At 43.1% G+C, this 115,343-nt stretch carries 96 protein-coding genes, 2 tRNA genes and 1 other RNA gene (2 of these 99 cut by a window edge); 46 read left to right on the top strand and 53 right to left on the bottom strand.

What is annotated here, in order from left to right; all coding sequences use genetic code 11:
- Positions 1 to 708, top strand: the end of a protein-coding gene (sir, locus tag H6F42_RS14605) for a sulfite reductase, ferredoxin dependent (RefSeq protein ID WP_190400096.1). 1,221 nt of this gene lie to the left of the window's left edge; 708 of the gene's 1,929 nt are visible here — the last part of the coding sequence; its start codon lies off the left edge, out of view; the stop codon is at positions 706 to 708.
- A gap of 223 nt (positions 709 to 931) precedes the next feature.
- On the opposite strand, the gene H6F42_RS14600 is transcribed toward sir, so the two are convergent.
- A tRNA-Thr gene (locus H6F42_RS14600) sits at positions 932 to 1,003 on the bottom strand.
- A 420-nt stretch (positions 1,004 to 1,423) separates the two neighbouring features.
- Here H6F42_RS14600 and pilM point away from each other — a divergent pair.
- The 4 genes from pilM (at position 1,424) to H6F42_RS14580 (ending at position 6,697) form a co-directional block, all read left to right on the top strand.
- The gene (gene pilM / locus H6F42_RS14595) at positions 1,424 to 2,533 is read left to right on the top strand and encodes a type IV pilus assembly protein PilM (RefSeq protein WP_190400095.1); all 1,110 of its coding nucleotides are present in this window, start codon (positions 1,424 to 1,426) and stop codon (positions 2,531 to 2,533) included.
- 3 nt (positions 2,534 to 2,536) lie between these two features.
- Positions 2,537 to 3,250 carry a PilN domain-containing protein gene (locus tag H6F42_RS14590; RefSeq protein ID WP_190400094.1) on the top strand — a complete coding sequence of 238 codons (714 nt, stop codon included), beginning with the start codon at positions 2,537 to 2,539 and terminating at the stop codon, positions 3,248 to 3,250.
- Between the two features lies 1 nt (position 3,251).
- Entirely contained in the window at positions 3,252 to 4,013 is a 762-nt protein-coding gene (locus H6F42_RS14585) for a hypothetical protein (protein WP_190400093.1), read from the top strand.
- A gap of 350 nt (positions 4,014 to 4,363) precedes the next feature.
- Positions 4,364 to 6,697, top strand: a complete 2,334-nt coding sequence (locus H6F42_RS14580) for a secretin N-terminal domain-containing protein (RefSeq protein ID WP_190400092.1) — start codon at positions 4,364 to 4,366, stop codon at positions 6,695 to 6,697.
- A gap of 205 nt (positions 6,698 to 6,902) precedes the next feature.
- On the opposite strand, the gene H6F42_RS14575 is transcribed toward H6F42_RS14580, so the two are convergent.
- Together H6F42_RS14575 and prfB are read right to left on the bottom strand one after the other, a co-directional pair.
- The gene (locus H6F42_RS14575) at positions 6,903 to 7,442 is read right to left on the bottom strand and encodes a DUF4168 domain-containing protein (RefSeq protein ID WP_190400091.1); all 540 of its coding nucleotides are present in this window, start codon (positions 7,440 to 7,442) and stop codon (positions 6,903 to 6,905) included.
- A 122-nt stretch (positions 7,443 to 7,564) separates the two neighbouring features.
- Positions 7,565 to 8,672, bottom strand: a protein-coding gene (prfB, locus tag H6F42_RS14570) for a peptide chain release factor 2 (RefSeq protein ID WP_190400090.1) whose coding sequence is annotated in 2 segments (ribosomal slippage) — positions 7,565 to 8,599 and positions 8,601 to 8,672 — 1,107 coding nt in all. Because the reading frame shifts where the segments join, the coding sequence is not laid out codon by codon here.
- 507 nt (positions 8,673 to 9,179) lie between these two features.
- On the opposite strand from prfB, the gene H6F42_RS14565 reads away from it, so the two are divergent.
- The 4 genes from H6F42_RS14565 to csaB all read left to right on the top strand — a co-directional run bounded on the left by H6F42_RS14565 (position 9,180) and on the right by csaB (position 12,017).
- Positions 9,180 to 9,560, top strand: coding sequence for an FHA domain-containing protein (locus H6F42_RS14565; RefSeq protein WP_190400089.1), 381 nt, complete (start codon positions 9,180 to 9,182; stop codon positions 9,558 to 9,560).
- Positions 9,561 to 9,722: 162 nt separating this feature from the next.
- On the top strand, positions 9,723 to 10,070 hold the full coding sequence (locus tag H6F42_RS14560; protein ID WP_190400088.1) for an FHA domain-containing protein: 348 nt from the start codon (positions 9,723 to 9,725) through the stop codon (positions 10,068 to 10,070).
- Between the two features lie 229 nt (positions 10,071 to 10,299).
- Positions 10,300 to 10,812 (top strand): hypothetical protein, encoded by a 513-nt coding sequence (locus H6F42_RS14555; protein WP_190400087.1) that lies wholly within the window; start codon positions 10,300 to 10,302, stop codon positions 10,810 to 10,812.
- 161 nt (positions 10,813 to 10,973) lie between these two features.
- Positions 10,974 to 12,017 (top strand): polysaccharide pyruvyl transferase CsaB, encoded by a 1,044-nt coding sequence (csaB, locus tag H6F42_RS14550; RefSeq protein WP_190400086.1) that lies wholly within the window; start codon positions 10,974 to 10,976, stop codon positions 12,015 to 12,017.
- A 31-nt stretch (positions 12,018 to 12,048) separates the two neighbouring features.
- Here csaB and sat read toward each other — a convergent pair whose 3' ends face one another.
- Positions 12,049 to 13,251 (bottom strand): sulfate adenylyltransferase, encoded by a 1,203-nt coding sequence (gene sat / locus H6F42_RS14545; protein ID WP_190400085.1) that lies wholly within the window; start codon positions 13,249 to 13,251, stop codon positions 12,049 to 12,051.
- Between the two features lie 305 nt (positions 13,252 to 13,556).
- Here sat and H6F42_RS14540 point away from each other — a divergent pair, with 305 nt between their 5' ends.
- The 7 genes from H6F42_RS14540 to hisI all read left to right on the top strand — a co-directional run bounded on the left by H6F42_RS14540 (position 13,557) and on the right by hisI (position 22,841).
- Positions 13,557 to 14,720 carry a 1-deoxy-D-xylulose-5-phosphate reductoisomerase gene (locus H6F42_RS14540; RefSeq protein ID WP_190400084.1) on the top strand — a complete coding sequence of 388 codons (1,164 nt, stop codon included), beginning with the start codon at positions 13,557 to 13,559 and terminating at the stop codon, positions 14,718 to 14,720.
- A gap of 196 nt (positions 14,721 to 14,916) precedes the next feature.
- Positions 14,917 to 16,803 carry an AMP-binding protein gene (locus H6F42_RS14535; RefSeq protein ID WP_190400083.1) on the top strand — a complete coding sequence of 629 codons (1,887 nt, stop codon included), beginning with the start codon at positions 14,917 to 14,919 and terminating at the stop codon, positions 16,801 to 16,803.
- A 126-nt stretch (positions 16,804 to 16,929) separates the two neighbouring features.
- The gene (locus tag H6F42_RS14530; RefSeq protein WP_190400082.1) at positions 16,930 to 17,394 is read left to right on the top strand and encodes a YlqD family protein; all 465 of its coding nucleotides are present in this window, start codon (positions 16,930 to 16,932) and stop codon (positions 17,392 to 17,394) included.
- 69 nt (positions 17,395 to 17,463) lie between these two features.
- Positions 17,464 to 19,038: a B12-binding domain-containing radical SAM protein gene (locus H6F42_RS14525; protein ID WP_190400081.1), complete on the top strand. Its 1,575-nt coding sequence runs from the start codon at positions 17,464 to 17,466 to the stop codon at positions 19,036 to 19,038.
- A gap of 191 nt (positions 19,039 to 19,229) precedes the next feature.
- Positions 19,230 to 20,591, top strand: coding sequence for an AIM24 family protein (locus H6F42_RS14520; RefSeq protein WP_190400080.1), 1,362 nt, complete (start codon positions 19,230 to 19,232; stop codon positions 20,589 to 20,591).
- A 203-nt stretch (positions 20,592 to 20,794) separates the two neighbouring features.
- Positions 20,795 to 22,441 carry a radical SAM protein gene (locus H6F42_RS14515; protein ID WP_190400079.1) on the top strand — a complete coding sequence of 549 codons (1,647 nt, stop codon included), beginning with the start codon at positions 20,795 to 20,797 and terminating at the stop codon, positions 22,439 to 22,441.
- Positions 22,442 to 22,505: 64 nt separating this feature from the next.
- Positions 22,506 to 22,841 carry a phosphoribosyl-AMP cyclohydrolase gene (hisI, locus tag H6F42_RS14510; protein WP_190400078.1) on the top strand — a complete coding sequence of 112 codons (336 nt, stop codon included), beginning with the start codon at positions 22,506 to 22,508 and terminating at the stop codon, positions 22,839 to 22,841.
- Between the two features lie 39 nt (positions 22,842 to 22,880).
- Here the strand turns inward: hisI and H6F42_RS14505 are convergent, their stop codons facing one another.
- From H6F42_RS14505 to H6F42_RS14475, 7 genes are all read right to left on the bottom strand, one after another.
- Positions 22,881 to 25,580: a response regulator gene (locus H6F42_RS14505; RefSeq protein ID WP_190400077.1), complete on the bottom strand. Its 2,700-nt coding sequence runs from the start codon at positions 25,578 to 25,580 to the stop codon at positions 22,881 to 22,883.
- A gap of 77 nt (positions 25,581 to 25,657) precedes the next feature.
- Positions 25,658 to 27,310 carry a methyl-accepting chemotaxis protein gene (locus H6F42_RS14500; RefSeq protein WP_190400076.1) on the bottom strand — a complete coding sequence of 551 codons (1,653 nt, stop codon included), beginning with the start codon at positions 27,308 to 27,310 and terminating at the stop codon, positions 25,658 to 25,660.
- 483 nt (positions 27,311 to 27,793) lie between these two features.
- Positions 27,794 to 33,250, bottom strand: coding sequence for a methyl-accepting chemotaxis protein (locus tag H6F42_RS14495; protein WP_190400075.1), 5,457 nt, complete (start codon positions 33,248 to 33,250; stop codon positions 27,794 to 27,796).
- Between the two features lie 41 nt (positions 33,251 to 33,291).
- On the bottom strand, positions 33,292 to 33,885 hold the full coding sequence (locus H6F42_RS14490) for a hypothetical protein (RefSeq protein ID WP_190400074.1): 594 nt from the start codon (positions 33,883 to 33,885) through the stop codon (positions 33,292 to 33,294).
- Positions 33,882 to 34,259 carry a response regulator gene (locus H6F42_RS14485; RefSeq protein WP_190400073.1) on the bottom strand — a complete coding sequence of 126 codons (378 nt, stop codon included), beginning with the start codon at positions 34,257 to 34,259 and terminating at the stop codon, positions 33,882 to 33,884. Before H6F42_RS14485 ends, H6F42_RS14490 begins: the two co-directional genes overlap by 4 nt.
- Positions 34,260 to 34,562: 303 nt before the next feature.
- Positions 34,563 to 35,885: a response regulator gene (locus H6F42_RS14480; RefSeq protein ID WP_242018453.1), complete on the bottom strand. Its 1,323-nt coding sequence runs from the start codon at positions 35,883 to 35,885 to the stop codon at positions 34,563 to 34,565.
- Positions 35,886 to 36,170: 285 nt separating this feature from the next.
- Positions 36,171 to 37,370: a response regulator gene (locus tag H6F42_RS14475; RefSeq protein ID WP_190400072.1), complete on the bottom strand. Its 1,200-nt coding sequence runs from the start codon at positions 37,368 to 37,370 to the stop codon at positions 36,171 to 36,173.
- Positions 37,371 to 37,418: 48 nt separating this feature from the next.
- Here H6F42_RS14475 and H6F42_RS14470 point away from each other — a divergent pair, with 48 nt between their 5' ends.
- Together H6F42_RS14470 and H6F42_RS14465 are read left to right on the top strand one after the other, a co-directional pair.
- Positions 37,419 to 38,327 carry an alpha/beta hydrolase gene (locus H6F42_RS14470; protein ID WP_190400071.1) on the top strand — a complete coding sequence of 303 codons (909 nt, stop codon included), beginning with the start codon at positions 37,419 to 37,421 and terminating at the stop codon, positions 38,325 to 38,327.
- Between the two features lie 140 nt (positions 38,328 to 38,467).
- The gene (locus tag H6F42_RS14465; RefSeq protein WP_242018452.1) at positions 38,468 to 40,741 is read left to right on the top strand and encodes an NACHT domain-containing protein; all 2,274 of its coding nucleotides are present in this window, start codon (positions 38,468 to 38,470) and stop codon (positions 40,739 to 40,741) included.
- A gap of 38 nt (positions 40,742 to 40,779) precedes the next feature.
- Here H6F42_RS14465 and leuB read toward each other — a convergent pair whose 3' ends face one another.
- A complete protein-coding gene (gene leuB, locus H6F42_RS14460; RefSeq protein WP_190400069.1) occupies positions 40,780 to 41,862 on the bottom strand; it encodes a 3-isopropylmalate dehydrogenase in 1,083 nt (360 codons plus the stop codon).
- A 291-nt stretch (positions 41,863 to 42,153) separates the two neighbouring features.
- Here leuB and H6F42_RS14455 point away from each other — a divergent pair, with 291 nt between their 5' ends.
- Positions 42,154 to 42,636: a heavy metal-responsive transcriptional regulator gene (locus H6F42_RS14455; protein ID WP_242018451.1), complete on the top strand. Its 483-nt coding sequence runs from the start codon at positions 42,154 to 42,156 to the stop codon at positions 42,634 to 42,636.
- 248 nt (positions 42,637 to 42,884) lie between these two features.
- A complete protein-coding gene (locus tag H6F42_RS14450; protein WP_242018464.1) occupies positions 42,885 to 43,688 on the top strand; it encodes a fatty acid desaturase in 804 nt (267 codons plus the stop codon).
- A 113-nt stretch (positions 43,689 to 43,801) separates the two neighbouring features.
- On the opposite strand, the gene H6F42_RS14445 is transcribed toward H6F42_RS14450, so the two are convergent.
- Entirely contained in the window at positions 43,802 to 44,920 is a 1,119-nt protein-coding gene (locus tag H6F42_RS14445) for an ATP-binding protein (RefSeq protein WP_190400067.1), read from the bottom strand.
- Positions 44,921 to 45,344: 424 nt separating this feature from the next.
- Between H6F42_RS14445 and rpsF the strand changes: the two genes are divergently transcribed.
- Complete coding sequence (gene rpsF, locus H6F42_RS14440) at positions 45,345 to 45,710, top strand: 30S ribosomal protein S6 (RefSeq protein WP_190400066.1); 366 nt, start codon at positions 45,345 to 45,347, stop codon at positions 45,708 to 45,710.
- Positions 45,711 to 45,907: 197 nt separating this feature from the next.
- On the opposite strand, the gene H6F42_RS14435 is transcribed toward rpsF, so the two are convergent.
- Positions 45,908 to 46,060: a chlorophyll A-B binding protein gene (locus tag H6F42_RS14435; RefSeq protein WP_190400065.1), complete on the bottom strand. Its 153-nt coding sequence runs from the start codon at positions 46,058 to 46,060 to the stop codon at positions 45,908 to 45,910.
- Positions 46,061 to 46,410: 350 nt separating this feature from the next.
- Between H6F42_RS14435 and H6F42_RS14430 the strand changes: the two genes are divergently transcribed.
- Complete coding sequence (locus H6F42_RS14430) at positions 46,411 to 47,934, top strand: hypothetical protein (RefSeq protein ID WP_190400064.1); 1,524 nt, start codon at positions 46,411 to 46,413, stop codon at positions 47,932 to 47,934.
- Between the two features lie 107 nt (positions 47,935 to 48,041).
- Here the strand turns inward: H6F42_RS14430 and H6F42_RS14425 are convergent, their stop codons facing one another.
- From H6F42_RS14425 to H6F42_RS14400, 6 genes are all read right to left on the bottom strand, one after another.
- Positions 48,042 to 48,443: a hypothetical protein gene (locus H6F42_RS14425; RefSeq protein ID WP_190400063.1), complete on the bottom strand. Its 402-nt coding sequence runs from the start codon at positions 48,441 to 48,443 to the stop codon at positions 48,042 to 48,044.
- Between the two features lie 54 nt (positions 48,444 to 48,497).
- Positions 48,498 to 49,736: an adenylate/guanylate cyclase domain-containing protein gene (locus H6F42_RS14420; protein ID WP_190400207.1), complete on the bottom strand. Its 1,239-nt coding sequence runs from the start codon at positions 49,734 to 49,736 to the stop codon at positions 48,498 to 48,500.
- 88 nt (positions 49,737 to 49,824) lie between these two features.
- On the bottom strand, positions 49,825 to 50,367 hold the full coding sequence (locus H6F42_RS14415) for a peroxidase-related enzyme (RefSeq protein ID WP_190400062.1): 543 nt from the start codon (positions 50,365 to 50,367) through the stop codon (positions 49,825 to 49,827).
- A gap of 185 nt (positions 50,368 to 50,552) precedes the next feature.
- Complete coding sequence (locus tag H6F42_RS14410) at positions 50,553 to 51,224, bottom strand: L-threonylcarbamoyladenylate synthase (RefSeq protein ID WP_190400061.1); 672 nt, start codon at positions 51,222 to 51,224, stop codon at positions 50,553 to 50,555.
- A gap of 44 nt (positions 51,225 to 51,268) precedes the next feature.
- Positions 51,269 to 52,543, bottom strand: a complete 1,275-nt coding sequence (gene serS, locus H6F42_RS14405) for a serine--tRNA ligase (protein ID WP_190400060.1) — start codon at positions 52,541 to 52,543, stop codon at positions 51,269 to 51,271.
- Between the two features lie 185 nt (positions 52,544 to 52,728).
- The gene (locus H6F42_RS14400) at positions 52,729 to 54,033 is read right to left on the bottom strand and encodes a DEAD/DEAH box helicase (protein ID WP_190400059.1); all 1,305 of its coding nucleotides are present in this window, start codon (positions 54,031 to 54,033) and stop codon (positions 52,729 to 52,731) included.
- A 773-nt stretch (positions 54,034 to 54,806) separates the two neighbouring features.
- Between H6F42_RS14400 and H6F42_RS14395 the strand changes: the two genes are divergently transcribed.
- A complete protein-coding gene (locus H6F42_RS14395; protein WP_190400058.1) occupies positions 54,807 to 55,685 on the top strand; it encodes a M48 family metallopeptidase in 879 nt (292 codons plus the stop codon).
- Between the two features lie 73 nt (positions 55,686 to 55,758).
- Here H6F42_RS14395 and H6F42_RS14390 read toward each other — a convergent pair whose 3' ends face one another.
- Entirely contained in the window at positions 55,759 to 57,351 is a 1,593-nt protein-coding gene (locus tag H6F42_RS14390; protein ID WP_190400057.1) for an NAD(P)H-quinone oxidoreductase subunit 4, read from the bottom strand.
- Between the two features lie 326 nt (positions 57,352 to 57,677).
- On the opposite strand from H6F42_RS14390, the gene psbU reads away from it, so the two are divergent.
- The 6 genes from psbU to H6F42_RS14360 all read left to right on the top strand — a co-directional run bounded on the left by psbU (position 57,678) and on the right by H6F42_RS14360 (position 64,316).
- Positions 57,678 to 58,061, top strand: coding sequence for a photosystem II complex extrinsic protein PsbU (gene psbU / locus H6F42_RS14385; RefSeq protein WP_190400056.1), 384 nt, complete (start codon positions 57,678 to 57,680; stop codon positions 58,059 to 58,061).
- A 129-nt stretch (positions 58,062 to 58,190) separates the two neighbouring features.
- Complete coding sequence (gene nadB, locus H6F42_RS14380; protein WP_190400055.1) at positions 58,191 to 59,852, top strand: L-aspartate oxidase; 1,662 nt, start codon at positions 58,191 to 58,193, stop codon at positions 59,850 to 59,852.
- A gap of 288 nt (positions 59,853 to 60,140) precedes the next feature.
- On the top strand, positions 60,141 to 60,491 hold the full coding sequence (locus H6F42_RS14375; RefSeq protein WP_190400054.1) for a hypothetical protein: 351 nt from the start codon (positions 60,141 to 60,143) through the stop codon (positions 60,489 to 60,491).
- Between the two features lie 391 nt (positions 60,492 to 60,882).
- Positions 60,883 to 62,481, top strand: a complete 1,599-nt coding sequence (gene ftsY / locus H6F42_RS14370; RefSeq protein ID WP_190400053.1) for a signal recognition particle-docking protein FtsY — start codon at positions 60,883 to 60,885, stop codon at positions 62,479 to 62,481.
- Positions 62,482 to 62,615: 134 nt separating this feature from the next.
- Complete coding sequence (locus H6F42_RS14365) at positions 62,616 to 64,004, top strand: SpoIIE family protein phosphatase (RefSeq protein WP_190400052.1); 1,389 nt, start codon at positions 62,616 to 62,618, stop codon at positions 64,002 to 64,004.
- 39 nt (positions 64,005 to 64,043) lie between these two features.
- Positions 64,044 to 64,316, top strand: a complete 273-nt coding sequence (locus H6F42_RS14360; protein ID WP_190400051.1) for a hypothetical protein — start codon at positions 64,044 to 64,046, stop codon at positions 64,314 to 64,316.
- Between the two features lie 108 nt (positions 64,317 to 64,424).
- On the opposite strand, the gene H6F42_RS14355 is transcribed toward H6F42_RS14360, so the two are convergent.
- The 10 genes from H6F42_RS14355 to H6F42_RS14310 all read right to left on the bottom strand — a co-directional run bounded on the left by H6F42_RS14355 (position 64,425) and on the right by H6F42_RS14310 (position 71,223).
- A tRNA-Met gene (locus tag H6F42_RS14355) sits at positions 64,425 to 64,498 on the bottom strand.
- 110 nt (positions 64,499 to 64,608) lie between these two features.
- Positions 64,609 to 64,795: non-coding RNA, 6S RNA (gene ssrS, locus H6F42_RS14350), on the bottom strand.
- A gap of 42 nt (positions 64,796 to 64,837) precedes the next feature.
- Positions 64,838 to 65,578: a DUF554 domain-containing protein gene (locus H6F42_RS14345; protein WP_190400050.1), complete on the bottom strand. Its 741-nt coding sequence runs from the start codon at positions 65,576 to 65,578 to the stop codon at positions 64,838 to 64,840.
- A 574-nt stretch (positions 65,579 to 66,152) separates the two neighbouring features.
- Positions 66,153 to 67,670 (bottom strand): F0F1 ATP synthase subunit alpha, encoded by a 1,518-nt coding sequence (gene atpA, locus H6F42_RS14340; RefSeq protein ID WP_190400049.1) that lies wholly within the window; start codon positions 67,668 to 67,670, stop codon positions 66,153 to 66,155.
- A 125-nt stretch (positions 67,671 to 67,795) separates the two neighbouring features.
- Entirely contained in the window at positions 67,796 to 68,353 is a 558-nt protein-coding gene (gene atpH, locus H6F42_RS14335; RefSeq protein ID WP_190400048.1) for an ATP synthase F1 subunit delta, read from the bottom strand.
- 8 nt (positions 68,354 to 68,361) lie between these two features.
- Positions 68,362 to 68,895, bottom strand: coding sequence for a F0F1 ATP synthase subunit B (locus tag H6F42_RS14330; protein WP_190400047.1), 534 nt, complete (start codon positions 68,893 to 68,895; stop codon positions 68,362 to 68,364).
- A 54-nt stretch (positions 68,896 to 68,949) separates the two neighbouring features.
- Complete coding sequence (locus H6F42_RS14325; protein ID WP_190400046.1) at positions 68,950 to 69,447, bottom strand: F0F1 ATP synthase subunit B'; 498 nt, start codon at positions 69,445 to 69,447, stop codon at positions 68,950 to 68,952.
- Between the two features lie 211 nt (positions 69,448 to 69,658).
- A complete protein-coding gene (atpE, locus tag H6F42_RS14320) occupies positions 69,659 to 69,904 on the bottom strand; it encodes an ATP synthase F0 subunit C (RefSeq protein WP_094535410.1) in 246 nt (81 codons plus the stop codon).
- Positions 69,905 to 69,982: 78 nt separating this feature from the next.
- Positions 69,983 to 70,756, bottom strand: a complete 774-nt coding sequence (gene atpB / locus H6F42_RS14315) for a F0F1 ATP synthase subunit A (protein ID WP_190400045.1) — start codon at positions 70,754 to 70,756, stop codon at positions 69,983 to 69,985.
- A gap of 32 nt (positions 70,757 to 70,788) precedes the next feature.
- Positions 70,789 to 71,223: an ATP synthase subunit I gene (locus H6F42_RS14310; RefSeq protein ID WP_190400044.1), complete on the bottom strand. Its 435-nt coding sequence runs from the start codon at positions 71,221 to 71,223 to the stop codon at positions 70,789 to 70,791.
- Positions 71,224 to 71,909: 686 nt separating this feature from the next.
- Between H6F42_RS14310 and H6F42_RS14305 the strand changes: the two genes are divergently transcribed.
- Entirely contained in the window at positions 71,910 to 72,518 is a 609-nt protein-coding gene (locus H6F42_RS14305; RefSeq protein WP_190400043.1) for a hypothetical protein, read from the top strand.
- A gap of 453 nt (positions 72,519 to 72,971) precedes the next feature.
- Positions 72,972 to 73,439, top strand: coding sequence for a DUF1036 domain-containing protein (locus H6F42_RS14300; protein WP_190400042.1), 468 nt, complete (start codon positions 72,972 to 72,974; stop codon positions 73,437 to 73,439).
- 51 nt (positions 73,440 to 73,490) lie between these two features.
- On the opposite strand, the gene H6F42_RS14295 is transcribed toward H6F42_RS14300, so the two are convergent.
- Positions 73,491 to 75,167 (bottom strand): S8 family serine peptidase, encoded by a 1,677-nt coding sequence (locus tag H6F42_RS14295; RefSeq protein WP_190400041.1) that lies wholly within the window; start codon positions 75,165 to 75,167, stop codon positions 73,491 to 73,493.
- Between the two features lie 204 nt (positions 75,168 to 75,371).
- Between H6F42_RS14295 and H6F42_RS14290 the strand changes: the two genes are divergently transcribed.
- Positions 75,372 to 76,052 (top strand): hypothetical protein, encoded by a 681-nt coding sequence (locus H6F42_RS14290; RefSeq protein ID WP_190400040.1) that lies wholly within the window; start codon positions 75,372 to 75,374, stop codon positions 76,050 to 76,052.
- Positions 76,053 to 76,071: 19 nt separating this feature from the next.
- On the opposite strand, the gene H6F42_RS14285 is transcribed toward H6F42_RS14290, so the two are convergent.
- Entirely contained in the window at positions 76,072 to 77,703 is a 1,632-nt protein-coding gene (locus H6F42_RS14285; RefSeq protein ID WP_190400039.1) for an Hsp70 family protein, read from the bottom strand.
- 432 nt (positions 77,704 to 78,135) lie between these two features.
- Between H6F42_RS14285 and H6F42_RS14280 the strand changes: the two genes are divergently transcribed.
- Positions 78,136 to 80,310, top strand: coding sequence for a glutamine synthetase III (locus H6F42_RS14280; RefSeq protein WP_190400038.1), 2,175 nt, complete (start codon positions 78,136 to 78,138; stop codon positions 80,308 to 80,310).
- 251 nt (positions 80,311 to 80,561) lie between these two features.
- Here H6F42_RS14280 and H6F42_RS14275 read toward each other — a convergent pair whose 3' ends face one another.
- Together H6F42_RS14275 and H6F42_RS14270 are read right to left on the bottom strand one after the other, a co-directional pair.
- Positions 80,562 to 80,678 carry a Photosystem I reaction center subunit IX gene (locus tag H6F42_RS14275; protein WP_190400037.1) on the bottom strand — a complete coding sequence of 39 codons (117 nt, stop codon included), beginning with the start codon at positions 80,676 to 80,678 and terminating at the stop codon, positions 80,562 to 80,564.
- A 33-nt stretch (positions 80,679 to 80,711) separates the two neighbouring features.
- Entirely contained in the window at positions 80,712 to 81,287 is a 576-nt protein-coding gene (locus H6F42_RS14270) for a Photosystem I reaction center subunit III (protein ID WP_190400036.1), read from the bottom strand.
- A 193-nt stretch (positions 81,288 to 81,480) separates the two neighbouring features.
- Between H6F42_RS14270 and tsaD the strand changes: the two genes are divergently transcribed.
- Positions 81,481 to 82,506 (top strand): tRNA (adenosine(37)-N6)-threonylcarbamoyltransferase complex transferase subunit TsaD, encoded by a 1,026-nt coding sequence (gene tsaD, locus H6F42_RS14265; protein ID WP_190400035.1) that lies wholly within the window; start codon positions 81,481 to 81,483, stop codon positions 82,504 to 82,506.
- Between the two features lie 60 nt (positions 82,507 to 82,566).
- Here tsaD and H6F42_RS14260 read toward each other — a convergent pair whose 3' ends face one another.
- A complete protein-coding gene (locus H6F42_RS14260; RefSeq protein ID WP_190400034.1) occupies positions 82,567 to 83,952 on the bottom strand; it encodes a 1-acyl-sn-glycerol-3-phosphate acyltransferase in 1,386 nt (461 codons plus the stop codon).
- Between the two features lie 305 nt (positions 83,953 to 84,257).
- On the opposite strand from H6F42_RS14260, the gene H6F42_RS14255 reads away from it, so the two are divergent.
- Entirely contained in the window at positions 84,258 to 85,115 is an 858-nt protein-coding gene (locus H6F42_RS14255; protein WP_190400033.1) for a hypothetical protein, read from the top strand.
- A 90-nt stretch (positions 85,116 to 85,205) separates the two neighbouring features.
- Here H6F42_RS14255 and H6F42_RS14250 read toward each other — a convergent pair whose 3' ends face one another.
- Entirely contained in the window at positions 85,206 to 86,096 is an 891-nt protein-coding gene (locus H6F42_RS14250; RefSeq protein ID WP_190400032.1) for a vitamin K epoxide reductase family protein, read from the bottom strand.
- A gap of 234 nt (positions 86,097 to 86,330) precedes the next feature.
- Positions 86,331 to 87,197 carry a photosystem I biogenesis protein BtpA gene (btpA, locus tag H6F42_RS14245; protein ID WP_190400031.1) on the bottom strand — a complete coding sequence of 289 codons (867 nt, stop codon included), beginning with the start codon at positions 87,195 to 87,197 and terminating at the stop codon, positions 86,331 to 86,333.
- Between the two features lie 170 nt (positions 87,198 to 87,367).
- On the opposite strand from btpA, the gene H6F42_RS14240 reads away from it, so the two are divergent.
- Together H6F42_RS14240 and H6F42_RS14235 are read left to right on the top strand one after the other, a co-directional pair.
- The gene (locus H6F42_RS14240; RefSeq protein WP_190400030.1) at positions 87,368 to 87,820 is read left to right on the top strand and encodes a DUF29 domain-containing protein; all 453 of its coding nucleotides are present in this window, start codon (positions 87,368 to 87,370) and stop codon (positions 87,818 to 87,820) included.
- Between the two features lie 150 nt (positions 87,821 to 87,970).
- Positions 87,971 to 89,233, top strand: a complete 1,263-nt coding sequence (locus tag H6F42_RS14235) for a lipid-A-disaccharide synthase (protein WP_190400029.1) — start codon at positions 87,971 to 87,973, stop codon at positions 89,231 to 89,233.
- Positions 89,234 to 89,311: 78 nt separating this feature from the next.
- Here the strand turns inward: H6F42_RS14235 and msrA are convergent, their stop codons facing one another.
- From msrA to H6F42_RS14210, 5 genes are all read right to left on the bottom strand, one after another.
- The gene (gene msrA, locus H6F42_RS14230; protein ID WP_190400206.1) at positions 89,312 to 89,968 is read right to left on the bottom strand and encodes a peptide-methionine (S)-S-oxide reductase MsrA; all 657 of its coding nucleotides are present in this window, start codon (positions 89,966 to 89,968) and stop codon (positions 89,312 to 89,314) included.
- 365 nt (positions 89,969 to 90,333) lie between these two features.
- The gene (locus H6F42_RS14225) at positions 90,334 to 90,630 is read right to left on the bottom strand and encodes a DUF1816 domain-containing protein (RefSeq protein ID WP_190400028.1); all 297 of its coding nucleotides are present in this window, start codon (positions 90,628 to 90,630) and stop codon (positions 90,334 to 90,336) included.
- Positions 90,631 to 90,725: 95 nt separating this feature from the next.
- The gene (gene rlmB, locus H6F42_RS21660; protein WP_199289023.1) at positions 90,726 to 92,231 is read right to left on the bottom strand and encodes a 23S rRNA (guanosine(2251)-2'-O)-methyltransferase RlmB; all 1,506 of its coding nucleotides are present in this window, start codon (positions 92,229 to 92,231) and stop codon (positions 90,726 to 90,728) included.
- Positions 92,228 to 92,623: a ribonuclease III domain-containing protein gene (locus H6F42_RS14215; RefSeq protein ID WP_190400027.1), complete on the bottom strand. Its 396-nt coding sequence runs from the start codon at positions 92,621 to 92,623 to the stop codon at positions 92,228 to 92,230. Before H6F42_RS14215 ends, rlmB begins: the two co-directional genes overlap by 4 nt.
- Before the next feature lie 520 nt (positions 92,624 to 93,143).
- Positions 93,144 to 93,560 (bottom strand): STAS domain-containing protein, encoded by a 417-nt coding sequence (locus tag H6F42_RS14210; protein ID WP_190400026.1) that lies wholly within the window; start codon positions 93,558 to 93,560, stop codon positions 93,144 to 93,146.
- Positions 93,561 to 93,753: 193 nt separating this feature from the next.
- Here H6F42_RS14210 and H6F42_RS22145 point away from each other — a divergent pair, with 193 nt between their 5' ends.
- Together H6F42_RS22145 and gatA are read left to right on the top strand one after the other, a co-directional pair.
- On the top strand, positions 93,754 to 93,885 hold the full coding sequence (locus tag H6F42_RS22145) for a hypothetical protein (RefSeq protein ID WP_277873872.1): 132 nt from the start codon (positions 93,754 to 93,756) through the stop codon (positions 93,883 to 93,885).
- 138 nt (positions 93,886 to 94,023) lie between these two features.
- The gene (gene gatA / locus H6F42_RS14205; protein WP_190400025.1) at positions 94,024 to 95,484 is read left to right on the top strand and encodes an Asp-tRNA(Asn)/Glu-tRNA(Gln) amidotransferase subunit GatA; all 1,461 of its coding nucleotides are present in this window, start codon (positions 94,024 to 94,026) and stop codon (positions 95,482 to 95,484) included.
- 125 nt (positions 95,485 to 95,609) lie between these two features.
- Here gatA and H6F42_RS14200 read toward each other — a convergent pair whose 3' ends face one another.
- The gene (locus tag H6F42_RS14200; protein ID WP_190400024.1) at positions 95,610 to 96,899 is read right to left on the bottom strand and encodes a glucose-1-phosphate adenylyltransferase; all 1,290 of its coding nucleotides are present in this window, start codon (positions 96,897 to 96,899) and stop codon (positions 95,610 to 95,612) included.
- Between the two features lie 763 nt (positions 96,900 to 97,662).
- Positions 97,663 to 99,972 (bottom strand): DEAD/DEAH box helicase, encoded by a 2,310-nt coding sequence (locus H6F42_RS14195; RefSeq protein ID WP_190400023.1) that lies wholly within the window; start codon positions 99,970 to 99,972, stop codon positions 97,663 to 97,665.
- Between the two features lie 262 nt (positions 99,973 to 100,234).
- On the opposite strand from H6F42_RS14195, the gene H6F42_RS14190 reads away from it, so the two are divergent.
- Complete coding sequence (locus H6F42_RS14190; RefSeq protein ID WP_190400022.1) at positions 100,235 to 101,599, top strand: TldD/PmbA family protein; 1,365 nt, start codon at positions 100,235 to 100,237, stop codon at positions 101,597 to 101,599.
- 27 nt (positions 101,600 to 101,626) lie between these two features.
- Here H6F42_RS14190 and H6F42_RS14185 read toward each other — a convergent pair whose 3' ends face one another.
- The 4 genes from H6F42_RS14185 to rpsT form a co-directional block, all read right to left on the bottom strand.
- Entirely contained in the window at positions 101,627 to 102,889 is a 1,263-nt protein-coding gene (locus tag H6F42_RS14185; protein WP_190400021.1) for an MFS transporter, read from the bottom strand.
- Between the two features lie 244 nt (positions 102,890 to 103,133).
- Positions 103,134 to 104,651, bottom strand: a complete 1,518-nt coding sequence (locus H6F42_RS14180) for a DEAD/DEAH box helicase (RefSeq protein ID WP_190400020.1) — start codon at positions 104,649 to 104,651, stop codon at positions 103,134 to 103,136.
- A gap of 343 nt (positions 104,652 to 104,994) precedes the next feature.
- Positions 104,995 to 105,228, bottom strand: coding sequence for a hypothetical protein (locus H6F42_RS14175; protein ID WP_190400019.1), 234 nt, complete (start codon positions 105,226 to 105,228; stop codon positions 104,995 to 104,997).
- 317 nt (positions 105,229 to 105,545) lie between these two features.
- Complete coding sequence (gene rpsT / locus H6F42_RS14170; RefSeq protein WP_190400018.1) at positions 105,546 to 105,839, bottom strand: 30S ribosomal protein S20; 294 nt, start codon at positions 105,837 to 105,839, stop codon at positions 105,546 to 105,548.
- Between the two features lie 124 nt (positions 105,840 to 105,963).
- Between rpsT and H6F42_RS14165 the strand changes: the two genes are divergently transcribed.
- Positions 105,964 to 107,538, top strand: coding sequence for a nucleoside transporter C-terminal domain-containing protein (locus tag H6F42_RS14165; protein WP_190400017.1), 1,575 nt, complete (start codon positions 105,964 to 105,966; stop codon positions 107,536 to 107,538).
- 91 nt (positions 107,539 to 107,629) lie between these two features.
- Here the strand turns inward: H6F42_RS14165 and H6F42_RS14160 are convergent, their stop codons facing one another.
- Together H6F42_RS14160 and H6F42_RS14155 are read right to left on the bottom strand one after the other, a co-directional pair.
- Complete coding sequence (locus H6F42_RS14160) at positions 107,630 to 107,926, bottom strand: DUF6825 family protein (protein ID WP_190400016.1); 297 nt, start codon at positions 107,924 to 107,926, stop codon at positions 107,630 to 107,632.
- Positions 107,927 to 108,343: 417 nt separating this feature from the next.
- Entirely contained in the window at positions 108,344 to 109,297 is a 954-nt protein-coding gene (locus tag H6F42_RS14155; protein WP_190400015.1) for an NmrA family NAD(P)-binding protein, read from the bottom strand.
- 310 nt (positions 109,298 to 109,607) lie between these two features.
- Between H6F42_RS14155 and H6F42_RS14150 the strand changes: the two genes are divergently transcribed.
- Both H6F42_RS14150 and H6F42_RS14145 read left to right on the top strand, forming a co-directional pair.
- Positions 109,608 to 109,781 carry a hypothetical protein gene (locus H6F42_RS14150; RefSeq protein ID WP_190400014.1) on the top strand — a complete coding sequence of 58 codons (174 nt, stop codon included), beginning with the start codon at positions 109,608 to 109,610 and terminating at the stop codon, positions 109,779 to 109,781.
- A 137-nt stretch (positions 109,782 to 109,918) separates the two neighbouring features.
- Entirely contained in the window at positions 109,919 to 110,173 is a 255-nt protein-coding gene (locus tag H6F42_RS14145) for a YciI family protein (RefSeq protein ID WP_190400204.1), read from the top strand.
- A gap of 53 nt (positions 110,174 to 110,226) precedes the next feature.
- Here H6F42_RS14145 and H6F42_RS14140 read toward each other — a convergent pair whose 3' ends face one another.
- A complete protein-coding gene (locus H6F42_RS14140) occupies positions 110,227 to 111,300 on the bottom strand; it encodes an AI-2E family transporter (protein ID WP_190400013.1) in 1,074 nt (357 codons plus the stop codon).
- Positions 111,301 to 111,397: 97 nt separating this feature from the next.
- On the opposite strand from H6F42_RS14140, the gene H6F42_RS14135 reads away from it, so the two are divergent.
- The 3 genes from H6F42_RS14135 (at position 111,398) to H6F42_RS14125 (ending at position 114,908) form a co-directional block, all read left to right on the top strand.
- Positions 111,398 to 112,177 carry an ABC transporter permease gene (locus H6F42_RS14135; RefSeq protein WP_190400012.1) on the top strand — a complete coding sequence of 260 codons (780 nt, stop codon included), beginning with the start codon at positions 111,398 to 111,400 and terminating at the stop codon, positions 112,175 to 112,177.
- Positions 112,178 to 112,383: 206 nt separating this feature from the next.
- Positions 112,384 to 113,352: a prolyl aminopeptidase gene (pip, locus tag H6F42_RS14130; RefSeq protein WP_190400011.1), complete on the top strand. Its 969-nt coding sequence runs from the start codon at positions 112,384 to 112,386 to the stop codon at positions 113,350 to 113,352.
- Between the two features lie 266 nt (positions 113,353 to 113,618).
- A complete protein-coding gene (locus H6F42_RS14125) occupies positions 113,619 to 114,908 on the top strand; it encodes a glycosyltransferase family 4 protein (RefSeq protein ID WP_190400010.1) in 1,290 nt (429 codons plus the stop codon).
- A gap of 256 nt (positions 114,909 to 115,164) precedes the next feature.
- Here H6F42_RS14125 and H6F42_RS14120 read toward each other — a convergent pair whose 3' ends face one another.
- A protein-coding gene (locus H6F42_RS14120) for a YraN family protein (RefSeq protein WP_190400009.1) crosses the window boundary here: on the bottom strand, positions 115,165 to 115,343 show its 3' portion. Its footprint extends 217 nt past the window's final position; only the last 179 of its 396 coding nucleotides appear in the window; its start codon lies beyond the right edge, outside the window; the stop codon is at positions 115,165 to 115,167.

The raw sequence follows: 115,343 nt of genomic DNA, 5'->3' as shown, positions 1-115,343 counted from the left end.
TTTGTCTTAACTCCCAATCACAATTTGCTGATTACCGAAGTTGCTGCCGACGAGAAAGAAGAAATTCAAAAGATTCTAGATCGCTGCCATGTTCTCGCTCCTGACCAAATTGATAGCTTAGTGCGCTATTCCATGGCTTGTCCTGCTTTCCCCACCTGTGGCTTAGCGATCGCCGAATCAGAACGCGCCTTACCGAGTGTATTAGCTAGAATTCGGCAGTTACTAGTGCGTCTAGGATTAGAAAAGGAAACCTTTGTCACTCGGATGACTGGTTGCCCTAATGGTTGTGCGCGTCCTTACATGGCGGAGCTAGCCTTTGTCGGTAGTGCTGCCGATGAGTATCAAATTTGGCTTGGTGGTAATTTTGATGCCACCCGTTTAGCTCAGCCCTACGTGCAGCGCTTACATATCAATAATTTGGAAAAAGGCTTAGAACCCCTATTTGTCTATTTCCGTGATGAACGCATCGAAGGCGAAGGTTTTGGTGATTTTTGCGATCGTAAAGGAATTGAAGATCTTAAGAAATTTGCTGACGCATATATTCCTGAAGTTGACGATAGCAATTTTAGCAAAGGCAAGCGGAAAGATGTGCGCCATCGGGTTACTCTTTCCCCTAAGTCCTACGAACTTCTCAAACAAGCAGTTGAAGAGAACGGTGCTTCGATGAAAGATATTGTGGAAGCGGCTCTGGAGAAGTATTTAGCTTAATGGGTGCTTGATAATTTAAAACCATTTAGAGAGGGTTTGCATAGCAAACCCTCTCTAAAAGTATAGTTGTTGCCAGCTTTCCGACTCCACGGGCTTTAACTTCTAACAATTAGTTGTAAATATCAAAAAAGCAGAGGGTCGCGAAGAGACCCTCTGCTTTTTTGTAATCCGACTTGTAGGATAAGCGGAGCTTATCCTATAAATCACTACTTTCTTTATAAAAAGCCCTCAACGGGATTTGAACCCGTGACCTTTCCCTTACCAAGGGAATGCTCTACCCCTGAGCCATGAGGGCATTTTTTGTGCTTTTTCATTATGACACAAGGGTGCGTAATTTTAACAAGCAACAAAAAAATATTTTTTGAACATATTTTTTGTCGTTTGTTTTCACCAGTAGATCGAAAGCAGATCGCATAAAAACAAAGCATAAAGCACAAAATGACCAAGCCATTTTGTGCTTTGATTCTCAGCGATTTTCTTTTTGATAATGCCTATTGTTTGGGTAGGAAAAGAATAGTCATACAGCTATAAATATTTTAATTTGCTAAAACGACCAAAATCGTCTATAAGAAACAAGGCAAAATCAGACACTTAAGATTTTAGTCTTGATTATTTTCCATTGTCCTATTGACAATGGTCACTATCAGTCTATAATCCCTCCATTGTTTAGTATGCCCAGTGCTACAAAAGCTACAAAACTCGTAAAGACACGCTTATGTTCGGCTTAAAATTTGGCGGAAAGTCTAAAAAAGGCATCGGAATCGAAATTACTTCCGAGAAAGTTAACCTCGTTCAATTGCGCCGCAAAGGGCAATCAACCTATAAGTTAGTAGCGCATGGCAGTGCGGAACTTCCTGAAGGGACAGTTGAAGAAGGGCGCATTCTCGATCCTGTAGCGCTGGGAGAAGTTATTCGCAGTTTGCTTGCAGAAAAGAAAGTAAAAGTAAAAAAAGTTGCCACGGCTCTTCCTGGAAGAGAGACAGTTAGTCGTTTGATTCGATTACCAGCAGAAATTCCTGATTTGGAATTACGCGAAATGGTACTTAATCAAGAGGCAAGCTTGTATCTACCATTTCCCCGAGAAGATGCTGATGTCGATTATCAAAAGCTGGGTACTTCTCTAGATGACGATGGTATCGAGCGTATCGAAATCTTGATGGTGGCAACACCGAAGGAAGTAACTGATAGTTATATTCAAGCGATGGAGATAGCTCAGCTACAGGTGGATATTGTTGAAGTAAGTAGCTTTGCGTTAATCCGTGCTATGCACAATGAGCTGGCAAAATATAGCACTCTCGCTGAAGCCGTAGCCATTGTGGATATTGAATACGAAGCAACTGAAATTACCGTAACCGTTGACGGTGTACCTCAATTTTCGCGCACCTTCCCCATTGGAACTGCCCAAATTCAAAATGCTCAATTAAGAGCGATTAACTTACCCCCCCGTCGAACAACGGACATGGAAATGCTGAGTTCAACCGTTGTGCCAGTACAGTCAATGGATACCGCTAGTCTTGCGGGTGGTGGTAACACCCCAGGCGATGCTGCAATTATGAGAGTGGTAGGAGATCTTTGTGATGAACTCCGTCGCTCCATAGATTTCTATACCAGTCAGTCTCCTGGCTCAGATGTAGTTCAATTACTAATTGCAGGTCCTGGAGCCTGTATTGGGCAATTGCATGAATTCTTTAGTCAGCGTTTGGGTATAGCTGCCATTGCGGTTGATCCATTGACTACGGTTGGTGTATCTGTTGATGATGATGTACCAATACAAGAGCGGATGTCTTTATCTGTTGCTCTTGGTTTAGGTTTGAGGGAGGTTTAAGTAATGTATACACTTGATATTAATTTTTTAAGCGATCGCGCGGCGGCTGAGGCTCAAGCTATTGAGCGTCAACCCATCGCCGATTCACAGTTTTTACTCTATGGAGGTGCGGTAGCAGTAGTTTCGCTTGCCTTGGTCGGTGGAGCATTTTTCTTTCTCAATTCTGCTAATGAAGGAATTCAACAGGAGCTTTCGTCATTAACCGCAAAAGAGTCGCAGTTGAATGAAAAAATCAAGGCTTTAGAAGGGCAAGAGAAACAATTACAGGAAGTTCAAGGCAGAACTGGTCAACTATTGACTCTGTTTGTCGGTAATTTTCCTGCTAGTGCGATCGCCGATGACATTAGGAAAAGAACTCCTATAAACGTGCAGATTAAATCTTTCGGACAAGCGTCTGTTTCCGCTTCTCCCCAAAATCCTAGCCAGTCAACCTCCACAATTACTATTGACGGAACTACTACTGGCTATAACGAGTTAAATGATTATCTGTTACTGCTCAAAGCTTCTCCTTTTCTAGATGGAGAGAAAACTAAGTTGCTTTCGTCAACCCTACAACAGGCTACGGTTGAAAAAAACTTTACGTTGGTTAACTTTCAAATCCAAACTTCTGTGACTACTAAAAGTCCCGCAGAATTTTTACCTGAATTGCAAAAATCAGGTGCGGATGGGTTAGTAACTAGAGTCAACTTACTAAGACAACAAGGAGTAATCAAATAAAATGACAAATGTTGGAACTGCTTCAGGAATTGGAGATGGTGCAGCAGGTGGAGTAACCTTATTTGGTATCACCTTTACTTCAAAAATTTTAGGTATTTTGATTGGGGTTGCAGGGCTTGGTATTGCTGGCTATGCCGCTAATTCCTACGTTCTACCTTTGTGGGATCAACTTCAAGCCGCACAAACAAATATCACCACTAAGAAATCTGGGCTTAGTGCGTTAGAGCAGAGAGTTGCGGGTAAAGGCAATGTTATCCAAAAAATTGAGGAAGCGAAGAAGCAAAATCAATATGTTCTATCTTTACTCCCTAATGTCGATAACATTGACACCTTAATGCGGGACATTCAGGAACAAGTACCCAAAACGATCACGATCGCCTTACCTCCAGATTTTTCCTACGAAATAGCAGGAACTATGAGGGTTTTTCAGCCCAAAGAACCTGTTAAAAGTCCCCAATATACAACCTATGGATTTACTATTGGCTTTGATGGAAAGTTTGAAGATGTCTTAAATACAATCCAGAAAATTGAGCGTTTGAAACCACTATTGGTAGTCAAAGATCTGAAGTTGACTAAAAAAACACTTCCTACGGATAAATTTAAGTTCTCTCGCCCAATTGCTGCTGGAAAAGAAAAAGATATTTTGGAAAGCTTGCCTCCCTTGATTGGAGCCGACTTTACGCTCGAAGCTTTTGTCCCCATAACAGAAGAAGAGCTAAAAAAAGCTGCTGATGCAGCCGCAGCCGCAGCTCCCAAAAAATAAAAGTATTTCAAGATAGTAAAGAGAGTGATCTACTCCCTACTATCTTGCAACAGAATTTGTGTTGAGTAAGTTGTTTAAAGATTCGTTTGCTATTTCTTGTTAAAAACAAGATTAATTCGGGTAATTATCGAATTTAATTTGTACTTAACTTGCTTTATGGCAATACTATCGTTATTTTTTTAATTTAAAATTGACAAAACATGGTATAATCTCGACCCATAATCTTGTCAATTCTGTCTTAGTTGTGTTGTTTTCCCTTTGGGATAGTTTTCGAGCTTTTTTAAGTTTTTGTATTGTTTCTAGAAAGATTAAGAGTATTGAGTTCCGTGAGGATTCAGAGGAGTGTATTTATGAATGTCAAGATGAATGCCAAGTTAAATATCAAGTCCAGTTCGAGTGATACTCGATTACATGGAAAGTCTTGGGCTTGCTGGTTTTTAATTGCTTTGAGTTGCCCCCAAGCATTGGCGATCGCCCCAATGCAAGCCCAAAACTCGGCTCAAAACTTAAGCCAAACACAGGTATCAGTCAACCAAACTAGCTCTACGGATGTGGTTGCGGTTGCAAGTCGCATTACTGACATTAATACTAATGTGGCAGGCGATCGCTTGAACTTGACCCTAAACTTTGCTAGTAGCGATCGCCCTCAAGTCACTTATTCGAGACAGGGCAAAAGTTGGGTGGCTCTGCTAAATGGCGCACAGTTGCAGTTAGGTAGCGGCAATGCTAGTTACACTAAAGCCAATCCTGCCCCTGGCATTACGGCGATCGAAGCTACACAGTATGCGGCAAATAAGGTGCAGATTCGGGTGACTGCTTCCGATCCTGAAATGCTAAAGGACTTGATCAAGCGACAAGATAGCGGTGACAGTTTAGTATTTAGCCTAGAGATGCAAGCTAGTGCTACTCAAACTGGTTCTATCTCTGCTGCTAACATTTCTTCTCCCGATGTTCTCAAAACTCAGAATCCACCTGATAATAAGGTTCTCACTGCTCAGAATACGACTACTCCCAATGCATCTTTAGGTAAAGCTCTATTTGAGCCAAAAGTAACCATTACTGCTGCTGATGGTAAAACCCGTGTAGCTCAGGCTACTGCCCAAAATACAGCGCCTCCTCCTGTGGCTAATCCTGTCACTCCTCAAGTTCAAGGTCGAGTCCCTGGAGTAGTTCCTCCCTTCCGTCAAATTAAAACTCCGCCTGTTGGCGATATTGCTACAACAACATCTAAGTTACGTCCAGATATCATCGATCTAGGTACTGCCGAGCGTGTACCCAGAATTACTTTGAGGGATGCACCAGCGATCGAAGTTTTGACATTAATCGGACGTGTTGCTGGTCTGAGTGTAGTTTCCGCAGAAACTCCAACCGCCGCAGGTGCTGCACCAGCCGCCGCAGGCGCTGCTACTGGTTTAAAGCAACCAGTTAGTCTAGCCGTGGAGAACGAAACTGCTCAAGATGTATTTAACAATGTCTTGAGAATTTCTGGATTGGAAGCTAATCGGATTGGACAAACCGTCTTTGTGGCAACAAAACTTCCTGTTACACTTAAAAATCTCGTCACTAAGAGTTATCGCCTCAATCAAATCACGGTTGGTGAAGCTTCAGCTTATTTGATTGGTCTCGGTGCTTCTCGTGTTGTTAACCGTCAGCGACCCATTCCTGGTGTTACCACGGCGACTCTTGGTACAGCATCTCAAGCGATCGTTAACATTCCGACGGAAGCTGTACCAACTCTCGAAACAGTTGCTATTAATGCAGATTCTGGAGCAACTCCTTTGCTTAAGGGACTTCAAGTAATTGCAGAAGAGCGTTCTAACTCAATTACTCTGATTGGCACACCTCGGCAAGTTGAATTTGCAGAATCTCAGGTTGCAAGGTTAGATTTGCGTAAACGTCAAGTAACGGTCAATGTTCGAGTTTTAGAAGTTAACTTAAACAATGGTCAGACCGTTTCTGGTGGGCTCCTTCTTAATGGTGGCAACCCCACTATCACTGGTACTGGTAATCAAAATATAGGTATTACTTTAAACAGTGGGCAGCCAATAAATTTACCTACCAATTTGATTGCAAACATTAATGCGTCCATTTCTAATGGTAACGCAAAGGTTCTCACCGATCCGAGTTTGACTGTTCAAGAAGGTGAGACTGCTACTGTGGCTCTAACTCAAGATGTCTCTACGGGTACGACGGTATCAGACAGAATTGAAAATGGTGTGACTACAAGAACTACAACGGCTACTAAAGCAGATGCAGGTTTGACCCTTTCTCTGCAAATTGAGAGAATCGATGATAATGGATTTATCAATTTATCGGTTTCTCCGATCGTTTCTGCACCAATAGGTTCCGTACCAGTTCCAGGCGGAACCCCATTAACCCTACTATCTAAGCGAGTATTAAATTCTGGAAGGATTCGCTTGCGTGATGCTCAAACTCTGATTCTTTCAGGCGTTATTCAAGATTCTGATATAGATTCAATTACTAAGGTTCCACTCCTTGGCGATATCCCAATTATTGGAGCTTTATTTAGACGTTCTGTAACGCAAAATAACCGTAGTGAGGTTGTGATTATTATTACTCCACGCATCATTGATGATAGCCAGAATGCAAATTGGGGTTATACTTATCAACCAAATCCAGAAGCTCAAAAAATCATTGACAGCAATCAACGCCAGACCCAGTAATTTTCTTGTCGCTTGATTGATGTTCTAAATTTACACTCCCTCTTTAAAGCCTTAGAAATACTTCTAAGGCTTTTTTAGTTTTGATTAGGATATACAAACAAAAAGAGAAGTTGCGGTGCGAACGCTGCAACTTCTCTTTTTGTTTTTGATTTGTCCTAGCTATCTCTTATACCAATTTACAAAAGTTTTCCACTGCCTTTTGCTGTTATTTGGAATTTCTAAGTTGCATTTGTTTAGATTGGATTAAGCCCCTTAGATATGGATTTTGCCTTTGTTCGCGAGTTATTTGGTTGAATTCTTTGTTAGTAAATCCTTGTCGGCGAATTTCTTTCTCGGTGAAACTACGAAGTTGGGAACAGAGATCCACCAGAAAATCGGGCGGTTGGGACAAGTCACATACTTTGGTATGCTGCGATTCGGCTAAATTGGCAACATCTATCCAATTAGAATTATTTTTGGCTGCCCGAAAAATCTCTAAACGTTTGTTTTCGATCGCATTAGCCGCCGCCGCATAACGAGTTAACTGATCATCCCCAAACGCTGCTTGAGCCAAAATGTCACTTAACTGGGCTAACGTATTGTTGTTTTCGGCAAAGGCTATGGTGCGATCGCGATTTATTAACGGCTCCGCGATCGCGGTAACAGCTAGACATAAACCCAATAGGCTAGCAGTAGCTATAGTCTTATGGATAAAACTCCAACTCCTTTGTAAATAAACTGAATGCCTCTGATACTGAATATTCATAATTAAATCGCCATTAATCGCCAAGAATACTAAGGACGTATATACATGATTTTTTGGGGAAAGTCCCCTGAAAGGTTTCTCTCCCACAAATCATTTAGGATTGCTATCTACAAAATATTGACTTAAATGGGCTGATTTTGTTGCCGCAAATACGATTGAATAAAAGGCTCCAGATCGCCATCCATCACATTTTGGATATTCGTAGTTTCTTCACCTGTGCGTAAGTCTTTAACTAACTGATAGGGGTGAAATACGTAATTGCGAATTTGATTGCCCCAAGCTGCTTCTACCATGTCACCACGAATATCCGCAATTTTTTGGGCGCGTTGCTCTTGGGCAATAATCAAAAGCTTCGCTTTGAGTAAGCGCATCGCATTTTCTTTGTTTTGTAACTGTGATCGCTCTTGGGTACAGCGCACCGAAAGACCTGTGGGTAAATGGGTAATGCGAACTGCGGTTTCGACTTTGTTCACATTTTGCCCACCCTTACCACCTGCGCGGGTTGTAGTGATTTCTAGCTCCTTAGGATCAATTTCGAGATCGACATCTTCTTCTAAGAGTGGCATCACTTCTACCCCCGCAAAACTAGTCTGGCGCTTGTCATTAGCGTTAAATGGCGAAATTCGCACTAGGCGATGAGTACCTTTTTCGGGTGCAAGATAGCCATAGGCATAGCGCCCATGTACCAATAGAGTTACGGATTTAATCCCTGCCTCTTCCCCTTCGGAAATTTCCGAAATTTCTACCTTATAGCCTTGGGATTCGCAAAAGCGCGTATACATCCGCAATAACATTTCTGTCCAATCCTGCGAATCCGTACCCCCTGCTCCCGCATTGATCGTTAAGACTGCATCATATTTATCGTATGTACCCGCTAACAACTGTTCCAGATCCCAGCGATCTAGTTCCAGCAATAATTGCTTTAGGCTTTGTTTTGCTTCATTGGCTAAGGATGGGTCGTCTTCAAGGGCAAGTAATTCGGTGATCGCCTCTAGGTTTTCAATGGTTTTACGCCAGCGATCAAATTTTTCTAGATGGGATTTGAGGGCATCCAGCTCTCGCATTGTCTTTTGGGCTTGAGCGCTATCGCCCCAAAACTCAGGTTGGGCGGCTGTTTGTTCGAGATCGCTAATTTTTGCGGCGATCGCGGGTACATCAAAGATAGTCCTGAGCATTGCTCAGGCGCTGCGATAAACTCTGGGTCTGGCGGGCAATCTCGGTAACGTCCACTGAAATATTTCTCCAATATATCTAAAATAAATAGCAACCCTATTTTATTTGTGAGATTAAATGATTTGAGAGAGTTCACCCCTTTGGGGTGAACTCTCTCAAATCATTTAGGATTGCTCTATCAATGTTTCTATTACAGCAGTTTTCGCTCCAAAGAACCACAATAAAATTTTGTAAGTGATGCAGATGGTTACCTCATAACAACCTCATAGGAGGATTTTTTTTGGTTACGTCTTTAGGGTAATTTAATCTATAGACAATAAGTTTATCAACTGACATATAGTTCTCTATAGGTCAACTTGCCTCTACTTATTTAGCCCATGAAAGCCTCGTCACACTTTTGTGAATTGCGATCACTTTTCAGAAACATCACTAAATTTTGGGGATAAATGTTTTAGCCTAAAAAACTAGGGATAGTTGAAAGAATAGCTATATGGGGTGAGCTATTCCTTCAACTATCCCCACCACTTAAAAACCCTAGATAATTATGGAGAATTAATAATAAATATGCGTGAAATAATTCATGATGAAACTGAAATTAGTGTCAATCTATCTTCCAATCACACTTTGGTGGTAACCGACAATAGCGGGACTCATAAGATGCCGCTCATTGAAGATAAGTACACCATTGGGCGGGAGCCAGATAATACTGTGCAATTAAATTCTGATTTTGTCTCTCGGTATCATGCGGTTTTGCTTAAAGTCCGACATCGCAACCGCCCTGATACCTATCGCATTATTGATGGTAGCGCCTCAGGCAAACTCAGTAAAAATGGCATTGTCCTCAATGCTGTAAAAAAAGTATCGTCCTATGAACTTCAAGATGGCGATATTGTCACCTTTGCGCCCGAAGTACATATTCTCTATCTCGCTCCTAAAATAATGTGAAGTTATTTACTGAATCCTTCCTGTAACATCGCTAACTATTGCTAAAAACTCTATAATTCAAACCGTTTGTAGAGTAAAGTAGAGCGAGATTAAACCAAATGTCTACCAGTAGCATATACTTTTCGCTGGTAAGCGACATCTACTTCTTTTTTTGGTGAGCTAATGAGCGAAACACACGTTAGTCACACGCTACTAATCACAGATGCGAGAGGTAGTAGAAAACTCGCACTTGATGGCTTGAAGTACACTATTGGGCGGGATGTGAATAATAATATCCAACTTTATTCACGGTTTGTTTCCCGTCAACATGCTGTGTTGCTTAGGGTTCCGGGGGAAAGTGGTCGATATTCTTATCGGATTATTGATGGAGATTTGTCGGGGAAACCGAGTGTCAATGGGGTAATTATTAACCATCATATGAAGGTGGCTTCTTCCTATGATTTGCGTAACGGTGATGTGATTACACTCGCCCCTAACGTAGAGCTAACCTATCTGAACACTCAAGCATAAAATATACTATAGCTATAGCCAGTCTTGTTAAAACCCAAGAAGCGAGTGGCGGCGCTTCGCGCCGCCACTCGCTTCTTGGGTTTTAGTTTTTCCTCATGCAAGTGAATATAGCTATAAATCCATGTTTTTGCCAACATTTTTGCCGATGATTTCTAGTTGGTAAGGTTTAAGACTAGGTGAAACAATTATATGCAGTTTAAACCCGCAATTTGGCGTAATTGCAGCATATATGGCATTGGTTTTATCTAATCAAGAAAACATGGACTTGCTGCTTTTGTTAGTCAAAATCGCAATTGCAGTAGGTGCGATCGCCATTTTTCTATTGCTATGGTTTTGGCTACGCCTGAAGAAATTAGAAAAGCGCCTCTACCTAAATCGCCAACAACTCAGGACACAAGTAACTCCAAATAGACTCCTAAGACTGCCTGTAGCTTCTAAGCCAATACCTAAGCGTCTCGCCAATAGCTCCACCAAATTGATAATTAGTCGTCAGGCTTTTCCTGTAACTCAAGTGCATCGCCCTAAGACTTCGGTAACTTCTTTTAAAAAATTTCACAAATCCCATAACTTACATGGGCGATCGCGTTGGATATTAGCGATTTTGCTAGCAAGCATTACGGGTATGGCGATCGCGATTATGCAGTTAGGTAATAGTTTTATTAGCCCTGAGTTGATGCCTCTAGTTTGGGTTCTGATTGGTCTAATGCTGCTTGCTAGTGCAACTTTTGCCGAAATTGCCTAGCTTACAAAATCCAAATAAAGACAACTCTTTGCGCTATAGTAAAACCCAAATATTTAGCTGAAAGCTTGGTATAGCTGTCGTCATTAAAACCTACGAAGAGAAGGGCGGCACGAAGTGCCGCCCTTCTAAATATTGGATTTTTTGCTAACCAAGGGCTGTATATGAGACAAGCGGTTTTATGTGGATATTACGGAATGGGCAATGGTGGCGATGAGGCTTTGCTTGCCACTTTGCTGCAAATGTTACCCAAGGAGATCCAGCCGCTTGTGTTGTCGGCAAACCCTAAAGCTACGGAAAATTTGCATCAGGTGGAAGCAAGCGATCGCTATTCGGTATTTGGCTTAATGAAAATTCTTAAGCGTTCAGATCTATTTATTTGGGGTGGCGGTAGCTTGATGCAGGATGCAACTAGCGCTAGAAATCCGATTTATTATGGTGGCTTGATGGGCTTAGCTCAGGGAATGGGGTTACAAACAGTTGCTTGGGCGCAGGGGGTTGGTCCCTTGAAACGAGGGATAAGTAAATGGATTGCGAAACGCGCTTTTCAAGGATGTAATGCTGTATCGGTACGCGATCGCCATTCCGCCGAGTTATTAGCCAATTGGCAAATCGAAAGTATCATTGCTCCCGATCCAGTTTGGGCGTTGGAATCTACGCCAATGGATATTTATGGGGATATTGCTTCGCCAAGAGTAGCCGTAGTTTTGCGATCGCATCCTTCCTTAACTTCCTGCCGTCTTGCCACCATTACCGAAGCATTACAAAAGTTACAAGTACAAACTAATGCGTATATTTTGTTAGTTCCCTTTCAGCCATCCCAAGATAAGGCGATCGCCCAAGCAATTTGTGATTCGCTAAATGAAAAGTTTCCTAAGCAAAGTCAAATCATTATTCAAAAAGATCCCCGCAAGCTAAAAGGAGTTTTCCGAGGTGTGGATTTAGCGATCGCCATGCGTTTACATGGTGTGATTATGGCTGCTGCCGAAGGTTGCCAATGTTCGGCTATTAGCTACGATCCGAAGGTTTCTTATTTAATGGAAGATTTGGATATTTCGGGTTGGGAATTAGAAAATTTACCGGATGATGCTCAATCACTGGCGGATGTTTGGATTAATGATTTAGAGAATAAAGATCAGGCGATCGCGCCTCGCATTCATCACCTGAAGCAGCAAGCTTTAATTCACAAAAAAATATTTGAAATCTAACAAAAAGGAGGCGCTTAGCGCCTCCTTTTTGTTAGATTTCAAAGCCTGTGGAAGCTTCCTCGATCGCCATTTTGTGCATCACTTTTGCAAGCTCGGCGGCGACTTCGGGACGGGAGAACTGAGGAGGCGGACATTCGCCACGACGGAGCATCTCGCGGACTTTTGTACCAGAGAGATGAACTCGCTCTTCGGGCAAGCTGGCGCTGGTTTTGGTGGTAGCCATGCCTTCGGTACGCTTGCAATAGAAAGCATGTTCAAACATTAAAGGAATGATGCCAAGTTCGCCAATTTCAAACTCATCGAAAATATATTGCGCGTCATAGGTTCCGTAATAGTCACCCACACCCGCATGATCACGCCCGACGATAAAGTGAGTGCAGCCATAATTTTTGCGAATCAAAGCATGGAAAATTGCTTCACGAGGACCTGCATAGCGCATCGCCGCAGGATTAATGGCTAAGGTGACCCGATCTAGAGGGAAGTAATGTTCTAGCATGATCTCATAGCAACGCATCCGCACATCGGCGGGTACGTCATCACTCTTAGTTGCGCCGACTAGAGGATGGAGGAATAAACCATCAACAATTTCCAACGCACATTTTTGAATGTATTCATGGGCGCGATGGATGGGGTTGCGAGTTTGGAAGCCGACAACAGTACGCCAGCCTTTTTGAATAAACAATTCGCGGGATTCCGCAGGATCGATTTGATAGGTGGGGAAAAGCGGATGGGGACGGCGCTCTAGTAGCCATACATCTCCAGCGAGATAGACATCACCTTGGTTATAGACAACTTTTACTCCTGGATGGCGATCTTCATTGGTGCGATAGACGTGGAGTGCTTCCTTAAGCTTGTCGTATTTATATTTTTCGCTTAGCTCCAGTACGCCAATAAAAATACCGTTGGGATCGTCGAGGCGTACTAAATTGCCAATTGTTAAAGTGTCTGCTACTTCGGGGGATACTGGCAAAGTGATAGGAATTGACCAAGGCAAGCCATTAGCAAGACGCATATTGATCACGACCGAATCATAGTCGGCTTTGCCCAAGAAACCTGTGAGGGGGCTAAAACCACCGATCGCAATTAGTTCCAGATCGGACAGCGATCGCTCAGTCAATTGCACACGGGGCAAGTGGTCAGCTTTGCTATAAAAGACTTCTTTTTGTGCCTCTGAGGCAATGCGATTAATCAGTTGACCACCATGGGGTGCAATGCTTTTGAGTTGTCGAGCCATGACTTTTAATTTGAAAAGTGAGTTAAAAGGGTGTGAATTACAAGCTTTGAAAAGATCGCTTGTGTAGAATTATTAATTTTATGTTAACTTTTTTTGTCAACAAAATTTGATTTTGGTCTATTCCTACCTAAGAAGTTAGTAGGGCGGCGCTTCGCCCCGTCCTACTAACTTCTTGGATTTTAAAAACTAGAAGATGGCAGCGCAAAGTGTGGTTATTTTCTGGATCTAGATTCGATCGCGATCGCTCAAAAATTTATGCAAGACTTTAAGCACAACTTTAATAAATAATTAACAAGCCTATTTTTATGAAACGTATTACTCTGCTTGGCTCTACTGGCTCCATTGGTACACAAACGCTTGATATTGTCGCGGAATATCCTGAAAAATTTCAAGTTGAAGGTATGACCGCAGGGGGAAATATTGAGCTTTTTGCCCAGCAGATACGTAAGTTTCAGCCTGAAATTGTAGCGATCGCGAGTGAAACTAAACTTGCCGAACTAAAAGAAGCGATCGCCGATCTAACCGTAAAGCCGATTATGCTCGCAGGAGCCGAAGGCGTAGAAACTGTTGCTTCTTACGGAGATTCTGAAGCAGTTGTCACAGGAATTGTCGGCTGTGCAGGGTTATTGCCCACCATCGCCGCCATCAAAGCTGGGAAAAATATTGCCTTAGCCAACAAAGAAACGCTGATCGCTGGTGGGGAAGTGGTCGTGCCATTGGTGAAAAAGCATGGCGTGAAGCTATTTCCAGCCGATTCGGAACATTCAGCTATTTTCCAATGTTTGCAAGGAGTACCTGAAGGTGGACTGCGGCGGATTATTCTCACGGCTTCGGGTGGCGCTTTTCGCGATCGCCCCACGGAAGAACTTGCCTCTGTCACCGTTGCCGATGCCTTGAAACATCCCAATTGGGCGATGGGAAAAAAGATTACGATTGATTCCGCAACTCTAATGAATAAGGGTTTAGAAGTGATCGAAGCCCATTATCTCTTTGGTGTGGATTACGACAAAATCGAAATTGTTATTCATCCTCAAAGTATTATCCATTCGCTAATTGAATTAGAAGATACTTCCGTATTGGCGCAACTGGGCATTCCCGATATGCGGTTACCTCTGCTCTATTCCCTTTCTTATCCTGATCGCATTCCCACACAATGGGAACGCCTCGATCTTGTCAAATGCGGCACGCTCACTTTCCGCGCCCCTGATCATCAGAAATATCCCTGCATGGAACTAGCCTATGCCGCAGGTCGCGCAGGTGGAACGATGCCTGCGGTCTTGAATGCTGCTAATGAACAAGTAGTAGAGCTATTCCTCCAAGAGCGGGTGCGGTATGTGCAGATTGCCGATCTGATTAAGCATGTGTGCGATCGCCATAATTGTGTTTCTAAGCCAGAACTTGAGGATATTCTCGAAGCCGATAAATGGGCAAGAAGTGCCGTAATTGAACAAGTTATGCTTAAAGTCTAGAAAATCTAGGATTTACGCAATATAGCAAAGCAAGAGTTAGCCAGTACAAACCAAAACCCAAAAAGCGAGTGGCGGCGCTTCGCGCCGCCACTCGCTTTTTAGGTTTTATTTCCTAAGCAAAACTTACATTGCTATAGTTTTAAATACGATTTCTTATAATCTCAAATAATTAAGAATTAGTAAAATATTTACTCCTATGCCTAATTCCTCTCAGCCATCCCAAGTAACGCAGTTTAATAGTCTCTGGCAACTATGGCGGCAAGGAGCCGAAGTGCATCCCGATGCGATCGCCCTCTACGATCCCCACGCGAAGCCGCCCGTCAGAATTTCCTATAAAGATACCTTTGAGCAAATTAATCAATTCGGAGCAGGCTTGCGATCGCTAGGGGTAAATTTTGGTGACAAAGTGGCTCTCATTGCCGATAACTCCCCAAGGTGGTTAATTGCTGATCAAGGGATTTTGGCGATCGGGGCGGCAAATGCTACCCGCAGTTCGCAGGCGGAACGTAGTGAACTGCTTTACATCATCGAGCATAGTGATAGCGTGGCGATCGTGGTTGAAAATCTAGCCACGCTCAAAAAATTAGAGCCAGAGCTGCATAATTTACCCGTCAAGCAAATTATTTTGTTGTCGGATGAAACACCACCTGAAGGAGCCTATAACTTTCAGCAACTCTTAGCCAAAGGCAGTGGCAAAGATCTAGGTAATCCCCCAATCCAACGCGATACGCTTGCCACCCTAATTTATACCTCTGGTACAACTGCTCGACCTAAAGGAGTGATGCTCACCCATGGGAATTTTCTCTACGAAGTAGAAGCCGCACAGACAGTTTTACAACTCAAAGTTAATGAGCGAGTTCTCAGTATTCTCCCCACATGGCATTCCTACGAACGCACCTTTGAATATTTTATTTTTTCCCAAGGATGCACCCAGATCTATACCAACCTTCGCACCATCAAAAAGGACTTAAAAGAGCATAAACCCCATTACATGGTCGCAGTGCCGCGCTTGTGGGAATCAATATATGAAGGGGTACAGAAAAACTTTCGCGACCAGCCCGCTAGTAAGCAACGCTTAGTGAATTTTTTTCTAAAAAACAGCCAAAAATACATCACGGCAAAACGGGTCGTCCAAGGCTTAAATGTTGAAAATCTCTATCCTTCTCTAGGCGACAAATTTGCCGCATCACTGGTAGTTTTAAGCCTATGGGCAGTTCATAAACTTGGTCATAAATTGGTTTATCAAAAAGTCCGTGAAGCAACGGGCGGCAATTTCAAATACATCGTTAGTGGTGGCGGCTCGATCGCCGAACACCTTGAAGACTTCTATGAAATTGTCGGCATTGAAATTTTAGGTGGTTATGGCTTAACGGAAACTTCGCCCATTACCCATGTGCGCCGCCCCGATCGCAATATTCGGGGTGGCGATGGACAACCATTTCCCCGCACCGAAACCCGCATTGTGGATTTATCAACTCGCGCCGATGTGCCAATTGGTCAGCAGGGCTTAGTGCTAATTCGCGGACCACAGGTGATGCAGGGTTACTACAAAAATCCTGAAGCTACGGCAAAGGCGATCGATCCGCAGGGCTGGTTTGACACAGGCGACTTAGGCTATGTCAGCAAATGGGATGACCTCATCATCACAGGTCGCGCTAAAGATACGATTGTCTTAACCAATGGCGAAAATATTGAGCCTCAGCCCATTGAAGATGCTTGTATCCGTAGTCCCTATATTGATCAAGTGGTACTGGTGGGGCAAGATCAGAAACAATTAGGAATTTTAATTGTTCCTAACCTCTCGGCACTAGAAGCCGCAGGTTTCATTCCTGCTGAATCTACTTTGGCAAGCATTTTGCCCACCCTCAACGATCTCAAAATTCGTAATCTCTATCGAGAAGAACTCAATCGCGAAGTTCAAAACCGCCTCGGCTATAGCATTAACGATCGCATTGGAGTATTTGAGTTCTTGCCCGAACCCTTTACTATTGACAATGGCTGCCTAACCCAAACATTCAAAATTCGACGTAACATCGTATTTGAGCGTTATCAAGATATTATTGACAAAATGTTTAATTCATAATTTGACTGAAGCTATGCCTCTCTCAAAGGAAAATGGCAGTCATGTAATGTAATTTTGTTGTTGCGGGGGCGCTTTGCGCCCCCCAACAACAAAATTAGGAAAATAACTTAGTAAACGGAGATAAGTGTGAATTCGATCGATTTTTCTAATCAGCTTTTATTGCGTCGCACCGCCAATATTCAAGTAGTTGTGACGCAACGCTGGAAAGAGGAAATGCAGCAACAACTGCAATTGCAAATTTCGCAAATTGATGCCCAAGTGCAACAGGTTGACGCTCAAGGCTCTCGCCAAATCAATGAAATTGAACGCCAAAGCATCAAGCCTTTTTCTGCGGAAGTATCCAATGCGATCGAAGGCATTCGTTCGGAAATGAATCGCGTCAAGGCTGAATTATTAGAACAAAAGAATCAATTGTTGACCCAATTGACCCAAGTGCAAAATTTGGAACTAGAACAGGAAGTTGCTCAAGGTCAGCTTGATAGCTATTTTCCTGCGGGTAAAGGTGATAACTTGATCGCCAATATGCGTGTCGAAATTATCTTGCGCGACGGTGTGATCGAAGATATTCGCACTGGTTTCCCAACTGTCTAAATTTTTACATAGCGCCTCTCAACAGGAGGCGCTATGTAAAGTATCCGCCCACTTAAAACCCCAAAAGATATGAACGTTCTACTGGTTTACCCACTGTTTCCAAAAACATTTTGGTCTTACGAAAAAATCCTAGAGCTAGTAAATCGCAAGGTGTTACTACCACCTCTAGGCTTGATTACTGTTGCGGCGATCTTGCCCCAAGAATGGAACTTTAAATTGGTCGATCGCAATGTGCGCTCGATTACAGAGGCGGAATGGCAATGGGCGGATATGGTTATCCTGTCGGCAATGATCGTCCAGAAAGATGATTTATTGTCATTGATTAAAGAAGCAAAACGTCGCGGTAAAAAAGTTGCTTGTGGCGGACCCTATCCCACTTCGATGCCTGAAGATCCTCAAGCCGCAGGTGTGGATTATTTGATTTTGGATGAAGGCGAAATTACTTTGCCAATGTTTGTCGAGGCGATCGCTAAGGGTGAAACCAGTGGCATTTTTAGAACCAGCGAAAAGCCTGATGTTACTAATACGCCCGTACCGCGCTTTGATTTATTAGAATTTGACGCATACGACTCGATGTCGGTGCAGTTCTCACGCGGTTGCCCCTTCCAATGTGAATTTTGCGACATTATCGTACTTTACGGACGCAAACCCCGCACTAAGACTCCTGCTCAGTTACTCGCCGAACTTGACTATTTATATAGCCTTGGCTGGCGGCGCGGCGTATTTATGGTGGATGACAACTTCATCGGCAATAAACGTAATGTGCGCTTGCTCTTGCTCGAACTGAAGGAATGGCAAAAAGAACATGGCTATCCCTTCCGATTTAATACTGAAGCTTCCATCGATTTAGCCGCCGACCAAGAACTAATGGATCTGATGGTGGAATGTTATTTTGATGCCGTGTTCCTTGGGATTGAAACTCCTGATGAAGATAGTTTGCAGATGACCAAGAAGTTTCAAAATACAAGATCATCACTGCTTGACTCTGTTGAAGCAATTACTAAAACAGGGATTCGCGTCATGGCAGGATTCATCATCGGCTTTGATGGTGAGAAAAAAGGAGCAGGCGATCGCATTGTCCGTTTTGCAGAACTAACAGGTATTCCGACGACAACATTTGCGATGCTGCAAGCATTACCCCACACTGCTCTCTGGCATCGTCTCGAAAAAGAAGGAAGGCTAAGAACTCAAAATGGGAACTTAAATCAAACTACCTTAATGAATTTCGAGCCAACGCGCCCCGTTGAAGAAATTGCCCGCGAATATGTGGAAGCCTTTTGTGCTTTGTACGAGCCGCACGCCTATCTCGATCGCGTTTACAGCTATTTCTTAAAGTTGGGCGCACCCAGAATCAAAGCTGAAGCAAAACTGCCCACACTCACCGACCTCAAGGCTCTAGCGATTATCGTTTGGCGGCAAGGAATTAAGCGCGATACCCGCTTTAAGTTCTGGCATCATCTATTCAGCATGATCAAGCGTAATCCTGCGGTATGGGAACATTACCTAATCGTCTGCGCTCACAATGAACACTTCATGGAGTACCGCGACATCGTTCGTAGTGAAATTGAATCGCAGTTAGCTGCTTATTGGAAAGAAGAAGAACGTATTCAGAAATTAGAACAGAAATCAGCGATCGCTGCTTAGTTTAGTAAAAGAAATTTTTTAAAAGGCTGGCAAAGCTAGCCTTTTAAAAAATTTCTTAGGTTTGGGTTTAATAAAACGCTGTAGAAACTGGGCAATTAATGGAGAGATTTTAAAAGCGTCGCTTTGCGACGCTTTTAAAATCTCTCTATACTAATTACATACGTGATTGTAGGCTCAGGGCATAATATTTTATGAAACTGATATTTGCCATTGTTTTATGGCTGGCAAATAAAGCCATAAGCATCGCCTTACTTATTGCTGTACTAACAGTTCTATTTTCGGCGACTACCATCCTTAAACCAATTGGGCAAGATCTCTGGAGTCAACTTTCTGGAAAAGATATTCAGGAAGTTATCAACAGGATCAACAGAGATATCAAGCAACTTGAGATCAATACAAATCCGCAGTTTAAGTCAAAAATCAACCTTTTGAATCAGGATATTGACCTCAGAATTAAAGCAGAATGTAATATAGATATCCCTTGGTATGAATTTTATCGTTTCGATATAAGATTGCAAAAAGAGACTGCTTGCGAATTATTAAAAAAAGAAAAAGCAGTATATCAACGCTTAGAAAAAGAATATCTCGAACGCGAGCAGCAATTGAGAAATCTTAAGGAACAGTTAACCCAAAAACTCTTCCAACTTGAAGAATCAGAACAACGATTGGATCGAGTATGGAAACTATTAGTTATAAATTTTCAAGAGAACTGGATATATATTTTTTGCACCATTTTTCTTGTTTTATTTGCTTCTCCATTATGGAAAGCTTGGTGCTTTTTCGGAATTGCCTATTTTGCAGAAAAGTTTCCTCCCATTCAATTAACTGATCCCATAGCTGATGGAAATATTTTTTATAAAAATGCAGAGAAGACGGTCAGTATAAGGGTTGATCTGTTCAATCCTTTATATATGAGAATGGATTCCATGAATCAATATGATCGTAATCTGAATAAACGAACTAAATTATTTTGGAGATGGTCTGCTCCATTTATTAGTTATGCATCGGGATTAGTTGAGCTAACAGAATTTACGACTAAAAGTACAGTTGAAGATGGAACGGTTGTTTTATCTCCCAAAATAGCAAGTAACTACATTACTGAAGTACAGTTGCAACAACATCCAGGAGTTGTGATGCATCCTGCTTGTATTACGGGGATATCTGGAGATATCCAGTTAAAGACTCGATGGATATGGAGTTTTCATAGTTGGATGACAGGACAGCATCGATACATTATTTTTCATGGCACAGGAAAGCTCTATTTAGAAGGGAGTGGGGGCATATATGTAATGGAAACATCGCCAGCAAAGACAAGTGTTGAAAGTCATTTATTGATAGGATTTGATAGCCGACTGGGCTATTCAACTATCCGTACAGAGACATTTTGGCCATATTTTCGTAATAAAGTCTCATTAATTGATAATCAATTTTCTGGAAAAGGTGTATTTTTGCGCCAAGCTGTTGCTCCTAAGAAAGAACTTACCCCACTAGAAAAAAATTTCCAGTTTATTAGTAACTTCACTAGCATCGTCGGCAAGTTTTTTGGTTTTTAGAATTATGTAGTAATTAGCTCAGCATCGTGGTGCTTTCAAAAAACCTATTTTGGGGTTTTCAACGCCGAAGGCGTTGAAAACCCCAAAATAGGTTTCTTAACGAGAATTGCTGATTTTTCATGAGTATAAAGACTACCCATTGCATCACCCTTTATAATAGGTGCAGATCATAATCAATCAAAAACAAGCCCCAACTACAAACAATGCGTGTTTTACTCGTCTATCCGTTATTTCCAAAAAGCTTTTGGTCGTTTGAAAAAACCCTAGAATTAGTTGGTTATAAGGCTCAGCTTCCACCCCTTGGCATGGTCACTGTTGCCGCGATCTTGCCGCAAACATGGGAATTTAAATTAGTCGATCGCAATGTGCGTGATATCACCGAAGCCGAGTGGGAATGGGCGGAAGTGGTGATTCTCTCAGCTATGATTGTGCAGAAAAATGACTTTCTAGCGCAAATCCAAGAGGCGAAAAAACGCGGTAAATTAGTTGCTGTTGGGGGGCCTTATCCGACTGCTTTACCTGAAGAAGCGAAAGTTTCAGGAGCAGATTTCTTAATCCTTGATGAAGGCGAAATTACGTTGCCGATGTTTGTCGAGGCGATCGAAAGAGGCGATCGCACAGGTATTCTCAGATCCAATGGCGAAAAACCTGCGGTTACGGATACGCCCATCCCTCGCTTTGATCTCCTAGAGATGAACCGCTACGCCGAAATGTCGGTGCAGTTTTCTCGCGGTTGCCCCTTCCAATGCGAATTTTGCGACATTATTGTTCTCTATGGACGTAAGCCCCGTACTAAAACTCCTGCTCAGATTCTCGCAGAATTGCAATGTCTCTATGATCTCGGTTGGAGACGTAGTATTTTCATGGTCGATGATAACTTCATCGGCAATAAGCGCAATGTGAAGGTGATGCTGCAAGAGCTAAAGCCTTGGATGAAAGAGCGCAACTATCCCTTCTCCTTTGCCACGGAAGCATCGGTGGATCTTGCCCAAGATCCTGAAATGATGCAGATGATGGTGGAATGTAACTTTGGTTCAGTGTTCCTTGGCATTGAAACTCCTGATACCGATAGCCTTGCTCTCACGAAGAAGTTCCAAAACAATCGCGATCCGCTTTCAGAATCAGTGATTAATATTGCTAGAGCAGGGATTCGGGTGATGGCAGGCTTTATCATCGGCTTTGATGGTGAGAAAAAAGGAGCAGGCGATCGCATTGTTCAATTTGTAGAACTCACGGCAGTTCCTACGGCTCTCTTCAGTATGCTACAAGCTTTGCCTGATACTGGCTTATGGCATCGCTTGAATAAAGAAGGTCGGATGATCACCCAGAATAGCAATGGGCATCAAACCACTTTGATGAACTTCATGCCCACTCGTCCTTTGGAAGATATTGCAACGGAATATGTTCATGCTTTCTGGACTCTCTACGATCCATTAGTATTCCTCAATCGCACCTATCGCCATTTCTTGATTCTTGGAGAGTCTCAGTACAAGCGCATCAAGCGTGAGAAAACCGATCAAAAGAAGAGAACCGATTGGACTGCGATCAGAGCTTTATTAATTCTTTGCTGGAGACAAGGTTTCGTTCGTAAAACCCGTTTCCAATTCTGGATTAATCTCTTTGATTTGATGAAGCGTTATCCAAACGTGGTCACCAGCTATCTCTCAGTCTGCGCTCAAGGCGAGCATTTCCTTGAATATCGCTCGATTGTGCGTGAACAGATTGAAGCTCAACTTGCTGATTATCTCGCCAATCCTCCTGTACTTCAGCCCAAGGTTCAAGCAGTGGAAATCAAGCCAGAGCTTCAAGAAGTCGGCGGTGATCGCGCCCTTGAGCGTAAAGCTAGCTAATACAAAAGCACAAAATGGCGTAGCCATTTTGTGCTTTTGTATAAATCAGATTTAGTATAAAAATATGGCAGATAATTGGATTGATAGTCTGAAATATGATGAAAAGGGGTTAATCCCCGCGATCGCGCAGGATGCTGCGGACGGCACAATTTTGATGATGGCATGGATGAATCGCCAAGCGTTGGAACTAACGGTAAATACTGGTGAAGTGCATTATTGGAGCCGATCGCGTCAGGAATTATGGCATAAGGGTGCGACTTCGGGACATATCCAGAAGCTCAAAAAAATATATTACGATTGCGATCGCGATGTTATTTTAGTCAAAATTGAGCAGGTTGGGGATATTGCCTGTCATACGGGAGCAAGAAGTTGTTTCTTTACTGAAGTTCCATTACAGTAAAAGATAATCCTCATTTCGCAAAGCGAAATGAGGATTATCTTAAATATTGATTAGCGTACTAACTTTGCTGACTAGTTCACTGGTCGAGAAGCCCTTAGTTAAATAATCCGTAGCACCAAGACGGCTAGTTTCTCGCGACCATTCTTCCGCAAGACGGGAGGAAATCACAAGAATTGGCATTTCATAGCCTGCCTGACGACAGCGATCGATTAGCGTAAATCCGTCCATATTAGGCATTTCAATATCTGTAATCAGCAAGGCTGGCGGTTGATGACGTTGGAGCCACTGCCAAGCTTCCATACCATCATCACAGCTGGTTACATCATAGCCCTGTGGCGATAGACTGCTCTCAATCCGACGACGCATGAGAGCCGCATCATCTACTACTAGAATTTGGCGATCGCTTGATCGTTCTAAAACAGAAAGATGATCTTGAGAATTAAAGGTAACTAAATCAGGCTCCGTGGAGAAGAACGCTTCCACAAAGGAAATCGCATCAATTACAGGAATTAATTTTCCGTCAGGCATCAAGCTCATGCCCAGCAAGCCTATGGGATTAATTAATGGTGAAGGTAGAGGATTAACCAACAAATCACTCTGTCCAATCAGAGTATCCGCAATTAGCCAAACCCCATGCTCTGCGTCGGCACGGTTGCTTAATTTACTATCAGTTTTCTTTGTCCGAACGGCGACTGCGGTGGGTAAAATCGGACGAGTTTCACTCTGTCCTTGCCAATATTGATACAAATCGATCGCAGGAACGGCTCCGTGGGATTCCATCACTTCTATACTGTAGTTAGCATTTTTAGATTTCTGCCAAAGTATACTTTCGACTAATGTGGTGGTGTAAATCTCCGATGTAGGCACAGCAAAGGTACGGTCAAGAGCCTGTAAAAGCATACAGCGAACAAATAAATGGGGCACAGGTAATTGAATCGTAAAAGTAGTTCCTTTGCCGATTTGCGAAGCGAGGTTTAGCTTGCCCTTAATCTGTTCTATTTGACTTGCTACCACATCCATTCCCACACCACGACCAGAGATATCACTGACCGCAGTTGTAGAAGTAAACCCCGATTGGCACAGCACTTTAAGCAATCGCTCGGTGGTACTAGTATCCGCAAGCGGTAATCCTTTAGCTTTGGCGATTTGGCTGATGCGCTCAGGATCGATGCCCCGTCCATCATCACGCACAACCAAGTCGAACATGCTACCGCGTCGTTTGAGGGCAAGCTCAATTCGACCGTGAGAGGGTTTGCCTAATTTTTCCCGTTCATTCGCAGGTTCTATCCCATGATCGAAGGAGTTCCGCAGGAGGTGGAGGAGTACTGGTTCTAGGCTCCGAAGTGTGCCTGCATCTAGTTCTAGCTGCTCACCAATGATTGTAAATTGGACGGATTTACCGAAGCGGGTGATCAAGTCACGCAAAATTCCCCTTGCTCTGAAGGCTAGAGACTCAAAGGGAACAAGGCGACTTTCTTCAATGGTTTGTTGCAGATTGCGTAAGCTGCGATCGAGTACTTGAATACTTTCGGAGGTGCGTCTGGCGGATTCACCTGTTTCGGAACCTAGCTCAATTAGACGGAGACTAATTTCGAGAAGTCGGTTAATAGCGGTGTAGCCCTGTCGATAACGCTCCACTTTTAGCCCATCTTGCTCACTAGATACATCTAGCAAAGCGTAGTCATCTTGGACTTCGCGCAGTTGGGTAATGTACTGCACACTGTTTTGCGCTAAGGAAACTAGGGGCAGTAAATTGGCATAAACGGATTGATAAAATCCCTGTGTCGCACGGGTTGCCATTAAGGTTTCCACAAGATATTGCGACGATCGCTCTAGGCGATCTAAAGGTACAGGAATTTGTACATCGGCGGTCGAAATGATTTGCGGATTAGCCAAGGATGCAGCTTCGTGGATATTTTCCTTAGCCGTTTCTCGTAATTCCTTGGCGATCGCCAACTTTGCTTCAGCTAGTATTTGTTCTGGCTCAATCGCAAAAACTCCACCTTGACGAGCGCTGTCCTTGAGCTTTTTGAGAAAGGGCATCCATTCCTGATGCCATACTTCGCAATCAAGGCGATCGCATAGGGCTAAGCCTGTTTGCAAAAAATCTTGCCAAGCCTTAGCTAAATTAATTTCTGTGCCGATTTCTTGCAATTGAGCAATGGTCATCTGGGCGGCTTCCACAGCTTCGGGAGAGACTTCACCCGTGGGTGGTAAATCCTCGATCGCCATTTCTAAATCCAGCGTCACCAAATCAAAGCCCTGATCGGCAAATTCTTGCTGAACTTGCCGCATCTCGTTCCATTCGGGCAAGTATTCACTTTGAATGCGATCGCGCAGACTTTGGATGTAGCGTACCGACGCATCGGCATCACTGGCTTTTGCCGTCTTAGGGCTGTCCATCTGCACAGTGGCAATTAGTAATTCCCCCGCTTCGATTAAAGACTGGGTTAATTCCCCATCCTCTAAAGGTGGCGCAACTTCGAGATAGCGCAAGTCCGACAATAAATCTTCCAATATCGTCGAGACTTGCAATACCGCCTGAAAGCCCACTGTGACGGAACCCCCTTTAATAGTATGAACGCAGCGATAGAGTTGTTGAATGTCCTCTTTCCAACTAGCCGTATTAAGCTGGCGGACGGTCTGGACATAGAGCTGCAAATATTTCTGCGTATCTAACTCAAAGAGAGTACGCAATTCTTCTTGCAGTTGTAAATCATCAAACTCAGAATTAGCCATTATTTCGCGTTCAACTGATTATTGCGATGGTTGCGGAATTAGGTAAGCGGTGATTACCTAGTTCTATGGAGATTAAATTAGGCAACAGAACGACCATTCATTAATGGGAGGCTATCAACTTCGAGTACGTCCATATCGTCAAGCTCGCCACCCTCACTTGCCACAATTGACGGTAAGCGGAAAAATTGTACCCTTTCTAGTAATTGACGTGCTAACATCCCCATTTTGCCCGATTGCTCACGGGTAAACTGTGCCTGAGAAGCAGAACGCTCGGCGATCGCTTCAATATCTTGAATCGAGGCTAAGCTAAATTTAACCGCGTCGGCGATGGAGCCAGAAGACTCAGTTACCGATGCGCCGATTTCTGCTAATTCCTCTGTAACCGTGGCGATATTGGTAAATGATTGTTCAGAGCTATTAACACTATTCGTAAAGTCGGACACTAGGCTATTTACATCACGAACGTCTTGATCAATGCCCGATACAACCACATCCACAAATCCCGTCCGTTGTTGCAACACCACCAGACCTTGATTGGTTTGGGTTGCCAGTGAGTTGACCTGTGAGGCGATCGCTTCAAATTCCCGCGCGACGGAGACAAACTGCTCAGGATCGCGTTGCTCCAAAGCTCTAGTGGCAACCATGGAGGCGTTAGTCGCTAGCACCTGCGTCAAAGAGGCAAGTCGCTTTTGATCTAATACAAATTGTTTGGCGAGAGCCACGAATTCGCCGAGGTTTTTAATTCTCTGCACCATCTGCACCGTTGCCGCTTGCAGTGACTCAATCGAAGCCGTCAGATAAATAATTTGTTCTTCCCCCTGTCTCACCGCCGATCGCACCCTCTGCACGGCTCGGTTCGCGGCGATCGCCTGTTGGGCTGCATCTTGGGCTAGTTGGTTTACATCCTCAATCCCCAGACGGGCTTGCACCACTAGGGCTTCCTGCTGCTCGGCGTTTTGAGATACCGCGATCGCTAACTGTTCAAGACGCTCTGTTCTAAAGGTAACCTGCTGCGCCGTTTGTAACACCGCCGCCATAACCTCCGCCAACTGCTCCGATAATCGGTTAAGCGTATCAGCGATTAGCCCCGTAGCATGGGGACTCACTTCCGCCTTGGCAGTTAAATCTCCCAATTCTAGATCGGATACCACATCTAAAAGATGAGAAATCTCATCTTGGAAAATGCCGTTTTGGACTTCCGCCTCCATCTGCGCTTCGGATTGCTCCACCTTGTTTTGCGCCAAATTTGAGGTCATCAGGTTAAATACATCCGCCAGCTTACCCACCTCATCCTTTGCCCCCGTTTCTACGGATGCGGTAAAGTTACCTGCGGCATATTGCCGAGCGATCGCTTCTAAGCCCTTAATCCTTTTACTAAGAGATCCACCAATAATTAGTCCAAATATAGAACTGATAACGATCAAAATGAAACCCAAACCAAACACCAATAGTGTGGCATCGGTTAATTGTTTTTGAGCCTCTGGGCTGACAATAGGTGCAAGGCTGCTATTCAAATATAAAGCGGCGATCGCAAAGCCAGCGAGAGACAAAAAACTCGTTGTGCCGATCGCAAATAAAACTTTGAGACTAATCGGTAAATTGTTTAACCAACTACTTTGATTGGAAGCTTGTCTGGATATTGGGGCAGCAGCAACAGCAGCCTTCCTCTTTTTTTTTGCACTAGATTTTGCACTAGATTTTTTGCTTGAAAAGGGAGGTTTGTTTGCCATATCTTTCCATATTTAAACTTGAGGAATATTGCGAGATAGGAGCTTAATTACTTAGTTCTCACTAAGCTTGCTAAGCTACCTACTCTTAATATTAACAACATACATGTTTGTGTTACTTCTCTAGAGTATGCTTCGCAACAATGTCGAAAAAAGTGTCGTCCCGTTACCCTCCAGCAATTGTCGAGCAAAGAACCAAGAATAATTTTGGAAGCGTTGCGAAGCAACGCTTCCAAAATTATTCTTGGTTCGGATTTGGGCGCAAAGCGCTGTAAAGCATCCTCTAGCCACGTGAGTTTTAAAATCTCCATAGGATTGTCGGCGCTTCGCGCCCACAATCCTTTTTATTGAGCCATTTGGCTTAAATGTTAATTTTCAGCTTGAATTTGCTTTAAGTCGCTGGGCACAATTGAATATAAAACCCCAAAAGTTCTTTTGGGGTTTTATATTCAATTCAGAAAAGAGTAGTTACTTTCCTGAGCTTCTCTAGGGACTTTCATCAGTCTTAGGTGGCACTTTTGGCTTAGCTGGAGTTTGAGGCTTTTCCTCTACAACACTATCTAAATCGAAGGAACTTGATAGAAAATTATCAATTTCTTCTTTAGCACTAGCAACTGATTGACCAACTGATTGACTAAAGGGATCGTTTAAATCGCTAATTGATTCCTCAAAGGCATCAAAATCAAAGTCTAGGGGCGTATTATCCTGAGATAAATCTAGAGATTCCACATTAGCGCTATCTAAAACAAACGGGGCGTTAGTTTCATCAGGAGTCAGTTCATCTAGACTCATAGGTGAGGCAGTAAAGTCATCATCCGATTCATCGATCAAGCTGTCCAACAAGTCATTGGTAAAATCATAACTAGGGGCAGAAACTGGAGTCGTAGATATATCGACTAAAGATGGAGTATCTAACGACTCTAAAGTATCATTGGCAAAATCATCCGTAGTCTCGTCCATACTACTGAGTTCTTCAAGCCAATTTGTCGAAAAATCTAGCCCCAGATCGGTATCTAATGACATCTCCTCTGGGTCTATTTCTTGTGGGGCAACATCGCGAGGTGATTTAAGTGTATCTAAAGATTCAGGGGAGCCAAAGTTGAGATCGTCTAAGCCCTCTGACATATCATCAGCTAAATTATCAAAAATGGAAGTCTCATCAAAGTCTAGGCTGTTTGCAGTTGATACGGACGATGAAAAACTATCATCCTCTGAGGTTTGAAAGTTTGTCTCACTAAAATCCATCAATCCTAAATCGGGTTTTAAGCCTTCCGCAAAACCATCCAATTCATCAGACGATTCTGAGCCAATTTCTTCGATCAGATCTAGGGATTCGGTGAAGCTAAGGTCAGAACTAGCTTCTGGCTCATCATCTAAGCTATTAGCAAAGCTTGGCAAATCATCAGTAAATGGGTCTGCAAATGTTTCATTATAGCTAGGTGCTTCGGTAGCTAATTCATCCAAATCATTCAAAATATTGGCTGGTTCGGTCTGCGAATTATCTAAGCTACTAAATGACTCAAACTCATCAGCGGCTTCAAAGGATGTATCAAAGCTAAAGACCTCATCTATATTCCCAGCATCAGTTTCCTGAACCTGTGATAAATCAGACAAACCAAAAGCTGTGTCATCGCCAATAGAAAAATCGGCGATCGCTTCATCCATATCTAACTCTGGGAGATGATCTAGATCGTTGCTTGGAGTTTCGGTGGCGATCGCTTCAGTAACCATTGAAGCCTCAGCGACTTCTTGATCTAGGTCTAAAGAGTCTAATCCATCTAGTTCAGAAATAAAGGAATCCGCATCCTGTGTATCTTCATCAATCGAGAAGGTAAAATCTTCAACTCCTTGTGGTTCTGAACTTGCTGGAGCTAAATTAGCCAAATCTTCAGGCTCTAAATCCTCCATCGAGAGACTTGTTTCCAATTCCAAGAAAAATTCTGAGGATGGAGATTCGGCAGAGGTAGATGATGTGTCAAAATCATCTTCAGTAGATGATCCCAAGAAACTATCGCTATCTACAAAATCATCAAATTCGTCAAATTCATCCAGATCCTCAGATCCATCACCACTTGACAAGTCCAGATCAAAGGTGGAATAGGATTCTTGAGTAACGGGAGCATCACTCAACTCTGCTTCTATTGATTCAGAATTAGGGAATGATTCTAGAGAATCTTCGATCGCTGTACTATCTGGATAGTTATTAAGAGCTTCATCTAGAGCTTTATCAAAAGGCGATTCATCAAAAGATGTGTCAAAGCTATCAATAAAAGCTTCGTTGGGCACATTTTCTGAAGTTGTTTCTAAAGAGTCGTTTAACTCGGAATCAGCTACATAGTCATTGTAATCAGAAAATACATTCGCTTCTTGATTATCAACAGAAGTATCAGTACTCTCTTCAAAATAGCTGCCATAACTGCTATCCAACTCACCAGCAGTAACTGTTCCGGAATAGTCAGCATAGTCGATATTTAAATCAGCCGACTCTTCAAAAGAATCTGTTGCTGCATAGTCGTAGTCTAGGTCTAGATCAGTAGAAGCTGTATCCGCATTGGTTTCTGCGTAATCTCCATAGTCAAAATCTAGATCACTAGAAGAACTTTCTTCTAGCGAGTTGAGATCAGCAATTTCTGCCATACCCATGTCTGGATAGTCGCTATTAAAGACAGCTTCGTTGCTGTAGTCTATCAAGTTAACCGCTTGCTCTAACTGCGGATCTATTCCAAACGCATCTTCTAAATCAGTTGATTCATAGCCAGATTCCAAGGGATTTACAAGATCTGATGTAAAGAATGAATTGGAGTTATCTAAAGTGGATTCCATTTCGATAGACGGCATAGTGAAGTCTTCACCATCATCCATATCAGGAATTGAGAAGTCAACGGAAGTCGGTAAATGGGCAAGAGTTTCGTCCGACAAAGGGGAGGGAGTGCCAAAGGCTGTATCTTCTAAAAATGATGATGTTGCTGAAATAATCATCGGATCGTTAGATACTCCATTGATCGCAGATTCATCAACCCCTTCCATGGGATTTTTGAGGGCGGATATATCCTCTTCGCTACTCTCATCTGTGTCAAGGGATTCTTCGTCCAAGAATTCATCTTCCGCGTATACTTCCTGTCGGAGATCATCAAGGAGAGATCTCTCAATAACTGATATATCTGTTAGCTCCGAGTAAGCATTGATGTCTTGTTCTTCGGGAATTTCACTGAAATGATCGGAGGATTCGCTAATGAAACTTTCTGGGGCAATGGTTTCATCGTGATATGCTGCGAAATCTGCGTCTAGAGACGGGCTATCCGCTTCAATCTGTACAAATTGCTGAGATAACTCGCCGCTTTCGTCGTCCAGATTCGGCATATCTAGTTCTAGGGAATCGATCGCATAATTGCTCTCGAATTCACTTTCTGGCTCACTTTCTGGCTCGTTACTCAGGGATTGACTAACAGCAACAGCCGCCGTAGTTACGGCGATCGCTGGTAATACTAAACCTAATCCATTGCTGTCTTCAGTGCTAGATTCTGGCTCAGGGCTGAGGAAATTCTGTACTGGGTCAGATTCCACTGAGTCATAGGGTTCAGAGGCTGTGGTGGCTGCCAAGCTATTAGCAAGAGCAGATTCTGGTAAGCGGAAAAATTGAATACCTTGTACGAGTTGTTGGGCTTGATTTCCCATATCCTCCGCCTGTTGACGGGCGGATCTGGTCAAGTCGGCTGTGCGATCGGCGAGTTGCGCGATTTCACTGATGTAACTCGCAGTAGAGCCTGCGGCTTCAGCAATTTCAGTACTAGAATCAGTAATTGCTTGTCCAATTTGCACAACCTCTTCCGTCGCCATTTGAATGCTATTAAAGGCTGATTGAGAGGCTTCTACACCCGTTGTAAAACCAGAAACTAGTCCACTTAAGTTTTGAACTTCGGCATCGATCGCCGTTACCACAGTTTGGATCTGGGAAGTACGCTGTTGCAGGATCGTTAGTCCGTCATTGGTTTGAGTCGCAAGGTCATTTACCTGACCTGCGATCGATTCAAATTCACGGGCTACGCTAGTAAATTGTTTGGGATCTTTTTGTTCAGCAGCGCGGGCAGCTACAAGGGTAGCGTTGAGCGCGAGGACTTGAGTGAGGGAAGCGATTTGTCCTTGATCCTGTACAAATTGCTCGGCTAAGCCCACAAACTCGCCCAAGGTTTTCATCCGTTGTACGATTTGTGCTGACCCTGACTGCAAAACGCTAATGCCTTCGGTGAGGTTGTTAATCGCGCTTTGCCCTGAAGCCACGGTTTCCCGTACTTCTTGGAGAGATTCATTGGCGACATTGACCTGTTCTGCTGATCGCTGGGCAATGGTAGCTACCTGCTCGGTCAGGGCTTGTCCTTGGGCAACGGACTGGGCTTGCTCGGCGGTATTTAGCACCACAGTTCGAGCTAGCTCTTCGAGGTCGGCGGCTCCCTTAGCCACCTGTTGAGCAGTACCTAATACACTCGAAATAATTTCGACTAATTTCTCTCGCAAACGGTTGAGAGTGTCGGCAACTAGTCCTGTAGCGCGATCGTTAACTTGAGCTTCGATGGTGAGGTCACCTTCTTCCATGGATGAAACTACATCAAGTAAGTCTCCTACCTCAGCCTCCATCAGATCGTTTTCGGCAGAGCTATTCTGTGAAGCCGTAGGTTCTTCGTTTATATCCGCCTGTTTCAGTTCTGATCGCAACTTTATTTCTTGGGTTTTAACCTGTTGCAAGGTGCTTTTTAGGGACAGACTGAGTTGCTCAATTTCATCTTTGCCGCCCAGATTAGCACTAGTACCATGTTGCGCTAAAAAACGATCGCATTCTTCAGTGATCGGCTTGAGACGAGTTTTTAAAGAATTGACAAATCCTAATACGGCGATCGCGAGGATGGCACTGATCCCCAGAGCGGTTCCACCAACTAAGATCATTACCTTGTTGATGATTTCTGCCTCTGGCAAGTAAGCCGCCACAATCAAATCACTACCGTCGAGCTTACGGTAAGCCCAGAGATTACCTCCTGTCTGAGCAATACCTGACGGCTGAGCTTTAGCTTGCTGCGCCAAAGTGTTCAGGGATTCCGCGATCGCAGGATTTTGGGCTTGCGTTGCTTGAAACTTATTAGAAGCGGTAATAACTTTGCCACCGCCACTCACGATCACTAAGCCAATTTTGCTTTCACTACTAGAATCGGGATTAGTTGCCGTATCGACTAGGGCTAATAAATTATCCGCGATCGCATCGGCATTAACCACACCCAAGATCTTTTGTCCATCACCTATGGGCGCACTATAGGTAATGATATTTTTACCTACAGCACTATATGGCTCAGACCAAGCTGCCTTGCCCTTAATAGCCGTTTTAAAGGATGCGGTATTGGGAATATCTGGACGATTTCCACTCAAAAGTTTGTCGTTAGGGGCAGGAAGCTTTTGACTAGAGCCTTCCACCTTTAACCCCACCCCTTCTTTCCAAATGTAGGGGAAGAGCGGCTTTGGCGTGGCAAACAGTTGATTTTCGTTCTGAGCAATCCCTAGTCCCGCAATGGATTCATTTCTTTGCAATCCTTCGGCGGCTAGCTTTTGATAGACCTCAGGCTTGGGCTTTGAGGCAGCCAAAGTCTTTGCTGAATTCGCAACCTCCACCACAGTTTGACGCACATTAGCGAGTTTAGAGTCAAACTGACGAGTTTTCGATTCTGCGGATTGATCTACTTCCCGCTTTGCATTGCTGAGCAATTCTTGGTAAACGAAATATCCTAAACCACCCAAACCAATCAGCGAAGTGCCAATCGCAATTAATAACAAACCTAAACCCATAGTACCCTTAGGTTTATTCTGCTTAGGGGCGCTGGATGATTTAGGCGATCGCTTAGGACTTGGCTTACTGCTCTTGCCTAAAGAAGGCTCGGGGGTTTTGTTAGATTTGCTTGCCATACGCATTCGCTATAGGGAAAGGAGCGGATATTTTGTGAGCATTATCCTACGCTATGCTTACCCGAATCATTCAACCAACGTAGTGGTTGCCAAATATGAGTAGGAGTACGCGAGAGGATAATTTCAATGGGAGTATACTCGGTCTCCTGAATATTCGCTACTGTTTGGTTGATTTTTTTTGAATTATTTCCAATTAAGTCCGATGGTTCTAGAGACTCAGATGGATGTAGACCTATATACTGATGCTCTTCGGTCGTAAGGCTGCCGATTACCCGATCCACGATTAGTCCGATGCCTGCTAGATGCTTATAATTCAAATTTTCCGCAATTTTGCTTAACCGCACCACGGTGAGAGACTCGGTGAGCAAAGCCCTTTGCTCCCCCATAATTAATCGCAACAATAATAAAGGCATCAAAGTAGCCTGATGATGCACAACCCCCACGATCGCATTTTCATAAAATGGCAAAGCCAGGATGACGTTGCGCCCCAAAATCATGATCTCCGACACCAATACATCGGGAAAAGTCACGAGGCGATCGCCAATCTTAGCCACAATGTATCGGTTGCTAGGTGCAATTAATTGATCCTGCCAATTTTCAGTAATATCGCCTAGACTAACTTCGGAAGATTTCATTTTACTTGTTGAGGCAATTTGTTCAAGACTTGCGTTAGGGAATCTCGGCTAATTGGTTTGGTGAGATAGTCGTTTGCCTTAGCTCGCTTAATGCCGTAGTCAATCTCCAGTTTGGTACTTTTAGTAGAACACAAAATCACATACTGATCATCTACTTGATGATGCGATCGCAACTCACGCAGAAATTTATAGCCATCTTGATCGGGCAGGACAATATCTAAAAAGATCGCAGCATAACGGTTACTAATAATCTTGTCTAAAGCGCCTGTAGTTGATTCGCATAGATCCACTGTATGCCCTAAATCTTGTAAAAAAGAACTTAGTAGATGTCTTTGGGTTGCTGAATCATCAATTACTAAAAAACGCTCGCTCATAGTTTCTATTTCAGATTGGGTGTTAGTGACTTATTTGGTGTAGTTATTTGAATGATTACAAATGAGAAAATCTAGTTTTTAGCAATGTTTAGATGTTTCGTTATTACTGTTATTACTTTTGTCAAAGTTGATTAGCAACCTTTATTTACAATGTTATTTGATTGTTATTTGACTAGTAATTGCTTGTTACTTTGGAAATCTAATGTAAACCCCAACATTATTGATTGACTTGAATTGTCTAGGTGACTTAAAAATTTTAATTTAAGACAGAATTGCCTTGCCGTAAAATTTTATACTTTTACTCTAAACTAATGTATCAGTTGATAAAGGTGCAAGCTCCCTTAATAAATTACGCAATTCGTCGCGAAATTTAGGTGTGTCAGCAGATGACCTTGGCTTAGCCAGAAAACGACAATTTGCCCATCTTGCTCTAAAGTTATTGGTCATACTATTTTCCGCCGTAACTAATACTAAAGACAGAGTAGATAGATCCCGTTGACGACGAATTTGTTTGATCAAATCAAACCCATTCAAGCTCGGCATATTGATATCAATAAACACCACAGTGGGTTTATATTCCAAAATCTTGTCGGTAGCTTCTTCGGCGTTTTCGGTGAAATCCACCTGATATCCCCAACTAATTAGCAAGCGCTGCATTTGTTGAAGCAATACAGGGGAGTCATCGACAATGAAAACTCTCGGTTCGTCTTTATTATTTTTTGGAGGAGAGGTTGGTGGCGAACGAAACCCGATTTCTGGATCTGTTTTTCGTTCTTGTAATGGCACAATTGACACAATATTTTTTTGAGCTAATTTATCTAACAACAAAGCTGTGCGATAAATTGGCTGCTTAAAAGTATCGGCAATTGAGCAAATACGATCTTGCCCCGTTGTCACCTTTGCAAAAAGTGGAAAATTATCATTGCCAACCCTAGCGAGTAAGTTAGCAGCATCAACTAGTTGGACTAGCTGAAAAGGATGTTTGACACATTCAAATTTTTGCCATTGTCTTACTTCGTTAGCGATCGCATTTTCTACGACCGATAGCTGCCATACAGGAAGATTAACGGGTAAGTCATTAGCAGGTTGCCACACAAAAGAAAAATCACCTTCTAAATGCAAAGATAAAAAGTTTTCTTGGATAATTTCCTTTAAAACTTCTTTAGTGATTTCAGGATGTTTTTTATAAACATTACTCACAAATGGGTAGCAGTAAGGACGGTTAGTTTGTCTTTGTTCCCATTCAGGAATACGCGAAAAACTAATCCCCTTATTAGCGTATTTGCGAACTAATGTGGGTATGACATGCCCTTCTTCTTCTGCTAGAACTAAGCCTCCTCCCGCAAGTAATAATTTCCATCGGTGGTATTTAGTCTCTACTTGGATTACTCCTGTAGAGCGGCTCATGACACGCATAGCTGCCAGTAGGATGTGTAATGTGGCATTCCTCACTACCTGTCCGTCTGTCAAGTTGTTAGACACGAGGTCTGAGTTAGGCAAGGAACCTGTCATAGCAATCATGTTTTTGGCTGAGGGCGCTTGGACAGAAGAGATATTACAAAAACGGATCACCTCAAGTAGATCGTAGCAACCTGTGACAGTTCCGATTGGTTGTCTCAGATACATTATTCAAACTTTAACTTTGGCGATCCCTTGACATTGCTTCAGCCATTTTATGGCTTGTGGCGCTTTGTCGTATGGTTGATACCCATAATTTTTTGAAGGCAATAGAACCATCACTAAAAATTGGTTGGGCTGATTTAGTTATTTTATTGATAGTTGTTGCCATTCTTGGGAGGACACAAAACCAGAAGACGAGTGGCAGTGCGAAGCGCCACAACTCGCTTCTTGGGTTTTGATTTGTCCTAATGCAAGTGACCACAGCTATAATTGTAAGGCTTTATATAAATATCAGATAGGCGCAAATTCGCGCAAAATTGCCCGTACTTGCTCACGAAATTCTGGTATGTCATTGGAAGTTCTGGGTTTGCTAAGAAATCGACAATTTGCCCACTTGGCGCGGAAGTTATTGGTAATGGTGTTCTCGGATGTTACCAATACTAAAGGCACATTGGCTAAGGATGACTGACGGCGAATTTGTTTGATTAAATCAAAGCCGTTTAAGTGTGGCATATTAATATCCATAAAAACAATACTTGGCTTTTCGCTAAGCATTTGTTTTGTGGCATTAGCTGAATCATCCACCAGACTAAGTTGATATCCCCAATTAGTTAATAAGTTGCCGAATTGCTTGAGCAAGACGGGTGAATCATCCACAATCATCACTCGAGGCTGGGTAGATAAAGGGACGGGATCATTTTGGTTGATGGTTTCGGGTGATCGCGTAGGTAGAGGTAAAATCGCAATTGTCCGACTTTCTGCGAGCTTATCCAATTTGAGGGCGGTGCGAGTGATATGTTGCTGAAAGCGATCGGCTATTTCACTAATGCGATATTTGCCATTAGTTACCTTGGTAAATAATGGCACTTGAGCAATGCCGCATTCCGTGTCTAGGATTTGGACAGTTTGATAGGGGTGACGGACATAGCTGAAACTACGCCATTGCTCTACGACTTTGGCGATCGCTTTTTCAAGATCGTTTATTTGCCAGATGGGCAGAATAATTTTGGTATCAAGGGGCAGTGGTTTCCAGAGGAGTGAAAACTTTTTTTCTAAGGTAATTGCTAAAAGGTTTTCAAAGAGAATTTCTTTAAAGACATTGAGGCAACCATCTCGATCTTGGGTATAGATTTCGCTAACGAGACGAAAGGTGTCGAGACTGCTTAGCCCATTTTGGCTAATTTTCTGTAAAACCGTTGGTGTGGGTTGGATCTTTTGGATTTTGAGCTTGCGCGTTAAGGTGGATAAAAATTCGCTTTGATCTTCAATAAAGGCGATGCTGCCGCCATGAATAAAGATTTTCCAACTCAGGTGAGGGGTGTCAACATAGGCTATGCCTGTTTGATTCATGAGTAGGCGCAGCATTACCATCAAACTAGGCTGCGTTAAGTGCGGGATTATTTCGCCGATAGGGACAATACTGTTCGGTTTGTTACCGCCCTTATCTGCTGGGAAATCGGAAGCATCATTCTCTTGGGGAATCTGCGTCATTGCCAAGTTAAGGTAGTTAAGACTTGATTTGGAGCAATTGTGGTGGTGATGAGTAGCGATCGCGTATTAAAAGTTCTCTGCTTGCACGGTCATCCCGGAAATAGCGAGGCAATGCAGATGTTTGTAAGACATTTTCAGGATCGAGGCATAGACGCGATCGCTCCAGATTTGCGTGGTTATGGAAATTGTAAAGCAATTTTGCCTTTTACAATGTTAGATCACATACAGGATCTCTGGGACTTGCTGCTTTGCGATCACCAATCGGAATATCTGATTCTGGGTTGGTCTTTGGGAGGGATTTTGGCGATTGAGTTGGCGCTGAGGGCTTTGTCTGTTGGGAGTGCTTATGAGTCACCAAATCAAGACAAACCCAAAATTGCGGGATTAATCTTAATTGCTACGGCGGCAAAGCCTCGGAGCAGTTTGCCAAAAATTGCTTGGTGGGAATATAGCAATTTATTAATGGCGGTTGGCTTGCATTGCGTCACATCTAAAATCTTTCAGATTTTTTTTAAAGATTTATCTAATTCATCTCTACATCCATTTTTTTTCAATTTTTTGATGAGGCTACGCTATTTGCCGATGAATTTATTTGGGAAGCGATCGCTGATTGGCTATTTAATCCAACAACATTCAATAACTGCCTACGATCGCATTTCTACTATGGGTGCTAGGGCTTATCTCCAGACTTCGCGCTATGCACAGGCGGCACTTAATCAAGCTTTGCGACAGGGCTACGATCGCACAGGCGATTTAAAGCAAATTCAAGTTCCTTGTTTGGTGATCGCAGGTGAGCAGGATCGACATATTACGGCGGCGGCGACTGCTGAGACGGCGGATTTGTTACCAAACTGTGAATTTATTTGCTATCCCCATACGGCTCATTTATTGCCTTGGGAAATTGGCGATCGCTTGCTTAGCGATATTGAGGCTTGGTGCGATCGCCATCTTTACTAAATCAAAGATGACAAGCTTTCTTTTCAAGAGAATTGCGCCCCGCCTCTCTTTGCTGACTAGCTATATGATGATAAGTTAAACCTACAGGCTTGCTTAAACATCTTAATTAGACTATGTTTCCCCAAAAATTTCTGACGAGAATGGCGCAAATTCATCAGCTTTCGGCGGATCAGGAAAGTGTATTTTTATTAAGATTTGGGGAAAATCGGGAAGATCGCGAAGTTGCTAGTTTTTTAGGAATTTCCGAAGAAGCCTATCGCAAGCGGATGGGGGAGATTTATCGCAAATTTGACATTAGTGGCAAGGGACCGGGCAAAAATAATCGCTTGCTGCATATTTTGCAAAATTACCTTGATGCAGAAACTTCATCTTCTAATGCTGTAACTGAAACCGCTAATGGTCACAAAAGTGCTGGCTCGACCTTGGCTCTAGATATTGATATTGAGGAATTAGTCCAGCAACTCCGTTATCGGAGTCGGCAAATTATTCAAGAGCGCTGCGCCACGATGCGGGTTTTGGATATGTCGCACCCAATCAATTTAGAGGATATTTACACAGGAACCGATGTCTTAGAAAAAATTACGAGTCGCCGCCGCTTAGGTATTGCGGAGCTTTTAGCAACCTATCATGGGCGCGATCGCTTAGGAATGTCCGCGATCGATGAAGGGCGCGTTTCTAGTATGGAAGCTCTAACCCGCTATCGCAAATTAATGCTCTTAGGAAAACCGGGAGCCGGCAAGACGACTTTGCTCAAATATACCGCCCTTAAATGCTCACAAGGCGATATTTTTAGCGATTTAGTACCGATTTTTGTAACCCTGCGTCAATATGCGGGTTCCGAATCCCAGCCTAAAATTTTGGATTATATTGCTCAGGATTTTCGCACCTACAACGTTGGTGATGAGCAAATAGTTAAACAACTTTTGCAACAGGGGAGAGCAATTCTCTTTCTGGATGGACTGGATGAAGTGCGAGAGGATGATTTGCATCGTGTCCTCGAAGACTTGCGAAATTTCTCAGAGCAGTACTATACCAATCGCTTTGTGATTACCAGTCGATTGGGAGCGCAGGAATACGTCTTTGAGAAGTTTACGGAAGTAGAAGTTGCCAATTTTCAATCATTGCAGATTTCGCACTTTGCCCAACGTTGGTTTGTGGGTAACTCCCGACATATTGAGCTTTTCTTGCGAAAAGTAGAAGATAATCGTCCGATTCAAGAATTAGCGACCAATCCCTTATTGCTCACCCTGCTCTGTCTGGTTTTTGATGAATATGGGGACTTCCCGAATAATCGCTCGGAACTATATCGCGAAGGATTGGATGTATTGCTCAAAAAATGGGATGCCAAGCGCAATATTGAGCGTCATCAAATTTATAAAAATCTATCGATGCAACGGAAGGAAGATCTACTTGCACAGGTTGCCTATATGACCTTCAATCGGGGAGATTACTTCTTTCGGCAAATGGATTTAGAACGTTACATTACGGATTACATTCGTAATTTGCCCAAAGCCCATACCGATGAGGAGGCTTTGCAGCTTGATAGTGAGTCGATTATTAAGGCGATCGAGTCACAACATGGTTTATTTGTGGAACGAGCTAAGGGTATTTATTCCTTTTCCCATTTAACTTTTCAGGAGTATTTAGCAGCGCGGGAATTGGTGTATAACGGGAATCCTGACACGATAACTTGGCTGGCTGGGAGAGTTGCCGATCACCGTTGGCATGATGTATTGCGCCTTGCGGTGGGAATGTTGCGCTCTGCTGATGATCTGTTGCAAGCGATGAAAGAGCAGTGCGATCGCCTATTGGCTAGCGATTTACCATTACAAACTCTCTTGCAATGGGTAAAGCTCAAAGCTGAATCCATTCAAGTAGGCGATCGCATCCGCTCGGTGCGGGCTTTTTATTTGACCCTTGGACGGGCGATCGCTCAAAGCTCTCCGATGAATTTAGCCAATGTCCTAGCCCGTATCCTTGCCCTCGATCTCGATCTTTGTCAAAATCGCAATCTTAATTTGGAACTAGCTTTCGATCTTGCCCGTGCCTTAGAAACTAAGGATGGTGAAGACCTCAGACTCGATCTAGAACTAGATCTGAGCCTTGCGCTGGAATACGCGCAGGAAATGCCTGATCTGAGTTTGGCAAAGGCTTTAGTCGAATTGATCAATACCTGTCCCGATGATGCGGATAGTGATAGCAAGTGGCAAGAGTGGGCTAATAACTTACGGCAACAAGCGATCGCCCATCGCAATATTGGTCAAGACTGGAATCTTACTAGTTCGCAATTAGATATATTGCGTCAATACTGTGATGCAAATCGTCTTTTAGTGGAATGTCTCGAAAGCGATTGCTATGTACGTCAACCAGTTAGACAAGCGATCGAACAAAGTTTGCTGCTACCTTCTCCTTAAACAAAGTAGCGGCGCGAAGCGCCGCTACTTTGTTTAGATTAAATGGCGGCGAGCAAAGCTTCTCCCATTGCTACACATCCTAATCTTTCGCATCCATCCGCCATGATGTCGCCAGTACGTTTGCCAGAATCGAGAACTTTATTTACAGCCGCCTCGATCGCGGTGGCAGCTTCTTGTTCATTAAAGGCATAGCGCAACATCATCGCTGCACTGAGAACTTGAGCCAAAGGATTCGCCAAGTCTTTGCCAGCAATATCTGGAGCCGAACCATGCACAGGCTCAAATACTCCCGGCGTTCCTGTAACTCCCAGACTCGCGGAGGGCAACATGCCAATGCTACCTGTCAGCATCGCCGCCGCATCGGAGAGAATATCGCCAAAGAGATTGCTCGTCAGAATTACATCAAACTGTTTGGGATTGCGAATAATCTGCATCGCCGCATTGTCCACATACATATGCGATAGCTTCACATCGGGATATTCGCTCGAAATACTCGTTACGCGATCGCGCCATAGTTGCGAAACTTCCAACACATTAGACTTATCCACGGAGCAGACGGAACCACGACGTTTTTGGGCGGCTTCAAAGCCAACTCTGGCAATGCGATCGATTTCTGGCTCCGTATAAACCATCGTATTGAAGCCACGACGCACCCCATTTTCGTCCGTAACAATTCCCTTTGGCTTCCCAAAGTAAATACCGCCCGTCAGTTCGCGCACCACTAAAATATCTACGCCTTCGACAACTTCCCTCTTTAAGGTAGAAGCATCAATTAATTGTGGCAAAATCTGAGCAGGACGCAGATTTGCAAATAGCTCCATGCCGCCACGCAAGCCTAATAATGCTTGTTCAGGACGCAAATTAGATGGCATCGTGTCCCACTTTTCGCCGCCCACCGCCGCTAGCAATACGGCATCACTACTTTTACATAATTGCAAAGTTTCATCGGGCAAAGGATGCCCCGTCGCATCGATCGCTGCGCCACCGACTAAAGCGGTTTCAAAGGCAAAGGTAATATTAAATTTAGGGGCGATCGCTTGCAGTACTGCTACGGCTACTTTCATGATTTCTGGCCCAATGCCATCGCCCGGAAGGAGCGTAATCTTATAATTTTTAGACATTACAACAACAAAACAACAACAAAGTATCAAGACAGATTTCTTAAAATACCACTTTCGGTTTCTCGATCGCTGAAAGTAGCCAAGCCTCTAGTTCTTAAAACAAGCATAGTGTTGAGGCACTTCGCGCCGCCACACTAATCCTTGGGCGGTAAAAGAGTAGGTTACGCTGCAATGTAGCTTAACTCTTTTTAATTTTAGATATTGATCTTAAAGCTTAAGCTTTGCCCAGAGGCTTGACCTTATACTAGGGTATAAAGCTTAAGCTTGTAAGCGTTGGATGTAAACACAAAGATGGCAATGCTGCAAGTTGGTGAAGTCTCGCGTAAATTAGGGCTAAATCCTCAAACACTTTATTTCTATGAAAGGATTGGACTAATTCCGCCCCCTCATAGAACTGAGTCGGGCTATCGTCTGTTTAGTCAAGAGGATATAGATCGCTTATCTTTTATTACCCATACAAAGGCGATGGGGCTGAGTCTTGACGACATTAGAGAGATTTTGGCAGCTAAAGATGGGAAATCTCCAACTTGTAAAACAGTCCATGATTGCCTTCTGAGCAAAGCAAGATCGATTGAAGAAACCATTCAACAATTGCAAATATTACGTGACGAACTCCTTCCCTTAGTTAATCATTGTCACCAAAATATTGAATGTCAAGAATGCTCTAGTCCTAGTGAATCCTGCACTGTAAATACTGATGATGCTAGCCATGAGTTTAAGAAAGCTTGTAGTGCTTGGCAAGGCTTTGATAAAGCCATTTTAGAGAATACCTAAAATTCCTCTCCAGTGAGGAAGCATCATTATATTTCGTCGGGTTTATAAAATCCTTTAGGTGATTTTGCCCTGAAATAAAAATCAATAATTTTTTGAAAGCTATGCCAATTGAAGCTTTCAACTAATTTGCCATGTCTAATTTAGGCTTCAGTCTTTATAAATTCCATTCATCAGTACCATATTCATAAACCATGACAAGATTATTTTCAGACATAGATCCTCTCTATCCCGATCGCCAGCCTCAACCCATGAAATTAAGCTGGGCTTCGGTGATTTTCTTCACAATTGTGCATGGTTTAGCTTTATTAGCTCCGTGGTTCTTCACATGGTCAGCATTAGGAGTGATGATTTTATTGCATTGGTTTTTAGGAAGTATTGGGATTTGCTTGGGCTATCACCGATTGCTGAGCCATCGCAGTTTTCAAGTTCCTAAATGGCTAGAATATGCGATCGCCTTAATTGGTGCGACCGCCTTGCAGGGGGGACCAATCTTTTGGGTGGCGGGACATCGCTTACATCATGCCCATACTGAGGATGTGGAAAAAGATCCCTATTCGGCACGGAGAGGCTTTTGGTGGAGTCATTTGTTATGGATGATTTATCCTAGTGATGACTTTTTTGTGCCAGAGAAGTATCGTAAATATGCGCCTGAGATGTCTCGCGATCGCTTCTATCTATTGCTAGATAAGTATTATCTACTTTTACAAATTCCTCTAGGAATTGGTTTGTACTTGCTAGGCGGCTGGACTTATATCATTTGGGGAATGTGCTTAAGATCGGTTCTGTTATGGCATAGCACTTGGTTTATCAATTCGGTCACGCATATGTGGGGCTATCGTACTTTCGAGACAAATGATAATTCGCGTAATCTCTGGTGGGCAGCGATCGTTACCTATGGCGAGGGTTGGCATAATAATCACCACGCCTATCCCCATGTGGCAAAGGCGGGGTGGCGTTGGTGGGAAATTGATGTTACTTGGTGGGCGATTCAAGTACTTAGGGCTTTAGGTTTAGCGACGAAAGTAATTATGCCGCCAGCGATCGCTAAATAAGAAGGAATGGCGTAGCCATTTCTTCATTTAAAAAACCTTACTAGGTTTGCTTTTTAAAGCCCAAAAGTGTGTCACACTTTTGGGCTTTGGGATAAGTAGATCGGCGCACCTAATTATTCATTAGCTGAGGGTAAAATGACCGTAAACTTAGTACCCATATTTACTTCGCTTTCTACAGCGATCTTGCCATTATGAGCTTCTATTGCTTGCTTCGCAATATACAAACCCATTCCTAAACCCTTGGCATTACCAACGTTCTCTGCACGCAAGAATGGAAGAAAGAGATTATTTAAGTATTCATTGGGAATTCCGATACCGTGATCGCAAACTTGGAGAGTCAGTTCTTCTTTATTGCAGGTAATGTCAATATCTACCGTTCCACCTTCATAGGAATATTTAATAGCATTTGACAATAGATTCATCACAATATGCCATAGTAATTTTTTGTCAATTTTTAACTTTTGGCATTTCCCATGACTATTAAACTGAATGCGACACTTACGGGGAGAATCGGAAGTCTGGAAACTATCGATTAGTTGATGACAATAGGCGATCGCATCTAAGGGTTCAGGATTAAAGGGGAACTTGCCTGATTCAGAGCAGGAGATTAACCTAATTTCTTCTAACAACCAGTTGATATCTTTAATAGCTGATTGAATCGAAGCTAGATTTTTGGCACGAGTTTCTTTAGTTAGCTGCTCTTCAAAGTTTTGGAGTTTCCATATCAATAATCTGATTACAGACATGGGTGTAGAGAACTCATGGGAAGCCATCGCCAGAAGGCGAGATTTTAGTAAATGTAATTCTTTTTCTTTCTCTAATGCTTCTTGGAGGATTTTCTCTGTTTGATGCTTCTGAAGAGAAAGCATAATTGCCATATCTACTTCAGCATATCTGAGTGGCTTGGTCAGATATCCATAGGGTGAAGTTGCAGTTACTTTTTCTAAAGTCTCAGGATCGCTAAAAGCAGTTAAATAGATAACGGGAATGGGAGATATTTTATGAATTTCGTGAACTGCGGTGATGCCATTATCTAGACCCCTCAGTTTAATATCCATCAAAATGAGGTCAGGGATTTGGCGATGGATAGCTGCGATCGCGTCGTTGCTGCTATCAACTATTTCGAGAACTTGGTAACCCAAATCTGTTAAAACGTCTGAAAGCGCGTTAGCTGTAACAAGCTCATCTTCTACAATTAAGATATTGGCTAATATTTTAGTTGTTACAGCCATGGGTTTGTTTTTTGCTTTTTTACTGAAAATTCAGAAATGGCGACAAATAGTAAGTTAGATTTCTGATTTAGTTGTAATTATAAAGGATTTTTAGGAGTAGTGAAGATATTATCTTAACTTTTACGATATTTATTTCCTTGATCCTGAATTATAGCTATAGCCAGTCTTGTTAGGACACAAAACCCAAGAAACTAGTGGCGGCGCGAAGCGCCGCCACTAGTTTCTTGGGTTTCAAGCAAGTGACTATAGCCATAACTAGGTCATCAGAAGCCAATTACTCTCATCATGCAATGTTTTTGCTGTGATATGAGAAATTCAGCATTTTTTATAATTTCTTAGTTACCTTTACACAGTACAATAGTAAATCCTTGCTTCTAAATTAAATTTTACAGAAGCCATTTGTAGCCCGTAAGGAAAGAATTTAATGACTGTTAAGCGTTTGTACGAAACCATGTATATTCTGCGTCCTGACCTTCCTGATCAGGACGCTGATGCAGCGATCGCTAAATATCAAGACTTCTTAGCTCAACAAGAAGCTGAAGATATCACGATTCAACACCGTGGTAGACGTAGATTAGCCTATGACATCAAGGGTCATCGCGAAGGTATCTACATTCAAGTTAATTACACCGCAACTCCTAAGACCATTGAAAGCTTAGAAAAAACAATGCGTCTTGGTGATGACGTAATTCGTTATTTGACGGTCAAGCTTGAGCCAGAAGCTGTTGAAGAAGCCAGCATTGAAGAAATTCCTGATGCTGAAGCTCCTGTAGCGGTAGCTGCGGAGTAGAAATAAATAAGCATTGCTGAGCAATGCTTATTTATTTCTGTAGCCAGCTATAAAACCCAAATATTGAGAGGCGGCGCGAAGCGCCGCCTCTCAATATTTGGGTTTTAATTTGTCCTAATACAAATGACTAGGGCTATATTTCCTAATAAAAAAGGGAGGTATCGATTTTCGATACCTCCCTTTTTTATTAGGAAATATTAAATAATGCCCCAGAAGTGCAGTACGCCTTGTCCGCTAATCAATTCGATCGCGATCGCAGATACAAAGCCAATCATTGCTAAACGACCATTCCAGTTTTCTGCACCAGAAGTAAAACCCCAGTTCCATACATTACGGTTTTCGTCAGACATAATCGAGTTACCTGTAGATTAGTTAGCTTACATTGAGAAATGTAACAAATTTTAAGCGCTTTCGCAATCTTTCTTTATATTTTCTGCCTTTTGACATACTGATTATCGCGATTGGGCAACCCTGAAGAATGAGGAAAAACCTCAGCCTGTGCCTTATTCTCTGGGGTTATGCGTCACAATTCAAAATTAGGGGTGGCTTTAAAGTTCAAACAAGAGTGTCGGGGCTTTGCCCCGACACTCTTGTTTGGATTTTGAATAAATACTAAAAAATTTGGGATTTGTTCGGCTAGGAATTGGGTAGAATCCAAAGGACATTTCACGCAAAAATCCGCGCAAGGACAGAATTAATTATGCGAAAAATATGGCTGAGATTACTGGCTGGTTGTTTGGCTGTGCTGGTCAACCTGACAACAACCAGTGCAGTATGGGCAGCTAGCCCTAAAAATGCCAAAGATGCAAAATTTCAGGGAATCCCACTTCAGTGCTATGTGTCACTCGCGGATGAAGGAAACTCGCCAGAAGCTAAAGTTGCCGCCTTTAGCGAAATTGCTAGCAAATATGTAGAATCGCAGAGCTTCGAGCAAGCCAAAAAGGTCTTAGAAAAAAGTATTACGGCAGCTAACGCGATCGCGGCTCCTCCCCTCAAAACCTTTGCTCTTTTAGATACGGCTCAGCGCTTGACCAAAGCTGAGCAATCAAAATTAGCGGTGGAAACCCTCGATCAAGCTGTTGTCAGTAGTCAATTGTTGACTGATCCCTTAGATAAAGTATTTGCGGATATCAAACTCGCTCAAGCTTATGGAGAAGCAGGTAAAAAAGACAAGGCAACCAACCTCCTCCAAACTGCTACCAAATCTACCCCTGAAGTGTTTGATCCCTATGTGAGATCCCGCGCTTTTTCGGCGATCGCCAATGTTTACACGGAAATTGGCGATGACTTTAACTCGGAAGCTTCCATTTCGGCTGCTTCGGAATTACTACCCATGATTGAAGATCCTAATACCAAGGCTCGGGCTAGAGTGGAGATTGCGGGTAGCTATGCCCAAGCGGGAAATCATTCCAAATCCGTTGCCTCTCTCGCCGCAGTTTTCCAAGAATTTGATGCAATTCGCGATAATGCGATCGCCAGCGCAAAGGAAGCAGCTAAAAAAGATCCTAAAGTCGCGAAGGCTAAAGTAGGTAAAGCAATTGAACCTAAAGATGAAAAAGCGAAAAAATCTGCACCAGATCCCAAGTTAGTCGAGCAAGCCGCAAATGTGAATGGGGAATCCCTGAAAACGCGATCGCTCTTTCTCGTAGCCAATCAATATATTGTGTCTAAGCAATATGACAAAGCGATCGAAGTGATTGGCAACTTGAAGGATGACTCAGTGGAGAAGAGTGTGGGTACTGCTAATGTAGGCATTGCCTATGCTAAGGCTAAAAAAGCTGATGAAGCTCTTAAATTATTTGACCAAAGCTTAGCGGGTTTAACCAATGTGCCGCCTTCAATTGATGTGTTTACCTTATTGCTCGAAATTGGTCGTCAATACCAAAACATCAAAGCTTCGGAACAGGCTAGTAAGGTGTGGGATCAGGCTTTGACTCTGGCTCAAAATTTACCTCAACCTATCGATCGCTTGTTTGCTTTAAATAATATGGCAAGTGTCTATGGCGAGTTTGGCTTTACGGACAAAGTTACTGCCATTTTGACCGATAGTCTGGCGCTAGCCAAAAATCTTACCGATGTAAATATTCGCTCAAGAGCTTTTTCGGATATTAGCAGCACCTATTGGGCGATCGGTCAGCCTGACACCGCTAAGGAAATAGCCGCAGGAATTGAGAACCCTAGCGAAAAAGCGCAGTTAAGCAAGTTATTTGACTGTGCTAGCTAAGCTTTCTTCAACCCAGATAAATACCTAAAAAATCGCTAAGATTTTTTAGGTATTTATCTGGACTAAAGCCATAAAAGAAAAGGGATTGCATTGCAATCCCTTTTCTTTTATTTAATTAAAGATGCTCCAAAACTACGAATAGCAGGCAATGTATCTGTAAACCAGCCTAAACCTAAGCCTGTTCCTGCAATTAAAGCGAGTACAAAAAAATTCCAACCCTTGTTGTTCATAAAAGCACGAAGCTCATTTCTGGCAACATACATAAGCATCGCCCAAATCACGCTAATTCCCAACGACAAGACAAACTGTTCCTTAGAAAAGAACACAAAGGCTATAGCCGCAACTACCCATCCCAACGAAAAAATCCAATCTATCCCAAAGGCGATCGCGCCCGCAGGAATCCAGATGCGCCAATCAGCTTTATGGATAGACAATAGCCATCCATAGGCAATGAATCCAATTAATACTAGAGCTAGTGACAATATCGGTAATTTTCGGAGAGTACGCATATTTCTATTTCCAAAGCTAGAAGCCAGCGTTTGTGCAATGAACGCTTGCCTATTTTATTCCTTTATCCCTTTAATTAAATACATATCGACTGATCCCATATTTTTCACTAAAATCTTGCCTCGATGTTCCACATCAAAGGAATCTCGAATTAACTCATAGGTGGCTTGGGAAATATTAATCCGACCAGCCACCCCCGACGATTCGATTCTTGAGGCGAGATTAACTGTATCTCCCCACACATCATAGACAAACTTTTTTTTGCCAATCACTCCACTTAGCAACTCCCCAGAATGAATACCAATCCGAGTATCCCAATAGGGAAGATTTTGCTGGAGTTTTTTTTGTTTGCGTAATTCCATAAACTTTTGAATTTGCAACGCCGCCAGAACTACATCTAGAGGATGGGTAAGATTAGGCTTAGGAATGCCACCACAGCACATATAGCTATCTCCAATCGTTTTGAGCTTCTCTAAGCCATAGCGTTCGATAATGCGATCGAAGTACGAAAAGCAATAATCTAGCTCCGCCACTAAACGCTCAGGAGTCATTGATTTGGATATTCTAGAAAAATTCTTAAAATCAGTAAATAGAATAGTTGCAGAAGGATGATAAACAGGCTTGACTCTACCCGTAGACTTTAGTTCATTGGCAATTTGGGCAGGCAAAATATTCAGCAAAAGATTATCGGACTTGATTTTCTCTTTCTCGATTTCTGAATAGAGCAAGTTTAAATCTTCAAAAGAATTAGCATTACGAATTGCTGATGATAGCTGTAAAGCTAGTAAATAGCCAATACGAAGATCTTCTTGATTGTAAGCCTGTGACTGAGTAGAGCCAAAAAGAATAACTCCCAGAATTTTTTTGGAACTCTCGAGCGGTAAAATAATTTGAGAGGTATATTGACTTAAAAAATCGCTGGGAGAAGTCTGTTTGACTAGCTGGGCTTGACCAGTTGTTAGAGCTTTATGAAAACTATTATTGTTAGCAATGAGTAATTCATTAAACTCGACTGAACTTCCAATTAGTTTAATAAATCTACCCGAATTGGCTCTGAGAAGATAAACACTTAAATGTTCAAAGTCGAGTAACCACTTCGCTTGTTTACCGACAACACGCAATATTTCGTCAAGGTTAAGCGAACGATTAATCGCTGTTGCGACTTCATTAACAGCAGCAATTCGCACGGAAAGGGCTTGAGCTTCGGCCAGAAGACTACGGGCTGTTACTAGAAGTTCTTCTCGATCTAAGTTTTCAAGTTCTTTTCCATTTGAGAAATTCGGCGAAGAATCCATTGCCAAAGATGTTTTCCTTTGTGCTACCTGTTGAGATAGATAAGGTGGCGCAAAGCGCCACCTTATCTATGTACTTGTTTGAAAATCGCTATAAAGCGTCAATTTCAAGGGCGATCGCATCGGTATAGCGATTTACGCTAGAGAATAAATCGGCGGCCGCCACAATCTCAAAAATCTCTGAGTCGTCTAATCCAAAGGATTGTAATTTTTGGTAATGGGATTCATTAAGGGCAAGAGGATTTGTCCCTGCTAATAGACCAAACTGAATTACTGCCTTCTCTCGCTCTGGTAATGGGCAAGCATCAAAGTTAGAGACTAAAGTAGATAAAATTTCTTCACTCATACCTAAGGCTGATAGTCCGTGTAAATGGACTTTGAGCGCATAGACGCTATTATTAGCCTGAGAAATGGCAACCCCCACCATTTCTTTAAGGGTACGCGGCACATCACCTTGGAGGATCGTTGATCGAAATTTTTTCCAGTTCGCTTCGAGGATATCAGGATTAATTGCCATTGACTTGAAGATATTAGGAATAATGCCAAATCCTAGTTCTGACAAAATTTGATCATAGACCTCTTTGACTTTAGGATCAGTCACTTGGTCATATTCAACAATCGGAAAATGAGTCATATCGAATTTATGTTTATCAAAAATATTTTAATATAATATATGAAATTTGCCTAAAAAGTTTTAGGGCATGACCTATTTGAGCATAGCAAACTTTTACTTCCGCCTGAGATAGACAAAATGCTTAAAGCTTTGAGATATAAAGATGTTGATTTTGCCATAGGCAAAATCAACATCTTTATATCTTTTTAAAAAGGAGCTACACCTAAACCTTGACGTAAGACTATTGGATTTAAATCATCGGTTAAATCGAGAATTGTGGAGACTTTGTAACTATGATCAGAGCCATCATCCACTATGAAATCTACTAACTTAGAAAAGCGATCGAATAGTTCTATCTTTGGCAGTTCGCACACATTCCCCTGCTTCGTATTTTTGGATTGATGAGCAAAATCCTCTTCATCGATATCATCTTCGGTTAAGTTGGCGGATGTAGAAATAATTGGATTCCCCAATGCTTCGATAATAGTTTGAGATACACCATGATCAGGAATCCGAATCCCTGTGGTTTTACGTTTAGGATTTAACACCAATTTAGGCACAAGTTTTGTGGCTGGCAAAATGAAGGTATAGGGGCCAGGAACCAGACTTTTCATGGTGCGATAGTTGGCATTAGAGACGATCGCATATTCGGCAATATTGGAAAGCGAGGAACATAAAAATGTCAGGGGCTTATCGTTCGACATCTGTTTGAGTTTACGAACGCGCTCCACGGCTGACTTGGACATTAAATCGCAACCGATCGCATAGACTGTATCCGTCGGATAGAGCATGATCGCGCCACCGCGTAAAGCATTCACAATTTGAGCGATCGTGCGTGCTTGAGGATTTTCGGGATGCAGTCGGTGGATCGTTGCCATAGTGGTGTCTCGTATTAGTTTTCTAGAAGAAGCACGTAATTCTTCTAGAGGTATTCTCGATTGAGTAGAGGTTGTAACACTTCAGGAATTAAGATACGTCCGTCAGGTTGCTGATAATTCTCTAGAATTGCAGTCATTGTCCGCCCTACCGCTAGCCCTGACCCATTGAGAGTATGCAAAAATTCTGTTCCCTTTTTGCCTTTGCTTTTAAAGCGAATATTGGCACGTCGAGCTTGGAAATCGAGGAAATTAGAACAGCTAGAAATTTCGCGATAGGTATTTGCCGCTGGTAGCCATACTTCGAGGTCATAGCATTTCGCGGCACTGAAGCCGATATCGCCTGTGCAAAGCTCCATTACTCGATAGGGAAGCTTTAAGGCTTGGAGAATCGATTCGGCATTACGGACTAATTTTTCATGCTCCTCGGCGGAGTTTTCGGGAAGTACAAATTTGACTAGTTCCACTTTGTTGAACTGGTGTAACCGAATTAAGCCCCTCGTATCGCGTCCATAGCTTCCTGCTTCGCGACGGAAGCACGGAGTATAGGCACAGTGATGAATAGGCAGATTTTCGCTATCTAAAATCTCATCGCGATAGAGGTTTGTAACGGGAACTTCCGCAGTGGGAATCAACCATAGATCATCTTCAGCGCATTTGAAGAGATCTTCAGCAAACTTGGGTAACTGACCTGTGCCTGTCAGGCTGGCGGTATTGACAAGCAATGGTGGCGCAATTTCGGTGTAGCCATTGGCGGTGTGAGTATTCAGCATGAACTGAATCAAAGCGCGTTCGAGGGCGGCTCCTGCACCAATGAGATTGACAAAGCGAGTTTGGGCAATTTTAACAGCGCGTTCAAAATTGAGAATGCCTAGCTTTTCGCCAATTTCCCAATGGGGCAAGATGTCCGTACGGCTAGTTTTATATTCATCACCCCAGCGACGCACTTCCACATTTTCATCTTCATTGGTGCCGATGGGGGTGGTTTCACTGGGCAAATTGGGCAAGGTCATCAAGATGGCATTGCTTTCTTCACGCAATGCTTTTTCCTTGGGTTCTAGCTCGGCGAGTTGTTGTTTGATTTCGGGCGATCGCGCTTTGAGTGCTTCAATTTCGGCGGCAGGCGCACCCGCTTTCATTTTGATACCCACTTGCTTGCCGATGTCATTGCTTTCGGCTTGTAAATGCGATCGCTGAGTTTCTAATGCACGAACTTCTTGCTCTAGTTCGACTAATCTACTAATGTCGTAACCTTTACCTCGACTGTTGAGGCGAGCTTGTACCTGTTCGGGCTGCGATCGTACGAGCTTAATGTCTAACACGGACTTTTCTTTAACCTAAACGCACTCTGAGCATCATACAGCGCTTTGCGCTCAAACCCAAACCCAGAAAATTTTGAAAGCGTTGCAAAGCAACGCTTTCAAAATTTTCTGGGTTTGATCGAGAATTAAGAAAGCAATTTTTTAAAAGTGTTGCCAAGCAACACTTTTAAAAAATTGCTTTAACTTTAGGAATGGGCTATCGCTACAGATTGCCTTCTCTGGGGTTTAGCAGGGGACTTGCTAGGAGATGGCGATGATGGTTTGGCGATCGCATTATCTCTTTGACCTCGGCGAGGCTGATGCTTGGCTTGCCTTCCTACTTGGATGGGTTCAGGCTTTGCTCGAGGATCTGGCTCAAATCCTTCAATAATTTCCTGTGGCAGCGATCGCTTGATTAGCTTCTCGATGTCAGAGAGGAACTTACGCTCATCCACACATACCAATGAAATTGCTTCACCCACAGAGCCAGCACGCCCCGTCCGCCCAATGCGATGCACATAGTCCTCTGGCACATTTGGTAACTCGTAGTTCACCACATGGGGAAGTTCGCTAATGTCTAAGCCCCTTGCTGCGATATCGGTCGCCACGAGGACTTGCAAACTGCCATCTTTGAACTTACCGAGGGCGCGAGTCCTTGCCGCTTGGCTTTTATTGCCATGAATTGCCATCGCTACGATGTCATCTTGATGGAGTTGCTTAACTAAGCGATCAGCTCCATGCTTAGTACGAGTAAATACCAAGACCTGATACCAGTTATGGGTTTTGATCAAATGCGTGAGTAAGTCACGCTTGCGATCGCGATCGACAGGGAAAATTCTTTGAGTTACCAAATCAGAAGTGGCATTTTGGCTAGCAACTTCGACTAATACGGGCTGATTAAGCAAGGTACTCGCAAAGGATTTGATCTCATTGGAGAAAGTCGCGGAGAAGAGAAGATTTTGGCGTTGCTTTGGTAAGAGCGCCAAGATTTTTCTAATATCGCGGATGAAGCCCATATCTAACATGCGATCGGCTTCATCTAATACCAAGATTTCCACCTTGCTTAAATCTAATCTGCCTTGCTGTACATGGTCGAGCAAGCGTCCGGGGGTGGCGACCAAGATTTCCACACCACCTCTCAGACGATTAATTTGGGGATTGATATTCACGCCGCCATAGATCACCATCGATTGCAGTGGTAAATGTCTGCCATACATCCGTACACTTTCTTCGACTTGGGCAGCTAGTTCGCGAGTGGGGGTGAGGATTAAGGCACGAATGGGGATTTTGCCTGTAGGCGATCGCTTGACTACTTTATTAGAAAGCAAATGCAAAATTGGCAAGGTAAATCCTGCGGTTTTGCCAGTGCCTGTTTGAGCGCCTGCTAAGAGGTCTTGACCTGAAAGCACAACGGGAATCGCTTGCGATTGAATGGGAGTGGGCTTGGTGTAGCCGCGTGCCGTGACGGCGCGGACAATTTGATCGGACAAGCCTAGAGCAGAAAAAGACATAAAACTCCAAATTTTTGGTTCGGTCTGTCGCTGTTAGCGAAGCAGTTTGTAGTCATACCAATTCCTAGACATTTCACAATATTTCTAAGAATCTAAAACCTTACCCAGTGGGATTTTAAAGCTTCAATAATGGCATTGCCTTTATTGAAATTGGTGTCAGACGGATCAGAGACAGAAAAAATAAATTAGCAACAGTATCAAAAACTGGGAGCAGATACTATCAGGTTTAGATCTTAGCAGAGGTTTGCGATTTATAGTTGCTTGCCGAAAAAGTGCTTGACGAGTCACTGTGGCTAGGAAATGACAAAAATTGATGGACTATAAACCAAAATCGTCGGGGTTTTCTCCTTCCAAGTGCAACGAAACAGTTCTCTCCACTACTCTTGGTCATGTAAAAATTCCATTCAGCACTTCCCAAAAATCTGTTTTTAGTGGTCTCCCCAATTTTGATGGTTTCAGATTCTTTTCCTCCCTTCCATCTATTTACCCAGATCAGCGAAAAGAGAAGGTCGAGGCGAAGCATCGACTTTCTCTTTTCGCTGAGCAAAGAAATGGCTACGCTTTCGTAAATTAGTATTATTTAGAGTTAGGAACTGATGTTAAGTAAAGCCCTCACCCCTCTCCCGCAGGAGAGGAGTGAGGGCTTTACAAACTTCTACTTAACATCACTTAGGAAAGGAGTCGGCAACTTTTGCTTGTTTTTTTCGTCTACTAAGGATGGTAGGAAAGCCACGATAAAATAAGTTAAGTAAGGGTTGAGGTCATTGTTAATTATGAAAGTATCGATCGCAAAATTATCAAGCTTAATCAGACAAAAATTTCGTCATTATGGGAAATTTGCCCTTGTGTTATTGATGTCTTTATCACTTGCCCTTTTCCTCAATCCTTATATTGCGAAAGCTCTAGATTTGTCTGATCTATTTCGGATTTTGCCCTCAGCAGTGCAAATTATCCAACTTTCAAGTATTGGTGACGATGATGAAATTCAATTAGGCAGGCAAATTGATGCCCAAATTAAGCAAGAAGTGAGGATTAGTCAAGATCGGTCGGCAAATGCTCTCGTAAAGCGTTTAGGACAAATGCTAGTAGCAAGTAGCGATCGCCCTAATATTCCCTATACTTTTCAAGTTGTAGATGATAATAATCTGAACGCTTTCGCTACCATGGGGGGCTTTGTTTACATTAATACTGGCACGATCGCCGCTTCCGATAATGTGGCACAGTTAGCAAGTGTAATCGGTCATGAGATGGGACATATTGCAGGTCGTCATGCCCTTGAGCAGATGAAACAAATGGCGATCGCCCAAGGAGTCGCTACCATTGCTGGGGTTGCGGATGACCAATTAGTGAATATTGGCGTAAATTTGGCTTTGCGTTTACCCAATAGCCGCGAGGCTGAATTTGATGCCGATCGCCGAGGCTTAGTAAATATCACCAGAGCAGGTTTTGCGGCGAGAGCAATGCCTGCGTTTATGCAAAAGTTGGCAAGTAGTTCTAATAGTGGTAATGCTCCCGCCTTTTTAAGTACCCACCCTGCTACAGGCGATCGCATTAATGCTATTAATCAAACGATTCAAGCTAATAATTTCAATACTTCTGGCGGCTTAAACGATACTGAATATCAAAGAATTTGGCGATCGCGCTTCAGATAAAAACAAAAAAATTGCGGTGTAAAGCACCGCAATTTCTCAAAAAAAGAAGGTTCGCTTAGCGAACCTTCTTTTTTTATTTAGTTAGACTTGGTGCTGCTTGAGCTTGGATAGAAGCTAAGCGCTTGTTATCGCGCTTATTGGCTAAGACAGGCACTGCATCCCGCAACACACCTGCCAACTTAGTCGTAGTCGCATCGTACATTTGCGTAACGATCTTCGGATAGAAGCCAATACCGATGATGGGAATCAACAGACAAGCGATGATGAATACTTCGCGAGGTTCCGCATCAATTAGCTCTTGATGAGAAGTAAGCTCAGTATTCTCCTTGCCATAGAAAATTTCGCGCAGCATCGACAACAGATAAACGGGCGTTAAAATCACACCCACAGCCATCAATAAGAGGGCAATCACTTTAAACGTACCGCTATAGGCATCGCTAGTCGCAAATCCGACAAAAATCATGACTTCCGCAACAAAGCCGCTCATTCCCGGAAGTGCAAGGGACGCAAGCGAACAGGTTGTAAACATCGCAAAGATTTTCGGCATCTTTTGACCCACGCCACCCATCTCATCAAGAATGAGAGTATGAGTGCGATCGTAGGTTGCGCCCACCAGAAAGAATAAGCTTGCGCCGATTAGTCCGTGGGAAATCATTTGCAACATTGCGCCACTTGTACCGAGGTCGGTAAATGAAGCTAAACCGATCAGCACAAAGCCCATGTGGGAAATTGATGAATAAGCAATTTTGCGTTTCAGGCTTCTTTGAGCAAAAGAGGTGAGAGCCGCATAGATAATATTCACGATCCCCAAAATCACCAAGATCGGCGCAAAGTAAGCATGAGCTTCAGGTAACATCCCTGCATTCATCCGCATTAGGGCATAACCACCCATTTTTAAGAGAATCCCTGCAAGGAGCATATGCACGGGAGCGGTAGCTTCTCCGTGAGCGTCAGGTAGCCAAGTATGCAGAGGGAAGATGGGCAACTTGACCCCGTAGGAAATCAAAAATGCACCATAGGCTAATAGCTGGAAGGTAAGCGGATAGTCTTTGTTGGCGAGGGTCTGCATATCAAAGGAGACAGTATCGCCATAAAAAGCCATGGCAAGCCCTGCCACAAGGATAAATAGAGAGCCGATCGCTGTGTAAAGAATAAACTTGGTAGCGGCATAGAGACGCTTGTAGCCCCCCCAGATCGATAGCAAGAGGTATACAGGAATTAGCTCCAATTCCCATGTCAAGAAAAACAGCAACATATCTTGTACTGCAAAGACGGCAATCTGTGCGCCATACATCGATAGCAGTAAAAAATAAAATAAGCGTGGCTTCAGGGTGACGGGCCAGGATGCCAAGATTGCTAATGTGGTGATAAATCCAGTCAGCAAAACCAAGGGCATCGAAAGTCCATCAACGCCTACTGACCAATTTAGCCCCAAGGCAGGAACCCATGCGTATTTTTCGACGAGTTGGAGACCGGGGTTATTGTAGTCATACTTTGTGCAGAAGGCATAGGCGATCGCCGCAAAGTCAATCAGTCCCACTACTAAGGCAAACCAGCGAATGGTTTTACCATCTCCTTTGTCTGGCACAAAGGCAACTACAAGAGACATAAGTATGGGAAAGGCAATGATAAACGTGAGCCAAGGGAAGTTTTCGAGACTTAACATATTCAAAAGTAACCGTTGTAATTACCCACCCATTTTCTAGACAGTCATTGTACCTACCGTCTCTTAGAGAGTTTGCAGTTATTAATAGTTAATTAAACCTAGGCGATCGCTAAAAATCTCCCACTTATGACTGGGATCATTAGAGAGTCGGGTATTCAGCTAATTTGAGCCGCTTTGAATCTCTTTGAAGATTTGTAAAGAGAAGTTAACAAATAGAGATAATTGTTTACATATTATCGATTTGTAGAACGTGTGGCTAGGGGTTTCCAATTTTCTGCTAATCTCGAAAGTGAATAAATTATTTTTTTAATTGAGAGATTTTAGGCATGAAAGCACTTATACGCTTTTCTGTTTTATTAGTGGCGATCGCGTCAATTTGGACAACTGGCTTTTTAGGTTCTTTTGGCAGTAACGCTGCATTTGCCGAAGACTTAGCCCCCACCAATTTTTATACGCAAGATAACAGCAAGATTGATTTAAATAACGCTAATATCAACGCTTTTCGGCAAGTACGTGGAGTTTACCCAACCTTAGGTCGCATTATTATCGAAAATGCACCCTATAAATCCTTTGACGAAGTTTTAAACATCGCAGGATTGACAGAAGCCCAAAAAGAATTGCTCAAGGCAAATGCTGACATGTTTTCCCTCAAAAAGCCTGACGAGTCCTTGGGACGTGAGCGGATTAATAACGCTAACTACAGACTATAGTTATCCTAAATAATTTGAGAAAGTGCGCCCCTTTGGGGCGCACTTTCTCAAATTGGGTTTGCTATACATGGTAAGCAAGGTTTTTAAGCCAACTGTCTTTACCATGCATTTTCAGAAGGGCGATGAAGCGTGGATTTTCAAAAATTTGATGCAATTGTAATTGGAGGAGGAGCCGCAGGTTTATACACGGCTCTTTCTTTGTCTGATAACTTATCTGAACATAGTGCGGGTAGGGGAAATCAACAACGTGAATGGAAAATTGCCCTAATCACCAAAGATAATTTGACCATTTCCGCAAGTGATTGGGCGCAGGGTGGGATTGCGGCGGTGATCGATCGCAATGATTCGATCGCCTTACACATAGATGATACTTTGAAGGCTGGTGCAGGGCTTTGTGATACCGAAGCGGTGGAGGTGCTAGTCAGCAAGGCAAAGCCCCAAATCCATCGGCTCTTAGAATTTGGGGTGGATTTTGATCGCTTAGAGGACAAATCCCTTGCGCTGACTTTAGAAGCAGCCCATTCACGGCGGCGCGTTCTCCATGCGGCGGATGCAACGGGGCGGGAGTTAGTCAGTACCCTTGCGCGGCGAGTGATGGATCGCCCGAATATTCAAGTTTTGGAAGGGGTTTTAGTTTTAGATTTATTGTTAGAGCCAAATGACGAACAAGTCGATCGCTGTGTGGGCATATCCTGTCTCAAGTTTACTGAGACATCTCTGGAGACAACCCACGAAGTTTTTGCTTTACTTGCCCCAGTAACTGTTTTGGCGACAGGTGGTGGCTCTCAAGTTTTTTCCCAAACTACTAATCCACCCGCCAGTACGGGGGATGGTGTGGCGATCGCATGGCGGGCGGGAGCCAAGGTACGCGATCTCGAATTTGTGCAGTTTCATCCGACCGCTTTGGCGATCGAAGGCGCACCCAGATTTTTAATTAGCGAAGCAGTGCGCGGCGAGGGCGCACATCTAATTGACCACCATGGCGATCGCTTTGCCTTTGAATATCATCCACAGGGCGAACTCGCTCCCCGTGACGTGGTCAGCCGTGCCGTATTTCAACATTTACAAAAAACAGGTGAACCCACAGTATTTCTCGACTTGTCACCAATAGATCGCGATCACATCGCCTACCGTTTCCCGAATATCATCAAAATTTGTCAAAAATGGCATATTGATCTGTTCTCTCAACCGATTCCCGTCACCCCTGCGGCGCATTACTGTATGGGCGGGATTATTACCGACACATGGGGCGCTAGCTCGATCGCAGGGCTTTATGCTGTCGGTGAAAGCTCTAGTACAGGAGTGCATGGCGCGAACCGTCTAGCCAGCAATTCGCTTTTAGAATGTTTTGTGTTTGGTGTAAGACTTGCCGAAAAAGTAGCTCAGGATTTAATCAATCTTCCTGAATCTCCTTGCTTTGACCCTAATATTTATAATTTCGACTTTCTAGAAGCAAACTCAAGTCCCGATATTCAAAATCGTGTCGCTACGATCCGTCAAGAATTGCGAGAACTAACATGGCGATCGGCGGGAATTTGTCGTAATGCGGAGGCGCTAGAAGCAGCGATCGCTCAAATCCAAAACTTACAGCAAGAAATTATCAAGCTTCGGAGCAAAACAAGGCTTTGGATTGAAACCCGAAACCTCATCGACTTTGCTTATTTATTAGTGCGATCGGCGCTATTCCGTACGGAAAGTCGAGGAGCGCATTTCCGTCTCGACTTTCCTAATACCGAAATATCTTGGCAAGTCCATACGGTTTTTCAAGGTCAGAATATCTCTGCTCAGTAGACCATTGAGCTTTACATTTTGCCGTCAGCAAAATGTAAAGCTCAATTTCTTACCTGTGAATAAGTAGGTGTGCGAAGCCACGCACACTTACTTATTCCAATTCACAAAAGTGTGACTACACTTTTGTGAATTAAAAACCAAACCCAGCGAATATTTGGTATAGCAACTATCTGAAGTTATATCTCGCATGATTTATCTATTTATTTTTGTAGACTTATATTGCTAAAATGTTACACATTGCAATACAAAGACTAATTTCCTTCAAATTTAAGACAAAGGTATAGATAAATGGCACTTTTCGGCTTATTTGGCAAAAAAGATAATAGTAAGGACTCTGATAAAAAAGAATCTTCATATTTCCTCGATCAAGATTCGGCTAAAACCTTTGGCAATATTGACTACATGCGTACACCCAAAGCTGTCAGAAAGACTTTCCCTACTGTAAATGGTGTAGAGGGCGCAGAAATTGTGGAAATTATCTCTGCTACGGAAAAAATCGAAGGTAAGGAAATCGAGGTTTCCAACAGCACTTCTAATCCCCCCGCCCCTCAACCAACTTTTGAGCCTAAGAAGAATACCCGCGTGGATTCCAGCATGGACATCTTCTTAAATATGGCAAAGGACATCAAAAAGAAATAAGTTTTCTCCAAAACAAGAGAGGGTTCGCTAAGCGAACCCTCTCTTGTTTTTAGCCCTATAGCTGTTGCCATTCTTGTTAGGACAACAAACCAGAAGACGAGTGGCGGCGCGAAGCGCCGCCACTCGTCTTCTGGTTTCGATTTGTCTTAATACAAGTGACCATATTTATAGTTATTCAAACCTAATAGCAGAAAACCAAATGGCGTAGCCATTTGGTTTTCTGCTATTAGGTTTTGATCGGAAAACCGCCAAAATTATACTTAATGCTAATCCCCTATCCGACTTAAACTATCCTAGTAAACTGACGGTAACTCAATAGTTATCATCAAGATCATCTTGATAATAACTATTGAAGCTGATGTAGATTGAGGCATTGCGCGAGGGTATTAGTATGGTGTTTAACTGGTTTCGGCGAAAGTTTGATGATGATGATAAAGATGCAACCAATCAACCTGTAGAGCCAGCACAAACTGAAGAAAAATTACCTGAATCTACACCCGTAGAATCTAGCCCAGTCGCCACACCCGCCTCTCAAGATTTATTAAATTGGGCAAAGGCTGCCTATGCCAATGTCCAGCAACAGACTGATGAACCTGAAATTATTGAATCTGTTGTAGAGTCAACTGAGCCTGCTCTAACAGAATCGGAGCCTGAAATTCGTGACTCTGCAAGCCCAGAATCCGTAGATCCTGAGCCACAAATTACTGATCCTACAACGGAAGTCACTCCTGCAATTACTTCAGAAATCATTGAACCAGTAGCTGAAGTTGAAATTTTTGAACCCAAGACTACGGAAACCGCTCCAGAAATAATTGATTCCGTAGAAACTGAAGTAACAGAAACTGGGGCAGTACCTTTTTGGATGCAGTCCGAAAGCGATCGCCAAGCCCGTATTGCAGCCCTCGAAGCCACCGCAATTATTGAGCCTGAGCCAGAAGTTAAGCCTAACGTTCAGTCGCGCCGCAAAGCCACAATTAAATTTGACGATGATTTCATCTGGTCAGCCGAAGTTCTCGCCTCCCAAGGTCGTCGTCCCGAGGAGATCTCTGTCGAGGAAATTACTTGGCTCAATCGTCTTCGCCAAGGTTTAGATAAAACTCGTTTATCCCTAGTTAATCAATTAAAAGCGATCGTTGGACAGGGTCCCCTTAGCGCTGATTCTGTTGATGATATTGAAGCTTTGCTGTTGCAAGCGGATGTGGGCGTAAAGGCAACCGATCAAATTATTGCGAAGCTGCAAGATAAATTGCGTAAGGAAGTATTGCCACCTGAAGAGGCGATCGCCTATCTCAAACAAATTTTGCGCGAGATGCTAGATGTCACCACTCAAAAAGGTGGTGAGCCAATTCCCATGCTCATTCCAGAAAAAAATCAATTAAATATCTGGTTGATTACGGGAGTTAATGGTGCGGGTAAAACGACAACTATCGGTAAACTCTCTCACCTTAGCGTTAAATCTGGCTACAAAACCCTGATTGCCGCCGCCGACACTTTCCGTGCAGCAGCCGTGGAGCAAGTTAAGAGTTGGGGACAGCGCTCAAATGTAGAGGTAATCTGCAATCCTGCCCAAAATGCTGATCCTGCGGCTGTGGTGTTTGACGCAATCTCGGCGGCTCAAGCTAGAGGCACGGAGCTATTACTCGTCGATACCGCAGGACGCTTGCAAAACAAGAAAAATCTGATGGAAGAACTCAGCAAAATTCGCCGCATTGTCGATAAAAAATCCGCCGATGCCAAAATCGAATCTTTGCTAGTTCTAGATTCTACCCTCGGTCAAAATGGACTGAAGCAAGCCGAAGTCTTTGCTCAATCCGCAGGCATTACTGGTGTAATTCTCACCAAGCTTGATGGCACGGCAAAGGGTGGTGTAGCGATCGCAGTAGTGCAGCAACTCGGCTTACCGATTCGGTTTATCGGTGCTGGTGAAGGTATTGAAGATTTGCGCCCATTCTCTAGCTATGAATTTGTGGAAGCTTTATTGAGTAACTAATAATTTGATAGGTGCTTTGCACCTATCAAATAAAAAAAATCATCAAAAAATTTGTCGCACTTTTTGTCCAACTAAGGCTACACTGTTTGACTAAATTCGCTTTCGTACAACCCACGTAGCGTTGCCGCATTGGTATGTCTCTATCATTGCCACCTAGAAATAGATCGCTCCCACCACAGCCAGATATAGATAATGCGTCTGTGATGGTGATGAAAGATCTCAAAGACCTGCTCAGGCGCATGAGTCAGGATCAAAATAAAATCCATGAGCTACTTAGCTTTTTGGGTTACGCTCTCCGCAGCTTTAGTAACCTCAACCAGTTTTTAGAATTAATTCCCCTGATTGCTAGCCGTGTTACTGACTCCGATGGGGGGGCGCTGATTTTATTCAAGGCTAGTGGGCAAATGCGTCTGGAGTCATTGCATTGTCCTGAGCGCAATCAAGGGGGGATGAAAGCCCAACAAGTTAGAACGGCGATCGAACGAGCCATTCAGCAAGTCTTAACAGGTAGTCCCACGGCTCTTGATGAGATGGTTAGTCGTTATTTGGGGGCTGACGTACATTTATTCGGGACATCAGTATTAGTTAAAAATTCCGTGCGGGGTCGGCTTTATATATTTAGTCGCAAGCCTGATTATGTCTGGACAGATAACAAGCGGACTTTGATGCGCCTAGTTGCCGATCAAACTTCGGTGGGGCTAGAAAATCACGAACTCACCACAGAATTAATCAAAAAAGAGCGCCAAGAACGAGAAATGGAGATTGGCGCAGAAATCCAAAGACAGCTTTTGCCTCGTAATTGCCCAAAAATTCATGGTATTGAAATTGCTGCTAAATGCTCAACCGCCAGTCGAGTTGGTGGTGACTATTACGACTTTATTCCGATGCAAAAGGGCGATCGCTGGAGTTTGGTAGTTGGCGATGTTATGGGCAAAGGTGTCCCCGCAGGTTTGATCATGACGATGACACGGGGAATGTTACGCGCCGAAGTCTTAAATAATCATTCCCCTAGCAAAATTTTGGAACATCTCAACGAAGTGATGTATGAGGATCTGGAAAAATCCCATCGCTTCGTGACCATGTTCTATTCTGAGTATGATCCCGCCACTCAAATGCTTTCTTTTAGTAATGCCGCCCATACCCCTGCGCTACATTGGCGAGCTAAGACGCGCTCAGTTCATGCTCTAGATACGATGGGAGCCTTAATTGGGTTAGAGGCTGGCTCTAAATATGAAGAACGCAGTACCAGATTAAATAATGGCGATGTCGTTATTTATTACACCGATGGCTTCACTGAGGCGGCAAGTCCTGAAGGCGATCGCTTTGATGAGGAAAATCTTCGTAAAGCGCTAGATTGGGCTTGTCAGCATTGCTTTCCTCTATCTGACGACGTAACTCGCCCCCAGATGATTCTTGACTACATTTTCCAAGAAGTGCAAAACTTTATCGGAGAAGGGCATACTCATACAGATGACATGACCCTAGTTGTTTTGTACATTAACGATAAGATTGCAGAACCCTAAATTAATCTCACTTCTTTAAACCACAAAACCTGAAATACTATGCTTGATATTGCTCAAAACTTGGTAATTAGCTCTGACCTATCAGTTCTTAGTTCTTCTGTCGTTGATTTAGCAAATACACATTTCTCTGCTTTCAATATTACTGATCTTCACTCCCACTTATCTATGGATTTGCTAGCCCAACAATTTCAACAGGATGTTATGGGAGATATCATGAAGGGCTGGAATGGCTTTGTTAAATCTGGTCAAATTTGGGCGCTAATCATTGGTGTAGTAGTTGGTTATCTATTCCGTAGCATTACTAACGCATAAAGAGATTTTTGATGGCAAGGCGAAGCCTTGCCATCAAAAATCTCTTTTTCATGTAAAAAAAGGTTGATTTAGCATTTACTAAGTCAACCTTTTTTTACTTTTTAGAAATGGCGGGGGACGGATTTGAACCATCGACCTTCGGGTTATGAGCCCGACGAGCTACCAGGCTGCTCTACCCCGCGTTGCTATCGCTTAGCTAATATAACATGATTTAAGTTAAATGCAAGCATTTTTTCCCAGATTTAGAAAGAAATATTTTTTGCAAAAAATATTTCTTTCTAAATCTGGGAGGCACCCCTCCGCAACGCCGTCTTACCTCAGTTGTTTGACCCGGTAAAACCAGGTGGAGCCGAAGCGCTTCGCCTAACTTAAAGTTCCCAGATCAAGTCTGGTTTACTGCGGCGAAGACTGCGAAGACTCCTTAGAAACAATTATCGATCAAGACACATTATTGGTAGTCACGCACGCCACAGAGGAGCTTAGTAAAAGTATACCTCAAGTGCAGAAGGCGATCGCTTTCCTTACTTAATGGTTTCTGCTAGCCAATATACTAAGGGGGCGATCGCTAATGCAGGTAAAAAAGAGGCAACTCGCACTTTCGCTAATTCCAGTAAATTCAAGCCTAAACCCAACAGCATTAGCCCCCCCACCCCCGTAATCACTAAAACTGATGGCGCATTAGCAGGGTCGGGCAGACTTTGAGCCAAATTTCCCGCTAATAGAGACAGACTGCCTTGATAAAGAGCTACGGGTAAGGCGGAAAAGCCCACACCAATCCCATAGGAACTAGCAAATACTATCGAAATAAATCCATCCAGAGCAGATTTCAAAACTAGCAGATTGTCATCTCCGCGTAATCCATTGTTTAAGCTACCAATAATTGCCATGGGTCCAATGCAAAAAAGGAGGCTCGCCGCCACAAAACCTTCCGTAAATTTCCCCCTCCCTTTAAATTTTGCCTTTAGCCAATCGCCGATCCCTTCTAGGCGCTTTTCGAGTTGACTCAACTCACCAATTACGCCACCCAAAATCAAAGACAGCAGGGACAGGATCACTCCATCTAAATCACCGACTTTGACTCTTAAGAGGCTATTTGCCATATTGATACTAACAAAGACAGTGATTAGCCCGATCGCTTGTTTGAGAATGGGTAAAACTTGGGACAAAAATCTCCCCCGTAAAATTAGCCCCAAGCTTGTACCAAAAGCGATCGCCAAAACATTGATCCAAGTACCACTGGTTTTTGTCCAAAAATCTAGCATTTAGTTAGGCTTATTATTTTTCTGAATATCATATGTTTTTAGCTAATTATTGTTTTTATATAGCTACTCTAAATTATTTAAGAGAGTGCGATCCAAAGGTTTGCACTCTCCTAAATAATGTGAAAGTCGTTAACAAGGGCAAAAGCAGTTTTATTCTGTTAAGAAAAAGCGCCATACTTGCAAATGTCAAGTTATCGTCAATCAGCGCACTAGAAGTTAGTCTTCTTATTTTTTGGCAAGAGTTGCTAGCTTAATTTTAATCTTTTTCCCGTTTCTGGGGTACACTTCCGCCCTGAGCCTGAAAGTTTGCAAAACAAAATCTCCCTTCCCCATCTCTCTGCTAATGTAGCAATCCTATTTCATTGGTGAGAGAGGCAAGGCGCTTAAGCCCCTTGTTATAAGATTCTGTTTCTAATGACTCATTATGGTCATTTTAAAGTCTTCAAAATTCTGAGAGTCTATGGCAATGTTATGCCTATTCTTATGTGATCTGGTCTTCATTATCTTGAAAACCGCCATAAGCTAATAAAAAGAGAGGGCTTATGCCCTCTCTTTTTATTAGCTTATTTTTAGATTAGACGGAAGCTAAAAATGTTTTCTTGTATTCCACAAGTGCTTCTTTCAAGATTGCTTCAGCATCCTTAGTCAAAGTCTTTTCAGACTTCACGATTTCGGAATACTTAGGCTTACTGGTTGCCAAGTAGTTACGCAGACCCTTGTTGAACGCGCTAACTTGTTCAACTGCTAGTTCATCAAGGTAGCCATTAATTGCGGTGTAGATAATCGCAACTTGATCCCATACAGGCAATGGCGAGTATTGTGGCTGCTTGAGAATTTCGCGGAGACGTTGACCACGAGCTAGTTGAGCTTGAGTGGTTTTGTCCAAATCAGATGCAAACTGAGCGAATGCTACGAGATCATCGTACTGAGCTAGTTCCAGTTTGATCTTACCTGCAACCTGTTTCATCGCCTTGATTTGTGCGGCGGAACCAACACGGGATACCGAAATACCGGGGTTGATAGCGGGACGAATACCAGCGTTGAAGAGGTCAGAAGACAAGAAGATTTGACCATCGGTAATCGAAATTACGTTGGTAGGAATGTAGGCAGATACGTCACCTGCTTGGGTTTCGATGATTGGCAATGCGGTCATCGAGCCGCCGCCGAGTTCATCACTCAACTTCGCTGCACGCTCTAGCAAGCGAGAGTGTAAGTAGAATACGTCTCCTGGATATGCTTCACGACCGGGAGGACGACGGAGCAGGAGAGACATTTGACGATAAGCCTGTGCTTGCTTAGACAAGTCATCGTATACGATCAAAGTGCCTTTGCCTTTGTACATGAAGTACTCAGCCAATGCTGCACCAGTGTAAGGAGCAAGATACTGCAAGGTTGCGGGATCGTTGGCACTTGCCATAACGACGATCGTGTATTCCATTGCACCGCTTTCACGGAGCTGGTTTACTACGTTTGCTACGGTAGAAGCCTTTTGCCCGATCGCTACATATACACAAATACAATCCAAACCTTTTTGGTTGATGATCGTGTCGATCGCCACCGCAGTCTTACCAGTTTGACGGTCACCGATGATCAATTCGCGTTGACCACGACCAACAGGAATCATCGCGTCGATCGCGGTAATACCAGTTTGCAGAGGTTCAAATACGGATTTACGACCAATAATGCCAGGGGCAGGAGATTCGATTAAACGAGTTTCGGTTGCCTTGATTTCGCCTTTGCCATCAATGGGCTGAGCCAAACCATCAACAACACGACCAATAAATGCTTCACCTACAGGGATTTGAGCAATTTTGCCAGTTGCCTTTACCGAGCTACCTTCAGCAATTTTGCGTCCTTCACCCATCAACACAACACCAACGTTGTCTTCTTCAAGGTTCAGCGCAATGCCGACAGTACCATCTTCAAATTCTAGCAACTCGCCAGCCATGCACTGTTCCAAGCCATAGACACGAGCGATACCGTCACCGACTTGCAGGACAGTACCAACGTTAGAAACTTGCAGCTCTTGGTTATAATTAGCAATTTGCTGCTTGATAATATTGCTTATTTCGTCAGGTCTGATGCTAACCATAGTTGTGTTTTACCAGTTATCAGCGATCGATTTGTTTTTAATATTTGGGGTTTTGCTGTTAGCGATTAGCTGTTAGCTTTTGGGTTATGAATAAAAATTAATCGTAGATTAATTTTTATTCTCATTTAAACGCCTGTGGTGAGGCTACTTTTTAGGCGACGTAATTGACCACGAATGCTGGCATCTACAACTTGAGAACCAACTTTAATGATTACACCACCAATTAAATCGGGGTTAATAGTCACGTCAAGTTCGACACTCTTCGCTTTAGTCATCGCCTTTACACGATCGCAAATAGTATCTTCTTGCGCTCTGCTCAATTTCAAAGCCGAGGTAACTTCAGCAAGTGCTACTTGATCGATTACACGCAATAGTGTCTTGAATTCACTAACGATTTCGTTTAAGAAAGCAATTCGCTTGCGATCCACTAATAGGAGTAAAAAGCTCTTAGTCACAGAATGAACCTGTGAACTAAATACGCTTTCAACTACGCCTTTTTTGACATTAGCTCCAATCAAAGGACTAGCAAAAAGCTGCTTTAACTCAGCCGAATCAGCGAGAGTATTTCCAATTAAGCGAATATCTTTAGCGATCGCATCGAGGCTATTTTGCTCTTGAGCTAAAGACATCAAGGCTTCAGCATAGGGAGCGACGACTGCTTGACTAACAGAATTAGATTTCATGTTTTCTCCTAGTCAGAACTCAAAAGGGCAATGCTACGGTCGATCAACTCAATTTGAGTGGACTCACTTAAACCACGATCAAAATAAGACTGCACACTGGCAAGGGCTTTTTCAGCAACTTGTTGACGCAATTGCACAATGACGCGATCTTGTTCTGTCGCAATCTCTTGATCGGCAGATTCTCTCAAACGAGCAATATCTGCTTCTACCGTTGCTAATATGGCATCAGCCGCATGTTTTGCATCAGCTTCTGCTTGCTTCCGCAAGTTATCAGACTCAGTTTTTGCTTGAGCTAATTTTTCTTGCTGTACTGCTAGCTTGGCTGAGGCTTCTTTTTGGCGCTTTTCTGCATCAGCGATCGCTGATTGGATTGACTCCAAACGCGCTGAGAGAATTTTGCCTAAGAAACCGCGACCTGCATAGATTAAAAGACCGATAACGATCACTAAGTTAATCAGGTTAGTTTCCAGAATATCGGAGTTAATCCCGAAACCCGAATGTTCGCCTGCTTCACTTGCAAGTAAGACGAAATTTCTAATCATAAACGTTATTTCTATTACTCAATATCAGCCAAAAGATCTCTAAGATTATGAAAACTAGGAGCCTACTAAGTTACCTAGTAATTTTTCGAGAACTTGGCGACTGAGTGACTCTACTTCAGCATCCAAAGATGCAGTAGCATCTTGCTTTTGCTTTTCGATTTCAGCTTTAGCACTAGCAACCTTTGCTTGCGCTTCAGCCATAGCCGCAGCAATACGTTCGTTGCGAATCTTATTTGCTTCAGCCTGAGCGGTGGTCAAAATGCTTTGAGTTGCCTTGCGTGCAGTAGCTAGTTCTTGCTCATATTGCTTTACAACTAGCTCAGCCTTTTCTAGACGCTCTTTAGCTCCGACAATTTGCTCTCTAACATAGTCATCGCGATCGTCGATCGCTTTGGTTAGAGGCTTAAAGAAAATAACGTTGAGAAGCGCTACGAAAACGACAAACTGCACCGCCATAATTGGAAGCGTGGCATTGATATCAAACAAGCCGCCTTTATGTTCAGCCGCTTCCGCAGCAATAAGAACAGTTGAAAAAAGGTTCCAAAGTGTCATAGGTATGTTGTCGAAACAGCACTTTTAACAGTGCGATTACTAACTAGCGCAATAACTGAAAACATAAAGTTTTGCAGTCTCATCGCACTAGTGCGATTACTAAAGGCAATTTCTAGGGTGATTTCTAGGGCAATGCTCTAGATGGACAAAGAAGCTAAGAATTAAGGGAAAGTTAAGCTTCCCCACTTAGCTTCTTTGTTACACTATGCTATTAGGCGAAGGGGTTAGCAAATAGCAATACGAGTGCAACAACTAGCCCGTAAATGGTGAGAGCTTCCATGAAAGCCAAGCTCAACAGTAGAGTGCCACGGATTTTGCCTTCAGCTTCTGGCTGACGAGCGATACCTTCTACAGCGCGGCTAGCAGCAGTACCTTGACCAATACCAGGTCCAACTGCACCAAGACCAACGGCTATGCTAGCGGCGATTACGGATGCTGAAGCTACTAATGGATCAATCACGTTCTTTTTCCTTTCTTAGATTATTGTTAACTAACTTTACATATTTAGGAAGCAGGCTTCCCGAATTAACTGAGCTTAATGCTCATGTCCTTCATCACCATGTCCCTCCATTGCTTCACCAATGTATGACGCTGCCAATGTCGAGAAAATTAATGCTTGAATGGCACTGGTAAACAGTCCCAAAATCATCAATGGCAGAGGCACAAACAAAGGCACAAGGAGAACCATGACCCCCACTACTAGCTCATCAGCGAGGATGTTTCCGAAAAGACGGAAGCTTAGTGACAGGGGCTTTGTGAAATCTTCAAGAACCCACAAAGGAAGGAGAAAGGGAGAGGCTTGGATATATCTGGTGAAGTATTCCAAACCACGCTTGCTCAATCCAGCATAGAAATAGGCTAGGGAGACTAATAATGCTAGGGCGATCGTGGTATTAATGTCGCTTGTCGGGGCAGCAAGTTCACCCTCTGGCAGTTCGATTAATTTCCAAGGAACTAAAGCTCCTAACCAGTTCGATACGAAGATAAACAAGAATAGACTACCAACAAATGGTACCCATTCTCTGTAGTGCTTTTCGCCAATCTGATCTTTCGCGATGCTCTGAACATACTCCAGAGCATATTCCATGAAATTTTGAAACCCTGCGGGAACACGCTGGTCAGCTTTAGCGGTGCTAGCTCCGATGAGTCCAGCAACTAGTACTGCACCCATTACAACCCAGCTCACGATTAATACCTGACCATGTACCGTGAAGTTACCGAACTCCCAATAAAAGTGTTTGCCCACTTCTAGCGCGGCAAAACTGGCTTGAGAGCCAATTGAATAGCTAAAAGTTATTGGATCGATCATGTTCGATATGTTACAACCTGTAGGAGGTCAAATCAGCGAGAATGGAACCCACTTGTCAAATCTTGAGCAAGAATCACTAAAACAGCTACTTTATAGGTCATAAAGCCGAGGAACGCAGGCAAAATTTCCAGTTGATCCGATTTGGCAGCGATCGCGATCAGAAGTACAAACAAACCAAGGCGAGAAAAACCAAGGCGGTTTGATTCACCACCCAAGCGGTCTACGCTCTTGGTGAGCATTCTGAAATAAACCGTGCCGACTAATGCACCTACAGCATAACTGAGCGCAATGTTCCATCCATACCAAGCCCACACCGCAAGACCAATAATGATTCCACAGGTGAGGGTTAGTATTAACAGCTTAAACTTCAGGCGATTGTACTCTTCCATGTCATCGATTACCGATGTGGATGAGTTTTTTACAATCGTCTGGGGCGCTGTACTGCTTTTTGCGGGAATAATCTTCACTGTTGACTTTTAGCGAAAATTGCTGACTATTTGAGTGAAGAACTAGTACTTGAGATAGTACTCAAAATGGGTGTCCAAAAACTTGGATGTAGCTGCCTACACCGTTGCTAAGCATATCACGCAAGATGTCACATTTTTTTACGAGTCTGCTATGCAATCAATTTATTCGTTCCTATAGCAATTCTAAATAGGTGATCGAAGAGCGCCCCAAAGGACGATTTTTGCTAAACCATAAAATCCTAGAACTCTGGGATTTTGTAAATAATCTGATTTTTTGAGAGATTGCTTTTTTAGACCCAAAAAAATCAGATTATTTATATTGCTGTGCCTAGTTAAGAAATAGTGGGGTAAGGTTTTGCCGTGTCCCACTACTCTTTTCCCACCTAAGGATTAGTGGCGCTTCGCGCCGCACCACTAATCCTTGGGTTTTAATGCCTATTTTTATACCTGGGAAGGGAGTATTCGTTAATTTAAGGAAAAAACGGTAGTAATGATAATTGCTGAGAATGTCTATGTTTGGAAACTTTTAGTAGATGTTTCGTCTATGCTTGGAGTGTTACCATAACCAAAGGTTTTAGTTATAGACTTTGCTGCTTTTTAAGAAGTTATTTTTAAAATCCTAAAAAACTTGCAAAGTTTATATCAAATAGCCATTATTTTTTGTGAGCATCCAGAATTTGCAACCTATGTCCACATCTTTCGTGAAGCTTCGCCCATTTCAATCTGCTTTCCAAGTTGCAGTTTTGTCCATCATCTCCGCTGCTGCTTGGCTGCCTTTAGGAGCGATCGCTCAAAATGCTTCAACCGAGAAGCCCGTACAATCACAGCCAAGTACTTCCCAAGCTCAGCCTGTGGAGCCAACTAAGCCTAATTCTCTTGAGAATAGTGTGTTTAGTATTTCGGGTGGTCAGCGATTGATGGCGGAGTCGATGACTGCAATTAGTCAGCAAAATTACGATCAAGCTGTAACTAAGTTGCAAGATGCCCGTCAGGTATTTAACCAATTATCAAATTTCTATCAGGAATTAACGACAAGCTTTTCGGGAATTGATAATCGGATCTCCGATAGCCATCGTCGTAAGGCTTTGCAATCTGCACAGTTGCGAGATGAGGCAACTTATCAGCTTGCGGTAGTTTATCGGGCTAAAAATCAGCCTGAATTAGCTGTACCTCTATTAATTCAGTTGATTCGCAGTCAGGCTCCAACTCGTGATTTAGGTCAACAGGCTTATCAACAATTATTTGAGTTAGGTTTTGTGGACGCTCAGTTTGTGCGTCCAAATGCCGCTAAGTAGGGAATTAGGGTGCGGCGCGAAGCGCCGCACCCTCTACTCTTGAGGTTTATACTCGACAGCTATACTCCCTTCTCAGCCAAGAAATAGCAGTGCGGGGCTTTGCCCCACACTGCTATTTCTTGGCTGAGAAGGGAGTAGCAATAAATAAAAAAGGTGGCGCTTTACGTCACCTTTTTTATTGGATTAAATTCTGTGTACTCCTGTTTAGAAAAATTGGATTTTTTGGGGATAATTTTTACTTAGATATTGTTAATACCAATTTACAAGGTTGCCTTTTAATCTTTTGAATCTAAAAATCTTGATGCCCCATTATTTTGGGAAAGCAATGTGTTTGTTCCTAAATTTACAGAAGAGTGACTACACTTTAGTAAATTGGTATTGATTAGAGAAATAGGGGACTCCATACATTTTGTTTAGTTCTCTCGTTTATTTAGCTAAAGTCATAGAGTAAACATGAAATTTCTACAAACTAATTTTTTGCTACATTCTTTGTTATCAAATGTGGCTGGTTGTTTAGGTGCAGTGGTGGCGGCTTTCGGTACAATGTCTTTAGCTGAGCCAGCCCAAGCCGAATTGAAGGTGTGTAATCGCTCTAATAAGACGGCTTATATTGCGGTTGCCTATGGGCTTGGGGATAATCGATGGCGTTCTGAGGGATGGTATGAGATTAATCCTAAGAAATGTGAGGTGGTGGTTGAAGAGGCTCTAAATGCTGGGGACTATTACTATCTCTATGGAGGCGATCGCGGGGATAGTTGGGTATGGGAAGGTACAACTAACCAAAATTTCTGTATTCATCCTACCGATAAGTTTAACTATGTTGCTAAGGGAGATGGGTGTGGTCGCAATGGTTCTGAGTTACGACCATTTTTTGAAGTGAAAGTGGATAGTAGTGACTACACTATGAATTTAACTAACTAGCTACTTAAATGAGCCATAAAAAAGCGATGCCTAGCATCGCTTTTTTATGGCTCATTTTTCATATTTTGCCCACCATGCCATGCCGTAGCGTTGACTTATTACATTATTCTCAGAGGATTTAAATAAAACTCTAAGTTTGTATTTACCTGTAGTTGGAATTTTGATAAATATGTGTTGCAAGTTATCTACTTGACTAATGGATGACCAAACACTTTGGTTAATGTCATTATCTTGCGATCGCATTAAGTACAATTCCAGATGGTTGAATCCATCATTACGGAAACTTTCGCCAATGTCATATAAATTATTGCCATTTTTATCATTTAACTTGACTTGACGATCCCAAGTTAGGGTAGAAGAAATAAAACTGTCGGCAGATAGCGACTCTGAAAATATATAGTCTTGATATTGATTGACCTCGACTATGTTTGTGTCCCAGCCGATCGCTTGAATATTACCTAGCCCATTAAGTGCTGATTGCTGTCCTGCTTGATATTGCTGAAAAGCTCGATAGGCGTTTAGTTGTCCTGCTCCTAGCTGCTGGCTCAGGGGAATCGCCCGATTAGTATAGGCTTCGGTATCAATCCATGTTTTTCCAAAGGCATCCAAAATAGTTTTAGACATACCTAAAACTTTGCCATCGCCCCGATCTTGAATTTTGTCAGCAGAATTAATAAGTACAGCTTTGATTAGTTCATGGCGACGGGCATCTAATGTCCATTGTCCACTTTCGATTTGGCGATTGGCATATTCGTGTAAGAGAGCGATCGCGCCAACTACATGGGGAGCCGCAAAACTAGAGCCATTAGCATTCTTAAATTTGCTTTGGAGAGTGGGCAGGTTTAGGTTATTGCCGGGGGCTAGGAGGGCAAGCGATCGCCTACCATCGACGGGACTTTCTACGCCCGATGTCCATTTGCCATCTTTATTAAGGTCACTAAAGACTTCACCCTGATCGTACTTGCCATTATTATTGCGATCCAGAAATGGTTCATCTATTAAATTACCTCGATCGAGTTGGCGATAGATGCCATCAAACTCGCGGGTAAATCCAACGGTGAAGCCGTTGTATAGATCGGTTGGAATCGGGATGCCACCTTTGCCTTGATTACCTGCCACGATGGGGACGGTGTTATAGGTGGTGGCTAGCCAATCAATACAAAGAGTGAGTAGGGCATTACCATCGAGGATGGGTTTGGGGCGTGGGTCTTCGCTGAGAAGTTCACCAAAACTAAAATTGATGGCGCGAACGCTACCGTTATATTGTCGAGCTACATGTTGAGCCGCCAGACAAGCTTCAGGCTGCCCATCTTGGCGACGTTGGGAATAGGCAGACGAAAGGAGTTTTGCATCAGGGGCAATGCCGCGCCGAATTTTATGTTGGCTAATGATGACGGCTGCAACTTGGGCTGAATGATCGTCCACATTGCGATTGGGGATAGCTTTGCCATCACGAAAAAATACTTCGTAGGGCTGCACGATCGCGCGATCAAGTTGCAATAACTTATTGGATATTTTGTCTATGGCAAAACGGCTAGGACGGCTCAGTTCTACCTGTCCGACAAAGATATTTCGACCAGTTAGGTTATAAGGCGGCTTTTGTAAAATACGGGCATTAATACCTTGGCGATCGCCAGATTTATCCAAAGCCCACCCAGTAGGCACTTGGAGTAAGTCCATAGATATGACTAGCAAAATCCACCCGACAATCCCACCTAACTTACGCATTTTTCTTTCCGTTTGCTGTTTATAGGACTTTGCTATGTACATTTACTAGGATAATTATAAATACGCTCTTGATAGTTCTTTGCCATAGCGGTTTGTTCAATGAGTATGCCCTCCTTAAACATGCGCTAGAGTGCATAACTTAGTGGTGTGTACTTTCTTTCTTTTGAATTATTTGGCACAAACTCACGGAAATTGCGGAAATTTATGACAAAGAAATGGGCGATCGCCGTAGCGATAATTGCTTACTTTAGTCTCAGTAGTGCGGCTCATAGCAACCCTAGAGCCTCTCGTCAAGCCGATGAGTTAGAAATAGATCGCCAAATTATTGAACGTAGCCCCGTATTAAGACGTTGGCTGGAAAAGCCTCCCGATCTTTTAGAAGATATCCACAATACGCCAAGCTTTGATAAAAAATTCAGGATTGGGATTACATCGCGTAATAACTCTTTGGGGCTTGAAGCAGGATTTGAAGATTTGTTTGTGGGGCAGTCTTCTTGGGCGGTGAGCGGCAGCTATCAAACTGAGTTTAGTGGTCGCGAGAGTGAAATTCAGGCAAACTTTCGTTATTACCTCTTGCCTTTGGGTTCCTATTGGAATATTTCGCCAATTGTGGGATACCGCCAATTTAATCAATGGGAGCGTCCCCAAACTTCTGGTTTAGATGTAGGTTTGCTAGGAATTTTGGTTTTGTCGCCCCATAGTTCGGATTTACGCTTGAGCCATACTTTTACTTCTCCTAACGGCAATTTGGAGATGAGTACGACTGTTCTTTCGACTAGTTACGCCATTACTAATAATTTCAGGTTGGGGACAAAAATTGAATGGCGGCGATCGCCTTTAATCTACGATAGCCGTGTGGGATTTTTGCTGGAGTTGGCTCTATGAAACCTGAAGGCTTCAGGTTTTATCTTAATTTTGCGGCAGGATAATTAGTTAATAATTGCTTGTGGGTTAGAAGATCGATCGCCGTTATTAATAACTCACGATTGTTACTGATACTAAATAAAACTTTGAGGCGATCGCAATCAGGCTGTCCTAGCGGTTCAAGCAGGGCGATCGCCTGTGGGATACCTTCACCCTGACCATCTGCTTGTAACGGTTGAAAAATATCCTTTGGCTGATGCTCAAAATTCATCACAAGGCAATCTCCCTCAAAGCTAATTTCCGCACTCCCTTTCGAGGGACTAGTAAGTTCGCCGATAGTTAAGGAAATTTCGGATTGATCAGGTTGAGTGGCTCGCAGTATTAGCTCTAAGGGACGACGAGTTGGGTAGACTTGCCCTCGCCGAAATAAGGGTTGATATTTCCATTGTTCGGTCAAACGATCCCAATGTTGGATCGCGTAGGAGTGAAACAGATAGTCTTGGACATTCATCCCCTGACTAAGCATCAAAGCCCCATGGGCGATCGCCTCAAAGGGTTTATGACTGTATACCTTCCCCATGGTGAAATAGTCTTCGATAAACTGGCGTACCGATGGAATGAGTGTGCAGCCGCCTACTAATAAAATATTTTTGATATCGCCCTTGAGAACACCTTTATTAAAAGCTCGGTTGATCAACTCATCAATGGCAGACTTGAGAATTCGATAAAAACCTTTGCGATCTAATAATTTCTGGAGTTGCTCGCGAGTATAGGTAATCTCTGTGGTTGATTGCGTAGTTACATCAAAAAATATTTCTGAAGCAGTTTCGTGGTCTGAGAGCTTGATCTTAATCCGTTCCATCAGAAATTTGAGGATGCTGGAACCTTGGATGATGGTTATATTTTCTACATCCTCACAATTTTCGGAATAATCTTGGATCAACCATTGATCGATATCTTCGCCGCCGAGCGTATAGCCAGTTTTAGCGATCGCCTCGGCTTTATGTTCTGACCATTCGCTTTGATTGATGCCAAGGCGATCGCCCCATTTGGTTACATTTTCACTCTTAGGCAAGCGTACTAAAGACAAATCTAAAGTCCCTCCGCCAAAATCAATTACTAAAACTAAGACACTAGGGGCGATCGCTTCATAGCCTAAAGCGGCGGCTGTGGGTTCATCTAGCAACCGAATCATCGGAGGCTCTAGGGTGGGTAAGTTAGATATGCATATCTCAGCACTACATTCTTCTAGCCAACGCAAATATTTTTCGTAGGCTTGGACGGGGGCAGTCAAAATTATTTCTGACGGGAAAATTTGTTGCGATCGCAGTTTAAGCAAGAGTTCGCGCAGAAATTGATTGCCGACCCATTCAGGTGTCACTTTGATCCCGTCAATTCTGGGGATGTACCTGACATTGTTGACCAGTCGGCGTTTGATTTGACTAAATAATCTTGGCTGGGGGCGATCGTTGCCTCGGTCAATCACTCTTTGACCAATTTCTACGACTTCATTTTGAGCATCATGTACGAATGCTAACGAAGGAACCAAAGCATTTAAAGGTTTAGGACGGCTAAGATCGTCAAAAATTATGGTTTCAGGCTGATTAGTCACAATATTCCATCGGGCTACCACTGTATTACTGCTACCAAAATCAATAGCGATCGCTTTCATGCTTTTCTCTATTTCCTAACATCAACATATATATACTCCTTTCCCAGTCAAGAAATAGCGGTGCGTGGCAAAGCCACGCACCGCTATTTCTTGGTTTTATACTCCCTTCCCAGTCTAAAAATAGACATTAAAAGCCAAGAATTAGCTATACGGCGCGAAGCGCCGTATAGCTAATTCTTGGCTGGGAAGGGAGTAGCAATCCTAAAGGAGTTATGAGAAACAGAAGCTTATAACAAGAGGCTTAAGCTTTTTGTTTTTCTTATAGAGCTTTTTCACTGGAATTTAGCTATTTTTTCTTTATTTGATGGATTTATTGGACAGACGGGTTCGATATACCAATGAATTGCAATTAGTTTGGTATCTTTTTTATCCATTTACAAGATCTATCTTGAGTATGATTACTAAATTCAAAAGTATTTCCTAAAAACAACCATGAGCGGAAACGAGTCGCGCATTCAAGCCATTTATCAAATCACCAATCGCGAGCCACTCCCGAAGAAAGCGCCAAAACGATTGGAAGAGGTTTGGGCAACTGATGTGTTTACTCTAAGCAAAATGCAAGAATGTCTCCCTAAGACAGTCTTCAAATCAATCAAAAAAACCATTCAAACTGGTGAACCCCTCGATAGTTCCGTAGCAGATGCGATCGCATTGGCAATGAAAGATTGGGCAATCTCCAAAGGCGCTTTATACTACGCCCACGTCTTTTATCCTTTGACCAACGCAACTGCTGAAAAGCATGATGGCTTTATCTCCGTCCAAAGCGATGGTTCGGCAATCTCAGAATTTGCGGGCAAATTACTAGTTCAAGGCGAACCTGACGGTTCTTCCTTCCCCAACGGTGGTATTCGCTCCACCTTTGAAGCAAGGGGCTACACAGCATGGGATGTCACTAGCCCTGCTTACATCATGGAAACCGACAACGGTTCCACCCTTTGTATTCCTACGGTTTTTGTTTCTTGGACTGGCGAAGCTTTAGACAAGAAAACGCCTCTCTTGCGCTCCAATGCAGCGATGAATAAAGCTGCAACTAAAGTCTTAAAACTCTTAGGTGAAAAAGACATTGCGCCTGTTAACTCTAGCTGTGGCGCTGAGCAAGAATATTTCTTGATAGATTCCAACTTTGCTAATGCTCGTCCTGACCTATTGCTAGCGGGTCGCACTCTATTTGGCAAGCCTTCGGCAAAAGGTCAACAATTTGACGATCACTACTTTGGGGCAATTCCTGAGCGTGTTCAAGTTTTCATGCAAGACGTTGAGGAGCGGTTGTATCGCCTCGGCATTCCTGCGAAAACTCGTCACAACGAAGTAGCTCCCGGACAATTTGAAATTGCACCCGTATTTGAAGCGGCTAACGTCGCCACCGATCACCAGCAAATGATCATGACCATCCTCCGCTTCACCGCTAAGAAGCATGGATTTGTCTGTTTACTTCATGAAAAGCCCTTTGCAGGTATCAATGGATCGGGTAAACACGTTAACTGGTCAGTTGGCAACGCAACTCAAGGCAACTTGCTTGACCCCGGAGATACTCCTCACTCCAACGCTCAATTCTTGGTCTTTTGTGGTGCAGTTATTCGTGGCGTTCATAAGTACGGACCTTTATTGCGCTCCGTTGTGGCGACTGCCAGCAACGATCACCGCTTAGGTGCAAACGAAGCACCTCCTGCGATTATCTCGGTTTATTTAGGTTCTCAACTTGAGGATGTATTCGAGCAGCTCCGTCAAGGCGACCTCAAGAGTTCTACTGGCAAAGGTCAGATGAATATTGGTGTTGATACCTTGCCGATTTTGCCCACTGACCCTGGCGATCGCAACCGTACTTCTCCTTTTGCTTTCACAGGTAATCGTTTCGAGTTCCGTGCAGTTGGTTCGGGTCAGTCCGTTGCTGGACCTCTAGTTGCCATGAATACCGTCTTGGCAGACTCCCTAAACTGGATGGCAGACGAACTAGAAGCCGAATTGTCTAAGGGTGTTGATTTAAATGCTGCCATCACCACCATTCTTAAGAAAGTAATGGAATTGCATGGCGCAATTATCTTCAATGGTAACGGTTACTCCGAAGAATGGCATAAAGCGGCTGTCGAAGAGCGTGGTCTCCGCAACCTCCGCACAACTGCCGATGCTTTACCAGTTCTCAAAGAACCTGAAATTGAAGAACTATTTAGCAAGCTGGGAGTCCTCTCTCCTGTTGAGTTGGCTAGCCGCTTTGAGACCTATTCTGAGCAGTATATCCTCTCCATCGAAGTGGAAGCTAAGCTGGTAATTAGTATGGTAAAAACCTTGATTTACCCTGCGGCTACTCGTTATTTGGCGGATCTGTCTAACACTTCTCTAAGCCTTAAAGAGGTTGGTGTTGATTTTGATAAGGAAAGCATTGAGAAAATTGCTTCTCTTACCAAGTCAATGTTAGATAGTGTCAGTAAGTTGAGTGCAGCCCTCAGTAATCACGATTTTGCGTCTCCTGAAGAGCATATGCAGTTTATTGCCCATACTGTTCGTCCTCTGATGGATACTACTCGTGGCTTTGTAGATACCCTTGAAGGCGAAATTGCTGACGATCTATGGCCATTGCCTACCTATCAAGAAATGCTTTTCATCAAGTAATTTCTAATTTCAATCTATAGCTATTGCTATTCTTGTTAAGACACAAAAAGCAGAAAATGAGTTGCGACACTTCATGTCGCAACTCGCTATAAAAAAGCTCCAATGCATTGCATTGGGGCTTTTTTATTTTCTAAAGTAATCCTAAAAATAAGAGTGGCGATACTTTGTGTCGCCACTCTTATTTTGTTTACAGTCTCATCAAAAAACTACAATCTTTAAAAACGTAATTTACTCAATCAAGTTGATTTAGTTTAGAGAGGGAAGGTTAGCATGTCTGGGAATAAGCGATTAGCTTCGATTAGTACACCAGCAGTAATGGTCATCCATACAGCAGCCAATACAGGGGCAGATGATAAAAAGTCTTTCAAGGGAGTTCTCCTTTTAGATGTGAGGGATGTTGACTAGCGAGGCGAAACAGTAACTTCGTTTTCAGGAACTAACAATTCGCCAGAGCCAAATTCTTTGAGAGCAGCAAGAGGCCAAACGAAACCAGTGAGCATACACTGTACGGCAAGAGGAAGATCGATAATGATTTCCTTTTGAGTGGCGGTTGCAACATCCTTATGAATGGCAATAAGGTAAGCACGACCAACCCAGCCGATCCAACCTGCAATATAGAGGAACAACAATGCAGGAATGGTGAATTCGCCTGCGCGATCCCAACGACCATCACTGATCAAGTGAGGTAAGCCATCTTCACCGCAAAGCAAGCCAGAATCAGCATACTTGGCAAAGCGAGCTTTGGTTTGAGCGATTTTACCGTTGAGGTATTCCGCAGGAGCGCTACCCGCTTTGAAGTTAGCGAGACGTGCGGTGTAGCCATCAACTTCTGATTGCAAGCGATCTTGGTAAGCAGAAGAAGTAGCACAGGGAGTCAATGCGTTGAAAGAGAAGTCTGCGTATGCGGCAGGGGTTGCAGCAAGGCTAATGCCAAACCACAAGCTAATAACTAGAATGAGAGCAAAAAGTCTTTTCATAGACTGACCTTGATTTACCTTGGTTTAAGATAGGCAAAAATAACGATATTTTAGTTTGGGAACCTAAGTTCAGATCCTATATCAGCGATCGCGCCTTGGTAAAGCAATCTTCACAACCTGTAAAGTAATTTATTAATTAAGATGATGTAACGTGAACGAAGTTCACGTTACATCATCTTAATTTTGATTAAAAATGCCAACTATTCTTGCGATCGAATCTAGCTGCGATGAAACTGCGGCGGCAGTGGTATGCGATCGCCAAATTCTCAGTAGTGTAGTTTCTTCGCAAATTCAAACCCATGCTCTGTATGGTGGGGTTGTGCCTGAAATTGCCGCCCGTCAGCATGTGGAGACGATTAATCCTGCGATCGCCCAAGCATATCAAGAATCAGGCAAAACTTGGGATGAGATCGATGGAATTGCGGTGACAACGGCTCCGGGATTGATTGGTTCGCTGATGATTGGGGTGACTGCGGCAAAAACCTTGGCAATGTTACACAAAAAGCCTTTGATTGCGGTGCATCACCTTGAGGGGCATATTTGCTCGGCTTTACTTGCCGATTCCACCTTAGAGCCGCCTTTTTTATGTCTATTAGTTTCTGGCGGACATAGCAGCATTATTCTGGTGAAGGATTACACCGATTATCAAGTGATGGGTAAAACCCGTGACGATGCCGCAGGTGAAGCCTTTGATAAGGTGGCGCGTCTGCTGGGTTTAGGCTACCCCGGAGGACCCGTTATTGACAAGATGGCGATCGCGGGTAATCCCAAGGCGTACAAATTACCACAGGGACGAATTCCTGAAGCGCCCTATGATTCGAGTTTTAGCGGGCTGAAAACCGCAGTTTTGAGGCTAACTCAAAAGCTCAGCCCCAATGGTGAGCCATTGCCGATCGCCGATATTGCGGCGAGTTTCCAAGAAACGGTGGCGGCGGCTTTGGTGACGCGCACGATTAAATGCGCGATCGAGCATAATTTATCGACCATTGTGGCAGTTGGTGGGGTGGCAGCAAATAGTGCTTTGCGATCGCGGCTGGTGACGTTGGCGGCGGAAAACCAGATTAAGGCAGTGTTTCCACCCTTAAGTTTATGTACGGATAATGCGGCGATGATTGGTTGTGCTGGGGCGATTCACCTTGCCAGAGGCGAGACTTCATCAATGAGTATTGCTACGCGATCGCGGCTTAATCTCGAAGATTGCCAAAGCTTATATATATAGAGAAAGGCGGCGCATTTTGCCGCCTTTCTCTGCAAAATAGACTCAAAGCATATCTTTTGGTTAAATTATTGATTTTACAAGGAGGTCATTGAGGGATTTGGAAATTTCTTCCGTGAGTTTGCGGGTGCATTCTTTGGCGGCGTTGCGGCTAGATTGATATTCGGCAAGCCTTGAGGATACAGAAAGAGGCTCTGCAATTGAAAGATACAACTTGCGATCGCCAAAGTTAGGAGATTGTTTAAAAGTAGATTTCGGATCGCGTTCGGTCACCCGACTGAGGACACTCCACATGAGTTTAATCACTTCAATGTAGCGACTGGGGCTGGGATGTTGGCGCACATAATCACTGGTGACCCCGATAATACTTTCGGCAATTTTCATGTGCCAATTGCTGTAATTTGCTTCGAGGGCAAGCTGGTCAGCAAAGCTCCGCTCAATCTGCGACAACTGCTCAATATCTTTAATGTCATTACGAAAAATGCGATCCCAAGCCGCTTGCTCCAGACGACGACAGCGATCAATGGCGGTTCCTTTTGCCTTTATGCCAAAATTCATTTCGGCAACACTAAGGATGCGATCGGTGAGATCATCAATGCGAATAGCAATATCATCGCTATCCGTAAATTCAGATTCCCTCGGCGCGTAATTACGATAAAAAGTTTTGTAATAATTGCTGACCCATTGCACTAAATAACTACCTAGTTCATAGAGTCTTTGATAGCGAGTTTCAGTGCTAATGGCGGACTTAGTTAAGCCACATTCTTTTTCGATCGCCATGATCGCCTCGTCAATCGCCGCCCAAGATGCCAAGGAATATTCGTACTGAATTCCCACAGGAATGATTAACATTTCCTCATTCCGTCCTTCCTTGAGCAAATCTTCGGCCGCCCAAAAGCCGATCTGAGCTACTCCTGGTTCTAATTCAGCTACCATTTCACTCTTACCGTTAGTACCACCCTCTGGAGCCATGGAGAGGGGTTCATCACCATTGGTAATTTGCTTTCGCATCAAATTTAGGGCTGGACGATCCAGCTTGCCCCGAAAGATCGAAATTCCGCCTAAAGCGGGAAATAGCGAATTGATGTAGTCTCCTGCCCATAGAGAAATCCCGCGATCGTACACAAAAGCACTATGGGGTGTATGTTTGAGCTTAATCCCCATAGCCCTTGCTTGCTCGGGGACTGCATAGACTAGTAAATACAACATCCCAAAGGGATCATCAGTGGTCGGGTGACGAAAGGCGATGATATAACGCGCTTTGCCCTCTTGAAATTGTTTGGTCGCTTCGACAAGGCGATCGACATAGCGAGTTTCAATCTGCTTAATGCCACATTGCCACCGCAGCCAAAAGGGCGTTACGAAGCGGATAGCCTTCAAAATCAACTGATTAACTTTGGGCGGATAGACTTTGAGGGGTGGTTGGACGCGGGTCAGATCTACTGCCATGATTACCTAAATATGCGTATGAAAAGGATGAAAATGACGTTGGCTAAACTAATTGCAAATCTTGCTTCAAGTTGCAATTAGGACTTCGCAGTAAAACTAGAAACAGATTTTTGATAGCGCAGCGAAGCTGCGCTATCAAAAATCTGTTTCTCTATTAAATTGCAGAACTCTTGCCAAAAAATACCAAAAATAGTCTTGATGATTAAAACATGCAAAGTAAGTCTTTACAATTAGAGTATGGTACAATCGCGCCCAATTTCGTTCTCGCCCAATTTTGTTTTTCGCTCCCCTTGGCGGGCAAGCATATGAGACCCCACACATCCACACATCTTCGTAGTTTTGCCTTTGGACTAATATCTCTGGTGAGTATTAGCGCCAATTTTAGCGCCCCTGCAAAGGCTCAATCTTTTCCTAATGATTCTTCACCAGTTAATCAAGCAAATACTGGCCCTACTCAATACCTTGTCTATTTGCCTAATGCGGCAAATATTAAACAAGCCAAAATTTTAGCCCCAGATGCTTTTGTAAGCCGTCTCGATACGGGCGAACAGGTAGTGCAGTTAGGTCGTTTTAATAATTTAAATTTAGCGCAGCGGCGGGCTTCTCAATTTAGTCAGGCGGGGCTTGCGCCCCAAATACGCACCGTGCAGAGTAAATTTGCGACAATCCCTTCTATTCCTAGCCCATCCCCTGTAAATCCAGTCCCTAATATTCCAAGTTCTAATCCTTTGCCGCAAAGTTCTGTACCGATTCCTGTGGAATCAATTCCTATTCCTACATCTAGGACTAATGATGCTTTGCCGGGAGTTCCTAATTCGGATTTTCCGAATAATACCAATAATAATGCGATCGAAATTGTCCGATCGCCTCAGCCAATTCCCCAGCCTAGCCAGTCTATACCCATTCAAAGCCCACCACAGACTATTTCTAGCGCTAATCAGGGCAATGTGAATAATGCCCAATTACGCTATTTTGTGATTATTCCTACAGGCTCAGTGTCGGAATTGCAAAGAGTGCAGGCGATCGCCCCCAATGCTCAATTACGCTCCTCCTATCGCGGTACTTATATTGAGGTGCAGGGTTTTCCCGATCGCCCTAGTGCCGAGACCCTAAATGGCACAATTCGCCGCCAAGGTTTTGATACAAGGGTTGTATTTTTCTAAATCACACTAAAAAAAGTCCGTGCAAAGCACGGACTTTTTTTAGTGTGATTTTTCATAGATAAAAATGCTATGCACTTTTATCTGTGGGTATTAATTGCGATCGCCTGTATAGCCAGAGGCATCGGCTAATTCATCTAAAGATCGCTCACCAGAGAGCATTTTGCCATTGATTTCCCAAGTTGGATAACCTTTAATCCCCTTTTGAGCGCAGAGTTCAGGTTGAGGCTTCTCACCCTTAGCATCACACTCCACATAGGGGATCAACTTTTGAGCTTCGCCAAATTTTTTCTTCTGATCCATACAGTGCGGACACCAATAGGCTCCATACATCTTGGCATTGGTTTCCGTTAGATGTACTGCCAAGCGCCCCGCAAAGGTATTTCTCTGAGCCGCTAGTTTGCCCTGACTGGCATAAACCCCTAGCGTACCTGTCAGGGTGACGATCGCAATGATCGCACCCGTAAAAAATAACTGACCAATATCTTTCCAAGCATTGCCAAACACGGTCAGCAGCCAGATCAAGGTCATATTGAGGGCTGAAGTGATGCAGTAAATACAAAACTGAGGTTTGCCGCCAATACTCCCTGAAGCCAACAAATACATGAGGTAGCCACTAAATACAAAGGTGGCTGACGACACCATAAACATCAAGAAAGCTGATACTTCCTTGATTTGGTTTTGGGATTTAGGGTCGTCTTTTTTTAAAATATAGGGTGTAGTCGCTAATAGCCCTAGTGTGAGATAGCCCAAGGCTCCAAAAATTGGGAGAGGAATTCCAAAAATTTTGGCGTATTCACTACTAAGGACTAGGTCACAACCACTGCCTTCAACATTGCAAAGGGCTACCTGTTGTCCTAGAAAGTGAGTAACAGTTAAATAAGTTGTTAAAGAAAAGCCAAATAGTGATATTGCCGCGATCGCAGGGCGCGACCACCGATGCAACCATGGCTCAGATCGTTTGCGCGTAGCTGTTCCTGACAATTTATACCTACCTGCTAATAGTGCTAATAGTCCCAAGCGAAATTAAAAAGCTATATATACTCCTAAAACCAAGAATTAGACGTTGCGGCGCTTCGCGCCGCAACGTCTAATTCTTCACTGGGAAGGGAGTAGCAATCTCAATCATCTGTATTTTTCAGTCTTGTATAAACACACTCCCGAAGGAGTTGCGCTTATACCAATCATTTAGAATTGCCATAACCATATATTAAGATTTTACCCAATCGGTATGGTGGGCGATCGCAGGATTTGGGATTCAGCTATATGCTTGTTCTTCTTATTGGCAATATCTAAACGCACAGCATCCACAAATCGACTAACCCTGATCGGATCGATCGATTGTTGAATTTGACCATTGCGCTTCAGCGAACTAGAGACAATTACGCCATCAGCATATTCCATGAGTTGAGGAACATTCTCCCAAGTTGCGCCCGAGCCAACAAAGAGAGGCGTGTCACCACAGGCAAGCTTGGCTTCCCTGAGATCCTCTGAGGTTGGCGGATTTCCCGTTGCCCAGCCTGACAAAATTACCGCATCGGCTAGCCCACGATGGATCGTGTCATAGACAGCCGCCGTAATTTGTGGCACTGAGATCGGTTGTGCGTGTTTAACTAGCACATCGGCAAAAATTTTGACATCGGAGCCTAGTTCCCGACGATAGCGCAGCAGTTTGTAAGCATCACCTTCGATAATGCCTTGATCGGTTGCCATTACGCCCATAAGCACGTTAACGCGAATAAATTTCGCGCCCACACAGGAAGCGATCGCCATTGCACTATGACCATCATTTCTCAGAACATTGATGCCCACGGGAATCCCAACCATCTGCTTGACCCGATGGACAACCAGACTCATGGCACTGACTACCGCAGGATCAACGCGATCTTTTGTAAACGGAGCATCAAAAAAATTTTCAACGATAATCCCATTCACTCCGCCTGCGGCAAGCGCTGTAGCTTCCTGTTCGGCACGATCAATGACCTCTTTAAGGCTACTCCCCCAACGAGGCGAAGTCGGCAATGGCAAAAGGTGAATGACCCCAATTACGGGTTTTGGTGTATCAAATAAACTACTTAAATCCACATGCGTGATGTTTATAAAAATTTGGGTAAAAAGCTCAGTTACTAGCCTTTAATTTAACTCGATTATGAGTGCATAATTTTATCGTGAATTCGATCCCGTCATTTCAATTTCTGGCGATAATACAAAAAATGAGTTTTAGCGATCGCGCCAATAGCAAAGGAGCAAGATAAATGACTCAAGCAATTGCACCACCATTGACCTTATACGATCGCGATCTGGATCTGTGGTTAGAGACTGTGATCATCCAACTGAAAGCGGGAGACTTTCACAATCTTGATGTCGAAAATTTAATAGAGGAGTTAGAGGGCTTGTCTGGCAGTAACAAACGTGAGATAGAACATCGGCTAGAGCGATTGATCGAGCATATTCTCAAGCGGTGCTATGTCAATATGCCTGAATGTTATAGAGGTTGGTTGCTCACAATATTCGATCAACGTAGAGATATTAATAAGCTTCTTAGACAGTCGCCTAGCCTTAAGCGTCACTTTTTGAAAATGTTTGATGATTGCTTTGAAACTTCTTTAAAGCGGATCAAGATTGAATATCCTGATTACAAATTCCCTGATACATGGCAATTTGGGCATGATATCGACACAATGCTCAATGCTGATTTTTGGGAGTAACTATTATGCGTTCAACTCTATAGCGCACACGCAGCATAGGCTACATCCTTTGAGTAAAAAGATAAGTGGCGGCGCGAAGCGCCGCCACTTATCTTTAGGGTTTTGGTATTAAGCGATCGTATGATTGGTAAGAAAAATCGGTAATTATTCATGCTCTCCACTCCTCCCGTCACAGATATTTCTACGGATATTCTGATCCTGTCTAATGGACCGGGAGAGTTGAGTACGTGGGTATATCCTTTTCTGAAAGCTTTGGAAAATGCGTGGCGATCGCCTGATGAATGCGCCACAACACGGATTTCGATCGCCTTATCTCCTTGTCAAAATGCCAGTGGACAGGAAGCAAACCTTGCCAAAAGTTTTCCCAAGGTGGATCGCGTATTGCCACAGGAACAGTTTTTTGATTTTTTGCTCTGGGGTCGAACTCCTAATTGGCAATGGGCTAAACAGGGAATCGTAATTTTTTTGGGGGGAGATCAATTTTTTGCGGTGGCGATCGCTAAGCGGCTAGGCTACAAAACTTTAATCTATGCGGAATGGGAGGCACGGTGGTATCGCTGGGCAGATTTATTTGCGGTGCGTAATGAGTCGATCGCCACCAAAATTCCGCAATCCTTACGACATAAAGCCTCGATCATCGGTGATCTTATGGTCGATCGCCTAGATGCTAACTCTTCACCTACACAGCCCCAGCCATTTAGAGTTTGTTTTATGCCGGGGTCTAAGGGGCATAAATTAAAAATTGGTGTGCCTTTGATGGTGGCGATCGCCGACATTCTCCAGCAAAAAAATCCTGAACTCGATTTAGTCATTGCCCTAGCGCCAACCACCAGTCCCGAAAATTTAGCAAATTATGCTCAATATCCTTTCCCGACTCCTGATAGCGCTGGCTCGACTGCCACTTTAGTTGATGGTAATTTGTTAACCGCTAAAGGATCAATCATCAAAATTCATCAAGAATTTCCTGCCCATGCGCTTTTAAACAGTAGTCAAATCTGTGTAACTACCGTTGGGGCAAACACTGCCGAGCTTGCTTCCCTAAATCTACCGATGATTGTGTTATTGCCCACTAATTTCTCTGATATGAAGGTGGGTTGGGATGGCTTGCTGGGGCTAATGGCAACCGCACCAATATTGGGCAAGTTTCTATCGAAAGTCATTAATGCCGCTTTAATTTCTCAAATTAAAAACAAGGGGCAATTACTATCATGGCCGAATATTTGGGCTGGAGAGGCGATCGTGCCAGAAATTTTAGGAGAAATTACGCCCACTCAAGTCGCGGAGCGAATTATATTTTATTTTGATCATCCCGACGAGTTGATCAAAATGCGCGATCGCCTCAAGCGAGTATGTGGCGCGTCAGGAGCCGCCAGTAAACTTGCCGAGATGGTTGTTAACGCGATCGCTCCATAAAACCGAAAGAGTTGCGGTGCAAAGCACCACAACTCTTTTTAAAAAAAGTCAGTCGCTTGGGCTGACTTTTAAGGAATTTTAAGCAACTGTGGCAGCAGGATAACAAACGTTTGTACCACCTAAACCACAGTATCCACCAGGATTTTTAGCTAGGTATTGCTGATGATAGCCTTCAGCATAATAAAATTCACCAGCATCACGGATCTCGGTTGTAATGCCCTGCTTCATGCCTGAAGCCTTCAAAGCCTCTTGATACACTTCCCGCGCCTCTTCGGCTAGTTGGCGTTGGACATCGTTGTAAACATAAATCCCTGAACGATATTGAGTACCTTTATCGTTACCTTGTTGCATTCCTTGAGTAGGGTTATGGGATTCCCAAAAAACCTTTAGCAAATCTGAGTAGCTAATTACCTTGGGATCATAAACAACTAGCACAACTTCATTATGTCCAGTCTTCCCCGAACAGACTTCTTCATAGGTAGGATTAGGGGTTAAGCCTGCGGCATAGCCTACAGCCGTAACATAAACTCCCTTTTGTTGCCAAAAACGACGCTCTGCTCCCCAAAAACATCCTAAACCAAACACAGCTGTTTCCATGCCTTCAGGGAAAGGCGGTTTAAGCGCATTCCCATTAACGAAATGCTGTGATGCGGTAGGAATTGCTGTGGGTCTACCAGGTAGAGCATCCGCCGCAGTTGGAAGGGTTAATTTTTTTCCAAGTCCAAATAACATAATGCTTACCAAAAATAAAAGTGTTTTTTAAGAGATGCTTACGAAGCTTAACTCTTTCTCATTTATAGCAATATACCAAAACCGAAGAGAGAGTTGCAGCAAGAAGCGCTGCAACTCTCTCTTCGGTTTTGGCTATAAATCGTTAGTAATGGAAGTAATAGCTTCCGAAATCATCCCTTTTCTGCCAGAATACAAAGCTCACAGTAGATTTTAAATGATTATCACTTAAAATCTACTGTGAGCTTTGATACTGACATTCAGCGATCGCTGATAGGCACAGGCGAAAATCCCTAAAAGATTCTCTTTATGCATTTATCTCATAAAAAACTTGGGACATTTGTCCCTCAATTCATTTACTAGTTATTAAATTAAAGAGTCTGACCGCTAAATGCAGGAAAGCGGTCGAACTTAAAATCCAGTGATTCATCATAGACTGTGAGCTTATCAGGTTTGCAACGCCTAACAGCTACCGATAGCCCCTTAGAACCTTCCGATTCTAAATCTTCAATGTAGCCAGTCTTAGCTGCTTCAGCTTCTGATGTACTAGTGAAAGGTCCAAAGTAATAAGTGCAGCGTGGTGAATCGGTTACAATTTCGACCCATACAGCCAAACCAAACGTTTCGAGAATTGAAGTAAAAATGTTCTTAAACAAGTTACCACCCATGATTTTACATAGCTAAAGTGAATGGTTTAGATGAATTATAAAGCCTTTAAATTTAAAGGTTTCTTCCATACGTTTATATAACTTAAAACATGGCTTCAAGACAAATTGTTCAGGTTTAACGTATTTACCCAACGTTGTCTGAAAATCTCATATAGAGCCATTCCAGTCGCAACCGAAGCATTTAGACTTTCTACTTTTCCATCTAAAGGAATAGAAACTAGGAAGTCACAATTCTTCTGAACAGAAAGACTCAAACCTTCTCCTTCGGCCCCAATCACTAAGGCGATCGCACCCGAAAACTTAGCTTTATGTATGGGATCACCTGAACTTGCCACAGTTCCATATACCCAAAATCCAGCTTCTTTAATCTTCTCAAGAGCGCGATTGAGATTGACGACTCTAGCAACGGGTAAGATTTCTAACGTGCCTGCGGCGACCTTGGCAACGGTGGCTGTGATGCCTACAGCACGTCGTTGAGGAATGACCAGAGCCTGTGCTCCGAGAGCTGCCGCACTCCGAATGATCGCTCCTAAGTTATGGGGATCAGTAATTCCATCAGCAATTACTATCACTGGTTGAGTGGATTTCTCTTTAGCGGAAGCAATCAAGAGGTCGAGATCTGCATATTCATAGGCTGAGACTTGAACAGCTATACCTTGATGCCTTCCATTATCGGTGATGCGATCAAGACGAGTTGAGTCTACTTCGTCAACGACTGCACCTGATGCTTTGGCTTCATCAATTAAGGGTAAGAAATCGGGAGAGTAGCGAAGTCTTGTAGTGACCCAAATCCGATTAATGCTGCGATCGCCCGTTAAAACAGCTTCAACAGCATGGCGACCATAAACAATATCAGGATTTTCGGGAGCTTGGCTGGGGGGAACAATGCCTAATTCACCATCTGGATCGATGTTCCGCGAGACTGGTGGTAGCGATCGTCTCTCAAAATTGGGAACCGATGTACGTTCACGATCAAACTTACGATCACTAAAGTTGCGATCTTCAAAATTACGTTCAGGGCGATCGCTAAAATTACGTTCCGAGCGATCGTTACGTTCAAACCGTTCAGGGCGATCAGTACGTTCAAATTTCTTGTCGCCGAACTTTTTATCGCCGAACTTTTTGTCGCCAAATTTCTTGTCCCCGAACTTTTTATCGCTGAACTTTTTGTCCCCAAACTTTTTATCGCCAAACTTTTCACCGATTTTTTTGGCAATGGGCTTGTCAAATTTGCGATCAAATCTAGGTGCTGAGTCATCTTCAGATGGTCTTTGATAACTCTTTTCAGGACGACGATCTGAATATTTATCTGAATATTTATCAGGTTTAGCTGAATACTTAGAGTCAGAACGGCTGTCTGAGCGCTTGTCGTACCCCTTATCTACCGCTTTGTAGGGCTTGTCAAAGGATTTGTCAGCATTGCGATCGGGGCGCTTTTCTGATCGCTTATCGGAATACTTGTCGGAACGGTTATCAGAGCGTCGGTCTGAATATTTATCAAAAGTCTTGTCGGAGCGTTTCTCGAAATTTCTGTCTACATCTCTATCAGTGTTTCTGTCAGATGGTTTCTTCTTGGATTTCAGTCTAGGTTGCGATGTCATGGCGGCGAGGGGGTATCGATGTGGCTAAGTAGCTGAGTAAAAATTTGGTCGAGGCGATCGCGATCGGCTAAGTAAAGATAACCAATCAAAGCCTCAAATCCTGTGGCTTTTTGATAAATATGGGGATCGACTTTGCGTGAGATTGATCCTGCGGCATTGCGTCCGCGTCTGACCAGATCAGACTCAAAATCAGTAAGATCCAATTTTTCTAAAAGGTTTGCTTGCTGTTCTGCTCTAACTTGGCTCACTACAAGTTGATGATATTGCTTAGCAGTGCGGGGCGGTAGTAAATAATGCAGCCGCATTTGCATTTCATAAACAGCATCTCCTATATAGGCTAGAGCAGAGACTGGTATCTCAGTGATATTTTCAATTCTTGGACTAAGAGACATTACAAGATAATGCCATTGCTCAATAAGTTAGGTTGCTCACAGCGATTTGCGCTGCGATAGGAACTCATAATTTGCTTAAAAACTTTGTATAACAATACTTTCAAGAGAATTATGACAGTTCGAGTTAGTTGCAAATTTTCTATATTTTGATTGGAGACAAAATATTTAGACGCTTGACATTCACATTTGTTTTAGACATGAATGGGCAGGTCATCCCTGCCCATTCATGTCAATAAATTTTATCTCATTTACATCATAAGTCGATTAAGACTAATTTTGGCAATATCAAAGTTGATATTTATGTTGGTATTCAATTGATATTCAAGTAGCTAAAGGCTGCAATGCTATTGCAACCTTTGAATTTAGGAGGATTTAGAAGTGTTGCCCCGATTTATTTTTCTGAATACTTGACATGGACTGAGCTTGGAATGTCTGTCTACATAGCTTTACATATAAGACTAAATATTTATATTTAGTAACTGATATTGACTGGGCTAATTGACGATCAATCGGTTATTGGCTACTTAGTCTGACCTAGCTTTGCTAGAGCTTCATCAATGGAGGTCTGAAGTGACAAAAATTGATCAAGTCTGACTAGTTTGACGGTTTGGGTAACTCGGGGATTGGTAATAATCTGGAGAGTACCATTCAAACCCTGAGTTTTCTTTGCCATTTGCACTAAGACCCCAAGCCCAGAACTATCGATAAAATCAATGGTTGACAGATCTAAAATCACATTAAAGGGGCCATCCTCAACGCACTTGCCAATGACCTTTTTGAAGGCTGGCTCAGAAAAAGCGTCGAGAAGACCTGTGAGGCGGATCAATTGATAGGTGTCCTTGACTTCGCGGCTGCCTCTTAAACTCACAGTCAGGGTTAGCGGTTCAGGAATAATGACCTCCAAGCGGTGCGAACGTACCTTAATTTGCGGATACATTGTATTTGCTTTGTTCGTACTTGTCCAGAAAATAGTTAAATTTGTAGCTTAAAATATTAGAATTAGCCTTGCACCCGATTGGATGATTGAGATTCTTTCGCCAGATCAAAGTCAAACTAAGTTAGTCAAAAAAATATTGTTTGTCCTTGAAAATGCAACTGAAGTAGCATAGCTACTCGATCCTGATGAAGAGGTGATTTTTATTTATCGCGCTAATCAAGCTTTGCAAATATACGATCGCCTTGAACAAGTTTTACCCATGCCAGACTTTGCCAGTGATTTGCAATTAACCGTAGAAACTATTTTTAGCTGGCTCAGTGAATGAAATCGTTAAATCAAAATCATATTTTTTGTAGCGCGGCGAAGCCGCGCTACAAAAAATATGATTTTACTGCGTCTTCCTTAGCATTAGCTAGTTTGGTTTTATAATTGGGATTCTGCCCAATAACCCATCAGATTGTTTATGTCATCGATCGCCCAAATTCGCCAAACCTTAATCAATAAAGAGCGATCAGCAACTGAAATTGCTCAAGAGTTTTTAGATCGGATTGATCGCTTAGAACCGAAATTACATAGTTTTGTGACCATTACGCCTGAAGTGGCGATCGCTCAAGCCAAAGTTATTGATGCGGCGATCGCCGCAGGCGAAAATCTACCAGTGCTGGCAGGTATCCCTCTTGGCATGAAAGACAATATGTGTGTCAAGGGAATGCCGACTACCTGTGGCTCCAATATGCTCAGAAATTTTGTGCCGCCCTATGAGGCGACGATTACGGCAAAACTGCGCGAAGCTGGAGCCGTGATGGTGGGTAAGACTAATCTTGATGAATTTGCGATGGGTAGCTCAACAGAAAACTCAGCGATCGCGAAAACTACGAATCCTTGGAACACGGACTATGTCCCGGGGGGATCATCAGGTGGTTCGGCAGCAGCAGTTTCTAGTGGTGAATGTGTAATTGCCACAGGCTCGGATACGGGCGGCTCGATCCGCCAACCTGCTTCCTATTGTGGTGTGGTCGGACTCAAGCCAACTTACGGACTAGTCTCCAGATTTGGATTAGTTGCCTTTGCTTCCTCCCTCGATCAGATTGGACCTTTTGCCAATACTGTTGAAGATGCAGCGATTTTCTTAGGGGCGATCGCAGGTTATGACCCCAAGGACTCCACCAGCATCAAGGCGGAAGTTCCTGACTATGCCGCTTTATTAACCCCTGATTTAACCCAATCCCTTAAGGGCAAAAAAATTGGTGTAATTACCGAAACCTTCGGCGAAGGTTTAGATAGCGAAGTAGAAGCTACTGTCAGAAAGGCGATCGCCCACTTCGAGAGCATGGGTGCAGAGGTCTACGAAATTTCCTGTCCGCGTTTCCGCTATGGCTTGCCCACCTACTACATCATTGCGCCCTCTGAGGCATCAGCCAACCTCGCTCGTTATGACGGCGTAAAGTATGGCTTGCGCGATGAGAATGCGGAAAACCTCTTGAGTATGTATGAAAATACGCGAGAGCTGGGCTTTGGTGCTGAGGTAAAGCGACGGATCATGATTGGTACTTATGTACTGTCGGCGGGCTATTACGATGCCTACTACCTCAAGGCTCAAAAAGTTAGAACTTTAATTGTTCAAGATTTCCAAAAAGCTTTTGAGCAAGTTGATGTTTTAGTTTGCCCCACTGCTCCTACGACAGCCTTTAAGTCTGGCAGTAAAACCGAAGATCCTCTAGGAATGTATTTGTCCGACTTGATGACCATTCCTGTTAACCTTGCAGGTTTACCGGGAATTAGCATTCCTTGCGGTTTTGACTCTAAGGGGATGCCTATTGGTTTGCAATTGATTTCTAATGTTTTGCGTGAGGATGTTTTGCTGCAAGTTGCCTATGGCTATGAGCAGTCAACGGAATGGCACAAACGCCAACCTTCGCTATAAACACAAAAGCCTTGCAGCGCAAGGCTTTTGTGTTTATAGCAATCTAATGAGAGAAGGGCGGCGCAAAGCGCCGCCCTTCTCTCATTAGATTGCTAGGCAAAGGCTACACTTTGGGCAGACTTTGTTTAGATAATCGTGTTATCAGGAATGACAGCATTTTTGACGACCACAACAATACCATTGCAAATACAGTAGCCTTGATCTTCGCGATTGGCATCTTGGATACGGTCTTTATTGATAATCTGCACATTCTTGCCAATTCTGGCATTCTTATCAATAATGGCGCGACGGATAGTCGTATTCTCCCCAATTCCCATCGGCACTATATCATTGGCGAGATCTACTACACGTTCCTCTTGAGGTTGATAAAAGTCACAACCCATTAGTAAGGTGTCTTCAATGGTGCAATTTGCTTCGATATGCATCCGAATGCCCACGACTGAGTTAGTAATGGTGGCTTGATTGAGCAAACATCCCTCCCCAATAACTGAGTCTTTAACTTTACAGTCATGTACCTTGCTAGGTGGTAGATAGCGAGCGCGGGTATAGATGGGTTTTTTGGTTTCGTAGAAGTTAAAGGCTGTTGCTGGGTGACGAGTTAAGTCTAGATTTGCTTGGTAAAAGGACTCAATAGTTCCAATGTCTTCCCAGTAGCCAGAGTAAAGATAAGCCTGTACATTCAAGTTTTGAATAGCGGCTGGAATAATTTCTTTGCCAAAGTCGGTGTATTCAGGATTTTCACCAAGCAATTTCAGCATTGCTTGCTTATTGAATACATAGATACCCATAGATGCTATGAAAGGATTGGCGATCGCCTCAGTCGCATCTAGACCAAGTTTAGTTGTATCAACGCGCATCCCCTCTAGAGCTTCACCTTTAGGCTTTTCAAGGAATTTGATTACCTTGCCTTCGCTGTCAGTTTTCAGTAAACCAAAAGCTGAAGCTTTTTTCTGATCAACGGGCAGCACAGAGAGAGTAATGTCTGCACCAGTCTCACGGTGATGTCTGACAAATTTCTCATAATCCATGTTGTACAGATGATCGCCCGATAGGATCAAGTACTCGCTGACATTCCATGATTCTAAAAGCCATGCATAGCGACGGACTGCGTCGGCTGTGCCTTGAAACCAATCAGGACTGTCGGGTGTTTGCTGTGCGGCGAGAATTTCTACAAATCCATCAGAATATGAGGCGGGACGATAGGCTTGATTGACGTGGCGGTTGAGAGATGCGGAGTTAAACTGCGTCAGGATATAGATTTTTTCGATTCCTGAGTTGATGCAATTACTTACAGGAATGTCGATGAGTCGATATTTTCCTGCGACGGGGACTGCGGGTTTGGCTCTTGTCTTTGTGAGGGGATATAGTCGGCTTCCCTGTCCACCGCCCAGAATGATAGCCAGTACATTTTTCATAAATTCTTCGGATTATCTTGGCTTTTTTATTTACATACTTTTCTGAATGCAAACATTGTCTATCTTTGCGGGGATCGTTGCAAGTAATGCGAACACCGAATCCTTAGAAATTATTAAGAGGATTTAATATCGAGTTAATTTTTGTAAATTTTTGGATGCAAAATTTAATTCTTAATAAGGTTGCATTTTTTTTTCATTTTCTTAAATCTCCGATAAATTCCCTAAAAGATTACTCAATTAGTTTCTGGGCATTTATAGCTGTGGTCACTTGCTTTATGACAAATCAAAACCCAAGAAGTGAGTAGCGACGCGAAGCGCCGCCACTCACTTCTTGGGTTTTGATGAAGCAGCCCAAAGCGTCGCCTTCCCATGAGGTTGATTTGTGCTCATCCACTTAGCAATAGCCATAGCAAAACATAAAATGGCTAAGTCATTTTGTGTTTTGCTGTAACACTAGTAAGAGCAATCTCATCCTCAAATCTAATTCTCAAAAGACTTATGCAAACTGATAAATCTCAAGACAAAAATCAGTCAACTAACAAAAATAAAACTGAAGAAGTACTTTGTAGTCATTGTTTGAGGACTGCAACTAACGGAATTAAATGTCAGGGGATTTGTGTCGCTGATAGCAACTATTAAAACGAAGCTTACTTTCTCACCCAAGGATTAGTGGTGCGGCGCTTTGCGCCGCACCACTAATCTTTCATCGGGAAGAGAGTACTTACTCACGGGTCAGCCTGTAGAATAATTTCACCCTGTGAAATTATTCTTGAAATTCAGGAAATTTGCGAGCTAACTCAGCGATCGCAGGACAAATGGGAGCATTTTCAGTGCGATTTTCAAGGGTATTCCAACTAAAGGGCGCAGATTGAGCCGCCGATAGCCATAACAACTTTTTGGCACGAGTCATACCCACATAGAGCAGCCGAAACTCTTCCGCCTGTTTGAGATAGCTACATTGTTTCCAAGCCTCTTCAGCGTTAGGAATGACATCCTCATGGATGATCGCTCGGATTTGCGCTCTTGTCACATCGGGCAAACCGAAATCTCCTAAAAACTTGACCGCTTCAGGAATATAGGCTTCCCCCGGACAAAGACGTTTATGCAAAAAGGGCATAAAGACCACATCCCAATCTAGTCCTTTAGCTTTGTGGAGACTGATGATCGTCAACTGCCCTCCTGTCATGTAGCGCCCTTCGAGGTTTTCATCTTCCACCGCTTCAAAGTTTTCTGAATCCACGATTTCCTTCAGGCTTTCAATCACCGTTTGCATAGAATAATTGCCTACTAGTTGCTGATTGAGGCGATCGCCTAATTTGTCAGCCGTGGCTAAAAGTCCTGCTTCATCGTCATAGAGTGCAAAGGCAATAAATGGGATGAGATTATATAAAGGAAGTTCTATTTTTGCACGGAGAAGCCCGACACATTTTGCTTGGGTTTCCAATGCCAGAGCAGTTAGAGGTGCATCTAGTAAGGTCGGATAGAGAAACTTTTCGGGATTACTAGCTAAGAAATTGAGGTCTTGTTGGGAAGAGATTTTTTGACGCTCCTTAAGAACATCCAAGGCAGATTTGAGATTGTCGGGCGAATGGGGACGTTCCATAAATTGCAAAATCGCCAACATATCCATCGGCACACGCGATCGCCGATCGCTCTGCTCGACATCATAGATTTTAATGTCATATTCCTTAGTCAGCCATGCCAAAGACTCCGCCACAAAACGCCCTTGATTATGCTGACGCACCAAAATCGCCATACTTAGCTTGGGGTCTTGTTCATACAGCTTTTTAATGCGTAACCCAATCATCTCAATTTCCTGCTCAATGCTATCGGGGGCATAGATCTCCACTCCATTCCCAATTGCTTCAGGATTCGCATTTGCCTGTGGATCGTCCGCATCTACAGGACGGATTTTTTGAGTGCGAAAGGGTTTTTCGTTTTTGGCATATTCGGGGGAATGATTGACCCAATGTAAGACAAAGTTTGCCGCCCGCATGATATTTCGGTTGCTCCGCCCCGCTTGATCGAGGGTTGAGAGTTGCGAGAATTTTTGGCAGCGATCGCAAAACTCATTAAAAAAGCGCGGATCGGCAGGCGTAAAAGTTGAATTAATTGCCTGATTAGGATCGCCCACCCGCATTAAATTTTTTAGTCCATCATTCTCACTGATTCTCCCAGAGAAGTTTGGGAGAAAGGGAACTTGCTCTTCTTCTCTCAGAGGGAGAGGGATCTGAGGGGTGAGGGCAAGAATTTCTAATAATTTGGTCTGCAATGGCGAAGAGTCTTGAGCTTCGTCTTCAAATACAGCAAAAACTTTTTCTTGCCAATATTTGCGAACGCTGTCATTTTGCAACACTCTCAAAGCGCCTAAAATCATGTCGTCATAATCGATCGCTCCTTCTTGGCGCAATAGTCGCTCATAGGTTTCATAGAGTCCTGCCGCAATGTCTAGAATATAGCCACCATCGGCAGCTTCCACTTCGCGCAAATTGGCGGGACTCAATCCTGAACTTTTTGCCGTAGCGATCGCTTCTCTTGCTAAGCTAGGCAAAACATCGGTGCGTAATACCGTCTGTCGCCGCAAGCGTTCTGTATCTTCTCCATCAAAGCTTCTACCTTCAAGGAGGAGATCGTACAACTTTGGATTCTCTTTTACCCAGAGATTCGTAGCATTGCGAATTAAGCGCTGCTTTTGAGATTCCGAAACAATTATCGTTTCACCTGCACCAAATCCTGATAATTCGCGATGATGACTCGCTATGGTATAAGCCAAACTATGCAAAGTACTCACCGTAAAGGCACTCTGGGGCAATCGCAAATTTTTTAAAAGTTCCGATACTTTTTTGCGAATGTTGCTTACCGCCGATCGCGTAAAGGTGACAATTACTAATTGCTTTTGGCGATGCAGTTGGAACTTGGCGATCGCGATCGCCGCCGCGACTGCCATCCCCGTTGACTTCCCTGCCCCCGGCACAGCCGCGACTGCTAACTCACCACCTTGCCAGTCCGCCATCGCCTGCTGACCTTTGCGGAGGGTCTTGCGTAATTCATTGAGAGCTTCAGTCGAAACCATAGACGATTTATTACGAATTTGTTAGGCTCAGCTATCTAAATTAGTACCATATCCTCCCTGTCTCTCAAGAATTAGTGGTGTAACGCTTTGTGCTGCACCACTAATTCTTGAGAGGCAAAGGAGAGTTACGGCGCAAAGCGCTGCAACTCTTCCTTGGGTTTTGTTTTGGTTTCAACATTATATGGTGATTACAAATTTCTGGATTTTAGATTGCTATGATGATATTAATAAGCAACAAAAAATTAAAAACGAATAAGGGTTTATGTCATCAGCGCTCAGTGTGGAAAAGTTAGTCTCCGATGCCAAAGAGACCGCCAGCAAATTAGGAATTAAAAAATTTGATATTTATGGCGCAATCATTGATGAAACCAGTGCGGAAGTCGATAGTGGCGCACCAAAACAAGTGTCTGCTTCTAATCGGGCTAGTATCACGGTAAGAGTTTGGAACAATGAAGGGACTGTCGGCGTTACTTCTACCACAAACATTGATCGCGTTGGCTTAGAACTTGCTCTCCAAAGCGCCCATGAAGCCAGTTTTTTTGGTGCTAAAGAAAATATTCCTGATTTTAGTCCCGAAGCGATCGCCAATATTCCTGATCGGGAATCTCAAACCGCACCAGCACCTGCAATCGAGCAATTAGTCGAGACTCTTTTAACAGCCGAACAAGAACTACTATCGGCTCATCCTGCGATCGTGGGAGTTCCCTATAATGGACTTTCTCAACGCGATCTCAGCCGCTTCTATCTCAATAGTGATGGCGCAATGCGAAACGAGAGCAACTCCTATAGCTCCATTTATCTCTACACCAAAACTGATCAAGAGGATAGAAAACCTCGTAGTGCGGGAGCCTATCGCGTTAGTCGTGACTTTGCGAATTTAGATGTTAAGGGCTGCGTTACGGAAACTGCGGAGAAAACGATCAGTCATTTGAACTATGAAAAAATTAAGTCTGGCAAATACTTAGTTGTCTTTTCTCCTGAAGCCTTCTTAAGTCTCATCAGTGCTTTTTCTAGCCTATTTAACGCTCAGAGCATTCTCGATAAAAACAGTCTTTCCACTCCTGAATCCATTGGCTCGCAAATTGCTTCGCCTCTCCTTGATGTGAGTGATGATGAATTACATATTGGTAATATTGGGGCATCAACCTTTGATGGGGAGGGTACGCCCACTCGTCTCACCCCCTTAATTAGCAATGGGATTTTAACTAACTTTTTGCATAGTTCTGTAACTGCAAGACGCTTGAATGCTAAACCTACTGGAAATGGGAGTGTAGGTGCTAAGGTATCCGTTAGTCCCAATTTCTTCCATATTCAACGGAGTAGTGCGGCTAATGCTTCCAACGAAAAAGTTTATGACATGGCAACCGTTGAGAATGCTCTTTTGATTGATGACCTTCAAGCTCTTCATGCAGGTGTTCAGTCTTCCCAAGGTTCATTCTCATTGCCCTTTGATGGGTGGATGATTAATAAAGGCAATCTGGTAAGCATCGAGTCGGCAACTGTTGCAGGCGATATCTTAGATTTGCTTAAGTCCATAGTTTATGTAGAACCAACCGTAAAAATTACGCCTTCAGGTGTTGCGCCTCAGATATGGGTAGAAGGTCTCTCAATTACAGGGGAAGCATAAAAAAAGCGGCGCTTTGCGCCGCTTTTTTTATGCTGGTTTTATTTGAGTTTTCAGAGCGTAGCGATCGCGAGTTTGTCCGATCGCGAACCTAAAGGACTCAGTTACCGTCTTGTTAGATTGGGTGGCAAAAATTACTAACCCCAGTAGACAAAGCCCCGTGGCGATCCCAAAAATATTGGTAATGCCGACCCAAGCAATCATTTTGCCCATGGTGGGCCCAGCGATCGCAATGCCCACATCAAAGCCAATCCATGTCATGCCAAACACATAGCCCCTTTCTTGAGGAACAGTGCGATCGGCAAGTAAAGCCACAATCGCTGGAATCACTACTCCCGAACCGATTCCTTCAGCAATGCCTGATAACAAAAATTCATAGTCGTGACTGGCAAAATAGATAATTCCCATCGATAGCGCATAGAAAACTATCCCCATAGAAATAAAAATTCCACGTCCCCATTCATCGCTCAGTCTTCCCACAGGAAAACGAATAATAAACCCTGATAAAGCGGCTGCCATATAGAATAAGCCTGCATTGAGGGTAATATTCTTTTGCTGCATGAGAATTGGCATAAAGGAGCTGAGCGTCCCAAAAGCTAACCCCACTAGCAATAAGACCGTAGATGGAACCCTAACTCGAGGATGCAAAAAGGTTTGCCAAAAGCCCGTCTTGTGAGCATTTGCAGGAGTATCTTTTTGATAATCGATCTTCCTTTCGTCAGCGATCTGCGTTGTCATGAGTAATCCCGCAAAAGCCAGCAACGAAGAGGTGATAAAGAGCGGTTGATATCCCCAAGCTTCTTGCATTAATCCGCCCAGCGCAGGGCCAAAAGCCAATCCTAAAGGATTGACTAAACTCATATAACCGATTACTTCGCCGCGTTTTTCAATAGGCGCAAGGTCAGTAATTAGCGCGCTATAACTTGAGGCAAACGCCGCAATGCTAATGCCATGAATGGCTCGAAAGAAAATTAATAGCGGGATCGAGGGCATGACGGCATAGCATAAAGGAACTAGTGCCGCCACAATCAATCCTAATCTCATGGTGTAACGTCTTCCCTTGCGATCAGAAAGTCTGCCAAGATAGGAACGACAAACTAACAACCCGATCGCAAAGGAACCCATTACAATTCCAATTTGATCAAAAGACTGCGTTAAGCTGCGGATATATAAAGGCAAAGTCGGTAACTGTGATGCTAGACTTGACCAAAAAAACAGTCCACACCAAAACACCGCAGTCAGATTTTTGCGAATAGGTGTATCAAGGGTATTAAAAGTATTTAGGGACTGCATGATCTCAACGTGATCACTATACGATCAACTGTTTCTCTCTGTTTTGAGTTGCGAAAAGCTACGAAAAATTACAACCCAAGCCACTTGATAGAATTCCTTCCGAAACTCTTTTACAAATGACTTGGGCTGGTAATAATTAATTAGGATTATCTCGTAAATTCCAGATTAATGCTATCAAGCGATCGGGTGAATTCCTTCCCAATCAAGATCTTTGCTAAGCAAAGATCTTGATTGATCGATATTTCTAGTATTTAACGGGAGCCGAAGAGCGATCGCGAGAAGGACGACGGGAATCATATCCACCACCATCACGGCTATCACGACCACCATCGCGACCACGAGAACTGTTTCCATTTTGTCCACGCTTAATTGGTCTTCCACCATAGGAACTACCATCACCGCGCTCGCGTCCACTGTCAGGTCTATGGGGTTGTTTCGCCAAGACTTGAAGAGCCGCTTGCTCTGCTTTATCAGATTGCAATTGGGTATAGGCAAGTTGCAATGCTGCCGCAGCGATCGCTTGAGGATCGTATTCCTCAACCAATTGAGAAACTAGAGGCAAGAAAGAAGCCAAACGCTCACCCGTCAAAGCCTGATGCATTTGCTCAGTAAAGCGCCCAATCCGACGTTCCTGAATCTGAGCCACATTAGGAAGAGGCTGAGGAGGTAAAGGCATACCCACTTGCTGTTCCAACTGGCGTAGCTTGTAGCGTTCCTTACCAGAAATCAAGGTAATGGCGATACCTTTTTTACCAGCTCGTCCAGTACGACCAATACGGTGAACATAACGCTCAGGATCATCAGGAATATCTAAGTTAAATACGTGAGTTAAACCATCAATATCCAATCCACGCGCTGCAATATCAGTGGCTACAACCCAACGGACTTGTTGATTGCGGAAGCGACGCAATAGAGCCTCACGTTGGGACTGAGAAAGGTTTCCGTGATATTCGTCAACACTATGTCCTGAAGCTTGAAGAATTTCAGTCAAGCGACTCGCCGAATCCTTGGTACGCACAAAGATAATTGCCGAAGTCGGAGCTTCATATTCCAAAACAGGCAATAGAGCTTCTTCCTTAGTCAAGTGATAAGGAACAAGATAAATCTGCTGATCAATACGAGTAGGCGTAGAATCTTGAGTCTCCACCTTCACGGTTACAGGAGATTTCAAGAAGTTCTTCACCAAGCGCTTGACTGCAGGAGGCATCGTTGCGGAGAAGAAAGTACTTTGCTTGGTCGAAGGAGTAGTTACCAAGATTCTTTCGACATCTTGGATGAAGCCCATATTGAGCATTTCATCCGCTTCATCCAAAACAAACCAAGATAAATTATCTAACTTTAGTTTGCCACGCTCCATCAAATCGATGACTCGACCGGGAGTTCCAACTACAACATGAACACCGCGATCGAGTTGAATCATTTGGCGATCGATCGCGGATCCACCATATACAGTCAAGATTTTTGCGCCAGGCTTTGTATTAAAGCTTCGCATCGCCTGACCGACTTGAATTGCCAACTCACGAGTAGGAGTCAAGATGAGCGCTTGTAAAGAGTCATTACTGAGATCTAAACGCTCTAAAATGGGCAAGGAGAAAGCGGCAGTTTTGCCAGTACCTGTCTGAGCTTGACCAAGTACGTCTGCTCCTGCCAGTAATTGAGGAATTGCTTGCTCTTGAATAGCAGTAGGCTCCGTAAAGCCAATGGATTCAAGCTTAGCAACTCGTGCTTCTGAAATACCGAGAGAAATAAAAGATGAGGGCATGGATGATCCTAAGATTTGCAGCAAATTTGTTCTACGAACAGTTCGCCTATTCTGCCAATCGCACGCGATAAACAATCACTAACAAAGCCGAAGGACATCTCTGCCCTAGATTTTAAGCAGTTTAAAAAGAGCTTTTTTATGAAAACCTCAGCTTCCAAAGATTAAGATTGCTTTGGATAGTCATGCAATGGGAGAAGTCAGCAAAATGAAGTTAATTATTCCTAGTATAAACCTATGTTAAAGATTGTAAACAAACTTTTCGAGGATTTATACCTATGGTATGGGTTTATTGGATTCGATAATCTAGATAGCAATTGAGTTTCAAACTAGAAATATCTAGATTTTAGTCATCAGCCAAAAGATTTTTTTTGGATTGATCTAATTCAGTCCACAGATCTTTGATCCGTTTGTAAGCTTCGCTTGGTGAAATCTTACCACCCGTTTCTAAGGCACATATAATCGAGACGCGATTAGTAAACTCTTGCAAATTAGCATTAAAGGCTAAATTTTCTGGGGAAAATTCACCCCTGTAACCAGAGATGGGGTTTATAAATCGATCTTTGTCTGAGTTAGACATAGACATTTCGCCAATAGGTGTAAACGGGACAGGCTGAGAATATATCAAAATCGCACATGGATGCAGTTGTAGGGAAAAGAGATAGTTCTGCAACCTGCCCGAATACGAAGGTAATCAACAAAGTGTTGTTAACCCCTAATCTAAATTGATCAATCTCAAATTATTACCAAACCAACCATAGCTAGTTTACACAAAATCTTAGTAATCTGGGCTAGTGCTGTTAAGTAATAACTTTTTATGACTTACGAATACTTGCTAATGATTATAGACATTAAAATTTAATAAATAAACCAATGTCGCCTTAATCGAGTTTACGCTTACTTAGCAGCAGAAACTCTTTTAAGAGCTACTGCCAGCTTAGCTTTACGGCGCGCACCTGTGTTACCGTGCAGAACTCCCCGCTTAACAGCTCGATCAATTTTGCTATAAGCAAGAGATTGCTTAGCATTAACTGATTCTAGGGCTTCAGGGGTAGGATTCGCTTTGTAAGAATCAACCGCTTCTAAATAGCTTTTGATTAGGGTCTTGACGGCTGACTTATATGATCTATTATGCAGACGGTTGCGCTCAGCGATCTGAATGCGCTTTTTTGCGGACTTGATATTTGCCACAGTTTATTCCTTTAACGAAATGACATGGTTTAAAGCATTTATCATCGTAACATTTTGATTAGATTTTGCAAGTATAAAACCAATTTACTTTTTAATCTTTGACTAATCTCTTCCTCAAACGCCAATGACCTATCTGAATTTTGTTTCTTTTTTCGGCATTTTTGGCTTGTGCTTTGTGGCTTGGATCTTTTCTGAGGATCGGCGGGTCATCCCTTGGCGCGTCATTATCTGGGGCATCGGCTTGCAATTAGTTCTAGGATTTTTTGTGTTTCAGCTACCTGCGACTAGAGAGTTGTTACAGAAATTTAGTGATTTGCTGAATGTTTTATTTGACTCGGCAGATACTGGGGCAAGGTTTGTGTTTGGGCGCTTGTTTGTACCACCAACGGGACAGGAGCCTTATGCATTGCTGCCTGTTAAGCCTGATGGTACTTGCGCCCCCGGACAGGTTTTAATCGATGATCTCACCAGTGCAGCCAATGCGGCGGTGAAGTACTGTACGACAAATCGTTTGTCCTATGTATTTGCTTTTCGGGCTTTACCTGCGGTGATTTTTTTCTCAGGGTTTATGGCTCTGCTGGAAAATCTTGGAGTGATCCAGATCATTGTGAATATTTTTGCAAAGCTGTTTTTCTGGACGATGCGTTTGAGTGGTGCAGAGGCTCTAAGTGGTTCGGCAAATATTTTCGTTGGTATTGAAGCCGCGATCGTGGTTAAGCCTTACTTACCCAAAATGACCCGCAGTGAGTTATGTGCAATTTTAGCTTGTTGTTTTGGGACGGCGGCTTCTTCGACCTTGGCCATTTATACAAGTTTTCTAAAGCCAGTTTTTCCAAATATTTTAGGACACTTAGTTTCTGCTTCGATTATTGCGATCCCCGCTTGTTTTGTACTATCGAAAATCCTTGTACCAGAAACGGAAGTCCCCTTAACTATGGGTGGAATTCCTAAGGAAGATAAGTCAGCGAAACCTAAAGATGATGGGGAATTAGAAAATGCTGGCGGCGAGGCGATGAAGCGGATGAGTCCGATGGATGCCACCATCATTGGCGCTTTGGATGGCTTGAAGATGGCGGCTTCGATCGCCGCAATTTTGATTTTGATCGTGGGCTTAGTCGATTTGATCAATCAAATTTTTGCTTCGCTTGCCACTGTCAGCGATATTTTTAAGATTATTAATTTGCCAAATATTCAAGGAGCTTTGTTTTATCCCTTGACTCTACTAACGGGAGTATCGCTAGATGACTCTTGGACAGCTTCCGTAATTATTGGGCGGCGCTTGTTGGAGACGGCGATCCCGCCCTATCAAGCCTTGGCTCAAGCTTCTAAAGAGGGTTTAATTAGCGATCGCACTGTAATTATTGTGAGCTATGCCTTGTCTGGATTTGCTCATCTTGCGTCGGTCGGTATTTTCGTTGGTGGCACGATCGCCTTGATCCCATCGCGTCGTCGTGATATTTCCGATTTAGGCTGGAAGGCTTTATTTGTCGGCACATTAGCAACCCTGATGATTGCTTGCATTGCAGGAGTATTTGATGATGGTAGCCCTAGTATTTTGGGCGAAAAGAAAAAGGTTGATCCTCCTCAGCCTAAGCCCACGGCTACCGCTTCGCCTAGTGAAGTTCCTACGCCTAGTAAATCGCCTAGTGCAACTCCCTCGCCTAGCTTGACCCCAAAAGCATCACCTTCGTTACGCTAAAACATAGAAAGCCCTCGCTATGCGAGGGCTTTCTATGTTTAGTGAGAGAAGGGCGGCGCGAAGCGCCGTTTTTCTCTTAAAAGGGATGTAATTAATCGCGATATTGTTGCAATTCGGATTTTAGTTGAGCAATTTCTGCTCGCAGATTATCAATTGTCTCTTGCAATTCATCAGGAGCAATATCGCTATCTTCCTGACTGACGGTTCCCTTTTGTTGGTCAGCTTTTTCCAGTACTGTTTCCACAAATATACGGATTTGCTCACGTTGTTCAGCATCAAACTTGCCCAATGCACTTAGGGCATCAGTAACGGTTTCTTCAATGCGATCGATTACAGCCTCAGCAGTGGCTCTACCAATAAAGAAAGCATCCAATGGTGATTTGCTCATATATATCTAAATTATTAGTTTGCGATCGTCGATTTGATGTGGCTAGCAATAGAAATTCTAAAAATGGGTTTACCATTTTTGGAATTTAAAAACCATGCTGGGTAAGTTTTTAAATTCTCTCAAGAGGGAAGATGCTCCTGAGAATTGTTATTAAGTTATGTACCTTTCTCAACTATAGCAATCCTAAAGCTTCAGTGGAAGAGAATACTCTTTAAATATAAGTAGCTAGGCATAATTAATTACAAACCAAAACCCGCAAAGTTGAGCCCCTACGGGGCTCAACTTTGCGGGTTTTGGTAATTTATTTGGCACAAGCACTTACTCTTCCAGATTAAGTAATGAATAATCAGGGGTGCGCGACTTTGCCGCGCACCCCTGATTATTCACTGGAAAGGGAGTAATTAGCTAGATTAAAGATTAAAAGGGAGCTTTGATTTTAGGTTCTTTATAATCAAGTTCTTTTAGTTTCTTGAGAATGCGGCTGAAGTAGTCCTGCATGTAGGATTCAAGAGTAGTCATGTCTTCTTCTTCTAAACCAAAAACTTTATAGGTTTCTTTCATCTCTGCGTCAAGGGGAATACCACTGGCTAAAACTTCGGCATAGGTCATACGCTCTGCAAAGCTCCAGCCCCATTCAAACCCAAGAGCAACTTTACGAACAAACCGTAGCAGCCCTAGGGGCATATTTGCGGTTCTGCGGGTGCGCCCAGACATTCTTTCGCAAAGTCTGATGATTTCGCTCGGTTGCCATGCCTTTGGCCCTGCGATCGCAAAGGCTTGACGCTCGGTTTCAGGGACACTTAAGGCTTTAATCGCAAATTTAGCGATGTCTTGAGTATTCATGTAGGCGATCGGCGAAGACTCACCTCCAATCCAAATCGTTTGATTTTCAAGAATAGGAATCGCATATTCCCCAATTAGGTTTTGGAAAAAGCCACAGGGTTTGAGGATGGTGTAGTTGAGATTGGTAGAAGCGAGAAATTTTTCGGTGCAGTATTTAATGTCCATTAGGGGGACATTGGGATATTTCTCAGCGTTAAGAATGGAGAAAAAGACAAAGCGCTGAACATTGGCGCGTTCGGCTGCTTGGATTAGAGAGACTTTGCCCTGCCAATCAACCTCTTTAATTCTTAACGAATCGGTTGCACGAGTTGTGGCTGCGTCAATAACTTCGGTGATACCTTCTAAAGCGTCATCTAAGCTTTCAGGATTGGTGAGATTGCCTGCAACTAATTCTGCGCCCCATTCTCTGAGAAAGCCTGCTTTTTTAGGATAACGAACTAGACATTTGACTTTCAGCCCCCGATCTAGTGCATGACGGGTGATTTGACGACCTAATGTACCTGTCGCACCAACGATCAGTAAGCTCATAAAATTTTTTATTAAAAGGACTTTGTAAACATATATAAATCTAACAGATATTTGGTGACATCTTTTGGTAAGCGCTATTAGCGATCGCTATATCTGGCTAGAGACAGATCAAGAGTAAAAGGAATGGTAGGGCCAAGCTTTTACTTCCACTTTTGTAAATCGGTATGAGGTTTGTGTAAATGAATATTACGAAAATACTGGCTAGCAAGAAGAATTATTGAGAATTAAGAGTGTTCATAGTTGGCTGCTGTAGGCTAGCAATCATTAAAAAATTTTCAGCCATCTTCCTAAAAGTCGGTATTTTTATAAAATGTATAATAATTCAACCAAAGATCCCTTAGTTGCAGCAGTAACAGCAGGTTTAGGCGCAGGTGCAGTTGCTTGTTTTAGTGTTAGCCAAGGTCAAAATATTTTAGTAGCGATCGGGGTAACTGCTTTTGCAACCACTGTGGCTTTGATTATTGATCGTTTGTTTTTCAATTAAATTGAATTAAAATTTACTCCGAAATCAGACAAGATTTACTCAACCTTGCTTAGCGAGGTTGAGTAAATCTTGTCTGATTGATGAATTTATATTTGTGGGATAGCTAGAAATTGAGTACCGATTTAAAAAAATTTGTCATGTGGGGCAGCTATTGCGAAAATGTCCTCGAAAAACGCACGCCCTTTCGTCAAGCCCATCTTGATAATCTAAAAACCTTACATGAGTCAGGTAGTTTGCTAACCGTGGGTCCCACACAGGATGTAACTAAAGTTTTTGCTGTTTATGTGGCTCCCGATGTGACTACTGCGAAAAAACTTGTTGAATCAGATCCCTATTGGCAAAATGGCATTTGGACTGATTACGAGATCCATGAGTGGATTCAAGTTTATTAAAAATATAAATGAAAAAGATAGTCGTGGCATTTTGCCACGACTATCTTTTTCATTTATATTTCAGTGTCGATATTTGTATCTGGGATATTAGGGTTGGGGGAAAAATGGTTAAACAAAATTCTGCAAGTACCAGCGATCGGTGGAGCGCTGATTGCACCTAGCACGCCAAAAAGCTCTGCACCAACAATAATTGATAATAAAAGTTCAAAGGGATCGAGGTTTAGATAGGGTGCAACTAGCCAAGGCTGAAGAATAAAGGCTTCGATTTGTTGCAAACTAAAGCAGATAAACATAGCGATCGCCGCTCTATTAAAATCCACACCCCATGCGGCGATAAAAATCGCGGCTAAAGCAACTAAGCCTCCTATATACGGTACTAAGTTGGCGATCGCCACCAATAATCCTAAAGCACCCGAGTAGGGGATACCAAACAGAGAGAGGGTCAAATATGTACAAAAGCCTAATAAAGTCGAAGTGCCAACCCTACCTACAACATAAGCACCTAAGCATTTAGTAATTGGGGGAATTAAGATCTCGATTTCTTTGCGAATTTTTTTGGAAAAAAGATTTAGAAACCTTCGCATCAAACTACTAGAGTTAATGACCATATAAGCGGTAATTAACAAGCTAAGAACACCAATCCCGATCGCATTAAAAATTTGGATAGTGAAGCCAAAGGTTTGACTGACAATTTCTTTGCCGAAGGTTTGAGCTTGATCGATTAACGGCTGTGTTTGCAGAACTCGGCTTAGCTGTTCCTGATTTAGATTAAATAGTCCGCCCTTGGGCAATTGAATTTGTTCTAGTAAATTTGGCAGCTTGATAAAAAACTGACCCAATTCCAAAATAATTTGTGGCGCTGGGGCGATCGCTAAAATAATCGCGAAAAACAGAAACAAGTAAATCAAGAGGATTGCGCCAACTCGATTGAGTCCGATTTCCCATTTATAGATATTGACTCGAAAGCGAGTAATTTGCTCAATTACAGGAGTGATGGCTCCAGCCAAAAATATACTAATCAATAGCAATTGCAAAGTTTGGCGCAGTCTCAAGGCAAGATAAATGGAAACCGCAATAATGAGAAAGCGCTTTAGATATTTGCTAAAACTAGACGAGCCATTAAACACTGGGAATCTGTGTGGTGAAGTTTCTGTGCTGTTTAGAGATTCTCAAACCGATGTCAGATAATTTTAATATAACAGCTAAAATCGCAGGGGTTACCACATGAACTATGGATATGAGGCGATCGCCATTGGGCGACGTATTTTACTAGAATTATTTCGTACATACCGCACTTTGCTGCTATGGGTGATTTTTCCGATTTCCATGCTTTTGCTCAATGGGTTTGTGCTAGCAGAAGGCTCGAAAATTACTACTACGGAATCTTTTAAATTAGCTGCGCCAGCATCATTAATTGGTTCAGCCTTATTTTTTAGTTGTCTGGGCGGCACAATGTCTACCATTGTCTCTGAGCGCGAAAGCCTTACCATAAAACGTTTATTAATTTCGCCGATAAATGGAGTTTCTTACTTTCTAGGAATTTTTTTCGCCTATGCCGCGATCGGAATCGGACAAACGCTAATTATCTATACGGTTGCGGCATTTTGGGAAGTTCGCTTTAGTGGACAGATCTGGGCAGGAATTTTAGTTGTTTTCGCGAGCATTGGCTCCTATGTAGGTATGGGCTTTGTCCTAGCCACCAAGTTTGCCCGCCGTGCCGAGGATGTTAACTCATTAGTGGCTGGTGTGGGTGTACCACTGTTGATGTTGGGCGGAGCTTTTTTTCCCACTACTTTTTTATCCAAAGATCTACTTCTAATTACCCAGTTTAATCCTGTGTACCACATGAGCGAAGCATTTACAGCGCTATCAACTAATAGCAAAGCCTTAAATAGCAGCGAAATGATCCTCCATCTGCGGTTTTTGATTGGCTTTTTCATGGTGGCGATCGCCTCAGGTTGGCTAGCTTATAAACGGATGTTACGGAGTGAAAGTCATTTATAAATTTGGAGCTAAATCGGCAACAAAATTTGGGTTTATTTCGTCTTTGTTGTATCGACGAAAGCATTCTTTTTAGTCTTGGTGTATTACAGCTAAATCCTGAAAAAGTTTATTTCGCAAGCCTTTTCAAAATCTAGCTCGGTTTTAAGAAAGCGCAAAGCGCTGGATTGCTTTTTTAGTTAGAATAACGATACATTTACCAAAATTTTATGCGTGAACTATATCCTGAGATTGAGCCATACCATCAGGGAATGCTTCCAGTCTCCGAACTTCACACGATTTATTTTGAAGAGTCTGGAAATCCCTATGGTAAATCAGTTATAGTTCTGCATGGTGGACCTGGCGGGGGCAGCCAGCCTCTTTATCGGCAGTATTTTAATCCTGAACTATGGCGAATTGTTCAATTTGATCAGCGTGGATGTGGAAAAAGCATTCCTAATGCTGAACTTGAAGAGAACACGACATGGCATTTAGTCGAAGATATTGAAACTTTACGAAAACATCTCAATATTGATAGTTGGGTGGTATTTGGTGGTAGCTGGGGCAGTACTTTAGCTCTTGCCTACAGTGAAACCTTTCCAGAATACTGCCTTGCGTTAATTTTGCGTGGCATTTTCATGTTGCGTTCTTTAGAACTCTCATGGTTCTATCAAGATGGCACAAGTTACATCTTCCCTGATGCTTGGGAACAATATATTATGCCGATTCCGATTGATGAGCGTAGCGATATGATATCTGCATACTATCGTCGTCTAGTGAGTCCAGATCGGAATGTGCGATCGCAGGCAGCTCGTGCATGGTCAATTTGGGAAGCCAGCACCAGCAAGCTTATTCCTGACACTAAATTAATAGAAAAGTTTGGTACGGAAGAATTTGCTGAAGCCTTTGCACGCATTGAATGCCACTATTTCGTCAACAAGGGCTTCTTTTCGTCGGAGGATCAGCTTATAAAAAATATTGATCGCATTCGCCATATCCCCACAGTAATTATTCAAGGACGCTATGACATTGTTTGTCCAATGATTACTGCATGGGAGCTACATAAGGCTTTCCCTGAAGCTGAGTTTATAGTTGTTCCTGATGCAGGTCATTCTATGACGGAGATAGGGCTTCGGAGTGCTTTAATCCAAGCAGGAGATAATTTTGCGGAGGAGGATATTGCCAAATATATCAGCTAAACGAGTCAGTCAATTGATTAAATAAACTGATTAGACATTTTAGATAATCAGGGATAGGTAACCAAAGAGACTGAATCAAATTCACGTTATAGTTATACAGATATTTATATGAATCTCATCAGACTTGTATTTTAATATACTCTTTTGCTAGTTTACATTGATGCCCTCAATCCAAATTTTTAGGGAGACAATCAAAACAAACATAACTGATACGTGGCTAGTTGTAATCACCGAGTAGATTTCAAAACAACTAATTAAGTAAAATAATGGCAGGTACAAAACACTTGAAAACTAGCATTAGTATCATTACTCAATTTTATCCACCTGATTATGCTGCTACTGGACAATTTGTATATGAATTAGCTGGGGCGTTGGTGGGAGAAGGATTTGATGTAAGTGTGTTTACGGGAATGCCAGGATATGCATTTAAACAAACTGAAGTAAAACGCCAAGAGAATATCAATGGCGTATTTGTTCGCCGTACAGGATCTATTCATTTGATGTCTAAACGCATTAGGAATAAGATTGTTGGAAGTATTTTATTTCTAATGCGTTGTGTAATTAAATTTCGTCATAAAAACATTAGAGGTTCTCATTTAGTTTTAACTTCTGCACCACCTTTTTTGGGATTAATTGGTTGGTTTTATAACAAGATTTTTGGACATACTTATAGCTGTATTATTTATGATATTTATCCTGAAGTAGCGATTAGATTAAAAGTCGTTTCTCCCGATCATTGGATTGTTAAATTTTGGGAATTCGTCAACCTTAAAGTTTGGGAAAGAGCGGATTCCCTAATTGTTTTAAGTGAGCCAATGAAGCAATTGCTAATTCAGAAAAATAATAAGCTTGCTCATAAAATTCATGTGATTCATAGCTGGGCTGATCCTAAATTCATACGTCCGATCGCTAAGTCGGATAATTGGTTTGCTAAGCAACATGATCTTACGGATTCCTTTGTAGTTTTGTATTCAGGTAATTTAGGACGCTGTCATGACAGCCAAACTATTTTTGAGTGCGCCCAACTTTTAAACAATCGTCGAGATATAAAGTTTGTCTTTATTGGTAATGGTGTGGGTTCTAAAATGATCAAAGAGGCGATCGCTTCGGGAGATTTAACTAATACCCTCCAGTTGCCATACCAAGATAAAGAGGTTTTACCTTTTTCTTTAACTGCCTGCGATCTGTCTTTAGTCAGTATTTTGCCGAATGTGGGAGACACGGTCGCGCCATCAAAAATGTATGGAATTCTTGCTGCGGGTAGACCTGTTGCGGCGATCTGTCCTGAAGGCAATTATTTAAGAGAAATAGTTGATGAGGGGGATTGTGGCAGCTATTTTAACAATGGTGATGCCCGTGGTCTCGCTGAATATATTTGTTGGCTGGTTGAGAATCCTTATATGAAAGAAAGGCTAGGTAAAAATGCTCGTAGATTGCTAGAAACTCACTACACCGTTGATAAAGCCATACCTAAATATATTGATGCTCTTGGTTTGAGAGAAAAAGCTTTATCCTATGAGGAGCCGAGTCAAACTAGTTTTTATGAATATTCATAGAAAATAAAAAGGGATTGCAAAGCCAATCCTTTTTATAGCTGTAGTCACTTCCATTAAGACAAACCCCAAGAAGCGAGTTGCGCGGCAACTCGCTTCTTGGGGTTGTGTCATAGCAATACTGGCTATAGCTTTATTTTCTCTCTTCTGAATCAAGAATTTAGCTTAGGACATAAACTCTAAAGATAAGGGCGGCGCAAACGCCGCCCCTTATCTTTAGAGTTTTAATTTAGTTTTTAAGAAGACAAAGGATTTAAAGCTATTCCTCAATAAAAGCTTGTTCGATATAAGCTTGCAAGTAAAAATTAGACTTGGGGAGATTGCTCGACTCATCCCTGCTTATAGATCGACGAACTAAAGCTACGTCGAATCTGCAAGCCAAATGAGCTAGCGGTGGATGTTTTGCTAAAAATACTGAAGCTGATTTAATAATTTTGT

It is taken from the genome of Pseudanabaena sp. FACHB-1998, assembly GCF_014696355.1.
Classification (GTDB): Bacteria; Cyanobacteriota; Cyanobacteriia; order Pseudanabaenales; family Pseudanabaenaceae; genus Pseudanabaena.
The sequence above is the reverse complement of the archived record's forward strand: the minus strand, read 5'-3'. Positions and strand labels throughout refer to the sequence as shown.

Excerpts from the sequence above, each read along its gene's own strand:
- H6F42_RS14525 (WP_190400081.1), top strand. The coding sequence starts at position 17,464 with ATGAACGTTCTACTGGTTTACCCACTGTTTCCAAAAACATTTTGGTCT.
- H6F42_RS14400 (WP_190400059.1), bottom strand. The coding sequence starts at position 54,033 with ATGTCTTTTTCTGCTCTAGGCTTGTCCGATCAAATTGTCCGCGCCGTC.
- H6F42_RS14190 (WP_190400022.1), top strand. The coding sequence starts at position 100,235 with ATGTCATCAGCGCTCAGTGTGGAAAAGTTAGTCTCCGATGCCAAAGAG.
- H6F42_RS14135 (WP_190400012.1), top strand. The coding sequence starts at position 111,398 with ATGAACTATGGATATGAGGCGATCGCCATTGGGCGACGTATTTTACTA.
- H6F42_RS14235 (WP_190400029.1), top strand. The coding sequence starts at position 87,971 with ATGCTCTCCACTCCTCCCGTCACAGATATTTCTACGGATATTCTGATC.
- H6F42_RS14585 (WP_190400093.1), top strand. The coding sequence starts at position 3,252 with ATGACAAATGTTGGAACTGCTTCAGGAATTGGAGATGGTGCAGCAGGT.
- H6F42_RS14395 (WP_190400058.1), top strand. The coding sequence starts at position 54,807 with ATGAAAGTATCGATCGCAAAATTATCAAGCTTAATCAGACAAAAATTT.
- ftsY (WP_190400053.1), top strand. The coding sequence starts at position 60,883 with ATGGTGTTTAACTGGTTTCGGCGAAAGTTTGATGATGATGATAAAGAT.
- H6F42_RS14535 (WP_190400083.1), top strand. The coding sequence starts at position 14,917 with ATGCCTAATTCCTCTCAGCCATCCCAAGTAACGCAGTTTAATAGTCTC.
- atpH (WP_190400048.1), bottom strand. The coding sequence starts at position 68,353 with ATGAAATCTAATTCTGTTAGTCAAGCAGTCGTCGCTCCCTATGCTGAA.
- H6F42_RS14500 (WP_190400076.1), bottom strand. The coding sequence starts at position 27,310 with ATGGCAAACAAACCTCCCTTTTCAAGCAAAAAATCTAGTGCAAAATCT.
- H6F42_RS14495 (WP_190400075.1), bottom strand. The coding sequence starts at position 33,250 with ATGGCAAGCAAATCTAACAAAACCCCCGAGCCTTCTTTAGGCAAGAGC.
- H6F42_RS14580 (WP_190400092.1), top strand. The coding sequence starts at position 4,364 with ATGAATGTCAAGATGAATGCCAAGTTAAATATCAAGTCCAGTTCGAGT.
- psbU (WP_190400056.1), top strand. The coding sequence starts at position 57,678 with ATGAAAGCACTTATACGCTTTTCTGTTTTATTAGTGGCGATCGCGTCA.
- H6F42_RS14485 (WP_190400073.1), bottom strand. The coding sequence starts at position 34,259 with ATGAGCGAGCGTTTTTTAGTAATTGATGATTCAGCAACCCAAAGACAT.
- H6F42_RS14515 (WP_190400079.1), top strand. The coding sequence starts at position 20,795 with ATGCGTGTTTTACTCGTCTATCCGTTATTTCCAAAAAGCTTTTGGTCG.
- H6F42_RS14520 (WP_190400080.1), top strand. The coding sequence starts at position 19,230 with ATGAAACTGATATTTGCCATTGTTTTATGGCTGGCAAATAAAGCCATA.
- H6F42_RS14435 (WP_190400065.1), bottom strand. The coding sequence starts at position 46,060 with ATGTCTGACGAAAACCGTAATGTATGGAACTGGGGTTTTACTTCTGGT.
- H6F42_RS14420 (WP_190400207.1), bottom strand. The coding sequence starts at position 49,736 with ATGGATTCTTCGCCGAATTTCTCAAATGGAAAAGAACTTGAAAACTTA.
- pilM (WP_190400095.1), top strand. The coding sequence starts at position 1,424 with ATGTTCGGCTTAAAATTTGGCGGAAAGTCTAAAAAAGGCATCGGAATC.
- H6F42_RS14125 (WP_190400010.1), top strand. The coding sequence starts at position 113,619 with ATGGCAGGTACAAAACACTTGAAAACTAGCATTAGTATCATTACTCAA.
- H6F42_RS14270 (WP_190400036.1), bottom strand. The coding sequence starts at position 81,287 with ATGAAAAGACTTTTTGCTCTCATTCTAGTTATTAGCTTGTGGTTTGGC.
- H6F42_RS14150 (WP_190400014.1), top strand. The coding sequence starts at position 109,608 with ATGTATAATAATTCAACCAAAGATCCCTTAGTTGCAGCAGTAACAGCA.
- H6F42_RS14555 (WP_190400087.1), top strand. The coding sequence starts at position 10,300 with ATGGCATTGGTTTTATCTAATCAAGAAAACATGGACTTGCTGCTTTTG.
- H6F42_RS14565 (WP_190400089.1), top strand. The coding sequence starts at position 9,180 with ATGCGTGAAATAATTCATGATGAAACTGAAATTAGTGTCAATCTATCT.
- pip (WP_190400011.1), top strand. The coding sequence starts at position 112,384 with ATGCGTGAACTATATCCTGAGATTGAGCCATACCATCAGGGAATGCTT.
- H6F42_RS14365 (WP_190400052.1), top strand. The coding sequence starts at position 62,616 with ATGTCTCTATCATTGCCACCTAGAAATAGATCGCTCCCACCACAGCCA.
- H6F42_RS14280 (WP_190400038.1), top strand. The coding sequence starts at position 78,136 with ATGAGCGGAAACGAGTCGCGCATTCAAGCCATTTATCAAATCACCAAT.
- hisI (WP_190400078.1), top strand. The coding sequence starts at position 22,506 with ATGGCAGATAATTGGATTGATAGTCTGAAATATGATGAAAAGGGGTTA.
- H6F42_RS14255 (WP_190400033.1), top strand. The coding sequence starts at position 84,258 with ATGAGACCCCACACATCCACACATCTTCGTAGTTTTGCCTTTGGACTA.
- H6F42_RS14300 (WP_190400042.1), top strand. The coding sequence starts at position 72,972 with ATGAAATTTCTACAAACTAATTTTTTGCTACATTCTTTGTTATCAAAT.
- rlmB (WP_199289023.1), bottom strand. The coding sequence starts at position 92,231 with ATGACATCGCAACCTAGACTGAAATCCAAGAAGAAACCATCTGACAGA.
- H6F42_RS14390 (WP_190400057.1), bottom strand. The coding sequence starts at position 57,351 with ATGTTAAGTCTCGAAAACTTCCCTTGGCTCACGTTTATCATTGCCTTT.
- H6F42_RS14375 (WP_190400054.1), top strand. The coding sequence starts at position 60,141 with ATGGCACTTTTCGGCTTATTTGGCAAAAAAGATAATAGTAAGGACTCT.
- gatA (WP_190400025.1), top strand. The coding sequence starts at position 94,024 with ATGTCATCGATCGCCCAAATTCGCCAAACCTTAATCAATAAAGAGCGA.
- H6F42_RS14590 (WP_190400094.1), top strand. The coding sequence starts at position 2,537 with ATGTATACACTTGATATTAATTTTTTAAGCGATCGCGCGGCGGCTGAG.
- H6F42_RS14410 (WP_190400061.1), bottom strand. The coding sequence starts at position 51,224 with ATGGCAACGATCCACCGACTGCATCCCGAAAATCCTCAAGCACGCACG.
- H6F42_RS14480 (WP_242018453.1), bottom strand. The coding sequence starts at position 35,885 with ATGTATCTGAGACAACCAATCGGAACTGTCACAGGTTGCTACGATCTA.
- H6F42_RS14160 (WP_190400016.1), bottom strand. The coding sequence starts at position 107,926 with ATGAGCAAATCACCATTGGATGCTTTCTTTATTGGTAGAGCCACTGCT.
- H6F42_RS14175 (WP_190400019.1), bottom strand. The coding sequence starts at position 105,228 with ATGTCTAACTCAGACAAAGATCGATTTATAAACCCCATCTCTGGTTAC.
- H6F42_RS14455 (WP_242018451.1), top strand. The coding sequence starts at position 42,154 with ATGGCAATGCTGCAAGTTGGTGAAGTCTCGCGTAAATTAGGGCTAAAT.
- atpB (WP_190400045.1), bottom strand. The coding sequence starts at position 70,756 with ATGATCGATCCAATAACTTTTAGCTATTCAATTGGCTCTCAAGCCAGT.
- H6F42_RS14575 (WP_190400091.1), bottom strand. The coding sequence starts at position 7,442 with ATGAATATTCAGTATCAGAGGCATTCAGTTTATTTACAAAGGAGTTGG.
- H6F42_RS14210 (WP_190400026.1), bottom strand. The coding sequence starts at position 93,560 with ATGTATCCGCAAATTAAGGTACGTTCGCACCGCTTGGAGGTCATTATT.
- H6F42_RS14295 (WP_190400041.1), bottom strand. The coding sequence starts at position 75,167 with ATGCGTAAGTTAGGTGGGATTGTCGGGTGGATTTTGCTAGTCATATCT.
- H6F42_RS14260 (WP_190400034.1), bottom strand. The coding sequence starts at position 83,952 with ATGGCAGTAGATCTGACCCGCGTCCAACCACCCCTCAAAGTCTATCCG.
- H6F42_RS14200 (WP_190400024.1), bottom strand. The coding sequence starts at position 96,899 with ATGAAAAATGTACTGGCTATCATTCTGGGCGGTGGACAGGGAAGCCGA.
- H6F42_RS14505 (WP_190400077.1), bottom strand. The coding sequence starts at position 25,580 with ATGGCTAATTCTGAGTTTGATGATTTACAACTGCAAGAAGAATTGCGT.
- H6F42_RS14360 (WP_190400051.1), top strand. The coding sequence starts at position 64,044 with ATGCTTGATATTGCTCAAAACTTGGTAATTAGCTCTGACCTATCAGTT.
- H6F42_RS14540 (WP_190400084.1), top strand. The coding sequence starts at position 13,557 with ATGAAACGTATTACTCTGCTTGGCTCTACTGGCTCCATTGGTACACAA.
- leuB (WP_190400069.1), bottom strand. The coding sequence starts at position 41,862 with ATGTCTAAAAATTATAAGATTACGCTCCTTCCGGGCGATGGCATTGGG.
- H6F42_RS14195 (WP_190400023.1), bottom strand. The coding sequence starts at position 99,972 with ATGGTTTCGACTGAAGCTCTCAATGAATTACGCAAGACCCTCCGCAAA.
- atpA (WP_190400049.1), bottom strand. The coding sequence starts at position 67,670 with ATGGTTAGCATCAGACCTGACGAAATAAGCAATATTATCAAGCAGCAA.
- H6F42_RS14185 (WP_190400021.1), bottom strand. The coding sequence starts at position 102,889 with ATGCAGTCCCTAAATACTTTTAATACCCTTGATACACCTATTCGCAAA.
- H6F42_RS14425 (WP_190400063.1), bottom strand. The coding sequence starts at position 48,443 with ATGCGTACTCTCCGAAAATTACCGATATTGTCACTAGCTCTAGTATTA.
- H6F42_RS14165 (WP_190400017.1), top strand. The coding sequence starts at position 105,964 with ATGACCTATCTGAATTTTGTTTCTTTTTTCGGCATTTTTGGCTTGTGC.
- H6F42_RS14180 (WP_190400020.1), bottom strand. The coding sequence starts at position 104,651 with ATGCCCTCATCTTTTATTTCTCTCGGTATTTCAGAAGCACGAGTTGCT.
- H6F42_RS14155 (WP_190400015.1), bottom strand. The coding sequence starts at position 109,297 with ATGAGCTTACTGATCGTTGGTGCGACAGGTACATTAGGTCGTCAAATC.
- tsaD (WP_190400035.1), top strand. The coding sequence starts at position 81,481 with ATGCCAACTATTCTTGCGATCGAATCTAGCTGCGATGAAACTGCGGCG.
- H6F42_RS14470 (WP_190400071.1), top strand. The coding sequence starts at position 37,419 with ATGAGTAGCGATCGCGTATTAAAAGTTCTCTGCTTGCACGGTCATCCC.
- H6F42_RS14325 (WP_190400046.1), bottom strand. The coding sequence starts at position 69,447 with ATGACACTTTGGAACCTTTTTTCAACTGTTCTTATTGCTGCGGAAGCG.
- H6F42_RS14490 (WP_190400074.1), bottom strand. The coding sequence starts at position 33,885 with ATGAAATCTTCCGAAGTTAGTCTAGGCGATATTACTGAAAATTGGCAG.
- H6F42_RS14445 (WP_190400067.1), bottom strand. The coding sequence starts at position 44,920 with ATGGCTGTAACAACTAAAATATTAGCCAATATCTTAATTGTAGAAGAT.
- H6F42_RS14290 (WP_190400040.1), top strand. The coding sequence starts at position 75,372 with ATGACAAAGAAATGGGCGATCGCCGTAGCGATAATTGCTTACTTTAGT.
- H6F42_RS14225 (WP_190400028.1), bottom strand. The coding sequence starts at position 90,630 with ATGGGTGGTAACTTGTTTAAGAACATTTTTACTTCAATTCTCGAAACG.
- H6F42_RS14560 (WP_190400088.1), top strand. The coding sequence starts at position 9,723 with ATGAGCGAAACACACGTTAGTCACACGCTACTAATCACAGATGCGAGA.
- H6F42_RS14430 (WP_190400064.1), top strand. The coding sequence starts at position 46,411 with ATGCGAAAAATATGGCTGAGATTACTGGCTGGTTGTTTGGCTGTGCTG.
- H6F42_RS14465 (WP_242018452.1), top strand. The coding sequence starts at position 38,468 with ATGGCGCAAATTCATCAGCTTTCGGCGGATCAGGAAAGTGTATTTTTA.
- H6F42_RS14305 (WP_190400043.1), top strand. The coding sequence starts at position 71,910 with ATGTCCACATCTTTCGTGAAGCTTCGCCCATTTCAATCTGCTTTCCAA.
- csaB (WP_190400086.1), top strand. The coding sequence starts at position 10,974 with ATGAGACAAGCGGTTTTATGTGGATATTACGGAATGGGCAATGGTGGC.
- sat (WP_190400085.1), bottom strand. The coding sequence starts at position 13,251 with ATGGCTCGACAACTCAAAAGCATTGCACCCCATGGTGGTCAACTGATT.
- H6F42_RS14345 (WP_190400050.1), bottom strand. The coding sequence starts at position 65,578 with ATGCTAGATTTTTGGACAAAAACCAGTGGTACTTGGATCAATGTTTTG.
- H6F42_RS14145 (WP_190400204.1), top strand. The coding sequence starts at position 109,919 with ATGTGGGGCAGCTATTGCGAAAATGTCCTCGAAAAACGCACGCCCTTT.
- H6F42_RS14475 (WP_190400072.1), bottom strand. The coding sequence starts at position 37,370 with ATGACGCAGATTCCCCAAGAGAATGATGCTTCCGATTTCCCAGCAGAT.
- H6F42_RS14240 (WP_190400030.1), top strand. The coding sequence starts at position 87,368 with ATGACTCAAGCAATTGCACCACCATTGACCTTATACGATCGCGATCTG.
- H6F42_RS14285 (WP_190400039.1), bottom strand. The coding sequence starts at position 77,703 with ATGAAAGCGATCGCTATTGATTTTGGTAGCAGTAATACAGTGGTAGCC.
- H6F42_RS14330 (WP_190400047.1), bottom strand. The coding sequence starts at position 68,895 with ATGATTAGAAATTTCGTCTTACTTGCAAGTGAAGCAGGCGAACATTCG.
- H6F42_RS14450 (WP_242018464.1), top strand. The coding sequence starts at position 42,885 with ATGAAATTAAGCTGGGCTTCGGTGATTTTCTTCACAATTGTGCATGGT.
- rpsF (WP_190400066.1), top strand. The coding sequence starts at position 45,345 with ATGACTGTTAAGCGTTTGTACGAAACCATGTATATTCTGCGTCCTGAC.
- H6F42_RS14415 (WP_190400062.1), bottom strand. The coding sequence starts at position 50,367 with ATGACTCATTTTCCGATTGTTGAATATGACCAAGTGACTGATCCTAAA.
- H6F42_RS14215 (WP_190400027.1), bottom strand. The coding sequence starts at position 92,623 with ATGTCTCTTAGTCCAAGAATTGAAAATATCACTGAGATACCAGTCTCT.